Source organism: Pseudomonas cerasi (genome assembly GCF_900074915.1).
Lineage (GTDB): Bacteria > Pseudomonadota > Gammaproteobacteria > Pseudomonadales > Pseudomonadaceae > Aquipseudomonas > Aquipseudomonas cerasi.
On record NZ_LT222319.1, the window covers coordinates 2,495,028 to 2,608,009 of the forward strand.

At 58.7% G+C, this 112,982-nt stretch carries 102 protein-coding genes, 5 pseudogenes and 2 riboswitches (2 of these 109 cut by a window edge); of the genes and pseudogenes, 40 read left to right on the forward strand and 67 right to left on the reverse strand.

Annotated features, from left to right (window positions below; translation table 11 throughout):
• Positions 1-419, forward strand: partial view of a sodium:solute symporter family protein gene (locus PCPL58_RS13800; protein WP_065349653.1) — the 3' portion only. It extends 1,111 nt beyond the left edge of the window; the window shows 419 of its 1,530 coding nt (coding positions 1,112-1,530); its start codon lies off the left edge, out of view; its stop codon occupies positions 417-419.
• A gap of 13 nt (positions 420-432) precedes the next feature.
• On the opposite strand, the pseudogene PCPL58_RS29555 reads toward PCPL58_RS13800, so the two are convergent.
• Positions 433-542: pseudogene (locus PCPL58_RS29555) on the reverse strand (LysR family transcriptional regulator); the annotation flags it as partial.
• Between the two features lie 12 nt (positions 543-554).
• Positions 555-1,391 (reverse strand): pirin family protein, encoded by an 837-nt coding sequence (locus PCPL58_RS13805; RefSeq protein ID WP_065349654.1) that lies wholly within the window; start codon positions 1,389-1,391, stop codon positions 555-557.
• A gap of 112 nt (positions 1,392-1,503) precedes the next feature.
• On the opposite strand from PCPL58_RS13805, the gene PCPL58_RS13810 reads away from it, so the two are divergent.
• Positions 1,504-2,412 carry a LysR family transcriptional regulator gene (locus tag PCPL58_RS13810; protein ID WP_044310605.1) on the forward strand — a complete coding sequence of 303 codons (909 nt, stop codon included), beginning with the start codon at positions 1,504-1,506 and terminating at the stop codon, positions 2,410-2,412.
• 169 nt (positions 2,413-2,581) lie between these two features.
• On the opposite strand, the gene PCPL58_RS13815 is transcribed toward PCPL58_RS13810, so the two are convergent.
• Entirely contained in the window at positions 2,582-3,430 is an 849-nt protein-coding gene (locus PCPL58_RS13815; RefSeq protein ID WP_065349655.1) for a LysR family transcriptional regulator, read from the reverse strand.
• A 115-nt stretch (positions 3,431-3,545) separates the two neighbouring features.
• Here PCPL58_RS13815 and PCPL58_RS13820 point away from each other — a divergent pair, with 115 nt between their 5' ends.
• Both PCPL58_RS13820 and PCPL58_RS13825 read left to right on the forward strand, forming a co-directional pair.
• Positions 3,546-4,556: a hypothetical protein gene (locus PCPL58_RS13820; RefSeq protein WP_065349656.1), complete on the forward strand. Its 1,011-nt coding sequence runs from the start codon at positions 3,546-3,548 to the stop codon at positions 4,554-4,556.
• Complete coding sequence (locus PCPL58_RS13825) at positions 4,553-5,548, forward strand: 2OG-Fe(II) oxygenase (RefSeq protein WP_065349657.1); 996 nt, start codon at positions 4,553-4,555, stop codon at positions 5,546-5,548. Before PCPL58_RS13820 ends, PCPL58_RS13825 begins: the two co-directional genes overlap by 4 nt.
• Positions 5,549-5,756: 208 nt before the next feature.
• On the opposite strand, the gene PCPL58_RS13830 is transcribed toward PCPL58_RS13825, so the two are convergent.
• The 19 genes from PCPL58_RS13830 to PCPL58_RS13915 form a co-directional block, all read right to left on the reverse strand.
• On the reverse strand, positions 5,757-6,371 hold the full coding sequence (locus PCPL58_RS13830; RefSeq protein ID WP_232002934.1) for a pyridoxine/pyridoxamine 5'-phosphate oxidase: 615 nt from the start codon (positions 6,369-6,371) through the stop codon (positions 5,757-5,759).
• Positions 6,368-7,171 (reverse strand): IS21-like element ISPsy20 family helper ATPase IstB, encoded by an 804-nt coding sequence (istB, locus tag PCPL58_RS13835; protein WP_031598096.1) that lies wholly within the window; start codon positions 7,169-7,171, stop codon positions 6,368-6,370. The genes PCPL58_RS13830 and istB overlap by 4 nt, the downstream gene beginning before the upstream one ends.
• Positions 7,164-8,663 carry an IS21-like element ISPsy20 family transposase gene (gene istA / locus PCPL58_RS13840; protein WP_104685638.1) on the reverse strand — a complete coding sequence of 500 codons (1,500 nt, stop codon included), beginning with the start codon at positions 8,661-8,663 and terminating at the stop codon, positions 7,164-7,166. Before istA ends, istB begins: the two co-directional genes overlap by 8 nt.
• An 84-nt stretch (positions 8,664-8,747) precedes the next feature.
• Positions 8,748-9,062 carry a hypothetical protein gene (locus PCPL58_RS30890; RefSeq protein WP_065349658.1) on the reverse strand — a complete coding sequence of 105 codons (315 nt, stop codon included), beginning with the start codon at positions 9,060-9,062 and terminating at the stop codon, positions 8,748-8,750.
• On the reverse strand, positions 9,059-10,351 hold the full coding sequence (locus PCPL58_RS13850; protein WP_065349659.1) for an aminotransferase class III-fold pyridoxal phosphate-dependent enzyme: 1,293 nt from the start codon (positions 10,349-10,351) through the stop codon (positions 9,059-9,061). Before PCPL58_RS13850 ends, PCPL58_RS30890 begins: the two co-directional genes overlap by 4 nt.
• Positions 10,352-10,387: 36 nt before the next feature.
• Positions 10,388-12,619, reverse strand: coding sequence for an FAD/NAD(P)-binding protein (locus tag PCPL58_RS13855; RefSeq protein WP_065349660.1), 2,232 nt, complete (start codon positions 12,617-12,619; stop codon positions 10,388-10,390).
• 118 nt (positions 12,620-12,737) lie between these two features.
• Positions 12,738-13,463: an isocitrate lyase/phosphoenolpyruvate mutase family protein gene (locus tag PCPL58_RS13860; RefSeq protein WP_232002935.1), complete on the reverse strand. Its 726-nt coding sequence runs from the start codon at positions 13,461-13,463 to the stop codon at positions 12,738-12,740.
• Positions 13,464-13,471: 8 nt separating this feature from the next.
• Positions 13,472-13,597, reverse strand: a complete 126-nt coding sequence (locus tag PCPL58_RS32330; protein ID WP_269454000.1) for a hypothetical protein — start codon at positions 13,595-13,597, stop codon at positions 13,472-13,474.
• A 35-nt stretch (positions 13,598-13,632) separates the two neighbouring features.
• Positions 13,633-14,610, reverse strand: a complete 978-nt coding sequence (locus tag PCPL58_RS13865) for an NAD(P)-dependent oxidoreductase (protein WP_065349661.1) — start codon at positions 14,608-14,610, stop codon at positions 13,633-13,635.
• Positions 14,600-15,667: an N-acetyl-gamma-glutamyl-phosphate reductase gene (gene argC / locus PCPL58_RS13870; RefSeq protein ID WP_065349662.1), complete on the reverse strand. Its 1,068-nt coding sequence runs from the start codon at positions 15,665-15,667 to the stop codon at positions 14,600-14,602. The genes PCPL58_RS13865 and argC overlap by 11 nt, the downstream gene beginning before the upstream one ends.
• Positions 15,664-16,671: a zinc-dependent alcohol dehydrogenase gene (locus tag PCPL58_RS13875; protein WP_065349663.1), complete on the reverse strand. Its 1,008-nt coding sequence runs from the start codon at positions 16,669-16,671 to the stop codon at positions 15,664-15,666. The genes argC and PCPL58_RS13875 overlap by 4 nt, the downstream gene beginning before the upstream one ends.
• 2 nt (positions 16,672-16,673) lie before the next feature.
• Positions 16,674-17,813, reverse strand: a complete 1,140-nt coding sequence (locus PCPL58_RS13880) for an iron-containing alcohol dehydrogenase family protein (RefSeq protein WP_083188390.1) — start codon at positions 17,811-17,813, stop codon at positions 16,674-16,676.
• A gap of 838 nt (positions 17,814-18,651) precedes the next feature.
• The gene (locus PCPL58_RS13885) at positions 18,652-19,101 is read right to left on the reverse strand and encodes a helix-turn-helix domain-containing protein (RefSeq protein ID WP_065349665.1); all 450 of its coding nucleotides are present in this window, start codon (positions 19,099-19,101) and stop codon (positions 18,652-18,654) included.
• 284 nt (positions 19,102-19,385) lie between these two features.
• On the reverse strand, positions 19,386-20,009 hold the full coding sequence (locus tag PCPL58_RS13890) for a PqiC family protein (RefSeq protein ID WP_065349666.1): 624 nt from the start codon (positions 20,007-20,009) through the stop codon (positions 19,386-19,388).
• Positions 20,009-21,685: a PqiB family protein gene (locus tag PCPL58_RS13895; RefSeq protein ID WP_065351050.1), complete on the reverse strand. Its 1,677-nt coding sequence runs from the start codon at positions 21,683-21,685 to the stop codon at positions 20,009-20,011. The genes PCPL58_RS13890 and PCPL58_RS13895 overlap by 1 nt, the downstream gene beginning before the upstream one ends.
• A complete protein-coding gene (locus PCPL58_RS13900; protein ID WP_003364588.1) occupies positions 21,678-22,292 on the reverse strand; it encodes a paraquat-inducible protein A in 615 nt (204 codons plus the stop codon). Before PCPL58_RS13900 ends, PCPL58_RS13895 begins: the two co-directional genes overlap by 8 nt.
• Positions 22,289-22,918 carry a paraquat-inducible protein A gene (locus tag PCPL58_RS13905; RefSeq protein ID WP_044309352.1) on the reverse strand — a complete coding sequence of 210 codons (630 nt, stop codon included), beginning with the start codon at positions 22,916-22,918 and terminating at the stop codon, positions 22,289-22,291. Before PCPL58_RS13905 ends, PCPL58_RS13900 begins: the two co-directional genes overlap by 4 nt.
• 266 nt (positions 22,919-23,184) lie before the next feature.
• Positions 23,185-23,484: a protealysin inhibitor emfourin gene (locus tag PCPL58_RS13910; RefSeq protein WP_003364583.1), complete on the reverse strand. Its 300-nt coding sequence runs from the start codon at positions 23,482-23,484 to the stop codon at positions 23,185-23,187.
• A gap of 41 nt (positions 23,485-23,525) precedes the next feature.
• Positions 23,526-24,596: a M4 family metallopeptidase gene (locus PCPL58_RS13915; protein WP_065349667.1), complete on the reverse strand. Its 1,071-nt coding sequence runs from the start codon at positions 24,594-24,596 to the stop codon at positions 23,526-23,528.
• A 267-nt stretch (positions 24,597-24,863) separates the two neighbouring features.
• On the opposite strand from PCPL58_RS13915, the gene PCPL58_RS13920 reads away from it, so the two are divergent.
• Positions 24,864-25,205 carry a hypothetical protein gene (locus tag PCPL58_RS13920; protein WP_003364578.1) on the forward strand — a complete coding sequence of 114 codons (342 nt, stop codon included), beginning with the start codon at positions 24,864-24,866 and terminating at the stop codon, positions 25,203-25,205.
• A gap of 91 nt (positions 25,206-25,296) precedes the next feature.
• On the opposite strand, the gene PCPL58_RS13925 is transcribed toward PCPL58_RS13920, so the two are convergent.
• The gene (locus PCPL58_RS13925; RefSeq protein WP_003364576.1) at positions 25,297-25,614 is read right to left on the reverse strand and encodes an ElaB/YgaM/YqjD family protein; all 318 of its coding nucleotides are present in this window, start codon (positions 25,612-25,614) and stop codon (positions 25,297-25,299) included.
• Positions 25,615-25,767: 153 nt separating this feature from the next.
• Between PCPL58_RS13925 and PCPL58_RS13930 the strand changes: the two genes are divergently transcribed.
• The 3 genes from PCPL58_RS13930 to PCPL58_RS13940 all read left to right on the forward strand — a co-directional run bounded on the left by PCPL58_RS13930 (position 25,768) and on the right by PCPL58_RS13940 (position 28,173).
• On the forward strand, positions 25,768-26,022 hold the full coding sequence (locus PCPL58_RS13930) for a hypothetical protein (protein WP_003315380.1): 255 nt from the start codon (positions 25,768-25,770) through the stop codon (positions 26,020-26,022).
• 116 nt (positions 26,023-26,138) lie between these two features.
• Positions 26,139-27,500 (forward strand): MATE family efflux transporter, encoded by a 1,362-nt coding sequence (locus tag PCPL58_RS13935; RefSeq protein ID WP_065349668.1) that lies wholly within the window; start codon positions 26,139-26,141, stop codon positions 27,498-27,500.
• A gap of 22 nt (positions 27,501-27,522) precedes the next feature.
• Positions 27,523-28,173: a TetR/AcrR family transcriptional regulator gene (locus PCPL58_RS13940; protein WP_004413838.1), complete on the forward strand. Its 651-nt coding sequence runs from the start codon at positions 27,523-27,525 to the stop codon at positions 28,171-28,173.
• 16 nt (positions 28,174-28,189) lie between these two features.
• On the opposite strand, the gene PCPL58_RS13945 is transcribed toward PCPL58_RS13940, so the two are convergent.
• The gene (locus PCPL58_RS13945) at positions 28,190-30,931 is read right to left on the reverse strand and encodes a glycoside hydrolase family 3 protein (RefSeq protein ID WP_065349669.1); all 2,742 of its coding nucleotides are present in this window, start codon (positions 30,929-30,931) and stop codon (positions 28,190-28,192) included.
• On the reverse strand, positions 30,928-31,170 hold the full coding sequence (locus tag PCPL58_RS13950) for a hypothetical protein (RefSeq protein WP_065349670.1): 243 nt from the start codon (positions 31,168-31,170) through the stop codon (positions 30,928-30,930). Before PCPL58_RS13950 ends, PCPL58_RS13945 begins: the two co-directional genes overlap by 4 nt.
• Positions 31,171-31,761: 591 nt before the next feature.
• Between PCPL58_RS13950 and PCPL58_RS32430 the strand changes: the two are divergent.
• A pseudogene (locus PCPL58_RS32430) lies at positions 31,762-32,058 on the forward strand (hypothetical protein); the annotation flags it as partial.
• Positions 32,059-32,095: 37 nt separating this feature from the next.
• Here the strand turns inward: PCPL58_RS32430 and PCPL58_RS13955 are convergent.
• Positions 32,096-32,914, reverse strand: a complete 819-nt coding sequence (locus PCPL58_RS13955; RefSeq protein WP_414860614.1) for a glycoside hydrolase family protein — start codon at positions 32,912-32,914, stop codon at positions 32,096-32,098.
• A gap of 190 nt (positions 32,915-33,104) precedes the next feature.
• Positions 33,105-33,584, reverse strand: coding sequence for an LEA/WHy family protein (locus PCPL58_RS13960; RefSeq protein ID WP_065349671.1), 480 nt, complete (start codon positions 33,582-33,584; stop codon positions 33,105-33,107).
• 190 nt (positions 33,585-33,774) lie between these two features.
• Here PCPL58_RS13960 and PCPL58_RS13965 point away from each other — a divergent pair, with 190 nt between their 5' ends.
• Both PCPL58_RS13965 and PCPL58_RS13970 read left to right on the forward strand, forming a co-directional pair.
• A complete protein-coding gene (locus PCPL58_RS13965; protein WP_065349672.1) occupies positions 33,775-34,983 on the forward strand; it encodes an acetyl-CoA C-acyltransferase in 1,209 nt (402 codons plus the stop codon).
• An 89-nt stretch (positions 34,984-35,072) separates the two neighbouring features.
• Entirely contained in the window at positions 35,073-35,846 is a 774-nt protein-coding gene (locus PCPL58_RS13970) for an enoyl-CoA hydratase (protein ID WP_065349673.1), read from the forward strand.
• Here PCPL58_RS13970 and tssI read toward each other — a convergent pair.
• A complete protein-coding gene (gene tssI, locus PCPL58_RS13975) occupies positions 35,786-37,408 on the reverse strand; it encodes a type VI secretion system tip protein TssI/VgrG (RefSeq protein WP_065349674.1) in 1,623 nt (540 codons plus the stop codon). The genes PCPL58_RS13970 and tssI overlap by 61 nt on opposite strands.
• Before the next feature lie 326 nt (positions 37,409-37,734).
• On the opposite strand from tssI, the gene PCPL58_RS13980 reads away from it, so the two are divergent.
• Complete coding sequence (locus PCPL58_RS13980; RefSeq protein WP_003364547.1) at positions 37,735-38,439, forward strand: YebC/PmpR family DNA-binding transcriptional regulator; 705 nt, start codon at positions 37,735-37,737, stop codon at positions 38,437-38,439.
• Positions 38,440-38,459: 20 nt separating this feature from the next.
• On the opposite strand, the pseudogene PCPL58_RS13985 reads toward PCPL58_RS13980, so the two are convergent.
• Positions 38,460-39,765, reverse strand: a pseudogene (locus PCPL58_RS13985) (leucine-rich repeat-containing protein kinase family protein).
• A 78-nt stretch (positions 39,766-39,843) separates the two neighbouring features.
• On the reverse strand, positions 39,844-40,389 hold the full coding sequence (locus tag PCPL58_RS13990) for a TetR/AcrR family transcriptional regulator (protein WP_003364542.1): 546 nt from the start codon (positions 40,387-40,389) through the stop codon (positions 39,844-39,846).
• A gap of 106 nt (positions 40,390-40,495) precedes the next feature.
• Between PCPL58_RS13990 and PCPL58_RS13995 the strand changes: the two genes are divergently transcribed.
• A complete protein-coding gene (locus PCPL58_RS13995) occupies positions 40,496-41,725 on the forward strand; it encodes an MFS transporter (protein WP_042930247.1) in 1,230 nt (409 codons plus the stop codon).
• Between the two features lie 36 nt (positions 41,726-41,761).
• Here PCPL58_RS13995 and PCPL58_RS14000 read toward each other — a convergent pair whose 3' ends face one another.
• The 3 genes from PCPL58_RS14000 to PCPL58_RS14010 form a co-directional block, all read right to left on the reverse strand.
• Positions 41,762-42,898: a M14 family metallopeptidase gene (locus PCPL58_RS14000; RefSeq protein ID WP_065349675.1), complete on the reverse strand. Its 1,137-nt coding sequence runs from the start codon at positions 42,896-42,898 to the stop codon at positions 41,762-41,764.
• A 101-nt stretch (positions 42,899-42,999) separates the two neighbouring features.
• A complete protein-coding gene (locus tag PCPL58_RS14005) occupies positions 43,000-43,551 on the reverse strand; it encodes a DUF4880 domain-containing protein (RefSeq protein WP_065349676.1) in 552 nt (183 codons plus the stop codon).
• Between the two features lie 492 nt (positions 43,552-44,043).
• Positions 44,044-44,511, reverse strand: coding sequence for an Lrp/AsnC family transcriptional regulator (locus PCPL58_RS14010; protein ID WP_004413813.1), 468 nt, complete (start codon positions 44,509-44,511; stop codon positions 44,044-44,046).
• A gap of 172 nt (positions 44,512-44,683) precedes the next feature.
• Here PCPL58_RS14010 and PCPL58_RS14015 point away from each other — a divergent pair, with 172 nt between their 5' ends.
• Positions 44,684-48,166, forward strand: coding sequence for an indolepyruvate ferredoxin oxidoreductase family protein (locus tag PCPL58_RS14015; protein WP_065351051.1), 3,483 nt, complete (start codon positions 44,684-44,686; stop codon positions 48,164-48,166).
• Positions 48,167-48,253: 87 nt separating this feature from the next.
• Here PCPL58_RS14015 and cobM read toward each other — a convergent pair whose 3' ends face one another.
• Genes cobM through PCPL58_RS14035 form a run of 4 tightly spaced genes read right to left on the reverse strand, consistent with a single transcriptional unit; the run spans position 48,254 to position 50,378 of the window.
• A complete protein-coding gene (gene cobM, locus PCPL58_RS14020) occupies positions 48,254-49,003 on the reverse strand; it encodes a precorrin-4 C(11)-methyltransferase (RefSeq protein ID WP_065349677.1) in 750 nt (249 codons plus the stop codon).
• A 32-nt stretch (positions 49,004-49,035) separates the two neighbouring features.
• The gene (locus PCPL58_RS14025; protein WP_065349678.1) at positions 49,036-49,485 is read right to left on the reverse strand and encodes a cobalamin biosynthesis protein; all 450 of its coding nucleotides are present in this window, start codon (positions 49,483-49,485) and stop codon (positions 49,036-49,038) included.
• A complete protein-coding gene (locus PCPL58_RS14030; RefSeq protein WP_065349679.1) occupies positions 49,463-50,185 on the reverse strand; it encodes a CbtA family protein in 723 nt (240 codons plus the stop codon). Before PCPL58_RS14030 ends, PCPL58_RS14025 begins: the two co-directional genes overlap by 23 nt.
• A 10-nt stretch (positions 50,186-50,195) precedes the next feature.
• Positions 50,196-50,378 (reverse strand): CbtB domain-containing protein, encoded by a 183-nt coding sequence (locus PCPL58_RS14035; protein WP_003342053.1) that lies wholly within the window; start codon positions 50,376-50,378, stop codon positions 50,196-50,198.
• Positions 50,379-50,477: 99 nt separating this feature from the next.
• Positions 50,478-50,692, reverse strand: a riboswitch (cobalamin riboswitch).
• A gap of 58 nt (positions 50,693-50,750) precedes the next feature.
• A riboswitch (cobalamin riboswitch) is annotated at positions 50,751-50,972 on the forward strand.
• Positions 50,973-51,091: 119 nt separating this feature from the next.
• Here PCPL58_RS14035 and cobW point away from each other — a divergent pair.
• The 4 genes from cobW to PCPL58_RS14055 are packed head-to-tail and all read left to right on the forward strand — an operon-like array spanning position 51,092 to position 57,623.
• Positions 51,092-52,156, forward strand: coding sequence for a cobalamin biosynthesis protein CobW (gene cobW / locus PCPL58_RS14040; RefSeq protein WP_011268157.1), 1,065 nt, complete (start codon positions 51,092-51,094; stop codon positions 52,154-52,156).
• Between the two features lie 3 nt (positions 52,157-52,159).
• Positions 52,160-55,924 carry a cobaltochelatase subunit CobN gene (cobN, locus tag PCPL58_RS14045; protein ID WP_065349680.1) on the forward strand — a complete coding sequence of 1,255 codons (3,765 nt, stop codon included), beginning with the start codon at positions 52,160-52,162 and terminating at the stop codon, positions 55,922-55,924.
• Entirely contained in the window at positions 55,924-56,958 is a 1,035-nt protein-coding gene (locus tag PCPL58_RS14050) for an ATP-binding protein (RefSeq protein ID WP_083188392.1), read from the forward strand. The genes cobN and PCPL58_RS14050 overlap by 1 nt, the downstream gene beginning before the upstream one ends.
• 53 nt (positions 56,959-57,011) lie before the next feature.
• A complete protein-coding gene (locus PCPL58_RS14055; protein ID WP_065351053.1) occupies positions 57,012-57,623 on the forward strand; it encodes a vWA domain-containing protein in 612 nt (203 codons plus the stop codon).
• 158 nt (positions 57,624-57,781) lie between these two features.
• Here PCPL58_RS14055 and PCPL58_RS14060 read toward each other — a convergent pair whose 3' ends face one another.
• Positions 57,782-58,048: a hypothetical protein gene (locus PCPL58_RS14060; protein WP_003315350.1), complete on the reverse strand. Its 267-nt coding sequence runs from the start codon at positions 58,046-58,048 to the stop codon at positions 57,782-57,784.
• Positions 58,049-58,376: 328 nt separating this feature from the next.
• Between PCPL58_RS14060 and PCPL58_RS14065 the strand changes: the two genes are divergently transcribed.
• On the forward strand, positions 58,377-59,702 hold the full coding sequence (locus PCPL58_RS14065) for a sigma-54 dependent transcriptional regulator (RefSeq protein WP_065349681.1): 1,326 nt from the start codon (positions 58,377-58,379) through the stop codon (positions 59,700-59,702).
• Here the strand turns inward: PCPL58_RS14065 and PCPL58_RS14070 are convergent.
• Together PCPL58_RS14070 and pnuC are read right to left on the reverse strand one after the other, a co-directional pair.
• A complete protein-coding gene (locus tag PCPL58_RS14070; protein WP_065349682.1) occupies positions 59,679-60,224 on the reverse strand; it encodes an AAA family ATPase in 546 nt (181 codons plus the stop codon). The two genes, PCPL58_RS14065 and PCPL58_RS14070, sit on opposite strands and share 24 nt — an antisense overlap.
• The gene (pnuC, locus tag PCPL58_RS14075; protein ID WP_065349683.1) at positions 60,221-60,784 is read right to left on the reverse strand and encodes a nicotinamide riboside transporter PnuC; all 564 of its coding nucleotides are present in this window, start codon (positions 60,782-60,784) and stop codon (positions 60,221-60,223) included. The genes PCPL58_RS14070 and pnuC overlap by 4 nt, the downstream gene beginning before the upstream one ends.
• 251 nt (positions 60,785-61,035) lie before the next feature.
• Between pnuC and PCPL58_RS14080 the strand changes: the two genes are divergently transcribed.
• Both PCPL58_RS14080 and PCPL58_RS14085 read left to right on the forward strand, forming a co-directional pair.
• Positions 61,036-61,866, forward strand: a complete 831-nt coding sequence (locus PCPL58_RS14080; RefSeq protein ID WP_004413791.1) for an undecaprenyl-diphosphate phosphatase — start codon at positions 61,036-61,038, stop codon at positions 61,864-61,866.
• On the forward strand, positions 61,863-62,297 hold the full coding sequence (locus tag PCPL58_RS14085) for a DUF1294 domain-containing protein (protein WP_032609763.1): 435 nt from the start codon (positions 61,863-61,865) through the stop codon (positions 62,295-62,297). Before PCPL58_RS14080 ends, PCPL58_RS14085 begins: the two co-directional genes overlap by 4 nt.
• On the opposite strand, the gene PCPL58_RS14090 is transcribed toward PCPL58_RS14085, so the two are convergent.
• A complete protein-coding gene (locus tag PCPL58_RS14090; RefSeq protein ID WP_065349684.1) occupies positions 62,292-62,660 on the reverse strand; it encodes an MmcQ/YjbR family DNA-binding protein in 369 nt (122 codons plus the stop codon). The two genes, PCPL58_RS14085 and PCPL58_RS14090, sit on opposite strands and share 6 nt — an antisense overlap.
• 126 nt (positions 62,661-62,786) lie before the next feature.
• Here PCPL58_RS14090 and pcaD point away from each other — a divergent pair, with 126 nt between their 5' ends.
• The 4 genes from pcaD (at position 62,787) to PCPL58_RS14110 (ending at position 66,890) form a co-directional block, all read left to right on the forward strand.
• The gene (gene pcaD, locus PCPL58_RS14095) at positions 62,787-63,578 is read left to right on the forward strand and encodes a 3-oxoadipate enol-lactonase (protein ID WP_065349685.1); all 792 of its coding nucleotides are present in this window, start codon (positions 62,787-62,789) and stop codon (positions 63,576-63,578) included.
• Positions 63,579-63,658: 80 nt separating this feature from the next.
• Positions 63,659-64,618: a LysR family transcriptional regulator gene (locus tag PCPL58_RS14100; protein ID WP_003364502.1), complete on the forward strand. Its 960-nt coding sequence runs from the start codon at positions 63,659-63,661 to the stop codon at positions 64,616-64,618.
• A gap of 74 nt (positions 64,619-64,692) precedes the next feature.
• On the forward strand, positions 64,693-65,301 hold the full coding sequence (locus tag PCPL58_RS14105) for an FMN-dependent NADH-azoreductase (protein ID WP_065349686.1): 609 nt from the start codon (positions 64,693-64,695) through the stop codon (positions 65,299-65,301).
• Positions 65,302-65,849: 548 nt separating this feature from the next.
• Positions 65,850-66,890 carry an alpha/beta hydrolase family protein gene (locus PCPL58_RS14110; protein ID WP_004413784.1) on the forward strand — a complete coding sequence of 347 codons (1,041 nt, stop codon included), beginning with the start codon at positions 65,850-65,852 and terminating at the stop codon, positions 66,888-66,890.
• 9 nt (positions 66,891-66,899) lie between these two features.
• Here the strand turns inward: PCPL58_RS14110 and PCPL58_RS14115 are convergent, their stop codons facing one another.
• The 10 genes from PCPL58_RS14115 to glgA form a co-directional block, all read right to left on the reverse strand.
• Entirely contained in the window at positions 66,900-67,553 is a 654-nt protein-coding gene (locus tag PCPL58_RS14115; protein ID WP_065349687.1) for a glycosyltransferase family 2 protein, read from the reverse strand.
• Positions 67,522-68,148 carry a class I SAM-dependent methyltransferase gene (locus PCPL58_RS14120; RefSeq protein WP_003364496.1) on the reverse strand — a complete coding sequence of 209 codons (627 nt, stop codon included), beginning with the start codon at positions 68,146-68,148 and terminating at the stop codon, positions 67,522-67,524. Before PCPL58_RS14120 ends, PCPL58_RS14115 begins: the two co-directional genes overlap by 32 nt.
• On the reverse strand, positions 68,145-68,918 hold the full coding sequence (locus PCPL58_RS14125; RefSeq protein ID WP_065349688.1) for a PIG-L deacetylase family protein: 774 nt from the start codon (positions 68,916-68,918) through the stop codon (positions 68,145-68,147). The genes PCPL58_RS14120 and PCPL58_RS14125 overlap by 4 nt, the downstream gene beginning before the upstream one ends.
• A gap of 13 nt (positions 68,919-68,931) precedes the next feature.
• Positions 68,932-69,945, reverse strand: coding sequence for an acyl-CoA dehydrogenase family protein (locus tag PCPL58_RS14130; protein WP_054081015.1), 1,014 nt, complete (start codon positions 69,943-69,945; stop codon positions 68,932-68,934).
• Positions 69,942-72,125 carry a glycogen debranching protein GlgX gene (glgX, locus tag PCPL58_RS14135; RefSeq protein ID WP_004413777.1) on the reverse strand — a complete coding sequence of 728 codons (2,184 nt, stop codon included), beginning with the start codon at positions 72,123-72,125 and terminating at the stop codon, positions 69,942-69,944. Before glgX ends, PCPL58_RS14130 begins: the two co-directional genes overlap by 4 nt.
• Before the next feature lie 156 nt (positions 72,126-72,281).
• Positions 72,282-72,683, reverse strand: a complete 402-nt coding sequence (locus tag PCPL58_RS14140; RefSeq protein WP_065349689.1) for a DUF2934 domain-containing protein — start codon at positions 72,681-72,683, stop codon at positions 72,282-72,284.
• Between the two features lie 17 nt (positions 72,684-72,700).
• Complete coding sequence (locus PCPL58_RS14145) at positions 72,701-75,484, reverse strand: malto-oligosyltrehalose synthase (protein WP_065349690.1); 2,784 nt, start codon at positions 75,482-75,484, stop codon at positions 72,701-72,703.
• Positions 75,481-77,559, reverse strand: coding sequence for a 4-alpha-glucanotransferase (malQ, locus tag PCPL58_RS14150; protein ID WP_024663687.1), 2,079 nt, complete (start codon positions 77,557-77,559; stop codon positions 75,481-75,483). Before malQ ends, PCPL58_RS14145 begins: the two co-directional genes overlap by 4 nt.
• Positions 77,549-79,363 (reverse strand): malto-oligosyltrehalose trehalohydrolase, encoded by a 1,815-nt coding sequence (gene treZ / locus PCPL58_RS14155; protein ID WP_065349691.1) that lies wholly within the window; start codon positions 79,361-79,363, stop codon positions 77,549-77,551. Before treZ ends, malQ begins: the two co-directional genes overlap by 11 nt.
• A gap of 16 nt (positions 79,364-79,379) precedes the next feature.
• A complete protein-coding gene (glgA, locus tag PCPL58_RS14160; RefSeq protein ID WP_004413769.1) occupies positions 79,380-80,978 on the reverse strand; it encodes a glycogen synthase GlgA in 1,599 nt (532 codons plus the stop codon).
• A gap of 616 nt (positions 80,979-81,594) precedes the next feature.
• On the opposite strand from glgA, the gene PCPL58_RS14165 reads away from it, so the two are divergent.
• On the forward strand, positions 81,595-82,086 hold the full coding sequence (locus PCPL58_RS14165) for a GNAT family N-acetyltransferase (protein WP_003364477.1): 492 nt from the start codon (positions 81,595-81,597) through the stop codon (positions 82,084-82,086).
• Positions 82,087-82,247: 161 nt separating this feature from the next.
• Here PCPL58_RS14165 and PCPL58_RS31520 read toward each other — a convergent pair whose 3' ends face one another.
• On the reverse strand, positions 82,248-82,421 hold the full coding sequence (locus tag PCPL58_RS31520; RefSeq protein WP_003364475.1) for a DUF6026 family protein: 174 nt from the start codon (positions 82,419-82,421) through the stop codon (positions 82,248-82,250).
• A 263-nt stretch (positions 82,422-82,684) separates the two neighbouring features.
• Here PCPL58_RS31520 and gnd point away from each other — a divergent pair, with 263 nt between their 5' ends.
• Genes gnd through PCPL58_RS14190 form a run of 4 tightly spaced genes read left to right on the forward strand, consistent with a single transcriptional unit; the run spans position 82,685 to position 87,912 of the window.
• A complete protein-coding gene (gnd, locus tag PCPL58_RS14175; RefSeq protein WP_157893939.1) occupies positions 82,685-83,710 on the forward strand; it encodes a phosphogluconate dehydrogenase (NAD(+)-dependent, decarboxylating) in 1,026 nt (341 codons plus the stop codon).
• The gene (gene zwf / locus PCPL58_RS14180) at positions 83,710-85,242 is read left to right on the forward strand and encodes a glucose-6-phosphate dehydrogenase (protein WP_065349693.1); all 1,533 of its coding nucleotides are present in this window, start codon (positions 83,710-83,712) and stop codon (positions 85,240-85,242) included. Before gnd ends, zwf begins: the two co-directional genes overlap by 1 nt.
• Positions 85,235-86,044: a Cof-type HAD-IIB family hydrolase gene (locus PCPL58_RS14185; RefSeq protein ID WP_054081012.1), complete on the forward strand. Its 810-nt coding sequence runs from the start codon at positions 85,235-85,237 to the stop codon at positions 86,042-86,044. Before zwf ends, PCPL58_RS14185 begins: the two co-directional genes overlap by 8 nt.
• Positions 86,045-86,094: 50 nt before the next feature.
• Positions 86,095-87,912, forward strand: coding sequence for a glycoside hydrolase family 15 protein (locus tag PCPL58_RS14190; RefSeq protein ID WP_065349694.1), 1,818 nt, complete (start codon positions 86,095-86,097; stop codon positions 87,910-87,912).
• Here PCPL58_RS14190 and alkB read toward each other — a convergent pair whose 3' ends face one another.
• The 3 genes from alkB to PCPL58_RS14205 are packed head-to-tail and all read right to left on the reverse strand — an operon-like array spanning position 87,913 to position 89,126.
• Positions 87,913-88,599 carry a DNA oxidative demethylase AlkB gene (gene alkB, locus PCPL58_RS14195; protein WP_065349695.1) on the reverse strand — a complete coding sequence of 229 codons (687 nt, stop codon included), beginning with the start codon at positions 88,597-88,599 and terminating at the stop codon, positions 87,913-87,915.
• Between the two features lie 24 nt (positions 88,600-88,623).
• On the reverse strand, positions 88,624-88,806 hold the full coding sequence (locus tag PCPL58_RS14200) for a hypothetical protein (RefSeq protein WP_083188393.1): 183 nt from the start codon (positions 88,804-88,806) through the stop codon (positions 88,624-88,626).
• 14 nt (positions 88,807-88,820) lie between these two features.
• Positions 88,821-89,126 carry a DUF1883 domain-containing protein gene (locus PCPL58_RS14205; protein ID WP_003364463.1) on the reverse strand — a complete coding sequence of 102 codons (306 nt, stop codon included), beginning with the start codon at positions 89,124-89,126 and terminating at the stop codon, positions 88,821-88,823.
• 167 nt (positions 89,127-89,293) lie between these two features.
• On the opposite strand from PCPL58_RS14205, the gene PCPL58_RS14210 reads away from it, so the two are divergent.
• Complete coding sequence (locus PCPL58_RS14210; RefSeq protein WP_003411257.1) at positions 89,294-89,647, forward strand: hypothetical protein; 354 nt, start codon at positions 89,294-89,296, stop codon at positions 89,645-89,647.
• A 55-nt stretch (positions 89,648-89,702) separates the two neighbouring features.
• Here PCPL58_RS14210 and PCPL58_RS14215 read toward each other — a convergent pair whose 3' ends face one another.
• Positions 89,703-89,984 carry a hypothetical protein gene (locus tag PCPL58_RS14215; protein WP_003400694.1) on the reverse strand — a complete coding sequence of 94 codons (282 nt, stop codon included), beginning with the start codon at positions 89,982-89,984 and terminating at the stop codon, positions 89,703-89,705.
• Positions 89,985-90,358: 374 nt separating this feature from the next.
• Here PCPL58_RS14215 and galU point away from each other — a divergent pair, with 374 nt between their 5' ends.
• The 3 genes from galU to PCPL58_RS14230 all read left to right on the forward strand — a co-directional run bounded on the left by galU (position 90,359) and on the right by PCPL58_RS14230 (position 94,026).
• Positions 90,359-91,198, forward strand: coding sequence for a UTP--glucose-1-phosphate uridylyltransferase GalU (gene galU, locus PCPL58_RS14220; protein WP_003364457.1), 840 nt, complete (start codon positions 90,359-90,361; stop codon positions 91,196-91,198).
• A gap of 102 nt (positions 91,199-91,300) precedes the next feature.
• Entirely contained in the window at positions 91,301-92,659 is a 1,359-nt protein-coding gene (gene gorA, locus PCPL58_RS14225) for a glutathione-disulfide reductase (RefSeq protein ID WP_065349697.1), read from the forward strand.
• Positions 92,660-92,751: 92 nt separating this feature from the next.
• Positions 92,752-94,026 carry a hybrid sensor histidine kinase/response regulator gene (locus PCPL58_RS14230; protein WP_065349698.1) on the forward strand — a complete coding sequence of 425 codons (1,275 nt, stop codon included), beginning with the start codon at positions 92,752-92,754 and terminating at the stop codon, positions 94,024-94,026.
• A 10-nt stretch (positions 94,027-94,036) separates the two neighbouring features.
• Here the strand turns inward: PCPL58_RS14230 and PCPL58_RS14235 are convergent, their stop codons facing one another.
• The gene (locus tag PCPL58_RS14235) at positions 94,037-95,047 is read right to left on the reverse strand and encodes a DNA-binding protein (RefSeq protein WP_065349699.1); all 1,011 of its coding nucleotides are present in this window, start codon (positions 95,045-95,047) and stop codon (positions 94,037-94,039) included.
• 177 nt (positions 95,048-95,224) lie between these two features.
• Here PCPL58_RS14235 and PCPL58_RS14240 point away from each other — a divergent pair, with 177 nt between their 5' ends.
• The 3 genes from PCPL58_RS14240 to ahpF all read left to right on the forward strand — a co-directional run bounded on the left by PCPL58_RS14240 (position 95,225) and on the right by ahpF (position 98,545).
• Positions 95,225-96,184, forward strand: a complete 960-nt coding sequence (locus PCPL58_RS14240; RefSeq protein ID WP_065349700.1) for a site-specific integrase — start codon at positions 95,225-95,227, stop codon at positions 96,182-96,184.
• Between the two features lie 110 nt (positions 96,185-96,294).
• Entirely contained in the window at positions 96,295-96,858 is a 564-nt protein-coding gene (gene ahpC, locus PCPL58_RS14245) for an alkyl hydroperoxide reductase subunit C (RefSeq protein WP_002553298.1), read from the forward strand.
• A 124-nt stretch (positions 96,859-96,982) separates the two neighbouring features.
• Positions 96,983-98,545, forward strand: coding sequence for an alkyl hydroperoxide reductase subunit F (ahpF, locus tag PCPL58_RS14250; RefSeq protein ID WP_004413744.1), 1,563 nt, complete (start codon positions 96,983-96,985; stop codon positions 98,543-98,545).
• 93 nt (positions 98,546-98,638) lie between these two features.
• Here ahpF and gloA read toward each other — a convergent pair whose 3' ends face one another.
• Positions 98,639-99,160 carry a lactoylglutathione lyase gene (gene gloA, locus PCPL58_RS14255; protein WP_003364444.1) on the reverse strand — a complete coding sequence of 174 codons (522 nt, stop codon included), beginning with the start codon at positions 99,158-99,160 and terminating at the stop codon, positions 98,639-98,641.
• Positions 99,161-99,260: 100 nt separating this feature from the next.
• On the opposite strand from gloA, the gene PCPL58_RS14260 reads away from it, so the two are divergent.
• A complete protein-coding gene (locus PCPL58_RS14260; RefSeq protein WP_024663678.1) occupies positions 99,261-99,869 on the forward strand; it encodes a DUF4946 domain-containing protein in 609 nt (202 codons plus the stop codon).
• 471 nt (positions 99,870-100,340) lie between these two features.
• Here the strand turns inward: PCPL58_RS14260 and PCPL58_RS14265 are convergent, their stop codons facing one another.
• From PCPL58_RS14265 to mexE, 5 genes are all read right to left on the reverse strand, one after another.
• The gene (locus tag PCPL58_RS14265; RefSeq protein WP_003364441.1) at positions 100,341-100,703 is read right to left on the reverse strand and encodes a histone-like nucleoid-structuring protein, MvaT/MvaU family; all 363 of its coding nucleotides are present in this window, start codon (positions 100,701-100,703) and stop codon (positions 100,341-100,343) included.
• A 485-nt stretch (positions 100,704-101,188) separates the two neighbouring features.
• Positions 101,189-102,283 carry a HEAT repeat domain-containing protein gene (locus PCPL58_RS14270; protein ID WP_024663677.1) on the reverse strand — a complete coding sequence of 365 codons (1,095 nt, stop codon included), beginning with the start codon at positions 102,281-102,283 and terminating at the stop codon, positions 101,189-101,191.
• 142 nt (positions 102,284-102,425) lie between these two features.
• Positions 102,426-103,823 (reverse strand): efflux transporter outer membrane subunit, encoded by a 1,398-nt coding sequence (locus tag PCPL58_RS14275; RefSeq protein ID WP_003364436.1) that lies wholly within the window; start codon positions 103,821-103,823, stop codon positions 102,426-102,428.
• On the reverse strand, positions 103,823-107,014 hold the full coding sequence (locus PCPL58_RS14280) for an efflux RND transporter permease subunit (RefSeq protein WP_065349701.1): 3,192 nt from the start codon (positions 107,012-107,014) through the stop codon (positions 103,823-103,825). Before PCPL58_RS14280 ends, PCPL58_RS14275 begins: the two co-directional genes overlap by 1 nt.
• 12 nt (positions 107,015-107,026) lie before the next feature.
• The gene (gene mexE / locus PCPL58_RS14285; protein ID WP_065349702.1) at positions 107,027-108,268 is read right to left on the reverse strand and encodes a multidrug efflux RND transporter periplasmic adaptor subunit MexE; all 1,242 of its coding nucleotides are present in this window, start codon (positions 108,266-108,268) and stop codon (positions 107,027-107,029) included.
• 317 nt (positions 108,269-108,585) lie between these two features.
• On the opposite strand from mexE, the pseudogene PCPL58_RS32645 reads away from it, so the two are divergent.
• Positions 108,586-109,608, forward strand: a pseudogene (locus tag PCPL58_RS32645) (methyl-accepting chemotaxis protein); the annotation flags it as partial.
• 201 nt (positions 109,609-109,809) lie between these two features.
• The gene (locus PCPL58_RS32650) at positions 109,810-110,514 is read left to right on the forward strand and encodes a methyl-accepting chemotaxis protein (RefSeq protein ID WP_371914164.1); all 705 of its coding nucleotides are present in this window, start codon (positions 109,810-109,812) and stop codon (positions 110,512-110,514) included.
• Positions 110,515-110,581: 67 nt separating this feature from the next.
• On the opposite strand, the gene PCPL58_RS14295 is transcribed toward PCPL58_RS32650, so the two are convergent.
• The 4 genes and pseudogenes from PCPL58_RS14295 to ehuB all read right to left on the reverse strand — a co-directional run.
• Entirely contained in the window at positions 110,582-111,379 is a 798-nt protein-coding gene (locus tag PCPL58_RS14295) for an amino acid ABC transporter ATP-binding protein (protein WP_004413734.1), read from the reverse strand.
• Positions 111,372-112,022 (reverse strand): ectoine/hydroxyectoine ABC transporter permease subunit EhuD, encoded by a 651-nt coding sequence (gene ehuD, locus PCPL58_RS14300; protein WP_044309378.1) that lies wholly within the window; start codon positions 112,020-112,022, stop codon positions 111,372-111,374. The genes PCPL58_RS14295 and ehuD overlap by 8 nt, the downstream gene beginning before the upstream one ends.
• 3 nt (positions 112,023-112,025) lie before the next feature.
• Positions 112,026-112,705 (reverse strand): annotated as a pseudogene (gene ehuC, locus PCPL58_RS14305) (ectoine/hydroxyectoine ABC transporter permease subunit EhuC).
• Positions 112,706-112,762: 57 nt separating this feature from the next.
• A protein-coding gene (gene ehuB / locus PCPL58_RS14310) for an ectoine/hydroxyectoine ABC transporter substrate-binding protein EhuB (RefSeq protein WP_065349704.1) crosses the window boundary here: on the reverse strand, positions 112,763-112,982 show its 3' end. 653 nt of this gene lie beyond the right edge of the window; only the last 220 of its 873 coding nucleotides appear in the window; the start codon falls outside the window, past its right edge — the gene reads right to left on this strand; it ends in the stop codon at positions 112,763-112,765.

Below are 112,982 nucleotides of genomic sequence, written 5' to 3' on the forward strand. Positions count from 1 at the left end.
TTCTCGCCAAGGTCGGCATGGTGGTGTTCATTGCGGCGGCCTCATTGCTGGCCTACCTGACCTTCGACTATGCCCGCCTGCAATTGCTGGCGCAGATTTCCTATCAGGGCATCATCCAGTTGGCCGTGCCGCTGTTTTTCGGCGTGTTCAGTCGTCATGGCAACAAGCAGGGCGCGATTGCCGGCATGCTGTTGGGGATCGTGATCGCCATCGTGCTGACCACGATCTACCCGGATGACATTCCGGCACTGGGCTCGTTGACCAGTGGCATCGTCGGTCTGATTTTCAATGCGGGCATCTTCGTTGCCTGTGCCGTTGCCATCAAACCGAGTGCGGATGAAGTCAGACGCGTCGATGAGTTGTTCGCCATGGCGGCGCCAGCTCGGCGTGGCGTGGGTCCGGTTGTGGCGATGAGCTGACGCTGCCTGTGGCTCAGCGCGCATTGATAAAGTCGATGAAAGCCCTCAGCGGCAGGGCAGGTAGCGGCGCCCCGGGTAGTACAGATACGGCCCGGTAAAGCGCTGCCACCAAGGCTCGAACAGGAGGCTGCTTAATCAGAGCCTGCCTTGCTCGCGCAACAGTGCGCCAATGCGTTCTATCTCCAGCTCGCCCTGAATCAGCGCGGCTTTGCTGGTGTGTACCGAGTAGTAGCCTGTGACCAGGTCGTGCGGGTGCTTGACTGCCGATCCCAGCACGAAGTGGGCATCACCCTTGGCGACGATGTCGATGGGGCGATCCGATTCCTCGAAAATCACCAGCTCACCCGTGCCGATCGGGCCGCCTGCGTCCAGCTGTCCGGTGTGGACTGCCAGCCAGCCCACACTATGGCCAGCGGGTGGTGTATAGCGCCAGTGCTCGCCATCCTTGAGCTGTACTGCCAGATAATTCATGTCTTCCGGTGCCGGCAGGCTGCTTTTTGCGCTGCCATAGCGTCCCAGAAGCACGTTTGCCGGGCCTTGTTGCGCAACCTGCGCTGCCGACAGGTATACGCTTTGTGCCGGGCCATTTTCCTGCGCGGCGGGCAGTGCGACCCATAGCTGAAAGCCCCTGACTGCCGAACCGCTGATTGGCTGGGCGTCATGCCAGACGCCATTGCCGGCGTTCATCCATTCCACACCGCCGCTGGGCAGTACTCCGGATTTGCCGGTGGTGTCTTCATAGGTGAGTTCGCCTTCGATCATGTAGGTCAGCGTCGCGATACCCGAATGCGGGTGCATGCCGAATCCTGTTTTCCCCGGCTCGGACGTGAAGCCGATTCGATCCAGAAACACGAAAGGCTTCAACAATTGACCCAGATCGCCCGGGCTCACCAGTCGGGTGATCGGCCCTCGGGTTTTGCCGGTAGTGCGATGGGTAATGGCGCGTGGCCGAATACTGGCGATGCTGTTCATGGCGTTCTCCTCTGGGCCTTGATGCCTGAGCGCCAAGAATAAGCGTCAATGGATTGCTTGATTAGCCGGTATAGTTGGCTTGGACTGATCCATAAATTGAAGGAATCCGGGCATGGTGTTCGATCTCAATGACGTTGCCCTGTTTGTGCAGGTGGTGCGCAGCGGCAGTTTTGCCCAGGCAGCAAGGCACTTGGGCATGCCTTCCAATACGATCAGCCGCAGGGTTCAGCAACTGGAAATGCAGCTGGACACTCGCCTGTTGCAGCGATCGACGCGCAAGCTGGTGCTCACTCAGGCTGGAGAGGATTTCTACGGCCGTTGCGTCGGTGCGGTCGACGGAGTGATGGAGGCCGCAGAACAGCTTGCTTCAGGGCGTGATGAGCCGGGTGGTCTGGTACGTATCGCAGCGATGGCTGATTTCTTCGACTTTTTCTCGATGGACTGGGTGGCCGGTTTTCTTGCCCGCTACCCGCGCGTTCAACTGGAGTTCGTGCTCAGTGATGATCACGCCGACCTGATCGCTGACCGGCTGGACATCGCCTTTCGGGGCGGCCCCTTGCAGGACTCGGGATACGTTGGGCGGCAATTGATCGATGAAAGCCATGACACGATGGTCGCCAGTCCGACTTATATTGCCGCTTACGGCATGCCTGATTCCCTGCAGAGCCTGCACAGCCATTATTGTGTCAGCGCAGCGCATCGCGGTGGCGTCACAGCCTGGCGGTTGCTCGGGCCGGACGCGAAGATGCATGAGGTGCACATTGCCAGCCGGTTCAATGCCAACACCGCGCAGGCGTTGCGCAAGGCGACACTTGCCGGGCTCGGTATCGCGTTGTTGCCAGCGACGCTGATCCGCTCGGATCTGCGGGATGGCCGACTGGTGCCGGTACTGGCGCAGTACCAGCGCACCAGCCATGGTTTGCATGTGCTTTACCCCAGTCGGCAACATCTGCCGCCAGCGGTGTCGGCATTTATTGCGCTGGTGATGGACAAGCTCAGGGACAAGGCGTTTGCGGTATGACAATCATTCTGACAGGTGATCGAGATCACATCGGGTTGGCGGTCGTATTACCGGTCGATCTAAGGAGGCTCGACCCGAAAGCGTGGGGTGTCGTCAACTTTCGGGGCGGAGATACTTGTATTTCTACATTCCGAGTGAGCATTGAGATGCGCGCGCAGGCGCATGGAGGTCAGCGTTTGAAAGTGCGCGTGAGTAGCCCTTGCAGATACATGGCGCCCGGATTGCCAGCGTCGCTCAAGAGGTAAATATAGTGTTTGGGCAGGGCGGGCAAAAGCACGCCTTCGATGTTCGCGGTCAGACTGTCGTTCAGCATACCAGTCTCCATCAGCCCGATGGCCAAGCCACTGCGGATGGTAGCGTCAACCGCTGGAGAACTTGCACTTTCGAGCAGAACACGATGGGGTAGCCCTACCTTCCTGAGGGCATCGATGTCTGCGTCACGATAGGGGCAGCCCTGTAACTGCACTGCGATTGGCAATGGCATATCAGGATCGTATTTGAACTCTCGAGAGGCAACCCAGCAAGGCGAGGTCGTACATATCAATTCGCCTTGGCTCAGGCGTTGCGGAGAAACCACCAAGGTGATATCCAGTAAATGCCGTGAGAAGAGGCTGAACAGCTCCCCGCTCGAGCGTGCCTCCACCTCCAGTTGCAGTGAAGGATTACTCATTACAAATACCGGCAGCAGGTCTGTCATCACGCCGGCTGCATAGGAGTCTGGCACCCCCAGTCTCAGCTTTCCTTTGAGCAGTTGTGGCGACAGGGACGCCAGTAAACGGTCGTGGCTTAGCAGAAATTCGGTCGTATCAGCCAGTAAGCGTCGACCAAACTGCGTAAGTTCGACCAGTTGGTTGTTGCGATTGAAAAGACGTTGCCCTACCAGTTCTTCAAGCTTTTGAATTTGCGTCGTCACGGCAGAAGGGCTTCGGTTGACGTAACCTGCCGCCTCTTTGAACCGGCCAAATCGCGCCACCGCATGAAAAGTTCTTAATACATCAACGTCAAGTGCGCGCGCCATAATTCAATTCCTTTTAATTATAAGTTTTGATCATTCAAATCGACAAATTATCGGCGTTACTATAGGTTTGCTAGCCATATTTGGCGGTTAATCTCCATGGAGTCTGGAAATAGTTATGTCTATCAGTGAGTTGGTAATAAGGGCGTTGAGTAGGCATAAGGGATTCGAGTCGGCACACATATGGAGTGTCGAGAACGAGGAGAAGTACTCGACACTTGAGCTGCAGCGCGCCTCGGGATTGCGAAGTAAGCTGGTCAGCAAAGAGATCTTCTCACTCATGCGTCACCTCAATCATGAAGGTATTTTCACTCGTGGTCTTTGTAGCGGAATCCAGGGTCAAGGCTCTCTAAAAGATACCCTCGCTGCGTTCGGTGAACACATGTCTGCATTGGCCCAAGGGAAAAAGGTGCACTACGTGGAGCTCGGTCCAGAGCCTATAAAAACTGCTCATTTGGTCAAGGCTTTAAGGACTCAAGCGTCAGGCATACTGCTCTATACAGCAGTTGACATCAATGAGACCTCAGAGCTTTCAATGAAAAATGCTATTGCACCATTACTCGACAATGAGAATAATTTTCATTATGTAGCGGCCAATTATCATCACCTTTGCCGATCTGACATCGACAGGAAGCAAGACCTGACGTTAATCACTATGCTTGGTTTTCAAGAGGGCAATGAACTCCCGACGGTCATCGGCGAACTGATACGGAATTTAAGCGACAGCACGACCTATGTCGTTTCGGAAATGCAGCTTTATATCGAAGGCCATAACAAACATATTTATGATTTTTATCAAAACGACTGCATGGTCGCCTTCTCGAGACTGGTTAGCCAACTCCAGGATTTCCAAGCGACGGGGGACCATATTGTAACGTTATTGACACTTCCTGTTCTGGGGCGCGAGCTTTATGCCGCCGTTACCCTGCAGCCAGGCACACGGGACGGCGTCCCCGGTTATTTGATCACCAACATCTGTCTGAAATACACCATGGAGCAATTTCGCGCCATTCGTCAATACCAAGGCTTGGAGGTGATTGACGAGTTCATGACTGGAGACGCCAGCGTCGTCTACCAACTTTCCCGCCTGAAAAAGCCGGGACGTGATGCAGGGAGTGTCATCCAGTGAATGACAGCCCCTATGCATTGCCGGTTTTCGCACAAGGTCTGCGCCGCGCCAGGGTGGCATTGAAAACGTCCTTCACACCCTCACCCAAGCGGCTGCCTGTCAATGAGACGGTGTCGTTGGTGTGGGATGATCGATTCGTTGAGGTCGGAAGTGACTGGGTTCGAGATGCCAGAACGCTCGCTGATCTCGGGTATAAAAACTCCTTTTTTGGAGGCATTGCGCCGGAACGTATGACCGCCATAGCTCGCCTGCGCCACTGGTTGGCCGATGAAGCGGTCCTGGCTTTGCGACATGATTGCATGGCCTTGGAGTGTTATTCAGAAGAGCGTGACTGGATCATTACCAAACGCACGCGCGGGGCCACGCAATATTCGAAGTTTATCGATGGCATGATGAACAGCCGGGCATTCCTGTTGGCTGTTTCGCGTATCGCCGGCGTCCCCCTTGTTCCTTACCCGCTGGTCAATGCACGCTCACAGGTTAATTACTACTATCCGCGCCACGCACCCAACCAGAAAGAACAGGTCGGCATGTGGCACACTGACGGTACCTCTTTTGTCTTGAATATTCTGATGTCCGATGCGGACGAGTTCGAGGGCGGTAATTTTCTTTGTCATGAAGGCACGGTTGATACCTTTCAGAAGGGGGAACCTCAACAGGCGTTTGTCAGAAAGGCAGACCTCGTCAGTACTGGCGATTCGTTATTCATCCACGGCAGCAGATTGTTCCATGGTGTAGAACCAGTGGTTGAGGGACGTCGCATGTCATTGGTACTGTCGTTCCACAATCCTTACTCCACTGAAGACGTCAACCAGTTCTGGCACCTTGCCTCTGACGACGGGATCGGCAAAACCCTTAATGGGTGGATGAAGCTAAAGCGCGATCTGACTAGAGACGCGGCAGAGCAGTATCTCCGTCTCGGAATAAAAGCCATAACGTTTGACGATCTTTTGTCCTGTCAGCCTGAGGTATCAGGGCACTATCGCTCATAACCGGATTTTTTATGAGCGTGATTGGCTTGCCATTGCTATTCGTTCTGTCCTGGATTTCAGGGTTTATTGGGGCGGGTAGGGGGCAAGCCACGGGTGCTTCCATTCAATGTCTGCCGCTCGTGTGGCTCTGCTGTAGTTGTATCTGCAGCCACCGGTGACTCTGATCTGGGGCGCCATGGTGTTCGACGCCGCACCTGTCCATGGACTTTCATGGCTGCAGCAGTTTTTTCTCCCAGCCCTGTGGGGTCTCGGTATAGCATTCGCGCAGGTGCAGTCGACTCTCCCTGAACGTAAGAAATTCTATCGTCACAGGGCGCACTATAAATGCTCCCCAGTTTTCGGGTTTGTGTATGGGGTTATCCCCGACTGCTTTTTTCATGTTCTGGAATTTTTCCAACATCTCTTGCTCTGACGAAAGCGGCTGGCTCTGCTGGCAGCTGATGGTCGTCAGCTGTGCACTTCTGGAGCGCGACTGCCAATACACCTCGGCTTTTTCCTTGGCGACCGGACTGGATATCCCTTTGACCCTGACCTGGTAACCTGGACGCTCCCACCAGAACGTCAGTGCCACCTTCGGATTGTGCTGAAGTTCATTGCCTTTTTGCGAGTCGAGAAAAGTACAGAAAACAAAGCCTTCTTCGTCGACTGACTTCAAGTCTGTTGGCGCTGATTGAAAACTGACCCACCCTGCCGATTGAAAATTGACCCAGGACGGATTGCTGATTTTTGCCCCAGCAATTGTGGATAAGCTTAGCAGCAGTGTTCCGATTGAAGACGCATCAAGCCCCACCGCATGCAGCAGGGCATTTATGGTGCGGATCAAAATGGCTCATCGTCCTCGATATCATTTCCGTCCTTTCGCTTTCGTTCGCGTGTTTTGATCTTTGTCTGGGCAGCCAATGTGCTGTGTTGTAGGCGGTAGGACTCGTTGCCCGTTTCGACGATGTGGCAGTGGTGTGTCAGCCGATCCAGCAACGCGGTGGTCATCTTGGCGTCGCCAAACACACTCGACCATTCCGAGAAGCTCAGGTTGGTGGTGATGACCACGCTGGTGTGTTCGTACAGTTTGGACAGCAGGTGAAATAACAGGGCGCCACCGCTTTGGCTGAAGGGCAAATATCCGAGTTCATCCAGTATCACCAGGTCTGTGCGCAGCAGTGCCTGGGCGATTCGCCCTGCCTTGCCATCGTACTTCTCACGCTCCAGCAGATTCACCAGATCCACCGTGGAAAAGAAGCGCACGCGTTTGTTGTAGGCCGTGATTCCGGATACAGCCAAGGCACTGGCCAGGTGTGTTTTCCCGGTGCCAGGGCCGCCGATGAACACGACATTCTGCGCGGTTTCAGTGAACGCCAAGCTGGATAGATCGCTGACCAGCCGGGCATCAGCGCTGGAAGCGCTGAAGTCAAAGCCAGCTAAGTCACGGTGCATGGGGAGTTTTGCCATGTTCATCTGATGATTCACCGAGCGCACCGCGCGATCCGCATGTTCCTGCTGAAGCAGATGTTCCAGCAGCCATTTCGATGAAGCCGTCGACGCTGTTCCTTGAGAGACCAGTTCTTCCCAAGCACTGGCCATGCCGTGCAGGCGCAGTTCTTTGAGTTCAGTCATTAGGTCACGCATTGCGATTCTCCTCATCGGTCGTACGGAGCCGGTCGTAGCGTGCTGTATTGGCAACCGGCGCCACTTTGAGTTGCAGGCTGGTTTCTACACAGGGAGGTGGTGCGGTGGAGGTCAGGCGGGCAACGACATTGAGGATGTGATCGGCGCTCAGACTTCCCGATTCAAGTACCAGCTCCACCGCCACCAGCACTGGTTCGAGACCGGCGATGGGCACAGCAGCCAGTACCTGCATCATGATTCGATCACCGTTGGTGTGACGCCTCAGTCCGCGTTTAAGAAGCTGTAACGGTTTTGGCAGATCAGCAAATGGAGCGCCATTGCGCAGTGCACCAGGCTTGCGTTCGATGAGTGGGATGTAGTGCTGCCAGTCAAAACCGATCTGATCTCGATCAAAGAGGCGCTCGTGACTGGCGATCACCGTTTCGTCGGCAATGACCACGATTCGCGAAGGGTACAAACGGCTGCTGACCCATTGATCCACACGCTCGCAAGGCACCGAATAACGATTGCGCGCCACGCTGATCAGGCAGGTGCTAGAGACACGGACGGTGCGTTCCACGTAGCCATCAAAGGCCGTCGGCATCGGCATCATTTCAGCCTGCTCCAGCTCCAGGGCTTCTGCCACCGTCAAACCGTTGTACTGCGGATGTACAAGTTCAGCCCAGAGCGTACGACAGCGTTGGCCGAGCCAGACGTTCAGCTCCTCGAAGGTATGGAACATGCAATTTTGAGCATCGAGCCAGATTCGCCTCCGGCTGTCTTGCACGTTCTTTTCGACGATGCCTTTCTCCCAGCCAGAGGCCACGTTGCAGAAGTCCGGATCGAACAGATAGTGCGCGCACATCACGGAAAACCGGGCATTGACCGTGCGGCCTTTGCCTTTGTTAACCTTGTCGACAGCCGTTTTCATGTTGTCGTAGATGCCGCGACGTGGCACGCCACCCAACGCTCCAAACGAACGTGTATGGGCATCAAACAGCATCTCGTGGCCTTGACTGGGGTACGCAACCAACCAGAACGCGCGACTTGCGCACAGCTTCATATGGGAGACCTGGATACGTCGAAACAGGCCACCGATCAGCAGGCCTTCTTCGCTCCAGTCAAACTGAAAGGCCTCACCGAGGGCAAAAGTCAGCGGTACAAAAGCGCGTACAGACTTGCCTTGCTCGCACCGCCAAGAGCGGACAAACGCCGTGAGCTGGCTGTAACCGCCGTCATAACCCTCGGCCTTGATCTGCTCAAAAAGTGCCTTGGCGCTCCTACGGTTGTGTTTTGGCCGGAACGAATCAGCCTTGAGCGCCTGCTCTAAGGTCTCGTGAAAAGGGTTGAGCTTATTGAAGGATGCGCACCGTTGGTACGCCGGTTGATTGGCTTCGGGCGCTCTGACCCATTTTCGGATGGTGTTTCTCGACAGCCCGGTACGCTTGGCTATCTGATGCAGCGAGAGCTTGTCGCGGAAGTACATCCGCCGGATTTTTCCCAACATTTCCATGCTGATCACCCTGTGTTCTCCTGCTCAAAAAGTGAGCAGAAGCAGTTGAACACCTGGGTCAGTTTTCAGTCGGCAGAACAGCCTCTACTGGGTCAGTTTTCGGTCAGCGGCAACACCTGGTGCCATGCGGCGTGCATATTCGAGTGATTTCTGGCCTACGTAATCGTCCAGATAATCCACTGGCCGGCCCAGTCTCCGGGCCAATAGCGTTGCGAGCCACGGTGTCTGCTGCGCTGTCCCTTTTTTGAAGTCCCCCTGGTGATTCAGAATGATGATCCGCCGTTCATTCGAGAGCAGCGGTATCAGCGAGGAAACATCTTCATCAATCCTGGGGTGCTCGTGCACCCCCGGGTTGATATTGATGCCAGCACTGTAGAGGAGAGTAGGTTGAGTACTCATAGGGCGTGGTCGAACACTTTTCTGAATCGGTCAACCAATTCATCAATTTCGCCTTCGGTAATGATGAACGGCGGAGTAAACAGGAACGTCAGTGCCTGCCCATCCTTTCCCGATGAACGACAGGCATACAGATTGATTCCATGTTCATGGCCACAATGGATGAATTTCTGCGCCAGACTTCTGTTCAGGGTGGTCTCCACCGCCCAAAGAAGCCCTTGGCCACGAATGTCGGCAATGCAGGGAAGATTGCTCAGCCGTTCTACAAGTGTTCCCCTGAGGTAACGACCTTTGTGTCTGATCGCCTGCAATCCTACCTCGTGCTCGACCGTGTTCAGCACGGACATTGCGATGCCCGTGGATAACGGATTTCCAGAGTAGGTATGCCCAATGAAGTGGGGCGGATTGTGGCTGGCAAGTTGTTTCCCAATGCTCCGCGAAACCAGCAAACCTGATATTGGCGTAAACCCTGCACCCAGTCCCTTGCCGACGATAGTGATATCAGCCTCCGTGTCCCAGGTTTTCATATTGAACCACTCACCGGTGCGTCCGAGCCCCGTGACGATCTCAGCGGCAATCAGAAGGATATCGCGCTCCACAAGGCCGGCTTTCAGTTCGCGCATGTAGCGTTCATGAGGAACCAGCGCGCCGCCGGAAGAAGCAGTAATCGGTTCTATGAAGATGCAGGCAATGCGATCAGCGCCGAAGCGATCAATAATGTCCAGTGATTCGGTTACGCATTCCAGCTGGCAGTTCTGCGGCGCTTTGCCCATGGGGCAGTGAAGGCAATAACAGGGAGGAAGTTTTACTTCACTGATACTCGGGTCAATGGCGCTGCCGAGCAGATTGACCTTTCGCGCTCTGTCATCACCGTACTCCAGTGACTGGATGGTATTGCCGTGATTAGTAATACGCCGACCCAGCGCCACATTTTTTTGGTCTTTCCCTTGATAGCGATAGTGGTCCAAAGCAATACGATAAGCGGCTTCGGATGCTTCGGAGCCACCGTTTAGAAAGAAGGCGTAACCTTTGTTATCGTCTGATAACTCGACCAGGCGAGCTGCCAGCTGTTCGGCCTCATCACTGCGAAAGTGTAGCCGATAGGCAAAATGAAGGCGTTCGACCTGACGTTGCATCGCGTTGATAATAGTAGGATGACAATGCCCCAGGTTGACAGTCATTGGACCCGAAGAGGCGTCGATGTAGCCTTTGCCTTGTTCATCAAAAAGCCAGACGCCCTGCCCGGAGATGACCTTGGGCACATCAGCCTTATATTGGGAGAAGGGATACATGTACATATTCAGTCTCGCACTAAAAAAAGTTAAAAATTAGCGGTCCGTGGAGAGGCGAATACCAAGGCGTTCGGTCTTTCTGATCGCCTTGGTCAGCCCGCAGGGCAAAGTCAGCGACGGTTTTTTATTCGTCGACTCGCTGATCGCAAGATCCAGCAACTCTCGGTTGACTGCATTCAGGCACGACAGAATGTCATTGGCGACGTGGTGATTGACATTGGGTCTGATAGAGCCATTTTGAAAAAACATGATGCCTTCGGACGGCTGGCCCACGCAAAAAACCCGTTCCTTCTTGCCGTGCGAATTAATAAACTGAAACTCCCGGGTGATATTGAATCCCGACAAGGCTACCTCAACGCCGTGGCAATCCTTGTGAACCCAATAGGACGCAATCCCTTGCTCTACCAGATTGGCGAAAAGAGGGTTTTTAGCTTTCTTGATATCAAAATTATGTAGTTTGGCGTCAATCATGACATCGAGCGTGGTGAACGCTCCCGGGTCGCTCAGGCTATGAAGCCACACCACGTCATTATCAATTTGAATATTGGCCTTGGCGTAGGTGACGTCGATAATGTCTGCCGTAATGAGCGCTTCGATTTTCTCCATCAGTTCAATGCAGCTGCCATTGGCCGCCCGGTTATGGACGGCATAAAAATCTTTCAACATTCGATTGTAAGAGGTGGGTGTGATACCGCCGAAATCCACGGCGTATACCACCGTCTGACGCAAGTCGCGAAATACATCGTCGCAGGCACCCTTGTAAGGATTATCGAGGTTGCCTTGCTCGGACTGCAGTCGGTCCCATTTCATGAAACTGAGCAGCCTTTCACGCCACGGTGTCGACGTCGGGAAATCCATATGCGTTATGGGATCGACGATAAAGTCCCAATTGAACAGGTGTGCCTCGGGTGCGCTGCTGTGCCCCCAGGGGCTTGGACGGGCCAGTGCCTGTTGTGCGGCCTCGAAGGTAGACAGTTCGGAACTGGGCTGCTTGCCGTACAGCACCTCAATATATCTATTCACCAGCGTTTCGATCGGAATACCTTCGATCGTTGATGCAATACCCTCGTGCAGAAAACGACTGACTTTAAAGACGGCTTCATGGGCAATGCTTTCTACTGCTCGGGTAAGCCAGGCAATCGCTGTTTCTTTTTGCCTGTTATGCTGATTGTGTCCGGCAATGAAGGCATCGACCAAGGGAACGCTTTTCTCCACCATGGCGCGCAACAATTCCGGTCCGAACAATATTCGGTAGTAACACAGCTGGAGTTCCAGCATGAGCACAGGAAACACGTGCACATCGAAATCCAGTTGATGGCGATGATTGTCCCGGGAGCTTTCGGTATGCGCTGGAGATCCCAGCCGATCACGCAGTGCATCCACCAGCGCACGCGTATAGAAATAGCCCGTATGTTCGTATTTAGCGAGGTCTACTTCCTTGAGATTATGCGGCCTGCTGTAGGTGAAGTAGCCCGAACGGCTGAGTGCAAATAGGCGTTTGGGCTCATTGCCCGATGGACGATAACGTAATTGCCCGTCTTCTCTGTAAAACGTGCCGCCCTTGTTTTCGGTGTAGTAAAGAAGGGTATCGATTGCGGTAAGGCCCATGCCAATAACGCCGATACGTTTGCTTTTCCATTCCGGAACGTCGAACAGAGGATAGGCAAAATTATGATACTCAATATGTTTCTTGAGGACCGGTGCGAGCGTAAAGTTATCGTGGGATTCCTGGTGCCCTGTGGCAAGCATTACCAGATCGAAAGCGTCTGGTATCGTGTTTTTTTCAGTCACCACCTGATAACGCCTCTCGCCGGTCTTGGTGACGCTCACTACATTCTCGGTAAGAAGCTTGACCTCTACGCCGGCATCCTGCAGGTCAGAAACCAGCTCGCGGAAAATCTCACACAACGATTCGCCATATAGCTCACGCGTCGGGAATTCGTCCGCTGATTTTTTGTAACGCTGATCATGTGTTTCTCTGTATTTTCTCTGCAGCCAGTCGCTGAAGGTAATCCGCGGGCAGGCAGGCAGCAGCGTGTGTTCGGTATTGGTACCGTCCGGAGCGAATGACAGTTGGCCCACAATACGATTCAACATGCTGGTTTTGGCTTGATTCGGTGAGTGTGCCCACCCCGAACCAAAGTTTCCATACTTGTCGAACAGCGAGATGCTGACCGGTTGATCGTTACGATTCTTGAGCAGGCTGTAAATTCCATTCAGAAAATACATACCATTGGGCCCACCACCGATAATAGCGATATTAATCATCTGGAACTCCAATAGGCGTGTCCTGTGCGACAGCCGGGTAGAGAGGCGTTATACAACGTTGTACTGTTATAACAACAACGCAAGGGTGGATAAACTGAAAGGACTGTTTGATCCGCACTCAGCGCGTGGTTTTGTTGTAAAGACTTTCCAGCTCGTCCATGTACCGTTCGTTGGTCAGTGAGAACAGCTCCTCAAGCGACGACACCGTATTTTCTATATTGACCAAGGATTTTTCCTGATAAATCTTCTGCGCCGTTTCCTTCATGCTACGTATGGAGCTGCGTATGAGGTGGTTTGCCCAGATCAGGTTGTTGACGCCGTGACGAACGAACTCGCTGTAATCCGTTCGGTAGTATTTGGTGGGTACCGCAAAAATGGGAGATTTGCCTGCCCAACGCGTCGCGAACTCAAAGACCTCATGCGCCTCTTTTTTCTTGGAGTGGATGAGTATCGCATCGGCGCCGGCTTCTCTATAGGCGTGTGCTCGCTCAAGCGCTTCCTCCATCGACTTTCCGGAGATGAGCGCTTCCACGCGCGCGACGACTGTGAATGCGCTTCCCCCTGTATCTTTGGCTGCTTTTATCTTGTTACTGAACTCGTGTATGGGGGCGAGGTCTTGATGTTCACCAATAAAGGAGTTGGTTTTCGGAAAAAGCTTGTCTTCAATACACACGGCGTGGACACCAATCTGTTTAAGCTTCTTCACGAAACGAATCACATTGATGTAGTTACCGAACCCGGAGTCGCCGTCCACCAAAATGGGAATATCAACGTTATCTGACATTTGCTCCAGCACATTCAATACTTGCGACCAGGACGCCTCGTTACGGTCAGAAAGCCCCATGGAGGCGCTCATTGATAACCCGATGCCCAGATGGCTTCGAAACCGGTTTGCTCGACAATTTTGGCACTGAGCCCATTATGGGCTTCCATGAACTGGGTTTTTTCGTTAGCCAGTAATTTCGCTTGAATACTCATGATCGACATCCTTTTTAACAGTGGTTGTTGTGCTCTTAAATATGGCCGACCGCATAGGTCGCGAGATCGGCGCTCGGTGGGTAATGAGTCAGCTTTTTCTCTTCCAGATAATCGATGATCAGTTCCGCTATCTTTTTCTGCGATTCGTGAGTCATGGCGCCGATATGAGGTGTTCCGACGAAGTTATCGAGCGTGAACAGGGGGGAAGGCTGACGCTCGTTTACAAACACGTCACTGGCGGCGGCATAGAGTTGTCGGCTCGCCAAGGTGTGGTAAAGGTCCTCTTCGCAGACAACGCCTCCGCGCGCCACATTGATCAGAATGGAAGAGCTTTTGAGGCGCGGCAGGTTATGGCGGGCAATCAGATTTTTGGTCTGCTCTCCGTAAGGACAGCAAACAACAACGATGTCACTGGCCGAGAGAAGCGTATCAAGCTCTTCATGCAGGAAAATGGAGTGAAGCTGCAGTGCCGAAGCGCGCTCTTGCGAATAATACTGCGCCTTGCAGTGCACGCTCATTCCATAGCCTTTGGCAATGCTTGCAATGTGTTGACCAATGCTGCCAAAGCCCACCAGGCCCAGTGTCTTGTCCGATAATTCAAATCCCTGAAAAGCTTTCTTGTTCCAAAGGTTTTTCTCTATCTCCACGCTTGCTCTTTTTATATGACGGTAAAGACAATGCATGAGCCCGAAGCTCAACTCGGCCACCGACCTTGCGTTGGTACTGGGTGTGTTATAAAAGTCGATGCCTCTCTGCTGAACAGCATCAAGATCGATATTATCGGTGCCTGTACCAGCACGAACGATCGTTGATAACCGTTTACCATGCTCCAGCAGTTCGCGGTCCACCTGAGCACCACTGCGAAGCACCAAAAGGTCAACATCTTCGATGCATTCAAGCAGCTCCTTTCTGCTAATAGGGGATTTGACAGTCACGTTATGATGGCTGTTCAGATACGCCTTCAAGTGGCTGTGAATAGGGTCGACAATGAGTACGTCAAGTTTAGAGGCCATAGCTGCTCAATCCTGTTGTTTGATCAAAGCCCATCATGATGTTCATGTTTTGAATGGCGGTCCCCGCAGCCCCTTTCACCAGGTTATCAATGACACTGACAATTCGGAGTTCTCGGGTTTCAGGAACAATGTCCACTGACAGGTGGCAGGCGTTAGAGCCTATAACCTTTGACAGCTGCGGGTAGAGGCCGTAATTTTTTTCAATGCCTTTTGATTGCTGGTGTTGACCGGTGACGAAGATAAAAGGGTTGTCTTGATAATAGGTGTGCAGATAATCCAGAATTTTCTGGCGGTCCAATGAGATACCGGGTGCCAGTTTCATCGCCTGAACCATGAATATGCCGCGGGTGAAATTACCGTGCGACGTGACCATGGAAACCTCAGCATCCACACCGGTGGTCGCATGAATGATATTCTTGATCTCGGCGGTATGACGATGCCCATTGAGTGAATACGCCAACATGTTGGCAAACATGTTGTAATGTAAAAGCTCTTTCATTCCGCTATTGCCGGCGCCTGATGTGCCATTGACGGCGCTGATGAAAATGCTTCGCGTATCGACCATATTGGCTTTGATCAAGGGCACGAGACCGCAGAGCGCAGCATTGACATAGCAGCCAGGGTTGGCGACATAGCGACTGTCGCTTATCCGGTCTTTATATTCTTCCACATACCCGTAGGTAAACTGCGATTGCAAAGCAGGTGCACCATGAGGTTTGCCGTAGATCGTTTCAAACTGTCGTGGCGCCGAAAACCGAAAATCTGCACCCAGGTCGATGATTCGCGTCCTGGTTTTGCTCAATTGCAAGGCCACGTCATGCGCCGCGCCGGACGGTAAGGAAATGAAGGCACAATCAGCCTCTACGTCGTTCAATTGATTTAACTGCAGCGTTTTTTTATTGATGCCGGTCAGGTTAGGGTGTATGGACTCCAGCGAAATATCAGGCTCGCGGGAGACTGCATGGATATCGTCTACTTGTGGATGCATGTCGAGCAGGCGAATGATTTCAGCACCCGTCCAGCCAGTGGCTCCAATGACGACGGCTTTAAGTGTCATGAGATGACTCCTGGTGACGCAACGATGGTTTTTCCGATGGTGTCTGTACGCAGCATGAAATCCTTTAGCTGCGCGAAAGAGATATGTTCAACCACCACCTTGCTTAGCAACGACGCCGCCTGCTGTGAGTGTTTGATCATTTCAACGGCGCTGTTCAGATCATCAAGGGTGCTAAGAAATGATCCTGCCAGCCTGATCTCCTTGCGGACAATCGTATTCATCTCCAACTGACTGGGGGTGTCGAAGTAGGAAATTAGCACTAACGTTCCGCCGATGTTCAAGCGTGATAACGCCTGGTCGAAATCCAGGGCACTGCCGCCCGCAACGATAATCAGGTCTACGCTATTCTGCGGAATATCTCCGAACTGCGCTGCGTTGAGAAAACCCAACGACTTGGCAAACGCCCCGCGAGACGGATGGGTCTCAAGCAATGTCACGTTCGAAACGTCATGTACTTCTCGGCAAACAATAGCGCTGAGCAGCCCCATGGCACCGGCACCGATGACCAGAACGTTATCAGATGCCTGAACACTCACCTTTTGCAGGGCATGTAACACGATGCTCAGCGGTTCGGCGAGCACGAAGTCATGTGCCGCTGCGTTCTCAGGGACTGCAACCAGTGAGCTTTCATGCACGTCCATATGCCGACTAAATGCACCACTACTGCCTGCGGTGTTATAGGTGATCTTCTCAATGCAATGATTGGTCAATCGCTTTTGACAGTAATCGCAGCGTCCGCATGAACCGTAGGACAGCGCAGTGACCAGTTCGCCACACTGAAAACGAGAGTTCTCACTGTTTTGAACCACCTTGCCAACCAACTCGTGTCCCAAAATCGCAGGGTATTTTTTATACGGATGAGTGCCTTGCAAGACCATGTAATCAGAGCCACAAATAGTCGCAACGTTAACTTCCAGGCGCAGAAAGTCACACGGCACGGGTTCCGATAACTCGGGCGCATAGTGCTGCTTGCCCTTTCCTGTACATATCAGAGAATAATGCATGATTAATGTCCTGTGATCTGTTGCAGAAGTCGTGTTGTCATTGCGCTGCCCAGTTGATGGACCAGTGGATCGTTCGCAGTATTCCCCGTTATTCGGGATGCCACGCTCGCCGCCGATAGGGAAGTTTCTTTTAACGTATCCTGTAACTGGTCCAGTCGCAGGTCACGCAAGAGGTGGTTGACATAATCACTAAGCGAGTCGAACTGGTTAACCGACTGCGGCAGGCGCTGAGCAACGTTATGCGCGTCCAGGAGCGCCACCCATTTGGGATAGAACGCGGCGAGACCTGCGCCATGAGACAGCGTGTAGAGGGGGGCAAAAGCCTGCTCGAAGCGATGAGGCAGGCACGTTCCGACATGGGCTACACAGAGCCCGCCCAGTAATGCCCCATAGGCAATGTCATGGTAAAACTCATTATCAAAGTGATGTGCGGCATAACGGGCAACGCTTCTGTTGATCGTGATCAGCGCTTCATGAGCGATGCTCTCCATCAACCGGTTGCGCTTGACTGCCTGAGTGGCTTCGAAGGCATGGGTAAAACTGTCAAACACTGTTTCTCTCAGAACGTTATCAGGCAACGTCTTGCCCAGCTCAGGGTCGATCAGTGCTTCGTCCGGAAAGAGGGCATCGCCGCGCACGCCATCTTTGATACCACGTTCAACGTCATGAATGATGGCGCCTTTGGTGACTTCCGAGCCTGTGCCGAATGTCGTAGGAATGGCAATATGAAAAAGTCGGCCAGTAACCTTTTCAAAGGTACTGCCCACGACGGTGGTGATATCGACGTGTTCGTCCAGACAAATAGCGACGACCTTGGCAAAGTCGAGAACATTGCCCCCGCCGAGAGAAACGATTGCGTCGTAGTTATCCTGCTTCAGGAACGCTTTGACTGTCTGAAGCTCTTCAGTCGATGCTTTGAATGAGCGATCCAGTACATAAGGTATCAGCTCGGGTTCACCTGTTTGATTGAGTAACTCGTTGATGACGGGCACGCGCTGGTGGCTGCCTTGGGTCATGATAAGCAAGGCTTTCTTTTTGTCAGCCGATGCGAGTCGCTGCCGAACCGTGCACAAAGCATTGGCCTGGAATATGATTCTTGTCGGTAAATAAAAATTTAAAAAGTGACTGGCGTTAGTGCTCATGGGAACTCCATTTCAACGTAGCGAATGCCGCAGGCCGGTCGCTACTTTGCTAACTCGGATTCGATGCCTTGAAAGGCGAATCACAATAACCGTGTCGAATAGGCTGCTAGGTGTTTCAGCAAGAAAGTTGGCGGTTGTTCATTAATCAGGTTGAAAAAAAATTAGACGATACGGACTTCACCTGCAACCCCTAGTGTCATGAAAAATTAACATTGAAGGTGTAAGGTGTTGTTTTCAAAAAAAAATATTTTGCTTTTTTTTTAGAGCCTTCAAGTAAGTTAATTTTATTAATTCAAATCACATTCTCATGGTCGTGTACGCTCAGTGCTGCGCTCACTGTTTCAGTTCGCGTGGGTTGTACGACAACTGCCGTGTCGCACGCTCTTATAAAAGGCGCGTATTTTAGTGGTGGGAGGTGTGACGTTGTATTCGTTGTAGATTGACTGTCTTGAATAGGCGGCCGCAATCAAGGTTCATTGTCGTTCGCTTTTCTTGAACAACTAGCGGCTTATTGCTATCAATCAGAATGCGAAACAGTTGACCTGAAGCGGCGGATTCAACGCTCAAATGTTGAACAATGAAGTCATATTGCTTTTAATCTCAAGCGGCATTACAGGCTATATCTGCTCACGTCATCTGATCTTTAGATCAGGATCGCTTGTGCTGTGGGGGGCGTTGCGAGGCTGTCGGTTTTCACCGGTGGGGTATTCAAGATTGTCAGGACGGTTTAGTCAGTGCAGTCGAACGCCTTTGTCATCCGCGTCAGTAAGCTCGCAGTGCAGAGTACAGAATGCAGTGAAACAGGCGGGGTCTGCCTTTCAAAGGGTCGACCAAATGATCATGTAAGACGTGAGGTCTTGTAGATCAAACGCACGGTGGCGAGTGTAATCTCTTCGGCCTCTTTCTTGATGCTTTCCAGTTCAATGTGTTCCTGAAAGTCCGGTTTTGAGCAGGATTCCACCAAGCGGGTGAACAGGTAAAGGTTCTGGGTCACGTCGTGCAGGTTGCCGTGCAAGCGTTCGACAACGCGGTTGAGCGGGGCGCAGCTGGGGCTGTCCGACGTTATGACAGTGGGGACGTTATGCGTAGCGCTGAGGCCGGTGACCACATAGGCCACATCAACGCCGGCATTCGAAATGCTGGACAGATAATCCGCACGGGGAGAGCGGACGCCGTTCTCGTAATTGCCCTGAGCGTTGGTTTCCACGCCACCTATCGCGCCCAGTGCGCTTTGCGAAAGCTTGAGGCGCAAACTTTCCTTTTTCAGCCGCGGTCCGATCCCTGTCATCCGTTTGTCCTCGATAAACTGTGCATCGCTACAGCCAGGGTTAACAAGCGTTTCCGGCATCGACTGATCAGACATCCCGGCAAAGGCGAGAGGTTGCGTGTTCGGTCCGATCAGGTACTAACGTGCCAGACAGGCGGCAGAGTGTACGTAGGAATCAGTCAGGGTGATACATTTTTGTACGGAATTGAACGCTTCTGAGCTGCGACGTCCAGGCGGCTGGCAGAAGGGTTTCAGGCCGAATGCAGCGAAATCGGGAGGCCTTGTGCGCAGGCCTCCCGAGAGGTTTACAGGCAGCGAGAACCAGGCTGTGCGGTCCAGCGCGCTGCCGTGGTAGCGATCTTGTCCGCCAGTTGGGCAACCGCTTTCTGGTGAGCAATGATGAGATTTTCCATGCCTTCACCGGCCTGCTCGCGGATCACGCTGCTGCAGGTCAGGCTCTGCCGTTTGCTGCCCGCCGTGGCACCGGCGTCGCGAAGGCCGAGTGTCCATACCACATCAATGAGTGCGTAGTTGCCGGGCATCGACTCGAAGCGCCTGACGTCCGTACGGATCGACAGCGTTGGCTGATCGCTGTTCTTTGGCAAACCGGCCATGTCGCGGCTGCCGAAACGGCGCTCCAGCTGCGGGGTCAGCGCGTCATGAAACTCGTCGCCCAGCGGTGATCCCCAGCGTTCAGTGTCCAGAATGGCCAGGCTGCCGTTACCCTGACGAACCACCAGCGGCGGCTGGTCGACCTGCACCGGCATGATGACCGGCAGCATCTCGAACTGGAACGGCATGGGGTTGCTGGTGGCAGCGCTCGTCGCGCCCATTGGCGCGATCAGCGTGTAGTAGTGGGTCTGTGTCGATGTGCAGGCACCCAGGCCCAGTGCTGCGGCAAGTACCACCAGTTTTAGGCGCAAGGTCATTATTTTGGCTCCGGATCAATGGCTCGGGACGAGGACGGGGCGTTGAACGAGCGTGGGGCAGCATCGCCCGTGCGGCCGCGAATCAACGACTCAGGATGGCGGCTGAGGAAGTCGGTCAGGACCCGCACCGAGCGCGCGGTACGTTGCACTTCGTCCATGGCCTGGCCCAGTTGCTGACGCGCCGGTGAATCTTCGGCGAACGAGTCGTTGGCAGTGCCCAGGGTTTTCTCGGCCTGCTGCAAGGTGCCACGCATCTGCGGCAACACGCTGCTGTTGACCTGCTTGAGGGTTTTCTGCAACTCGCTGAGGGTGCCGTTGAGGTTGCCGGCCAGTTGGTCGATCGGCAAGTTGCTGAGCTTCTCGACGAATGCCTGCAGTTGCTCCTGCAGCTTGTCGAAGCTGCCCGGCACGGTAGGGATCTCCAGCGGTCGGGCCTTGGCGTTGAACGCGACCTTCGGCGCCTTCGGATCGAACTCCATGGCGATGTACAACTGGCCGGTCAGCAGGTTGCCGTTACGGACCTGGGCACGAAGACCATTGGCCACGAAGGCGCCCAATACCCGGGCAGACTGTTCTTCTTCATCACCCGAGCCGCCGAGTTCCTTGAGCTTGGACTCGGCCGCCCCCAGGCGCTTGGGATAAATCACCGCGCCAACGATGCCGGGGAAGGTCTTGGTGGCCGGATCATAATCCAGGTCGACCGATACCACCTTGCCGATATTGACCCCGAGGAAGTCTACCGCGGCATTGACCGTAAGACCGCGCAGCGATTGATTGAAGCGCATGCGGATGTAGCGTGGCTCGCCATCGGGAGGTGCCATTGCCGTGGTCTGGTCATCGAATATCTTGAATTCTGCGTTCTCGTCCGCCGGCTTCGAGTCCGGGCTCCAGTTGGGCTCGCGAAAGGCGATGCCCCCGGAAATGATCGAGGTCAGGGACTGTGTATTGACCTTGACCCCTGATGCGCCGACGGTGATGTCCACACCGCTGGCGTTCCAGAAGCGTGTGTCAGTGGTGATGTACTGATCGTTCGGTGCGTTGATGAAAATCTGGATATCGACGCCGCGGCCGTCCTTGGACAGATCGTAAGCCACCACCTGACCGACCTGAATGCGTCGGAAGTAGATCGGTGAACCGATGTCCAGCGAGCCCAGATCGTCAGTGTGCAGGGTGAAGCGCTTGCCTTTTTCGCCAAAGGTCACTGGAGGCGGGGTTTCCAGGCCGGTGAAGCTGGTCTTGGTTTCCTCTGCGCTGCCGGCGTCGGCGCCGATGAAAGCACCCGAAAGCAGTGTGTCTACACCCGAAACACCGTGTGCGCCGATGCGTGGGCGCACCACCCAGAACTGGCTGTCGACCCGTGTAAACGGAGTAGCACTGGTGTTCAGCTCGATGTTGGCCAGCACATGCGTGCGGTCTTCACTGAGGCTGATATCCGTGACCATGCCGATGACCACGTTCTTGTATTTGACCTGGGTCTTGTTGGCTTCCAGGCCTTCGGCTGTCAGGAAGCTGACAGTGATTCTGGGGCCGATGTTCATCCAGTCATGGAAGGCCATGGATATGCCAATGATCGCAGCAACGATCGGCACCAGCCAGATCAGCGAGACACGCAGGCGACGACGTTTGACTTCAGGGCGTGGCACTGAAGCAGGCGGGGGGAGGGTACTGTCAGACATCTTCAACCTCTGCGTCCCAGATAAGCCGGGGATCGAAACTCATGGCGGCGAACATCGTCATCACCACTACCAAGCCAAAAAACAGAATACCGAGTCGCGGCTCAATGGTGCTGAGCTCACGAAACTGAACAAGAGACGCTACAAGGGCTACAACCAGCACATCGAGCATCGACCAGTAACCGATCAGTTCGATGAAACGGTACAGACGCGCGCGCTCGCGCATTGCCCAGGTGCTGCGACGCTGGCAGGTGATCAGCAGCATGCCGAGCACCAGAAACTTGATGCACGGCACCAGAACACTGGCGACGAAGATCAGGATGGCGATGTCCCAGGAGCCGCTTTCGAAAAACTCGATGACGCCGCTCATGATCGTGCTTTCGCTGCGGTTGCCCAGCAGGTTGGTGTACATCACCGGCAGTACGTTGGCCGGGATATAGAAAATCAGCGCGGCAATCAGATACGCCCAGGTGCGGCTGATGCTGTTGGGCTTGCGTCTGTGCACCGGCGAATCACAGCGCGGACAGCGCGTAGCGTCCTCCTGGCAGGCATAGCCGCAGGTGTGGCACAGGCAGAGCTTGTGTTCATGGGCGAAGGGAATGCCGTTCATTGCGGCTGCACTCCCAGTTCATCCCACAACCGGCGGATATCCTTGTTGGCGATCAGCAGGATCAGCACCATCAGCATTGCCATGGCCCAAAGGCCGACGCCGGGGTGTACGTCAAGCATCCCGGACAGTTTGATGATCGCCACCAGAATGCCGAGCATGCACACTTCGAGCATGCTCCATGGGCGCAAATGCTCAAGCGCACGCATACAGGTTCTGAAGCCGGGCGCAACGATGCCCTTGTGTGCATGTACCAGCACCCAGAACAGCAGGACGATTTGCAGCAGCGGCGCAAAAATGATCGACAGCCCGGCCACCAGCGCAATGATCGTGATTCGTCCTTGAGCAAGGGCTTCAACCGACTGCCAGAGCGTAACCTCGTTGGACAGGCCCTTCATGTTGATGCTGATGACCGGGAACAGATTGGCGAACAGGAAAAGCATGGCTGCGGCGATGGTCAACGCCAATAGCTGTTCTATGGTCACCCGATGGCCACGACCGAGCAGCGCTTCGCAGCGAAGGCAGAATGCCGCCTCGCCGGGTTGCAGAGGGTGAGCTTCGTAGAGCGAGTCGCAATGCTCGCAGATGATCAGGCCGGAAGAGTGTTCGATAGGATGCACAGTGCTCATCGACGCCATTGATGCAGAGGTAAGGAGGTAAGAACGCGCAGCACGAAAAGATACCTCGTTAATGGCAGTGTGAAGCGTTTTTTTTTGTACGGTCAGCGCTAGCGGGCTGGTACAAATCATTGACCGTCAGGGTGTCGGGTGGTTCACACGTCACTGCGCCATTATTCCATGCGCGGAGAATAGTGGCGAATCCGGTAGCAGCGATGCCCTCCATCTGTCGACGAAAGGACATCGCTGCTTCCAGAGTCCTTTGGCAAGCGCCTGTCTCAGAGCTTGCCGGGTTTGACGCGCTGCTTGAGAAAGCCGAGCAACTGGCGGGCGGATGCAGGCACGTTGTGTTCGTCGAACGTCAGGCAGATTGCCCTGGCGTCATCCTCGATGGTGATTTCGTACTGATTCAGGTCCCGCGCTTCGTCATTGAAAGCACTGCTGGACTGGTTCAGGCCGCTGTCGCTCACCAGCCGCTGCAACTGCTCGGCTTCGGGCTGCTCAAGGGTCGCTGTATCGACTTCACAGCGTTTGACTGCACCTGCAAAACCGCCGGATTGCACTAGACAGACCTTCATTTCAAGCACCTTTTTGATGGTTATGCCTTGGCTGACCTTGGCTATACCTTGACGCCGACCTCTTTCCAGGCCGCTTGTACGGCTTTTTTGGCTTTGGGGCCGAAGCGCGGGTCGGAGGCGATTTTTATGCTGGCCTTGGCACAATCGATAAATTGACTGTCCGACGCCAGCTTCAGCATCGTTTCATACCAGATTCTGCCCGCCACTTCCCAGGCATTTCCGCCCAGCGCCTTGGCCACCAGTACGAATGCCCGGTTGGGAATGCCCGAGTTGATGTGTACACCGCCGCGATCCTTGGCTCCGGTGTACAGGTCGGCCATTGTCGCGGGTTGCGGATCATCACCCAGATCCGGATCGTTGGAATACGCCGTGCCGGGTTTTTCCATATCGCGAATGCCTCGTCGCGTCGGGGCAGGCACCAGTAGCTCCTTGCCCACCACCCAGTCCGACTCGGCGGCGCTGGTGCCTTGTTTCCACTGGCGCACCAGCATGCCAAATACGTCGGCAAAGTGCTCGTTCAAGGCCCCGGATTGCCCGCGGTAGTCCAGGTTCGAGGTGAAACTCTGCACGCCGTGGGTCAGCTCATGACCGATCACTTCAAGGCTGCCGGTAAAGCGCTTGAAGACCAGGTCATCTCCATCGCCGTAAGCCATCTGGCTGCCATTCCAATAGGCATTGCTCAGCGGTACATGATCACCGTTGAAATCCACCTCGGCGACGTGCACCGTCGAGACCAGCGACATGCCACTGTCGTCCAGTGAGTTGCGTTCGAACAGTTGCGCATAGAAGTCATAGACGTCACCTGAGCCATCGTAGGCTTCATCCGTCGCCTTGTCGCCCGTGGCTGCCTGGCCTTCCTTGCGAACCACGGCGCCGGGGAGATTGTCAGTGCCCTTGGCATCATGAATCACGCGGTGCTTTCGTCCGTCAGGCGATTTGATCGCGTGCATGGAGGGCATGGTTCGGGCGGTCAGGCGGGAGGCGAGGAACGCCGAACTGCTCGTCAGGTTGGCAATGGCCCGGGCGCTGACCAGGGTCTTGGGGGACTGCGCCATACGCTCGAGCATGTAAGGCGGAATGAAGCAATGCAGGGGATTTCGGTCGTCGCACATGATGAACTCCTGTACTAATGCACCGATGGCGGCAAGCCACCGATCAACATGGTCGCACTCGTGTGACACCTCCCGTGGCGTTTATATGCAACGAAATATCCGATTACATGATCAGTGGTTACCGCCAAACCTGACTGAAGTGGCAATAGCCCCGTATTGCGGGTACTTCAAGTCATTCCAGGGCCCATGCGACACCTCGACACAGGCGATCAACGGGCCGCGCGGCAATGTTAGACTCGCGCCACTTCAGACGAGGAGCAGACCTACGTGCGCAAGACGGTAATGATGATAGCGGTACTGGCTCTGGCCGGATGCGATGGAGGCGGGCCCGCCAGGGATAAAGTCCAGGGGGCGGCAGCGACCGCTCCGGTCTCTACGCCACAGTGGTTCATTCAGATGAACTCGCGGGAGGCGGTCAGCGATTCCAGCGCCTGGTTACTCGAGCGCAGTTATGCCCCGATCATCGTGGACGTGGACGGCAAACAGCAGGTATTGATAGGGCCTTATGAAAGCCAGGCCAAGGCCGAGGAGGAGCGCGTGGCGTTACAGGCTAAGGTGACCAAGTCGCACCGTTTTGCCGAGCCTTCGGTGGTACAGCACACCCGATAGGGCGTTCGCCGGGTTTAGATCTGCTTCATCACACTTCAGTGCATCGGCATCGCGGGTCAGCAACTGGCCCGCGATGCCGTTCATCAGTCGATCAACGACGACCCAGCAGCAGGCCAACTACCAGGCCAAAGCCCGCAGAAATAGCCACGGTCTGCCATGGGTGACCACCGATGTAGGTTTCGGTTGCTTCGACAACTGGCTTGGTGCGCTCGCGGACGCTGGCCATCGAGTCCAGTGCCTGCTTGAGTTTGACACTCAACTGCGCGCGCAATGTCTCTGCTTCTTCACCCACCAGAGCAGCACTTTCCTTGAGCAGTTTGTCGGATTCTTCGATCAGTGCCTGCAGGTCACTGAATGCCTGATCCTTGATTTGATCGGCAGCTTGTTGAGCAGGGGTCTTACGAGCCATGGGTGTATTCCTTTCAAGTGGTGGCAACAGTGTTCAATGGAGTCTCGCGTATCCTTAAAAGTTGCAATTGCTTGAATGACCCGACGCAAGACTCTGCAAGCAATGCCCCTTACGGGTGTAAGATGCAGCCGTTTTTAGCCGTAGGTGACTGTGATGAGTTTCAATCTGGCCAATCGGCCGCTCCCTGAGCGTACCGCTCTCGAAGACGAAAAATCCCGTCTGTTCGAACTGTGGCAGAGCAATCTGGGCAAGGCCAAGGGCGAGGCGGCGCGCTTGATGGGCGAGCGCGCCAAGCGCAAGGGCAAGTGGTCTGAATGGGTTCGGTCCGAGCTGGACACCATGAGTCCGCCGGAATACGCCAACATGGTTCGCAGTGAAGTGAATCGTCTGATGGCGGCGAGCAGGTAGCAGCACAACCCGACAGCGCCCGACAATCCGCGCCGATCATTCTTCACGCTTCAGCGTGAGGGTGTCCTGGTAAGGGGTCTTGCCTTCCTGATCCGTCAGGCCTTTTGAGAACATTGATGGCCCAAGCCAGTGCAAGATTTACCCAAGGCAGCGTAGCGCGTCATATCGTCGTCACCGCCAGTGCCAGCGCCTTGAGCCTGTTCGCCGTCTTTCTGGTCGACATTCTCACGCTGGTCTACGTATCGATGCTGCATGACCCCGTGCTTCTGGCGGCTGTCGGCATTGCCAAGGTCCTGATGTTTTTCAACGGCGCGCTGGCAACCGGCCTGATTATCGCAGGGGCCTCGGTGCTTGCCGCACGCATCGGCCATCGGGCAGCCAGATCGATACCCAGGCTCACCGCCAGCCTGATGCTCATGGTGATCATGGTCAGCGGTCTGGCCGCCGCCGCGCAATTGACGTTTATCGTGCCGATCATGCGATGGCTGGGTGCCGAGTCGGCCACTTACGAGGCAGCGCGCAGTTTTATCTGGCTGACTTTGCCTTTTACCGCGTTGCAGGCGGTGATGCAGATGTCGGCGCAAATGCTCAGAACCATTGGTGACAACCGTAGGGCCATGGGCGTCGTGTTGTCCGCTGCCGCCACACTGGCAGTGGCGGACCCGTTTTTCATCTTTGGGCTCGGCCTGGGGCTCGACGGTGCTGGTATCGCGTTTGCCGTGTCTGCAGCAGTTTCCGCGTCCATCGGTCTGTATTGGGTGCGCAGCCGAATAGGCATGGTGTTCACGCGTCATCTGAAACTGTTGCGCCTGCACGCGCGGCATACCTTCAGGCTGGCGCTCCCGGCGATGGCGGCAAATCTGGCGACGCCAGTCGGTTTGGCTTATCTTGTCGCCTCGCTTTCGGCATTCGGCACCTCGGCTCTGGCCGCGATGACCGTGCTGGATCGAGTCATACAGTTTTCGTACTGCGCTTTTTTTGCCTTGCCTGGCGCGCTGGCTCCGGTGCTGGGTCAGAACATTGGTGCGGGCCGCGATGATCGCGTGCGTTCCGCGGTCACTTTTACCCGGCGACTGGTGGTCTGCTACGGGCTGGCCGTGTGGATGGTGCTGGTGCTTTGTGGAGGCATGATCGCCGACCTCTACCAACTGGGGGACGAAGCCCGCGCCGTGTTCATGGCCTTTTGTTTGTGGGGCGGCGGTCTCTGGGTTCTGATTGGTCTGGATTTTGTCGCCATCGCGGTATTCATCACCATGAACAGGTCGTGGTGGGTCGCGGTGTTTGCCTGGCTCAGGGCAACGGCGGGTACAGTGCCGTTCGTCTTCGCCGGGACCCACTGGTTCGGCAGCAGCGGCGCCTTGCCCGGCATGTTTACCGGCAATGCGCTCATCGCGCTGATCTCCATCACCACGGCGTCGCTGACGGCGAAACGGTTTTTTACCAGCAGGGCCCCGGTCATGAGCATCGGGGCACATTGAATCAAGGCGTTATCAGGTTTTTATGGTCATCGAAGAATCAGGGAATGAATCCGCAGAAACGGCTCCACCCAAGCGTCGCCGCGCACCCAAGGGAGACATGCGCCGAAAGGCCTTGCTGGACGCCGCTACTGTTGTTTTTGCCAGAGACGGCTATTCGAGTGCGTCGATGCGCGAGGTTGCACTGCTTGCCGGTATCACCACGGTCGGATTGCTTCACCATTTCCCCAACAAGGAAGCATTACTCGCGGCCTTGCTGGAGCGCAGGGACCAGCGGGTTACGTCGCGCTTTCAGGATCTGGTCACCGAGCCGACGCTCGAAGGGTTTCTGAAGTTTCTCAAGCTGAGCATGAGTTTCAGCATCGAGAATGCCGAGGAGTGTCAGGCAGCGTTGCTGATGAATACCGAGAGCCTGTCGAAGGCGCACCCGGCCTGGGCATGGCACCTTGAACGATTCCAACTGACCCACGAACACGCACGCGGGCATTTGCAGGGGTTGATAGAGGCGGGGGAAGTGCGCAGCGATATCAATGTCAAAGCCTTGGCCCAGGAGATCTTCTCGGTCATGGACGGCTTGCAGATTCAGTGGCTGCGAAGCCCTCAGGACGTGGATGTCATGGCGGTTTTCGATATCTACGTGCAGCGATTGGGAAGGGATATCAAGGCTCATCCATGAGCCTTGAAGGGGTACATCAGTAGGTCTGTGCCGCGCTGACCTGGACTGCCTTGCGCAGTGGCAATGGCAGCGGGTTGCTGTCACGCGTGGTCAGCTTTTCCGGGTACAGGGTGATCAGCGTCCTGTTGAGTGTGAGGTTCTCCGAATCCGCACCGACGAGGATCTTGAACTTCCCGGCATCGACGTCCCAGCTTGCAGTCTTGTCGACGTAGTAAGCCAGGGAGCGCGAGTCTATCGGTACGCTGACGGTCTTGCTCTCGCCCGGCTGCAGGTACACCTTGGTGAAGCCCTTGAGCTCTTTCTCCGGACGGTCCACAGCAGGTTTGACCGGTTGCACATACAACTGCGCCACCTCGAAGCCTGCCTTGTCGCCGGTGTTGGTCACCGTGAATTTCACGTCGATCGTCGAGCCTGGCGTCAGCACGTTGGTCGACAGTTTCAGGTCGCTGTAGCTGAACGTGGTGTAGGACAGGCCATAACCGAATGGATAAAGCGGCTTGGCGTGTTTCTTGTCATACCCGCGATAACCCATGTACAGGCCTTCGCTGTAGGTCATCTCGGTCAGCGGGTTGCTGCCGCGATAGGCTGCCGGATCCGGATAGGAGGCATAGCTCGGGTTATCCTCGATCTTTTTGTCGATCGTGACCGGCAACTTGCCCGACGGGTTGACCTTGCCGTAGAGAATCTCGGCCAGTGCCTGACCGCCTTGCTGACCCGGGAACCAGGCTTGCAGCGTGGCGCCGACCTTGTTCGCCCATGGCTGCATGTTGGCCACGCCACCGCCGTGCATGACGACGATGGTGTTGGGGTTGGCCTTGGCGACGAAGCTGATCAGTTCAGCCTGTTGGTCCGGCAGATCGAAGCCATGGTCGGAACCTTCACCTTCGTTTTCAGACGTAGTCCCGGTCGCAACCACGACCGCATCGTATTTCGACAGGTCCTTTGGCGGACGCAACGCAGCCCAGCTCATCTGCACGCCTGTCAGGCCGCCCAGTACCGGAATGAAATTGCCCTGCACGCGCTGGTATTCCAGTTTCACGGTGTAGGTCTTGCCGGCCGACAATGCTGCAGTTTTCCCCGACGTTGTCAGCGCATTCACCACATCGCCCGAGTAAGGCACACCGTCGCTCTGCACGATGAGCTCATCGTTGACCCAGAGTTTGTATGGGCCGTCCGCACGCACCTTGAACGCCTGGGCGCCCGAGATGGTGGGCTTGATGGTGGTGGTGAAACGTGCCGAGAAGGCGCCGGGTGTCGGGCTGAAGCCAGACACCGCAGTGCTGCCTGTGTTGGTCACGTTGCTGCCGGTTGTCCAGTTCAGGTTCACGCCGGGTTCGACACGCGTCAGCACCGGGTCACCGGAAAAGCTGGTGTTGGAGAAGTATTCGGCTTTTACCCCGGCGTTGCTGATCCCGTTATCGCCGGTTGCTGGCTGATACCACACCGAACTCGCCGGATTCAGGCTCATCTCTGACAGATACGTGACATCGCTGCTGCTGGATGCCAGTTGCTGCAAACCGCTCAGCTCGGTCACGTAGCTGTTGGGCGGGGAATTGGCGGTGCCGAAAGGCGACGCCGGTACGTCGTGCGCCCAGTTGCCGATCACGGCGATTTTTGCCGAACGGTCCAGCGGCAGCAGTGGTTTGCCGGCAGCGGTGTTCTCGTTGCGCAGCAACACGATGGATTCGCGCGCGGTATTCAGCGCGGCACGCATGCCGTATTCCGGATGCTCGAGTGTCTTGGCGGTGTTGAGGTTGTTCTGGAGGTCGTAGCTGACGATGCCGCGCAGGTTGCGTTTGACCTTGTCGTCGATCACGTTCTGGGTCAGTTGCCCGCTCCACAGGTAGGGCAGGAGTTTGGCTTCGGTAAACTGCAGGCCGGAGGGCATGTCGATGTCCGTACCAGCCCATGCGCCCTTGAAGGCATCATGAATGGCGTTGAAGTCACTGATGACCATGCCCTGATAGCCCCATTCGCCCTTGAGCACTTCGGTGATCAGGTGATGGTTTTCACAGGCGTAGTCGCCGTTGACCTTGTTGAAGCCACACATGATCGAGGCGACATTGGCGTTCTTCACCATCGACTCGAAGCCTGGCAGGTACAGTTCGCGCAGGGTGCGCTCATCGACCTTGACGTCGACCGCCTGACGATTGGCTTCCTGTTCGTTGGCCAGGTAGTGCTTGCCGCTGGCCTGGATACCCTGAGCCTGGATGCCGTTGACGATAGCGGGTGCCAGCACGGCGCCGAGGAACGGGTCTTCACCGCTGACGTATTCTGCCGAGCGGCCGTTGTAGGGTGTCCGGTACAGGTTCACGCCTGGCGAGAGCATCTGCTGACCGCCGGAAATGCGCGTTTCATAAGCGATGGCCAGACCGAACTCCTTGGCCCGGTTGATGCTCCAGGTCGCTGCCAGCGCAGACTGCGAAGGGTATTGCGCGCCGAACGTGGCGTTGTTGACGTGTACCCCCATGGACGAGTCATACGCCACGGTGCCCTTGATGCCCCACTTGAGCAGGGGCGGGATCATGTGGCCGTCGTCTACGCGGGTGAAGTTGATCTTTTCCGACTGGTTCATGTTGTCGAGAATCGAGCTGACGCGCGCTTCGACTTCGTTGCCGGTCGCCGGGGTCACGGCGGCGAGTGCCAGGTTGGCCTGCATGACGCTGAACGTCAGCAGACTCAGGCCCAGGGTCTGTTTGAAAGCTGACAAGGCAAGTGTCCTTCCGGTCGATGTGATCGGTTGATTGAGGTTGTTCATGGTCGTTGTGCCTGGGCAGGGGCGTCGTCGGTGTCCACCGGCGTTTCGAGCAGGGACGACGAACTCTGTTGTTGAGCCGGGTTGATCTTGTCGGCGCCTGATAACTGGTCGCGCTTGGCTTCCACCTGCGTCCGGATCTGTTGATCGGACCCGGTGGCAGGTGTGCTGGAAGTTGAGTCCGCGGCGAAAGTTAAGGCACTTTGCGCGCACAGAAGTACTGCACTGAAAACAGACAGCATTGATCTAGTCATCGATTGAATCTCGATTGATGGTTTGCAGGATAAAAACGGACGGCTGTTGCAATCGCCTATTGCTCGGCTGAACACTCAGTCCAGCGAGAGCGTAAAAAGTTCACCGGTCGCTAAAGTATGAGTAATGAAGATTTTAATAAATGATGTCATGTGGCTATCATCTGATTTTTCCAGATGAAGGCAGAGAATTTAAGCGCGTTTTAAAGCATAAATTAGATAAATTGGCTATTTTTCAGCTATAAAAATTCAAAATAACTGCAAAATATAGGGTTTTATTGTTTTTTAATAAACCTAATCGTCGTTAGGTTTAGCGAGCTGATAAGCTTTGCATCCTCGCGGTTCGTGCGCGCTTTAAAAAGCCTGGTACGAGAGATAAAAGTATCGGGATGCGCCAGTTATTTAATTAACGTGTAAAGGGATTGTTCAGGGCTTACCGTGCGCGACTGATAATCGGCGTCATTAATTTTATTCGTCGCCATTTAAAAAATGGACGTGCAAGTGTGCATTGTCGATTGACCGAAGCTGTGTGTCGATGCAGAAAAACGACAGGCATATTCAGTCGGTCGCGCGTCAGGTTTTATTAAGTTAAAGGCAACAGTGGTGAGTGACGAAAAACGACGGCTGGACCTTGCAGTGCTGCACATCGTCAGTCGCCTGTGCTTCAGCAAACCGCAAAAACTGACATTCGGTCAGATCTACAGGGAGCTGGTGCGCGCGTATTCAAGCGCTCCGGCAATCCACGTCTGTGTGGCAACCGTCGACACGCTGGTCGGGGAAGGGCTGCTGATCTCGACAAGAGTCCTGGAGCCCGATCAATCATTTCCCTATACCCAGCACATCATCAGCGGTCTGACCGAGATCGGCGCGGCCTCGCTGAGAGGCTGCGAAGATGCGTTGGCCGAGCAGCGGGAGGTTACTCGCTGTGTGGCAGAGAGAGGTAATACTGGCCCAGTTCGGTCAGCTTGCCCTCAGCGTCCAGCAAGCTGGAAAAGTGCGGGTCAGGGTTCATCCGGCCCGTGAACCAGGCGTATCTGAACACGTCCTGGCGCTGCTCGAGAGTGGCGACCATTTCCGCCATCTGCTGCTTCTGCTTGTCGACTGAATCAATCTGCGCACCGTCATCCAGGGCGTGCCAATTGGCGAACTCGGTGACCCAGAAGGGTTTTCCGTACTTCGACAGCCGATCGAGCATTCCCGGCAAGCCATAGTCGTACCAGTGAAAAGCCAGGTAATCGATGCGCGGGTCCCGATTCTGATTCATCGATCGATAGGCTGTGTAAAAGGCATCGAGCCACACCACCGGGTCGCCGTAGCCCGGCATGGTTCCCCAGTTCATCGCTGGCCCCACAAGTTTTACGCCGGTCTGGGCGGCGATCTGTTCCAGCCTCGGCCAGAAGCTGGCTGCCGCTTCGGGCGTCATGTTGGCCTGATCGAGCAGATTCGGCTCATTGATCACCAGCAAATAGCGGATGGCTGAATGAGCCAGCAGGTATTGCTTCAACTGCCCGTCGTCAACGTTGCCGTTCCATACCATCGGGATGAAATCCACGCCGTACATCGACGCATAATCGTACGACGCCAGACGGTCATGGGGTCTGGGGCTCCAGTTGTACCACCAGCTCACGCCCGAAGATAACGCACTCAGGTCGGCGGGCAGGGCGATGTCGTAGGCAATGCCGCGCTTGGCGCTTTTTTCTGCAGCCCATGTCGGTGCCATGCACAGGCTGAGCATCAGCGTCACAAGGGCCAGAAAGGTCGGGAAAAAACGTGCTGACGGGTTCTGCGGGGTCATTGGCAAATCTTCCTTGAGGGTGGGCAGGCGCAGGGCATGCGCTGCAGTCAGCCAGCAGAAAGCATGCCACCTGTATCGTCCCGTTTACCCTGCCAGAACCCGGACAGGCATTGCCACCCATAATCACTTGTTACCAGGGATCTCCCTCGGCCTGGCGCAAATCCAGCGTGCCGCTGTCACTGAAGCGCATCGTGCCGAACAGGCCCCCAGCCAGTTTGCCGCGAAGCGTATAGGGCAGATTGTCCAGACGCTGGCTCTGACTGAGCCCCAGTGCCTGGCGCAAGGCAGCGAATGCCGACACGCTGACCGGCACCACCAGCACCGCCTCGGAGAAGCGTCCTACAGTGCCTTTCTGGTTGCTGACCCCGGAGGCCAATAGTCTTTCGTTCACGTCGAGGTCCAACGCGACGCCGTTGTAGTTGATCTCGGTTTCGTTTGGGTTCTGCACCCGCAACGTGACCGCCATGCGCAGTTCCAGACCCTGGCCGGGGATGGGTTCGATACCCACGACGCTGATTGTCAGCGGGTCTCGATGGGGAATCAGCGCACAGGCGCTCAAGCCGAGGATAAGCAGCCCGGAGAGCAGGGCGCGGATCAGGCGTAGCGACATTCGTGTGCTCCAGCGTCAGGTTCAGTGATCTTCAGACCTCGCCAGTGGTGAGAGATTCGTCGCGTCGGGCACGATGCCGGGATAGCGGCTAATCTGCCTGCCTCAACCATTGCGTCTGCAAGGCAGCAGGTTGATGATTCCCGCGTACCTATAGAAAACCGTACCTATAAAAACAAGACTGGAGATAGCCATGTCCATCGAAAGGACACCCCCTCATCAAGACCCCGTGGTCATTGTCAGTGCCCTGCGCACGCCCATGGGTGGTTTTCAGGGCGACCTGCAGAGCCTCAGCGCCACCGCGCTGGGATCTATCGCCATCCGTGCCGCTGTAGAACGCGCAGGCATCGAGCTTGCAGACGTGGAGCACGTGCTGTTTGGTTGTGTATTGCCGGCAGGCCTCGGCCAGGCACCCGCTCGACAGGCGGCGCTGGGTGCCGGGCTGAGCCATGCGACGCTGTGCAGCACGGTCAACAAAATGTGCGGTTCCGGCATGCAGGCCGCAATCATGGCCCATGACCTGTTGCTGGCAGACAGTACTGCGGTGGTGGTGGCTGGCGGCATGGAGAGCATGTCCAATGCGCCTTACCTGTTGGACCGTGCGCGCAGCGGTTATCGCATGGGGCATGGCAAAGTGCTCGATCACATGTTTCTCGATGGCCTTGAGGATGCCTATGAGCCAGGCCGGCTGATGGGTACCTTCGCTGAGGACTGCGCGCGGCTCAACGGTTTCACTCGCGAGGCGCAGGATGCCTTTGCGCTGGCGTCACTGGCTCGCGCGCAACAGGCCATTGCCGGAGGCCATTTCGACGCCGAGATCGTGCCGGTGCAGGTCACCGTAGGCAAAGAGTCGAAGCAAATCACCCACGACGAGCAGCCGCCCAAGGCGCGTCCGGACAAGGTTCCCACACTCAAACCCGCGTTTCGCGAGGGCGGCACGGTCACCGCAGCCAACTCCAGCTCTATCTCCGATGGCGCGGCAGCGCTGCTGTTGATGCGCCAGTCCGAGGCTAGGCGGCGTGGCCTGCGGCCTCTGGCGGTGTTTCATGCGCACGCGGCGTTTGCCGACCAGCCGGGCCTGTTTCCAACGGCGCCGATAGGGGCCATTCAGCGCCTTCTGGGTAAGACAGGCTGGAGCCTGGACGACGTGGATCTGTTCGAGATCAATGAGGCGTTCGCCGTCGTGCCGCTGGTGGCGATGCGCGAGCTTGGGCTTGAGCACGAAAAGGTCAACGTCAATGGCGGTGCCTGCGCGCTGGGTCATCCGATCGGTGCCTCGGGTGCGCGGATCATAGTGACGCTGCTGGCGGCGTTGCAGCGTCGACAGCTCAAGCGCGGCATTGCGGCGATCTGCATCGGCGGCGGTGAGGCTACTGCAATCGCTGTCGATATTTTGAATTAGCCTTATTAATCAATAACTTGATCTAATAATTGAATGTTGATTCTATAAGAAATATTAATTGAATAATTAAATAAAAAGGATATTTATCAATGCTTTACGAGACTATTCTCATAGAGGTTATAGATAAAGTAGGTCTGATCAAGCTGAACCGGCCCCAAGCGTTGAACGCCCTGAATGCGCGCCTGATCAACGAATTGAACCATGCCCTCGACCAGTTCGAGGCGGACAGTGCGATCGGCTGCATCGTACTGACCGGCTCGGAAAAAGCTTTCGCCGCCGGTGCGGACATCAAGGAAATGGTCGACCTGTCCTACCCGCAGATCTATCTCGATGACCTGTTTCGTGAAAGCGACCGGGTCGCCGCGCGACGCAAACCCGTGGTGGCTGCGGTGGCCGGTTTTGCCTTGGGTGGCGGCTGTGAGCTGGCATTGATGTGCGATTTCATTCTGGCTGCCGAAAACGCCAGGTTCGGACAGCCCGAGATCAATCTCGGCGTGTTGCCCGGCATGGGCGGTACGCAGCGACTGACACGCGCGGTCGGCAAGGCCAAGGCGATGGAAATGTGCCTGACCGGCCGATTGATCGATGCTCAAGAGGCCGAGCGCGCCGGTCTGGTGGCCCGCGTGCTGCCGCTCGATCAGTTGCTGCCGGAAGCGCTGGCAGTGGCAGCGGTGATCGCCAGTAAATCCCTGCCAGTGGCGATGATGATCAAGGAGAGCGTCAATCGCGCATTCGAGGTCAGCCTGGCCGAAGGTATTCGCTTCGAGCGCCGGGTTTTTCACGCCGCCTTCGCCAGCCAGGATCAGAAAGAGGGCATGCGCGCCTTTATCGACAAACGCCAGCCCGACTTCAAGGACTGCTGATCTTCATGGCCCACGATCAGGATACGTTGCGCGTCGACCTGCAGCGCCGCGGTTTGCCCGCGTACCAGCAATCCGTCGTGGGCATTGATGTGCAAGTGCCGACCGCTCGCCACTCGAATACAGCCAGCCGGCTGTGCGGTCATCCCGTCCAGCCCATGACCCGGTGACAGTACTGCGCAAATCACAGGCCGTTCGGGATGATTGTCGAGGTAGCGCACCAACACACGTGCGCCCGGCGGTAGCCGATGAACCTCCGCGCAAGCGACCTCGGCCAACGGCCAGCGTTGTGCGGGTTCGTCTTCCAGATCCTGAACGTGCCAGTCGAAGCGGATTGAGCGATATCCGGGTGGTTCCGGCTGCATGCCGTTGCGCTGCAATGTGGCGAAATGCTCACCGGTGACCGCAGGTCGAGGGTGGCTGATCGAGGGGCGAAACGGCGTCGCCCAGGGTATTACCCTGAAACTGTTGCAGTAGCCGTTGCCTTGCAGCTGTTCAGCCTCGGGTGACGAACGTTGCGCTTCCACGAGGATGCGCAGGATTGCCAGCGCATCATGAGCGGCGACACCCTTCAGCACCTGTAACTGCCTGCCAGCGTGAGCGACTTCGGTCACTAGCCATTGGTCGTTGAGCAATGGCTCTGGGTGATCGAGCACCTGAATGACTTCACCACACTGTAAGGCGGTGTCGGTGCTTTGGCCTCTGACATCGCGCCGCTCGCAACGCAGGCGCTCCAGCCTGCGACTGCCACGCTGCCGACTCAGTGCCTCCTGGTGACTGATTGCTCCACGAACGCCTGGCGGTTGAAAGGCATGATTGGCCGCTATCGTCAGAGGATGTTCATCGTGCAGCGATGAGGGTGCATGCGCAGGTTGCGGGTGCTCGGCGACTTGTTTTGAAACGTGCGCAAACGCCAGTCGCTCGGCCAGGTGCAACAGCGTATCTCGCAACGCGCCTGACGCTTGCGGTCGCTTGAAGCGCACCGGCAATGGCTGCGCCGGAAAGCTGGCTGGGTCGTCCGAGAACACCAGCCGGTGGCCGCTCCGTCGATGCTCGAAACGGAAATGCATGCCTTCTTCCTCACACAGGCGCTGCAACAGGTGCAGATCGCTTTCGTCGTACTGGATGTGCAACGGTTTGCCAGGATAAAGGCCGTTCATGTGCTCGAAGCGGTAAGCGTTTGCTCCGATGCCGTGCGCTTCAAGCAATCGCATGATCAGTTGAGGGATCGCAAGGTCCTGATAGGTGCGGCGATGTCGATGCTGCGCCAGTTGTTGCAGATCAGGCATCAGGATCAGATGGTAAAGGCTCATTCGAGCCCCCCTGTGGAGCCGGGCCGCATGCTCGATACGGCCATGCCTGCCGCCGCCGGATTCGCCGAAGCTTAAAAACGCTTCGCGTTGCAGCAGGCTGTGCACATCCCACTGCGGGTCGCTGCCGATCATCCAGATGTCGAAGCGATACGTTTCGTTGAGGGCTTCATGGCCGGCGAAGCTGATGATATGCAGATCCGGCTGGCAGTCGGTGATCGCCAGCATGAAGGGCACTTGCAGGTCCTTGCGCATCCGCGGGGCTCTCTAGCTTCAAAAAAGGGGCCGCGAAGGTTACGGAATACGGGGTTACAAAAGCATTGCTGCAAGGTTTTTCGGAAAGAGCCTACAAGCGTTGATGGAAAGACGATGAGTGCCGTTGGCCGGATTGATAGTCATCTTGGCCAGTTCGTCAGGCCAATCTGCCTGTCGGGGGTTTCATCTGCCGTGATCGCGTATAAAATGCGCCGCGCCGGACAGGGTATTTGCCGGTGACCCTTTTTCAGCGCCTTGCCTGCGCCGCGTTCTGTGAGTCATGCAGACACAGGCGGCGAGGCGCCTAGCGAATCAAGAGAGCAGACATGGGCGCACAGTGGAAGGTCAAGCATAAAGAAGCGGCAGCCAATGCCAAGGGACGTACGTTTGGCAAGCTGTCCAAGGAAATCATGATCGCGGCTCGTGCTGGTGCAGACCCGGACATGAACTCGCGTCTGCGGCTGGTGGTCGAGCAGGCCAAGAAGGCCTCGATGCCGCGCGAGACTCTGGAACGTGCCATCAAGAAAGGCGCCGGCCTGCTGGGCGAAAGCGTCAACTTCGAGCGTCTGACCTACGAAGGTTTTGCGCCACACCGCGTTCCGGTGATCGTCGAGTGCCTGACCGATAACATCAACCGGACGGTCTCGGAAATTCGCGTGCTGTTCCGCAAGGGCCAGCTGGGTGCTGCGGGTTCGGTTTCGTGGGACTTTTTGTATCAGGGCATGATCGAGGCTGTTCCTGCAGCAGCGGATGCCGACCCGGAGCTGGCGGCAATCGAGGCCGGTGCCCAGGATTTCGAGCCAGGTGAAGAAGGCGCGACGCTGTTCCTCACCGAGTCCACCGACATGGACGCAGTCTGCAAGGCGCTTCCGGAATTCGGTTTCACCGTCCAGTCCGCGCAACTGGGCTACCGCCCGAAAAGCACCGTGGACGGCCTGACCGATGAGCAGATGGCCGAAGTCGAAGCGTTTCTCGAAGCCATCGACAACCATGATGACGTGCAGAACGTTTACGTGGGTCTGGCAGGCTGATCACTGCGCAATGGAGCGCTTTACGCGCTCCATGTTTTTATCTGTAGAAGAATCTCTGCCAGCGACGGTCGTTGCTGGCAATCAGGCTGCACGCAGCTTGCCTGCAGCGCCGTTAGACCCGCCATGACGTCCTGATCCTGCGGATCTGCCTCGCAACGTTCGAGCAATTCCCCCAGCAAGATACCGAATGCCCGCGTTTCGATGCGCTCCAGCGCCTCTCCCAGCCCGGCTGACGGGTGAAAGGACGCCGCACCGAAGTCGCTCAGCAGGCAATTGCCATCCTCCTGCACAAGAATGTTGTGGCCATACAGGTCGCCATGCGTAATCCCGCGGGCGTGCAGGTGCGCGGTAACCGATGCAATACCTTCAGCGAGGCGCAGCAGCACGGGCAGGGAAAAGCGCGTGTCACTGGCGTAGACATCGCGGCTACAGGATTCCAGGCTCGGCGGGCCGGCAAGATTGCCGAAATCGGGGGCTATCAGCGCCATGACCAGGCCGCGCTGATGCTCGGGATGCCCGCTGATCTGTCCAAACACCTCGATCAGCTGTGTGTGGCGGCCTGCGGCGATGCAGGCGGCCATTTCATTGAGCGGCGAGCCATCGCTGGTGACCGCGCCCTTGTACAGCTTGACCGCTGCCATGTGCTCAGCGCCGGCGTCGTGCCAGACCGCCTGCTGAATGATACCCGACGCACCTTCGCCCAAGCGTTGATGGAGGCTGAGGTTGTTGCCAGGGGATTTCACGAATCGGCGCGGTGGGGCGTTCAGCGCACAGCGGGTTGTCGGCGAAGGCGAGCCATGCCAGGGCAGGCAGGCTCAGCAGCCAGTCCGGCAGCTCGGTCAGACGATTGGCCGCAATGCGGATCAGCTCCAGCTTGTGACACTGCGCGAGGGTCGCGGGCAGGGTGCGCAAGCGGTTGCCGGCGAGCATCAGCTTTTGCAGGTCCGGGCGGCGGCCCAGTTCGTCGGGCAGCGACTCGATGCGGTTGTCGGTGAGGATCAGCCAGCGCAGGCGCGGCGGCAGTGCTGCGGCGCTGACCTGTTCTATGCGATTGGCCTTGAGGCCGACAATCTGCAACTGTTGGCATTGGCCAATGCTTTCCGGCAGGTGCGTAAAGGCGTTATCTGACGCGAACAGCACGCGCAGGCGGGTCAGGCGACACAGGTCGTCAGGCAGTGAGGTCAGCCTGTTGCCACTGAGATTCAAGACTTCCAGCGTGTCGGCCAGGTCGAAGATTTCAACCGGGAATTCGCTCAGGTCACAGGAGAGGTCAAGCCGTTGGGTGCCTGCCAGCTTGCCGGCGCGTAGATCTGCGAGGGTGTGCATGAATAGGTTCGGTCATTGATGTCGGACGAGGCGCGCATGATAACGGGAGTTGCGCCCGCTGACTCCCTGCAAAGCGGCTCAGCTCAGGCAGCGGTCGACCCATTGACGCACGCGTTCGGGCGTCGGCGCCGATTCGGCATACAGAATCCGGTAAATCATCGGCGCGATGACGGCATCAATCATGTCGTCGGCACTGGGGGAAACCTCGCCGCGAGCGATGGCGCGATCGATCATGACCTGCAACTGCTCGCGAACCATTGCCGCACACTTGCCGACACAGCCGGAGGTACTGGCGGCGACATCGCGCATCAATGCCCGGCCAGGCGCCGAGGACATTTCGTCCAGATACATTTCACTCCAGGTCAGCAGGTCCTGATGCAGACTGCCCTGATCAATCGGCACGTCAGGGCGCAGACGCTCCAGAGCAGCGTCCGCCAGCAACGTGGTCAGATCACCCCAGCGGCGATAAATGGTCGACGGCGTAACGCCTGCGCGGGTCGCGATCATCGGCACGCTGAGTGCCGACCGATCGTGCTCCTGCAACAAATCGCGGACGGCGCGGTGGATGGATTCCTGCACACGGGCACTGCGGCCTCCGGTGCGAACTGCTTCTTTAATAGCCATACGGCGGACCTTAACACAAAGTATTTGCTTTAAGCGCTATCACGTCGCACACTCCGCAAAAGCTAATTTATGGCTTTAACAGGTTGCATTGGCGGAGAGCGTATCCATGTCCCTTTCTTCACACGATTCGACGTCGCCAGACGTGAAGTCTGACGGTCGGGCACGAAACCATCTCGGGTTTCTGGCGTTTACCACGTTATGCTTTTTTGCCGCGTCCAGCACGCCCACGCCGCTTTATCACCTTTATCAGGAAGCATGGGGATTCTCGGCGGGCGTGCTTACCCTGATTTTTGCAGTCTATGCATTCAGCCTGCTGGCTGCCTTGTTGATGGGCGGGTCGCTGTCTGACTATTTGGGGCGGCGCCCGGTGATTTTCGGCGCCTTGCTGCTGCAAAGCGTCTCGATGCTGCTGTTCATTCTGGCCAGTGACGTCAGCTGGCTGGTGGCTGCGCGCCTGCTGCAGGGTTTTGCAACAGGTCTGGCTGCCAGCGCACTGGGCGCAGCCTTGCTGGACAATGATTCGGTCAAGGGGCCGTTGATCAACAGCATTTCGCCGATGCTCGGCATGGCCGTTGGCGCTCTGGGGACAGCACTGCTGGCGCAATTCGCGCCGTTGCCGTTGATACTCGGTTACTGCTTGCTGCTGGCCGCATTTCTGAGTCAGGCCCTGTACCTGGGACGCGTCGAAGAAACCGTCAGTCCTCAGCCTGGTGTCTGGCAATCCCTCAAGCCCTCGCTGCATGTACCGCAGCAGGCACGCCGCATGCTGTGGCTGGTTCTGCCGGTGGACATCGCCGCGTGGGCGCTGGGTGGCTTCTTTCTGTCGTTGAGCCCGTCCTTGCTGGTAGCGGCGACCGGCTCCACCTCACCGCTCAATGGCGGCCTGGCGGTTGCGGCGCTGACCCTCAGCGGTGCGGCGGCGATTCTGACGTTGCGTCAGCGCGAGCCGGTACTCGGCTTGTGGGTAGGTGCGAGCTTTCTGCCGCTGGGTGTCGCGGTGATCCTGCTTTCGATCAACCTGGGTTTGCTGTGGCTGTTTTTCGTCGGCGCAGTGGTCGCAGGTGTGGGTTTCGGGTCGAGCTTTCTGGGCGCGCTGCGCATGCTCATGCCCTTGGCGCATGCCCACGAGCGGGGCGGGCTGATGTCGGCTTTTCTGGTGCTCAGCTACCTGGCCTTCTGCATACCGGCACTGGTCGCCGGCTTCTTTGCCCACTCGGCGGGGCTGGTGATGACCAGCAATGTCTACGGGGCAGTGGTGATCACGCTGGCGCTGATCGCGCTGGCCAGTCTGATCGTACGGCGTGCCGCCAGCGCAAACAAAAATGCCCACGCATAGGTGGGCATTTCGGTTTGCCTGAAGGCAGGAGAGCCCTTAACGCAGCTCTTTTACCATCTCGGACAACACGGTCAGTATATCCCCGGCCAGTTGCGCGGAGCGCTTGCCTGACCAGCCGGTGACCGGGTCTGGCGCGTTGTCGTGATCCTTGAACGGCATTTCCAGGGTCAGTGACAGGCACTTGTAGCGTTCGCCCACAGCATTGGCGGCCAGGTTCATGTTGGCCTGACCGGGCGCGCTGCGTGGATAGCCATGAGTCGTCTGGAAGTTGTCGCTGACCTCGCACAGGCGGCTGCGAAAGCGCTCTTCAAGCTGGCGTTGCTGTGCGCTATACCCCGGATTACCTTCGCAGGCGGCAGTGAATACGTAGGGGATTTCCTCGTCGCCGTGCACGTCGAGGAACATGTCCACGCCGTACTTTTCCATCTGCTGCCTGATGAAAGACACTTCCGGACTCAGCGCTTCGGTACTGTCCTGCCAGGCACGATTAAGGTCCTTGCCGTTGGCGTTGGTGCGCAAGTGGCCATGAAAGGCACCGTCCGGGTTGACGTTCGGTACCAGATACAGGTCCGCTTCTGCCAGCAATTGCTGCAGCGCGGCGTCATCCTTTTGCTGGAGGCGTTCGATTACGCCCTCCATGAACCATTCGGCCATGTGTTCGCCAGGGTGCTGCTGGGCAATCATCCAGATCCTGCGTTTGCCTTCGGCACCGTCGCCTTTGCGCAGCAGTTGAATATCCCGACCCTCGACGCTTTTGCCGACAGCCAGCAACTGCGCACCGGCTTTTTCCTGCGCCTGTTCGATCAGCCACTGATGGCGTTCGCGGCTGTAGGGTTCGAAGTATGCAAACCAGACTTGCGGCTGGTCCGGGGCCAGGCTGAAATTCAGCGCCTTGCCGTCGAAATCCGACGCTACCCGAAACCAGTTCTCATGGTCGTAGGACGCCACGGCGTTGTAGCCGGCCCAGGCACTGTTGAACGTGGACTCGCTGGCATTGGTCAGGCTGAAGCCATAGGTCTGGCCGACGTTCAGGCCTTCTGCCTTGAAATGAAACCACTGGAAATGTGCGCTTTGCGTGTCGGGCCGAATCGCCAGCCTGACATACGCCGGGTCGCTTGCGTCGAGAACCTGAATGTTGCCGCTGTCGAAATCTGAACCAATAGTGAGAGTCAAGATAGGTGCCTGCTTGCGTAGATGCCTTTTCAGGCCACTACTGTACACCGATCAACATCGCGCCCTGCGACGTAAACTTCACTGCAACGGTCATCTGCGCCTCAGGATATGGCCTCGGCGGTGACCATCAGGCTGCAGATGAAGGCGGTCAGCAGGCACCAGATCAGATACACACTGCGCTTGCGCCGATGCCAGCCGGATGCGCCGAGCAGCGAGGCGGGCGCCTGCAACTGACGCCACAGTCGCTCGCTGTTCTGGAAGGCCGAAAGGTGCGCGGCGTCGGCGTCCAGCCAGTGGCGAAATTCGATGCGTTCGCTGGCGGTTGCCGCTGGGCTCTGCAGGTGCACATACCAGCGACTGGCCTGATTCTGAATGGCAGCCTGAATGGCAGCGCCTGGGGTGTCTGCCGCGCCAGGTACGTGGGCCTTTCCCAGCGCACGAAGCATCGCACGCTCTACCCGGGCGATATCGACGTTCATGAAGCGCGCGATGTCGGCATAGGCCAGTCCGTCGAGTCGGCTGAGCAGGAATATCTGCCGGGTCCGGCGCGAGAGCTTGCCCAGTCGGTGACCGAGTTCAATGGCCAGCAGCGTGGGTTGCGGCTCGGGCACGCGGACAGGGAGGTGCAGTAGAGACGAGAGCTGATTACTCATGATGTATCGCTCGCTGATCGTCCATGGGAGTCTTCCTTGTGATGTCGGGTAGCGTCCGTGACAAGAATAGACTAGTGAATACGAGAATCATTCTCAAGTGAAAAGTCGCAGCAATTACTTTTTATCTGCCGCATCGTGGCGTTTTTGCCTTAAAAGCATGGCCTTGAACGAGTGGCCTTTGCTATGATCCGCGTCATTGCAACACACCGCGCAACACCCAGACTTCATTAGCCTGAAGCAGCGAAACCATAAAGAAAGAACCAAAAAAAGACCCGGCAAAAAGCCGGGTCAAAAACCGTGATTAGCCTGATGAGGAGATAATCAGGAAGCCGACCTAAGACTTCCCGGTTATCCAGCGAGTCTAGTGACCCGCTGATGTAATAATAATCATTATCATTTGCAAGTCAAATGTTTTTATTGCCCTCATTGATACCGATAATCCGCCAGCGCTCGCTCGGCGGATTTTCTTTTCTGGCTTCTCCCCGATATCGCCTAGTCCAGCGGCAGCTCCGTGGTGCGCTTCACCGTGCTCATGGCAATGTTTGAATGGGCTTCGTGGACGTGGGGCAATTGCAGCAAATGATCGCGCAGAAAGCGCTCGTAGCTGGCGATGTCCTGAGCGACCACCTTGAGCATGAAATCCATCCCCCCGGCCATCGTGTAGCACTCCAGCACCTCGGGGTGGCCGATGATCGCCTCCTCGAACTCCGCCAGATAGCGACGGCCATGGCCTGACAGCTTGACCTCGACAAACACCGTCATGCTCAGTCCCAGCTTCTGGGTGCTTAGCAGGGCGACCGTGCGTTCGATCACCCCGTCTTCCTGAAGGCGGTGAATGCGCCTCCAGCAGGGCGATTGCGACAGCTCGACGCGTTCGGCGATTTCCGCTGCCGACAGGCTGGCGTCATGTTGCAGCAGACGAAGAATCCTGCGATCGATAGGGCTCAATTTTGGCTGCATGAATTGACCTTGTTTTTTGTTCTGGCCGAAAAAAGCATGCTGAATATCAGCAGATTTGCGCGCATTTAGAAAGAAAAAGCCTCTTTGCTGCTGGCAGTCTAGTTGCAAGGCTGCCGGGCAGGACCGTCCCGGTGCAAATGACCTGACTTATAAGAACAAGAGAGGTATGCGCATGTCCCTGGCTGATATTCGTCTGGATGATAAATACCGGCTTGCCACCGGCAATCTGTACCTGACCGGCACACAGGCCCTGACCCGCCTGCCGATGCTGCAAAAGCAGCGCGATGAGGCGCAGGGCCTGAACACTGCCGGGTTCATCTCTGGCTACCGCGGTTCGCCGCTGGGTAATCTGGACAAGAGCCTTTGGGACGCCAAGGACTACCTGCAACAAAACGCCATCCATTTTCAGCCGGGCATCAACGAAGAACTGGCCGCCACGGCGGTCTGGGGCAGTCAACAGGTCAACCTGTTCCCGCATGGCAAGTACGATGGCGTGTTCGCCCTCTGGTACGGCAAGGGGCCGGGCGTAGATCGTTGCGGTGATGTGTTCAAGCACGGCAACTCGGCCGGTGTTGCGGCCAATGGCGGTGTGCTGATCCTGGCGGGCGACGACCACGGCTGCAAATCATCGACCATCGCTCACCAGAGTGAGCACGCGTTCATCGCCTCGATGATCCCCGTGCTCAACCCCAGTAATGTCCAGGAGATTCTCGACTACGGCATCATTGGCTGGGAGCTGTCGCGCTACAGCGGTTGCTGGGTGGCGATGAAGACCATTGCCGAGAACGTCGACTCTTCCGCGGTGGTCGAGGTCGATCCATTGCGGATCAAAACCCGTATCCCTGACGACTTCGACATACCCGAAGGCGGTTTGCACATCCGCTGGCCGGACCCGCCGCTGGCTCAGGAGGCCCGACTCAATACCTACAAGATCTACGCCGCCAGGGCCTTCGCGCGCGCCAACCAGTTGAACAAGGTGGTGATCGATTCTGCGCAACCCCGGCTGGGCATCATCACCACCGGCAAGTCCTATCTGGACGTGCGGCAGGCCCTCGAAGAGCTGGGTATCGATCATGAGCTGTGCGAGAAGGTCGGGATTCGCGTGCTCAAGGTCGGCATGAGCTGGCCGCTGGAACCGGTGTCGGTGCACGATTTTGCCGAAGGGCTGGACGAAATTCTGGTGGTCGAGGAAAAACGCAGTGTCATTGAAGACCAGTTGACCGGTCAGCTCTACAACTGGCCTGTTGAACGGCGGCCAGTGGTGGTCGGCGAGTTCGATGAGCAGGGCCGTTCACTGCTGCCGAACCTCAGTGAGCTGACCCCGGCGATGATTGCCAGGGTGATCGCCAAACGCCTCGCGCCGTTCTACAGCAGCCCGCAGATCGACGCGCGCCTGCAGTTTCTCAGCGACAAGGAGCAAGCGTTGCAGGCGCCGCTGTTCACCACCCAGCGCACCCCGCATTTCTGCTCCGGCTGCCCGCATAACACCTCGACACGGGTTCCGGAGGGCAGTCGCGCCCTGGCCGGGATCGGCTGCCATTACATGACCATCTGGATGGATCGCGAAACCGATACGTTCACCCAGATGGGCGGCGAGGGCGTGACCTGGATCGGTCAGGCACCGTTCACCGAAACTCCGCACGTTTTCCAGAACCTGGGCGACGGTACCTATTTTCACTCGGGGCACCTGGCGCTGCGTGCGGCAGTGGCCTCCAAGGTCAACATTACTTACAAGATTCTCTACAACGATGCGGTGGCCATGACCGGTGGCCAGCCGATCGACGGCGTGCTGCGCGTCGATCAACTGAGCCGTCAGGTGTTCAACGAAGGCGTGCTGCGCATCGCGCTGGTTTCCGACGAGCCGGACAAGTACCCGAGTCGTGAGGACTTCGCGCCGATTACCACCTTTCATCACCGGCGCGACCTGGACAGCGTGCAGCGCGAGTTACGCGAGTTCAAAGGCGTGTCGGTCATCATCTACGACCAGACCTGCGCCACCGAAAAGCGCCGCCGTCGCAAACGCGGCACCATGCCTGACCTGGAAAAGCGCGCGTTGATCAACCCGGCGGTGTGCGAAGGCTGCGGCGATTGTGGGGTGAAATCCGGATGCCTGTCTGTGCTGCCCAAGGAAACGGCACAGGGGCGCAAGCGCGAAATCGATCAGAGCGCCTGCAATAAGGATTTCAGTTGCGTCGAGGGTTTCTGCCCAAGCTTCGTTACGGTGCATGGCGGCAAACTGCGCAAGCCTGTGTTGCCCAAGCAGGTCGAGGCGTTCGCGCGTCTGCCAGAACCAACACTGCCGTCGCTCGACAGGCCGTTCAATATTCTCCTGCCGGGTGTCGGCGGCACAGGGGTGACCACCGTCGGCGCGATGCTGGGCTACGCCGCGAATCTGGAAGGCAAGGGCTGCAGCGTGCTTGATCAGGCGGGTCTGGCACAGAAATTCGGTCCGGTGGTCAGCCATATCCGCATTGCCGCGCGCCAGGAGGATCTGTTCGCCGTGCGTATCGCCGCCGGTGAAGCGCACCTGCTGCTCGGCTGTGACTTGCTGGTGGCTGCCGGCCCGGATGCGATCGCCAAGCTCGACAGCAAGATTTCCCATGCGGTGGTCAACAGCCAGCAAACACCGACCGCCGAGTTTACGCGCAATCCGGATGCCGTGTTCCCGGCCGAGGCCATGAAGCAGACCATCATCGAGGCGGTCGGCGCGGCGAAGACCCACTTTGTCGAAGCCACCTCGCTGGCCACCCGATTGATGGGCGACAGCATCGCCAGCAACCTGTTCATGCTCGGCTATGCGTTCCAGCTGGGCCTGATTCCATTGACCTCGGCGGCCATCGAGAAGGCCATCGAACTCAACGGCGTTGCGGTCAACCTGAATCAGCAGGCGTTTCTCTGGGGCCGCCGTACCGCGCATGATCCCGCCGCCGTGGAGGCCTTCGTCAATCCGCAAGACAAGGTCAGCGAGCCGCAACCGATGGACCTTGATCAGCGTATCCAGAGCAACGTCGATGCCTTGAAGCAGTATCAGAACGCGGCTTACGCCAAGCGCTATCTGGCGTTGGTGCAACGCGTACGCGACAGCGAATCGCGGGCGTTCCCCGGTCAGCAGCTGACGCTGACCGAGGCTGTGGCGTTCAATTACTTCAAATTGCTGGCGTACAAGGACGAATACGAAGTGGCGCGGCTGTACAGCAACGGCGAGTTTACCCGCCAGTTGCAGGCGCAGTTCGAAGGTGACTATCGACTGGAGTTTCATCTGGCACCGTCGTGGCTGGCCAAGCGCGACCCGCACACGGGCCTGCCACGCAAACGCAGCTTTGGCCCGTGGATGCTGCGCGCTTTCGATGTGCTGGCGGCGTTCAAATTTCTCCGTGGTACGGCGCTCGATCCGTTCGGTCGCAGCCTTGAGCGTCAGCAGGAGAGGGCGCTGATTGATCGCTATGTCAGCGATGTCGAACTGATCCTGCAGCACCTTCAGGCGCAGAATCGCCACACCGCCTTGAGTCTGGCACGCCTGCCGGAACGCATTCGCGGCTATGGCTACATCAAGGAAAGCGCCATGAAAGCAGCTGCCGTGCAGGCCGATATTCTGCGCAAGAGCCTGGAAAGCGGCGAAGTGGCTGCGCCGAAGCTGTATGAGGCGGCTGCCTGAGGAGGGCAATACCAATCAGCGTGCCAGCTCAGCGTTGGCACGCTTTTCATTACGCGATGCGATCGTCGTGCTGCGTAGAGGTACTGACTACACCGGCCTGAACAGGTGGGCATGCCCGGCGCGGTACAGCGAGGACTCGCTGAAGGTGTCATCGGCAAGCACACGTCCGACCAGAATCAGCGCTGTACGGCGAAAGCCCTTGGCCTGTACCTTTTGCTGAATATCCGCCAGCGTGCCAACGGCCCAGTCCTGATCCGGCCAGCTGGCGCGGTGCACCACGGCAATCGGGCAGTCGGCGCCGTAATGTGGCACGAGCTCTTCGACGATCCGCTGCAGGTTGTTCACCCCCAGATGAATCGCCATCGTTGCCCGATGGCTGGCCAGACTGGCCAGTTCCTCGCCGCTGGGCATTGAGGTCTTGTCGGCATAGCGGGTCAGAATCACGCTTTGCGAAACGTCCGGCAGGGTCAGCTCGACGCCCAGCAATGCAGCGCAGGCAGCGGTCGCGGTCACCCCCGGAATGATTTCGAACGGAATGCCCAGTTCGCGCAGATGGCGGATCTGCTCACCGATAGCGCCATACAGGCTCGGGTCTCCGGAGTGCACGCGTGCGACATCCTGGCCCTGTGCGTGTGCGCGCTTGATCAGCTCGATGATCTGCTCCAGATGCAGCTCGGCGCTGTTGGTCACCTGCACGGCCTGATGACCTTCCAGCACAGCGAGGGGGACCAGCGAGCCTGCGTAGATAATGACCGGGCAGTTGCGAATCAGGCGTTGTCCCTTGACGGTGATCAGCTCCGGATCGCCAGGGCCTGCGCCGATGAAATAGACAGTCAATGAATTCTCCGGGGTGAATGAGCGCGGGGAGATTATCCGCTGTGCGCAGGGCTGATTGCCAAGGCAAATGTGGCCTGCGCGCTTTTCTGCCGTTCTATCAGCAGCGCGGCCGTACCGTCTCCCAGTTGCGCCGCCAGTGCCAGGGCCGAGCCTTCGGCGACGCCATGACAGCCAGTGCTCTGGAAGACCTGCGCAGAGCGGTGCGTGAGGTGCAGTTCCCACGCTACCAGTTGCGCGGCGTTGAAGCATACCAGTGGCACTGCCAGTTGCTCGGCCAGCTCAAGCAGACCGGGCTCGGTTTGTTTCAGGTCGATGGACGCCAGCGCGGTCACCCGGGCAATGTCCAGCTCAAGTGCCTGCAGGCTTTGCTCGAGCAGATCGCGCAACAGCGCAGCCGAGCAGCCGCGCCGACAGCCCAGCCCGGCGACCAGAGGTGCGCCGGGTTGAAGGGTAACTGGATCAGGCCTGATGCAGGTCGACATGGTCGGCGTGCACATCGTTTTTGCGGAACAGCCAGGCACTGATCAATCCCAGAGCGACCCAGAACAGCGCGTTGGTCAGCAGAGAGGCCATCATGAACTGCGATTCCAGAGCCTCGGGAGCCAGGCTTTGATGGACCAGCGGCTGTGGCGCGCCAAGCACATGCGGGACCAGCAGAATCGCCACACCCAGTGCTTTGAGCAGCCAGTTCTGGCCGAACACCAGCAAGGCCAGCCCGACGGCAGTCGACGCAGCAGCGCCGAGCCACCATAGCTGACGCTGACTCAACTCGGCGGCGGCCGTGCCTGGCAGTTCGGGTGGCAGGCCAAGGGTCGGGGCCAGCACGAACACGGCAAAACCGGCCAGCCCCCACCATGCGCCTTGCACGGTGCGACCCGGTGCCCGCAGGGTGTAAAGCCCGGCAAGCATCAGCGCAAAGCCCACCGCGACCACCAGGTTGCCGCCGGTGGTGGACAGCACACGCTGCCAACCGTTTTCGGGCTCCCAGGCCGCTTCTTCATGGGCATGGCTGTGTTCGGCCAACGCGCCGTCCGCGTGCTGATGCAGTTGCTCGGCAGGCGCGTTTTCGTAGGTCTCGGCCTGCTGGATCAGCGGCACCACCCACAGGCTTTGCAGCAGGGTCAGCAGCAGGGCGGCGAGCAGGCCGGTGAAACCTGCGGTGTAGGCGATTCGCTTGAACATTGTGTGGCCCTCAATGGCAAGGAAAGGCAGCGCTGTGACGGGTGTCGTGTGCCGCGTTGTGCACGGCCGCGATGTGCGAGAAACCGGCGAAGTACACCAGGCAGGCGCCGAGAAGCGCAGCGCTGATGGCGGCTGTCAGGCGTTGAGTGCGTGTGGAGCTGGGCGCGGCGGCGTGGCTGCTGATGGTCGACATGGCGTTCCCTCTTGTTGGTAATCGGCAAGTGGGCCACGCGCAAAAGAACCTGCCGGCAGATGCCGGAGGTTTCAACTGCGCCCGCCCACCGCGGGTTTGTCATTGCAAGCATATCGGGCCGGTCTCCGGGCTCGCGAGGGGCCAGGACGTCAGTGCGTCAAAGCCTGCAAGGTCACCTTCCCATGCCAGCGGCACAGTGGATCAGACCTACTCTCGCTTACCGTTGCGGGGGCAGCACCGGACTTGCTCGACAACGCGAGCGCACCGGTTTCCCGTTTCACCCCGTGAGGGGCACCCGAAACAAGGCGCACAGGAGAGCATGGGCGGCGGGGCAGCGTCAATCTGAACGATTGACCTGTCTGCAGTCACTGCGTAGCCTTGCTGACTCGAGGTTCTCCCCGGGTAAAACATCACCCAGTGGAGCTAAGACGGGAATGCGGTACAAGCCGCAGCTGCCCCCGCAACTGTAAACGGTCATGTTCATTTCACAGCCACTGCTGCGGCGGGAAGGCGCGATGAATGCGTGTCGGCGTTTCTCACTGCCTGCCGCACGCCGCCGTGAGCCAGGAGACCTGCCTCGAACGGGCCGCACATGCTGCGGCCCTGGAGAATTCTCACTACAACCGGGCGGGGTGATCCGGTGGCGATCCGATCTGCGTGTCATGCATGCGGTTCTCGTCCTGTTTGCCCGCCGCATTGCCAAAGGGCACCTGATGAAAACACTGGCCAAGCTTCCCGTCACCATCGTCACCGGCTTCCTCGGCTCGGGCAAGACCACCCTGTTGCGGCACATGCTCGACAACGCCGAAGGGCGGCGCATTGCGGTCATCGTCAATGAGTTCGGCGAGCTGGGCATCGACGGAGAAATCCTCAAGCAGTGCACGATCGGCTGCACCGAAGAAGAAGCCAACGGCCGGGTGTACGAACTGGCCAACGGCTGCCTGTGCTGCACCGTGCAGGAAGAGTTCTTCCCGGTCATGCGCGAACTGGTCGCGCGCCGTGGTGATCTGGACCATATCCTGATCGAAACCTCGGGGCTGGCGCTGCCCAAGCCGCTGGTCCAGGCTTTTCAATGGCCGGAAATCCGCAACGCCTGCACGGTCGATGCGGTGATTACGGTGGTCGACAGCCCGGCGGTACTGGCTGGTACTTTCGCTGCCTTCCCTGATCAGGTCGATGCGCAGCGCAAACTTGATCCCAACCTGGACCACGAGTCGCCCCTGCACGAACTGTTTGCCGATCAACTGGCCAGCGCTGATCTGGTGATCCTCAACAAGGCCGACATGATCGACGCCGAAGGTCTGGCGACGGTGCGTGCCGAAGTTGCCGAAGAGTTGCCGCCTGCCGTCAAGGTGATCGAAGCCAGCAGTGGTCGCCTGCCGATCAGCGTGTTGCTGGGTGTCGGTGCCGAGTCGGAACTGCATATCGATGCGCGCAAGACCCATCATGATCACCACGACGATGACGATCATGATGACCACGATCACGACGCGTTCGATTCGATATCCCTGAAACTGCCGCAAGCTGACGAGAAAGTCCTGCTCGATGCACTGAATCAGTTGGTGGTGCAGCACGGCATTCTTCGTGTGAAGGGCTTCGCGGCCATTCCCGGCAAGCCGATGCGCCTGCTGATTCAAGGTGTCGGGACGCGTTTCGACAAGCACTTCGACCGCGCCTGGCGGGCCGATGAAGAGCGTGCCACACACTTGGTGCTGATTGGTCAGGAGCTGGATGCCGCAGCCCTGCAAGCGCAACTCAACGCTGCGATTGCCGGCTGACCCATGCATTTACTGAGAACCCAGCCCGGCGGTTTCGTACCTGACGACAATATTGCCGATCTGGGCCAGACCCCGGCCGAGCTGGTGATTCTCTGCAGCGCCGACTCCAGCCTGGCGCTGCTGGCCGAGGCTGCCCGGCAGCTCCCCGAAGACTACCCCAGCCTGCGTCTGGCCAACCCGATGCAGGTCCAGAATCACGCCTCTGTCGACCTGTACGTCGATGAAGTGCTGCGTCACGCAAAGGTCATCCTGATTTCTCTGCACGGCGGTATTGGCTACTGGCGCTACGGCGTCGAGCGGCTGATGGAGCTCGCGGTACGCGGCGTTCAGGTCATTCTGGTGCCGGGTGATGACCGCCCTGATCCAGAGCTGAGTGATTTGAGCACCGTGCCTGCCGTAGAGCGCGACCGACTCTGGCAGTTTTTGCGTCAGGGCGGCCTGCAAAACGCGCTGCAACTGTACAACTGCATGGCCAGTCGCTGGCTGGACCGCGATTATTCCTGGGTCGAGCCCGCGCCGTTGCCGCGCACGGCGATCTACCATCCGCGTTTGGCAAGCGCGCAGCTTGCCGATTGGCAGGCAGACTGGCTTGCCGAGCAGCCGGTGGTAGCGCTGCTGTTCTATCGCTCGCACCTGCAGGCCGCCAATACCGGTTTCATCGATGAGTTCTGTGTGCGCTTGCAGGCGCAAGGCATCAACCCGCTGCCCATAGCCGTGGCCAGCCTCAAGGAGCCCGGCTGTTTCACTCAGGTGGAGGACTGGCTGGATGAGGCTGAAACCGAGCTGATCCTCAATACCACCGGTTTTGCCCAGTCGAGTCCGGAAGCGCCGCATCTGCGGCCGTTTCGGCGCAACGTGCCGGTCATTCAGGCCATCTGCGCGCAGGACAACGAGCCTGCCTGGCAGGCCAGCGAACAGGGCCTTGGCGCCCGTGATCTGGCGATGCACATTGCTTTGCCGGAGCTGGACGGACGGATCATCAGCCGGCCGATCAGCTTCAAGGACCTGGCCTGGCGCAGTGAGCGCAGCCAGTCGGACGTGGTCTGCTACCGCGCCCAGCCGGACCGGATGGATTTCGTCGCGCAACTGGCGCGGCGCTGGATCGAGCTTGCGCGCCTGCCCAATGGCGAAAAGCGCGTGGCGCTGATCCTCGCCAACTACCCGACTCGCGACGGGCGGATCGGCAATGGTGTGGGGCTCGATACGCCTGCTGCGGCGCTGAATATCCTGCGCGCCATGCAGGCAGAGGGCTATCCGCTGGCGCCGTTGCCGGACACTGGCACTGAACTGATCCAGCAACTGCTGGGCGGCGTGACCAATGATCTGGACAGTATCGACCAACGCCCGTGTCACCAGAGCATGGCGCTGGAGGAATACCTGGCGGCGTTCAACGAACTGCCGCAGGAAAATCGCGACGCGGTGAACGCCCGTTGGGGCACGCCGGACACCGATCCGATGTTTCGCAGCGGCCGGATGATGATCGCCGGGCTGCGCTTTGGCCTCACCTTCATCGGGATTCAACCGGCGCGGGGTTATCAGGTCGACCCGAGTGCGGTGTATCACGACCCGGATCTGGTTCCACCTCATGGCTATCTGGCGTTCTACTTCTGGCTACGCAAGGCCTACGGCGCGCATGCGGTGGTGCATGTCGGCAAGCACGGCAACCTCGAATGGCTGCCCGGCAAGGGTGTGGGGTTGTCGCGAACCTGCTGGCCGGACGCGGTGCTGGGCGCCATGCCGAACATCTATCCGTTCATCGTCAACGATCCGGGCGAGGGCGCACAGGCCAAGCGGCGCACTCAGGCGGTCATCATCGATCACTTGATGCCGCCGCTGACCCGCGCGGAGACCTACGGTCCGTTACGCAATCTGGAACTGCTCGCCGACGAATTTTACGAAGCGCAATTGCTCGATCCGCGCCGCGCGCGCGAGCTGCAGCGTGACATTCTCGAGCTGGTCCGTGAAACCCATATCGACCGCGAACTGGCGCTTGGCGAGAACCTCGACAGCGATGCCGACGCGGCGCTCTGGCTGCCACGGCTGGACACTTACCTGTGTGACCTGAAGGAATCGCAGATTCGCGATGGTCTGCATATCTTCGGTCAATCGCCGCAAGGTCGTCTGCGCATCGATACCTTGCTGGCCCTGCTGCGTATTCCGCGTGGTGACGGGCGTGGCGCGCAGTCCAGTCTGTTGCGTGCGTTGAGCAAGGCGTTCGAGCTGGACTTCGACCCGCTGAACTGCGAATTGGCCGAACCCTGGACCGGCCCGCGTCCCGCTGCATTGCAGGCCCTGAGCAGCGATCCCTGGCGCAGTGCCGGCGATGCTCGCGAGCGGCTGGAGCTTTACGCCGCCATCCTTATCGAACGCGTCATCCAGGGCGAAGCGTTGACTGACTTGCCTGCACACGATGATCTGGCCCAGATCCTCGACAGCCTGCGTGACGTCGTCGCGCCGCGTCTGGATGCCTGCGGCCCCGGCGAAATGCAGGGCATGCTTGATGCCCTGAGTGGTCGTTTCGTGCCGGCAGGTCCCAGCGGCGCGCCGAGCCGGGGGCGTCTGGATGTGCTGCCCACCGGCCGCAACTTTTTTACCGTGGATGTGCGCAACCTGCCGACCACCACGGCCTGGCGAATCGGCTTCCAGTCCGCCAATCTGCTGCTGGAACGACACCTCCAGGACCATGGCGACCACCTGCGCCAGTTGGGCCTCTCGGTGTGGGGCACGGCGACCATGCGTACCGGCGGTGACGACATCGCTCAGGCCATGGCGCTGATGGGCGTGCGTCCGGTGTGGGCGACGGGCAGTCAGCGGGTCGATGACTTCGAGATTCTGCCGATCAGCCTGCTCGACCGCCCACGAGTGGACGTGACACTGCGGGTCTCCGGCTTTTTCCGCGACGCGTTCGCCAACCTCATCAAGCTGTTCGACGCTGCGGTGCAGGCCGTCGCGGCGCTTGACGAGCCCGACGACCTTAACCCGCTGGCGGCCAGGGTCCGTGAAGAACGGCAGGGCTTCATCGCAGAAGGTCTGAATGAAGACGAAGCGGCGCGTCAGGCTGGCTGGCGGATATTTGGTGCCAAACCCGGTGCCTATGGCGCTGGCGTGCAGGGTGCTATCGATGGCCGCCTGTGGCAGAGCCGCGATGACCTTGCCGAGGTTTACCTGAACTGGGGCGGTTACGCCTATGGCGCTGCCGATGAAGGTACGCCCGCACGCCAGCGCTTTGCCCAGCGGCTTTCTCAGGTGCAGGCGGTGCTGCAGAATCAGGACAATCGCGAACACGATCTGCTCGACTCAAACGACTACTACCAGTTTCAGGGCGGCATGCTCGCCGCTTCGGAAAGCCTCAGCGGGCAGAAGACCGCCAGTTACCACGGCGATCACAGCCAGCCCGACCTGCCGAAAATCCGTACCCTCAAGGAAGAGCTGAACCGGGTGATACGTTCGCGCGCAGCGAATCCGAAATGGATCGAAGGGGCCAAGCGCCACGGTTACAAGGGGGCGTTCGAGATGGCCGCGACCGTGGATTTCCTGTTCGCGTTCGATGCGACCACCGAGCTGATCGATGATCACCAGTACGCGCTGCTCGCCGACGCCTATCTGCTGGACCCGGCGACTCGCGATTTCATCGCTCAGCACAACCCTGATGCCTTGCGCGACATGACCGAGCGCATGCTCGAAGCCCAGCAGCGCGGCCTCTGGCAGGAGCCTGGCGAGTATCAGCAGGCGCTGGAAGACCTGCTCCTGGACATAGAAGAGAACTGATGACCGTGTCTGATTCAACGATGAGTGAAACTCCACATTTTCCGTTGGCCGCTGTGGTCGGTGCTGATGACCTGAAACTGGCGTTATGCCTGACTGCCATCGACCCGCGCATCGGCGGCGTGTTGATCGAAGGGCCGCGGGGCATGGCCAAATCGACGCTGGCCCGCGGGCTGGCCGATGTGCTGGCCAGCGGTCAGTTCGTCACCTTGCCGCTGGGTGCTACCGAAGAGCGTCTGGTCGGCACGCTGGACCTTGACGCCGCGCTGAGCGAGGGTCGCGCGCGCTTCTCTCCGGGCGTGCTGGCCAAGGCCGACGGCGGCGTGCTGTATGTCGATGAGGTCAACCTGCTTGCCGACCATCTGGTCGACCTGCTGCTGGACGTCGCGGCCAGCGGCGTCAACCTGGTCGAGCGCGACGGTATCTCCCATCGTCATGCTGCGCGTTTCGTGCTGATCGGTACCATGAACCCCGAAGAAGGTGAATTGCGCCCGCAGTTGCTGGACCGCTTTGGCCTCAATGTGGCGCTGAGCGGTCATACACTGCCTGCCGAGCGCAGCCAGATCATCCGTCGCCGTCTGGATTTCGACACCGATCCGCAGGGCTTCTGCCAGCAGTGGCAAGCGCAGCAGGATGCCTTGAAGCTGCGCTGTGAACAGGCCCGTCAGCTATTGTCGAGCATCGAACTGGATGACCAGTCGCTGGCAATGATCACCGAGCGTTGCTTTGCCGCAGGTGTCGACGGCATGCGTGCCGATCTGGTCTGGCTGCGGGCTGCGCGTGCTCATGCGGCGTGGCGGGGTGCCGGGCACATTGAAGAGCAGGACATCGAAGCGGTTGCCGAATTTGCCTTGCGTCACCGGCGTCGCGAGCCCTCACCACCGCCGCAGAGTTCCGAGGCGCCGCCACCGCCTCCGGGCTCGTCCAGCAAACAGGCCGAGCCTGATAGCGGGCAGGGCAGTTGGGGGGAGTTGCCCGCCCAGGCCGTCACGACCGGGTCACGCCGCGAAGTGCCGAGCTGGCCAAAAAAGCCCTAGGCATCCGTCCCCGCGCCACACAGGGGGCGGATGCCATTCCCCGTCCCGGTCGACTGGCCTGCGGCAGGCAGGGCGTTGTGCGTGTCGGTGCTGATGGCCCGGTGCAATGGCTACCGACCTTTCTGCGCGGTCAGCCGAAGAGCCACAAGGATCTGGTTCGCCAGCCGCGTAGCAGCCGGCCCAGCGAGTTATTGCTGGTGATTGTCGATGCTTCGGCGTCTACCCGCCGCCATCAGGCGTTGAGTCAGGCCAAGGGCCTGCTGTCGCAGATGTTCGACGATGCCTATCGACGCCGCGCGCGGCTGGCCTTGCTGACCGCCAGCGGCACTGCGCCACGCTGGCAACATCAGGGGCTGAAGGCCTCATCGGCGTTGACACCCTGGCTGGATGCACTGGGGGCTGGCGGTGGTACGCCGTTGCCGGAAGCGCTGCAACAGGCAGCTGAATGGCTGGGTCAACGGCAAAAACGCTATCCGGCCGAACAGCAGCGGGTTCTGGTGCTGACCGATGGCCGGATCAAGTCGTTACCGGCACTCCCTGCGTTCGACTGCGCCAGCTTGCTGATCGATATCGAGAAAGGCCCGATCCGCCTGGGAAGGGCGCGGGAACTGGCATCGAGTCTGGGGGCTGAGTACCGGCACATCGATGAGTTGAAGCGGGTCTGAGGGTGGGGAACCCCTCAGGCCCGGCTCTCTTGCTGATGCTCTGCGGGGGTGGCGCGCGCAGAGCATGGCACTGAAAACACACCTCTGTGGGCGCGGCAAGGGCGGCGATCCCACAGGGTTTTCCATTACGCCAAGCGGGGAGCCCGCTCAGTCAGCCATCAAGCCGGCATGGTCCACGGCTCAAGGTCGTAGCCTTCGTTGCTGATTTCTGCACGGGCCTGTTCCAGAGCGCTGGCCAGTTGGCGCTTGTCGGAATAGGTGCTGCTCGGGATCTGCTTGCGACCGATACGGTTGCTGGTGCGGTCGATCACCGTCAGGCTCAGTTCGCCGTTACCGTCCTGTGGTGCCCAGGCAACACACTGGAAGGGTTCAAAAGCGTGTCCAGCGATCAGAAGTGCATCGTTGAAGCGCAGTGGGGCGTTCATGGTCGTTTCCTCAAGTGCCCATATCAATTCAGTCTCGGCGGCGGGCTGACCGTCCGGCTGGTTACTTGTGTTGATGAACGACAAGGGGGCATGAGTCACACCGTTCATTGAAAATATTTGCGAATTATTTTTGATGGGGCACGTGGAAGGCTGCCTGTTGCCGCGAGAACCGGGCAGGTAGCGCACTAATGACAGCAGGTTATGAGCGTTAGACCCAAACGGTACAACGCTGCGTCAAATACTTGCTAGGGTGATGAGTGGGCTCGCCAACAGACTGTTTATAAAAAGCTTTTCAAATCTTCCATACGCCGGGCGCCAAGGAAACCTCATGCATGGATCGGCCCCAACACGACGTCTGTTAATGCTCGACGGCGGTGACGACTGTCATCCATTGATCCCCGTTCTGGTCGAGTCCGGATGGACGGTGCAGGAAAGCCCATCGGGTTCGGCAATCATTGCTGATTGTGATGTAGGCCTGATTCACCTGACCCCCGATCATTTTGAACACTTGCCCAGGCTCGAGGCGCTGTTCATTAACAGCCCGGTGCGCTGGATTGCAGTGCTGGCAGCCAGTGATTTGCGTCGCGAGAAAATCGGTGATTTCGTCTGCCGCTGGTTTTTCGACTTTCATACGCTGCCTTTCGACGCGGATCGGCTGCATGCCTCGCTGGACAGAGCGTTTACGGCCGGGCGGCCGCAATTGAAGGGCTCGCCTTCGCAATTCAGCGTGGAACCCGAGTGGCTCGGCGACAGTCGGCCTGTCCGTGAATTGCGCAGGCTGCTGAGCAAACTGGCGCCCACCGATTCGCCGGTATTGATCAGGGGCGAACGGGGCACGGGCAAGGAACTGATCGCGCGCAGCCTGCATGTTCAGTCCTTGCGACGCGACAAACCCTTTATCGTGGTCGATTGCGCAGCGTCTGACGGGCAGTCGATTCACGCCGTGCTGTTCGGTCATGAGGACGGCGGGTTTGACGATGCTCAGGAGCGTAGGGTCGGGTTGCTTGAAGCCGCAGACGGCGGCACGCTGTTGCTCGACGAGGTCGGTGAGCTGCCGCTGGATACCCAGGCGAGCCTGCTGCGCTTTCTCGAAGACCGGCAGATCGAGCGCGCGGACGGTAGCGAACCGATTGCAGTGGATGTGCGGGTGCTGGCCGCGACCCGCGAGGATCTTGAAACGGCGGTGCGCAAAAAGCGCTTTCGCGAGGACCTGTATTACCAGCTCAATGTGCTGCAGGTCGGGGTAGCGCCATTGCGCGAGCGTCATGGCGATCTGGCGTTGCTGGCCAACCATTTCGCCCATTTGTACAGTCAGGAAACCGGCAGGCGGGCGCGCAGTTTCAGTCAGGATGCTTTGGTTGCGCTGGGCAAGCACGATTGGCCGGGCAATGTGCGCGAGCTGGCCGGTCGCGTTCGGCGCGGGCTGGTGCTGGCCGAAGGCAGGCAGATAGAAGCGGCAAATCTCGGCCTGCTGGGTGAGGAGGACAGTGTTGGCAGCATGGGGACGCTGGAGGATTATAAGTCGCGGGCCGAGCGTCAGGCGTTGTGTGACGTGTTGACGCGCCACAGTGACAATTTGAGTGTGGCGGCCAGAGTGCTGGGTATTTCGCGGCCGACGTTTTACCGGCTGTTACACAAGCACCAGATCCGCTGAATCGCCCAGCAACTGCGAGACAGCGGTCAGCGCCTGTACGCGGCGCTGCTCCCAGTTACCGCCCACTACCCGGTAAGCTTGCCGGTGGTGTTCCAGCCATTCCCGGCTGGCGTCGAAAAAGGCTTGGCGTTCACACAATTGCGGCTGGCAGCGCTGGCCGTCGCTGATCCAGTCAACGCCTTCAGGCGACAGCAGCAGATGCAGGTCATAGGTACGCCTCAGCAGTTGCTGTTCGATCCACGCAGGGCAGTCGCCGAACAGCGTGCGGCTCCAGAGCATGTTGCTCAACAGGTGCGTGTCGAGTATCAGCAAGTCTGGCTCGGCGCCGCGCGCGGCGTCCTCCCAGGCCAGTTGGCCCTGGGCGATGGCCGGAATATCGGCGTAAACGGTATCGCGGCCCTGCTGATCGATGAACTGCCGGACATATTCGCCGACCAGCAGGCCGCCGAACCTGTGTTGTATTTCCGCCGACAGCCAGCTCTTGCCGCTCGACTCGGGGCCGGTGAGAACCAGAACTTTCATCGCGCCAGCGCCAGATCGTTGCGCCACTCGCGCCAGCCCTGTACCGCCAGCAGGGTGAACAAGCCATACAGCGCAGCCGTCAGGTACAACTCTTTGTAGATGAACAAGCCGACGAAAATCACATCGAGCAGGATCCACAGCGGCCAGCACTGAACGCGTTTTTGCGCCATCCAGACCTGCGCCACCAGACTGAACCCGGTCAGGGCGGCGTCCAGCCAGGGCTGTGCCGCATCGGTGAAATGCGCCATGCCTGCCCCCAGTGCGACGCTGACAAGTGCGCCGACCGCCAGCCCCTTGAGCACCGAACTGTTCTGCAAGGTGGTCACGGCTTTGACCGGCAGGCCGTCAACGTGCCGCGTCCATTGCAGCCAGCCATAGACCTGCAGGCCTGCGTAGATGACCTGCAGGAGCATGTCCGAATACAGCTTTACGTCGAAGAATATCCAGATGTAGATCACCACCATGACCAGGCCGATTGGCCAGCACCAGGGATTCTGCTTCACTGTCAGCCAGACCGCGATAACGCCGATGGCGGCAGCGAAGAGTTCAAGCCCGGACATGGCGGCTCCTTGGTGAGGGTAGTGAGGGGCGGGGCCGGCGATTGTATGCGCTTCTGCGCGCTGCGTGCAGCTTGTGTTGCGCCAGACCTTACGTCAGCAGGCTTTGTGCGTGCAGGTCTGCTAGCATTCCGCGCCTTGCATTTGCGCGAGTTTCTTCAAGCTTCGTTCAGGCATGTGGCGGCATAGTGGCAAGCATTTTTTACACGACAACATTAAACAGCGAGCCTGCGGCATCGCTTCATGGGGGAATGATGGATCTTTGGACCGCTGCTCAGGCGTTGATATTGGGTGTTGTAGAAGGGCTGACGGAGTTCCTGCCGATCTCCAGTACCGGGCACCAGATCATCGTCGCCGACCTGATCGATTTTGGCGGCGAACGTGCCATGGCCTTCAACATCATCATTCAGTTGGGGGCGATTCTGGCGGTGGTCTGGGAGTTTCGGCGCAAGATCCTCGACGTGGTCGTTGGGTTGCCGAAACAGCAACAGGCGCAGCGTTTCACCCTCAACCTGCTGATCGCCTTCATGCCGGCCGTGGTGCTGGGCGTGATTTTCGCCGATACCATCCACCACTACCTGTTCAATGCCATTACCGTGGCCACGGCACTGGTCGTTGGCGGGGTGATCATGCTTTGGGCCGAGCGCCGCGAACACACCGTGCGCACCGAAACCGTCGATGACATGAGCTGGAGCGATGCGCTCAAGGTAGGCTTGGTACAGTGCCTGGCGATGATTCCCGGCACCTCGCGTTCGGGTTCGACGATCATTGGTGGCCTGCTGTTCGGCCTGTCCCGCAAGGCGGCGACCGAATTCTCGTTCTTCCTGGCCATGCCGACGATGGTCGGTGCCGCAGTGTATTCGGGCTACAAGTACCGTGACATGTTTCGCCCTGACGACTTCGCGGTGTTTGCCATCGGCTTCATCACCTCGTTCATCTTCGCGATGATCGCAGTGCGCGGTTTGCTCAAGTTCATCGCCACTCACAGTTATGCGGTGTTCGCCTGGTATCGCATCGCTTTCGGCCTGCTGATCCTGGCGACCTGGCAGTTTGGCTGGATCGACTGGGCATCGGCCAAGGCATGACGGCGAGCCGCGGGTCGTCACGGCCAGCCAGCCTTGGCAGGCCGCCGGTCCGGCAATTGCGCTTGAAGATTCTGGTGCTGTTGCTGCTATGTGCGTTGCCAGTCTACGGCTCGGCATCGCTATGGCTGAGGCAGGTCACGCCGATCCCGGCGCTGGTCCTGATCGTCATGAGCCTGCTGGCGTTCGTGCTTTACCGGCATGACAAGCGACAGGCCGGCAGTGCTGGCCAGCGCACCCCGGAGAACGTCCTGCATGGTGTCGAGCTGCTCGGCGGCTGGCCCGGCGCGCTGCTCGCGCAACAGGTGTTCCGGCACAAGACCCGCAAGGTGTCTTTTCAGGTCGTATTCTGGCTGATCGTGCTGGTGCATCAGGCGTTGTGGATTGACTGGCTGTTTTTGGGGAAGCGGCTTGTGCAACTGTTGCCGTTATAGCGTCAGGCCGATCTGTTGCCGTTTCGGCAGCCTGCCGACCACCAACTGGTGCGAGCGGGTCAGTAGGTCGCGCAACTCATCGGCGCTCAGCGTCTGCAGGTCTGCCACGCTGATCCAGTGCGCACGCGCCAGGTAGGGCGCAGGTTGTATGCCGGGGCGATCCACGTAACCCAGAAACAACTCTGGGTGGACCTTGAACGCGAGGTCCTCGCCGACCAGATCCATGACCGCGAACATTTTCTTTTCGGCGACGGAAAAAACCCGTACGCCGCCCCACTTGTAGTCTTCACGCGCGCCCGGCAGGTCGAGGCAGAATCTGGCGATGTCTTCCTTGTGCAGGGTCTTTTGCGGGCTCTTTGGCATGGATTCTCTCTGGGGGCGGACGGCGCACGGTAAGCTGTTCGATAGCCGCACGGATATTCGATCAGCGGATTGTATGCTGCCGCGACACTCATTAGTGTGCAGCTTTGCCTTTATCCGGAGTCTCAAATGTCTGCCGTGCAACTTGCTGATGGTCAACTGAACAACCTGCTCGAAGGCCCGGCGGGCGCGCCGGTGCTGGTCTTGTCCAATTCCCTGGGCACTGATCTGCACATGTGGGACAACCAGGTGCCTGCATTCACCCGTCACTTTCAGGTATTGCGTTACGACACCCGCGGTCATGGCAAATCGCTGGTCAGCGAGGGCAGTTACAGCATCGAGCAAAACGCTCGCGATGTGTTGGCGCTGCTTTACGCGCTGGACATCGACAAGGCTTTTTTCTGCGGCCTGTCCATGGGCGGGCTGATCGGCCAATGGCTGGCAATCAATGCGCCGCAGCGCCTGCACAAGGTCGTGCTGTGCAATACGGCCGCCAAAATCGGCAATCCCGATGTCTGGAACCCTCGCATCGAAACCGTTCTGCGTGACGGCCAGTCAGCCATGATCGCGTTGCGCGATGCCTCGATTGCGCGCTGGTTCACACCTTCCTTCGCGGTCGCCGAACCTGCTGCGGTCGACACGGTTGTCGGCATGCTGGCACGCACCTCGCCACAGGGTTACGCGGCCAATTGCGCGGCCGTGCGCGATGCGGATTTCCGTGAACAGATCGCTTCCATCGAGCTACCGGTGCTGGTGGTCTGTGGCACGGAGGATGCTGTAACGACCCCGGCGGACGGGCGTTTCATGGTCGAACGGATTCAGGGCTCGCAGATCATCGAGCTGCACGCGGCCCACCTGTCCAGTGTCGAGGCGGGTGAGGCATTCACTGTGCCGGTACTGGCATTTCTGACTGCCGAATAGCCGGGCGCGGTCCTAAGTCCCGGTCTTGAGACACGGGGCACGGCGTTGCATACTCCCGGCTCTGAAAACGAGGTGGCCGGGTGTTTGATCTCAACGATCTGTTTTATTTCGTCCAGGTGGTCGAGTGCCTGGGCTTTGCGCCGGCAAGCCGCAAGCTGGGGATCCCCAAGTCCAAACTCAGCCGGCGCATTGCCGGGCTTGAGGAGCGCCTGGGTGTTCGGCTGATCCACCGCTCGACCCGCACCTTCGCGGTGACCGAAAGCGGGCGTGACTATTACGCGCACTGCGTGGCCATGCTGGTCGAGGCCGAGGCTGCCGAAGAGGCCATCCTGCGTTCCAAATCCGAACCGCAGGGCAGGGTGGTGATCAGTTGTCCTCCGGCGTTGGCAGCGATGGGCTTCAACGAGACCATCGCCCGCTTTGCGGCCGAGCACCCCAAGGTTCAGATCCAGGTCGAAAGTACCAACCGACGCGTCGACCCGCTGACCGAGAACATCGACATTGCGCTGCGTGTGCGCTTTCCACCACTGGAGGACGACGGCCTGGTGGTCAAGAAGCTCGGGCACAGCGCTCAGCGTCTGGTGGCACGCGCGGACCTGGCGGCCAGGCTGTCGGCAACGCCTTCTCTAGAGGCGCTGTCGACACTGCCCAGCCTCGATATGCCCTCTTCGAATCACGAGCATCGCTGGTTGCTGGAGACGCAGCCCGGCCACTATGCCGAAATACGCCACACGCCGCGGCTCATCAGCTCGGACCTGGACATGATGCTGCAGGCCGCCTTGCAGGGAGTCGGCGTGGCACAGCTTCCCGAGCTGATTGTCAGGGAAGCCTTGCAGGACGGACGCCTGGTAGAGCTGTTCAGCGAGCATCGACCCAAGTGCGGCATCGTGCATGCTGTGTTCGCCTCGCGCCGTGGCCTGCTTCCCGCCGTCAGGGGCCTGCTGGATGCGTTCGAGACCTCGTTCAAAGAACTGAGCCTCAGTCCGGACTCACTCTATTGTTCTCTTAATAGAACGAACAGTCGCATTCAAGACCACTAATCATCTATTGCGATCAAGGATAGGATGCTCGCCACTTCATCGCTCAGTGGCGATTTTCTTAAGGGAGCTACGTTATGAAACTATTGCACCTCGACTCCAGCATCCTCGGCGATCACTCCGCTTCGCGTCAGCTGACCCATGAGGTTGTCCAGGCCTACCTGAATGCGCACGCCGACAGCCAGGTCACCTATCGCGATCTTGCCAGTGACGCGCTTGGGCATTTCTCTGCTGCCAGCCTCGCTGCGGCGGGCACGCCGGTAGAAGTCCGTGACGCCGCCCAGCAGCAGGAAGTGGCAGGCAACGAAGCCACTTTGCAGCAGTTTCTCGATTCGGACGTGCTGGTCATCGGCGCACCCATGTACAACTTCACCATTCCGACCCAGCTGAAAGCCTGGTTTGACCGGATTCTGATCGCGGGTCGCACGTTCCGTTATTCCGAAGCCGGCCCTGAAGGCCTGTGTGGCGGCAAGAAAGTCATTATCGTTTCCACCTCGGGCGGTCTGCACGCCGGGCAACCCACTGGCACCGGTCACGAAGAGCTGCTCAAGACGCTGTTCGCCTTCATCGGCATCACCGACCTGCAATTCGTCCGCGCCCACGGCCTGGCGTGTGGCGAAGAGCCGCGTGCCAGCGCCATGAGTGCTGCTCAGCACTACATTCAGAACGAGCTGTTCGCGGCCTGATCAAAAGCCGTCTTCACGAAACTCTACAACCTGCGCGGGGTTTTCCTGCCGGGTTGTGGAGTTTTTTTGTTTCTGATGCATGGCGATGGGCTGCGCTGAACGGCGCGTTAACGGGATACAACCTTGACAGCTTTCTTACTGGTAACGGGGTTCTTACGGGACTAGACTGGGTTTGTACGAAAAGTCGGCGAGCGAAGGTCAGGCAAGGCAAAAACAGGCGAGGAACGGCCGGGGTCGCGTTCAACTCTACGTGTTGTAAATGAGCATTCAGATTGGACTCGCATCCGAGCCTGTTTTTAACGCAGCATCACCGAGCGCAGCCACTTTACGTACAGAGCCTAGGGTTTTCGAGCATCGCCTTGTCAGGCTGGCGGGAATATTCGCCCTCGAGAAAAAACAACGGGCAGTTTATGGCCCGGCTTGTGCACTATTTCTGTTTTCAACACTCATATCTGGGTGGGAACGGCGCGCTGGAGCATGATGCTCGACACAAGCGCTTGATGGATTGTCCGGGCGAAGTTCCGGATTTGCAAAGGTTGGGCCTTGCCATGGTACGTCTTTGTGCAGTGATGCTGGTTTTCCTGCTCGATAGCCTTGTTTCGGTGCACGCTCAGGCGGATGAAGCCTGGAGCGCAGGCTACCACCAGTTGAGTTTCCCTGATCCGCTGGATTCCCAGCCGGTGCAGGCCATCGCTTTTTACCCGTCCACCGCCGCCGAGCAGGTGAGCACCCTTCACGGCTATCGTGTCGAAGCCGGTGAAGAGGCGCCTATCGCAATGGGCCGCTTCCCCCTGCTGTTGCTGTCACACGGCAACACAGGCACTCCGCTTGCGCTGCATGACCTGGCCACTTCGCTGGCGCGCCAGGGGTTTGTGGTGGTTGCCGTGGTTCATCCTGGCGACAATGATCGCGATCACAGCCGTCTTGGCAGCCTGAGCAACCTGTACGGCCGCCCGCTGCAGATTTCCGAAGCGATCAGCACGGCCTTGCTCGACCCCTTGCTGGCCCCGTATCTCAATGCCCGGCAAGTGGGCGTGATCGGTTATTCGGCCGGTGGCGAAACCGCGCTGATTCTCGCTGGCGCGCAACCTGATCTGCAGCGTCTGCGTCAGTACTGCGCCGAGCGCCCGACAGACCGCGATGCATGCAAGACGCAGGGCGAGCTTGTCGCAGACCGTGATGACCTTCACGCTCAGGCTGATCCACGGGTTGGCGCGCTGATGTTAATGGCCCCGCTGAGCCTGATGTTCGGCCGTCACACGCTGGGTGATGTGCACGTGCCGGTGCTGATGTACGCGGGGGATGACGATCAGTTGCTGGCGATCGACCGAAACGCAGAAGCACTGGCGCGCAAGCTGCCGCAGCCGCCCGACTACAAGTTGCTGGCCGGGGCAGGGCATTTTGTCTTCATGGCACCGTGCAGTGACGAGCAACGCGCGACTGCGCCGTTGCTGTGCAATGACCCTGATGGCGTGGACCGCGAGGATATCCATCGTAACCTGAGTGCCGAAGCGGTGCGTTTCTTCAGCGCCGCGCTCAATTCGGCCGACGATGACCGTTCAGGCATGCAGACAGCGCATCACCAGTAAGCACGCCCTTCAGGCGTTCAGCGAACTCAGAAAATCACCAAACCCGCCTCTGGCTTTCGAGTCGAGGCGGGTGCTGGTGGTGACCCTGGGGCGGCAGCTCCAGGCGATCCGTGCTCCGATCAATTCCAGTTGCCGGACCAGATGCACGTCTTCATGGCAGGTCAGGGCAGGAAATCCACCGGCGCTGATATAGGCAATCGAGCTGACACCCAGGTTGGCACCATGAATGTGTCGGTGACCGTCACGGCGCTGGTAATGCTGCAGATAAGCAGCCTGCGCAGCAGCCGAGATATCCTTGCTCCAGTCGCCGGGCGTCACCGTTCCGCACACTGCGTCGGCATCCAGCGCAAGCTGTTCGGCAAGCCAGTCACTGGCCACGGTACTGTCGCCATCGGTACATGCCAGCCAGCGTGCGCCTCGGTCGAGGAGAAACGCCGCACCCTGTGCGCGTGCCTGCCCCACGTTGCGCGCCGATACTTCAAGAATCATCACACCATGGGCTCGTGCGATCTCCGCCGAGCGGTCAGTGCAGCTGTCGAGCACCACCAGCACTTCCACGCATTCGCCCTTGAGGTCGGGGTGGGCAGCCGCCTGCTTTATCGTTTCGAGACACAAGTCGAGTAACTGCTCTTCATTGTGCACCGGGATCAGAATGCCGATCATCGGAGAATTCCTGTTCTGCTACGGAGGTTCCATCACGACTCCACAGGTCCAGCAGGAAATCCTGTTCGTGATGACTGAAAAGTCGGTGCATGGACAATCGTGCAGCAAGGATGTCGTGGACCGCCTGGGCGTTCAGCGGGCAGCCTTCGATATCGGGCCGCCAGTGACAGGCGAGCAACTGGCCGTCCGGTGACAGGGCCGCCAGTGCGCGGTCGATCAGGCCGTGCAGGTCGTCGGCGTCCAGGTAATAACCCATCTCGCTGAAGACGATCAGGTCGAATTCGCCTTGCGGCCATTGCTGTGGCAAACGCGCCTGTAACACTCTGGCATGGGGCAAGTCGGCCAGACGCTTGCGTGCCAGGTCCACAGCCAGGTTAGAGGTGTCGCAGCACACCAGCGCGTCGCAGCGCCCGGCAAGATCGGCACTGAGTTCGCCATTGGCGCAGCCGGGCTCGAATATCGAGCGGTAGCGCTCGCGGGGCAGGGCGGCCAGGGTCAGTGCGCGCTTGCGCCGTTCGTACCAGCGTTGCTTGAATGCCCACGGGTCATCGTTGTTGAGAAACAGCTCATTGAAATAACTGTCCTCGACGCTCATGTGAACACCACTTCAAAGGGGCGCAGCAGTCTTTCCAATACTGCAGCCGGCAAAACCGGCGAAAGACCGATTGCCGGATCACCCTGCAGCTGACTGGTGAACGCTTGGGTGGCGTTGCGTTTGTGGGCCAGGGTCACCGGATCGAGCAGCAGCTTGCGCGCTCTGTCCCATGGCAGACGTTCATCTTCGGGGTCGGCCCAGTGCCAGGCCCAGACCGGTACTTCGTAAAACTGTGCTCCGGTCGTCGCGCAGGCTTTTGCACTGGCTCTGCCGACCGCTTCATGGTCGCTGTGGCCATCTTCTGCCCAGGTGGCGAACACCACGTCCGCAGGGCCCAGATGCTGTTCGAGAAAGGCCACCAACCGTTCCTCCGACTCGGCCACGGCGCCATCCTGAAAGCCGCAACGCAACCATTCAAGGCCCTCGGCAGGTATACCGAGGCGATTCAAGGCTTCGGCACTTTCCTCGGGCCGGGCTCTGGACAGACGATCGACAGGCCACAGCGTGGAGCCTGGATGGCTGGCTGTACCATCGGTGACCGAGATCAGTAACAGGCTGCGCTCCAGTTGTGCCAGTTGGCTCATCAGTCCGCCACAGGCCAGTACTTCATCATCCGGATGCGGGGCGATGATCACGGCTCGGCAATTGGTCGGCACCAGCAAGTCGGCGGTGATCGCTGGCAAGCCGTTCAGCCTGACCGAAGCATTCCAGGCAGCAAGGGATGTCCCCTGGCCGGACTCGTCATCACTCACTACGAACCCTTCGCTCATGCTCTATACGCTCTCATAGTGACCACGTCCGTGCAGCGGGCAACGCCTTGCCGACTGATTGGCCCAATGCTGCCAGGTCCTGTTCGGCGTGACTCTGACGCAGGAAAACCGGCAGGTCGGTGATCAACCGGGCAAAGTGCGGGTCTTTGCAATAAGGCCCGGCGCCGACGGCCCGGCCCACATGCTGGATGACCAGATCGGCAGCTTGTTCGACATAGGCGCGGCAACGTCTGGCAAGCATCTCTGCATCGTCGGCTGGCGCTTGATCCAGGTGCGCGGCAGCTGCGCGCAGCACCTCGATTGCGGCATGCAGCGCCACGTCTGCAGCGCCAAGGTGCGCAAGGGCGTGCGGCTCTTCGCGCTTGCCGACATGGGCCAGTAGGCGCTGCGCGATGGCGCGGGATGCGCCGTACCAGCAGGCCGCAATGCCGATGCCGCCCTGCCAGAAGCCAGCTCTGTCGAGATAGCCACCCGGCGCACCGATCGCTTGACCGACGGCATTGTCGAAAACCACATCGATGCTGCCGGTAGCACCCATGCCCACTGCGCGCCAGCCGTCGCCGGTCATGTGTACGCCGGGCTGGTCAAGGCGCACTGCAATCAGTTGCTGCCGATGCTCGGCGTCCCATGCCGTTATCAATGCATGGCTCAACGCCGAAGCGCCCGAGCACCATGCCTTGCGGCCGTGCAGGCGAAGTGCATCGCCAGCGCCGCTGATATTCACCCGTGCCTGTGGCGGCTCTGCCGCCCACATGCCCCAGGTGCTGAATTGTTCGGGGGGCGGGGCACCCAGTTCCGCCATGATCGCCAAGGCGTCCGTGTGCCCCTCGTACAACTTGCACAACCCCAGGTCGTGGCCTGCAACGCAGGCCAGCGCCCGCCAGCGCTCAAGTGTCTGACCGCGGGCAGGCAGGGGAAGCTGATCCAGACCTTCGTTGACCAATGCCTGCAAGCACTCGCCCAGCGCACGCGTATCGGCATAACCGTGCTTGCGCCAGTCGAGAAACTCACTCAAGGCATCGATCATTGCTGGTCTTCACGCTTCAGTTCGAACAGCAACAGCGAACGCGGCGTCACGGTGTATTCCGAACCGAACGCAAAGTGCTCCTTATTGCGTGCATCATCCTGATTGGTGTCGATCAGGCACTCGTAATGGGTACCTTCAGGCACTTCCGGCAGGGTGAAGTTGACACCGTCATGATGCGCGTTGACCACCAGCAGCAGCGTCGCGTCGGCACCCGCGCGACGGATACCGGTTTCCTGTGCACGACCATCCATCAGCATGCCCAGGCACCGGCCATTGGCATCGTGCCACTGCTCGACGCTCATCTCGTTGCCATCCGGAGCGAGCCAGGTCACGTCCTTGACGCCGATCTCCTCGTTGTAGTCGCCTACCAGAAAGCGGCTGCGACGCAGGATCGGGTAGGTCTGACGCAGCTTGATCACGCGGGTGACGAACTTGAGCAGCGCTTCGCCATCTTCGTCCAGATCCCAGTTGATCCAGCCAATCTCGCTGTCCTGGCAGTAGGCATTGTTGTTGCCGTGCTGGGTACGCGCGAATTCATCGCCCGCAACGATCATCGGCGTGCCTTGTGCCAGCAGCAGGGTGGCGAAGAAGTTGCGCATCTGACGCAGACGCAGGCTGTTGATTTCCGCATCTTCGGTCGGACCTTCGACGCCATGGTTCCAGGACAGGTTGTTGTTGCTGCCGTCCTGGTTGTTTTCGTCGTTGGCTTCGTTGTGCTTGTCGTTGTATGACACCAGGTCATGCAGCGTGAAACCATCGTGCGCGGTGATGAAGTTCACGGACGCCTGCGGACGACGGCCACGCTGATTGAACATGTTGCCGGAGGCGGTCATGCGCGCAGCGAAATCTGCCAGTTGGCCTTCGTCACCTTTCCAGAAGGCACGAACGGTGTCGCGGAACTTGTCGTTCCATTCCATCCAGCCTGGCGGGAAACCGCCCACCTGGTAACCGCCCGGACCGCAATCCCAAGGCTCGGCGACCAGTTTGACCTGACGCAGCACCGGGTCCTGACGGCAGGCGACCAGGAAGCTGTGGCGCTCGTCGAAACCGTCGTGGTAGCGGCCCAGAATGGTCGCCAGGTCGAAGCGGAAACCGTCGACGTGCATTTCCGAAGCCCAGTAACGCAGGGAGTCGGTGACCATTTGCAATACGCAGGGGTGGCTCAGGTCGAGGGTGTTGCCGGTGCCCGAGTCGTTGATGTAATAGCGCTTGTCGTCAGGCATCAGCCGGTAGTACGAGGCGTTGTCGATACCGCGCATCGACAGGGTAGGCCCCATCTCGTTGCCTTCGGCGGTGTGGTTGTAGACCACATCGAGGATGACCTCGAGGCCCGCGTGATGCAGGTGCGCAACCATCTCCTTGAACTCGGCAATCTTGCCGCTCGCCAGATAACGCGGATCCGGGGCGAAAAACGCGATGCTGTTGTATCCCCAGTAGTTGGTCATGCCCTTCTGCAGCAAATGCTGATCGTTGACGAAGGCATGGATCGGCAGCAGCTCGACGGAGGTCACACCCAGCTTGCGAATGTGCTCGACGACCGGCGCTGATCCCAGACCTGCAAACGTGCCGCGCAGCTCTTCGGCCACCTCAGGGTGACGCATGGTGATGCCGCGTACGTGGGTTTCGTAGAAAATCGTCTTGTCCCAAGGCGTACCAACGCGCTGATCACGGCCCCAGGTGTAGGCCTCGTCGATCACTTTGCTTTTCGGTACGAAAGGGGCGCTGTCGCGTTCGTCGAAGCTCAGGTCGCCGTCAGGATGGCCGATGGTGTAGCCGAACAGCGCTTCCGACCACTTCAGTTCGCCGACCAGTTGCTTGGCGTACGGGTCGATCAGCAGCTTGTTATGGTTGAAACGATGACCATTCTTCGGATCGTACGGACCGTACACGCGGTAACCGTAGATCAGGCCCGGGTGCGCGTCCGGCAGGTAGCCGTGGTAAATCTCGTCGGTGTATTCCGGAAGTTCGATGCGTTCCAGTTCGATTTCGCCGGTGGAGTCGAACAGGCACAGTTCTACCTTGGTGGCGTTGGCCGAGAACAGGGCGAAGTTGACGCCCAGGCCATCCCAGCTTGCACCGAGAGGAAAGGGAAGTCCTTCACGAATGCGAGACGGGGTACTGCCAGGGTTGTCTAGCGGGGCCGAATTATCTTCTGCCGGTGTAGTGGACTTCGTATTCATGATGACTTCCTGACGTCGAATGATTTTCTGAGCGGCCAAGACCGCTATCGAAGCCGCAGGCTCCGATACTGACGATAATCTAAGGGGGTGTAGCAGGCCTCATCTCTGGTCAGAGCGAGACCTGCAATAACTGACCGGTGCGCGGCCAGAAGAGTTTCAAGAATTCGACGGCTTGCGCGGCTTCTTCGGAGCAGGCTTGGCAGGAGCCTCTTTGGCAGGGGCGTCGGTTGCAGCGGCTGCAGCGGGCTTGGCCTTGGGTGCAGGTTTGGCGGCCGCCTTGGGAGCAGGCTTGGGCTTGGCTTCACCGGCAGCCTTTGGCGCAGGCGCCGATTTCGCTGCGGGCTTGGCTGCGCCTTTAGCCGGGGCCTTGGCGCTGTCTACCTCAGGCAGCTTGGGCTTGGTCGATTTGCGTACGCTGGACTTGTTCGGCGCCAGCGCTTCGGCTTCGGCCAGCTTGCGCGCCATTTCCCAGTGACGCTCGTCGTGACCGGAGGGTTTGCCCTCCGATTCCCAGATTTGGTAAGCAAAGTCGCGAATTCTTTTTTCGTCGGCACTCATCTTGAGACTCCCAGCTATTACATAGTTTGAATAAGCAGATTGACGGAAAATCTTTCAAGCGCTGCACTGAGCGGTACTTCCCGATCACTCGTCACGACAACGTCAGAAAAGAGTCCCTTCCAGTCAGAACCGGAGTCGGCAAACGGCAATATGATCCGCGTGTCGCCCCAATTGGCAGCATTAATCAATGGAGTTTGCGCAGTACCCAATAGTTCACTGCATGTGCGTGGTACTACGATGATAGCGCGCACTCCTTGCGTCTCCCGGGCAAAGGCCATCACCTGCTCGGCGTGACTGCCCTTTATTTCCAGAGGTTGATAACTGCCCTCGCTGAACAATACCGGATGTTCGGCGCGCAGGTTCAAGACCTTCGCGATCAGAGCCTGCTTGATGCGTCCGTCCTTCCAGTCAGCCAGCAGGTCGGCAACGCCTGCGTCTTCCGCCAGGGCCTGTTTCCGTGCAGCGTAGTCAACCGGGCGGCGGTTGTCCGGGTCCACCAGGCTGAAATCCCAGAACTCGGTGCCCTGATACAAATCGGGAACACCGGGTACGCTCAAGCGTAGCAAGGTTTGCGCCAGGCTGTTGAGCGCGCCTGCGGTGGCAATACGGTTGGCTGTCGCACTGAGGGATTGGCGCAACGCCAAGGCTTCCGGTGCCAGCAGCAAACGCTCCAGAAATTCGCGGCAAGCGGTTTCGTAGGGCTGATTCGGTGCACTCCAGCTACTTTGCAGCTTGGCTTCGCGCAGGGCTTTCTCTTGCCACTGGACCATGCGTTTCGCGTATTCCTGGTGAGCTTCTTCACCCTCCAGGCTCAGCGGCCAGCTGCCCAGCAAGGCCTGGTAAAGCATCAGCTCGTCGCCGGCACTGATGGTCGGCTCGTCACCCTTGAGCGGCATTGCCAGCTGTCTCCAGCGCTCAACCTGTTCGGCGTACCACGGGGCGCACTCACTCAGGACCGCGAGACGTGTACGCGTATCTTCACCGCGCTTGTGATCGTGTGTTGCAGTGGTCAGCAGATTGTCCGGAAACTTCTCCAGACGCTGCAGGCAGACCTGATGGAAGTCATCTACCGGCGCACTGAAGTGCTGCGGATGAAAACCCACATCGTTGCGCGAGAGCAGCACAGCAGAGCGGTAGAACGACGTGTCTTCGACCGACTTGGCGGCAACCGGGGAGGTCAGTTGCTGGAAGCGTACGCAGGCATTCTTGTAGAGCTTGCGCAGCGGGCCGCGTGGCAGTTTTCGCCACGGTTCGCCACCGAGCCAGCGTGCCAGGTAATCCAGTACTGGCCAGTCGCCTTCGTTCAGCGTCGCACGCGCGCCTTCCATTGCCTGCTGGAAATACTTGTCGTCCTGCGCCGAACGACCGCATACCGAGATGTAGGTACGATAAATCGAGAAATTGACGATCAGCGCGAGCAGGGCACGACGAATTGCACCCAGGGTCAGGTCGCGACTCATCAGGTCGCTGCGAGCAACCTGCAACAACGATTGGGCAACGTTCTCGAAATCGCCCGCCAGTGTGCCGTGCAGGACCAGATCCCGGGCCACCAGCACTTCCTGATCGAAGTCGGCGGTACGCTCGGTCAGGCGGCTCCACAGCTCACCCAGAGGCTCTTCGCCCTTGGGGTCGTGTTGCAGCAATGACACCTGATTCATGAACTCGTAACCCGTCGTGCCGTCAACGCTCCAATCTTCACGCAGCGGCTCGTCGGGGCCGAGAATTTTCTCGACGAAGATCGGCAGATGATCGATCTGCGCATGCTCGGGACGCAGCTTGAGCAAGCTCTTAACCCGGCGGTGCAGCTTGCGACCGTAGCCGCGCGGGTCCGCCAGACCATCGATGTGGTCGATACGCAGCCCGTCGACCAGGCCGTCGGCAATCAGCTGGAATATCTTGCCGTGGGTCGCCTCGAACACCTGTGGCCGCTCGACACGCAGGCCGCCCAGCTCGTTGATGTCGAAGAAACGCCGCCAGTTGATGTCATCGCCAGCGGTGCGCCAGCTGGCCAGACGGTAGTGCTGACGCTCCAGCAACCGGTGCAGGCGCTGGAAGCCTTCCGGCTTGCTCGAATCGAAATGCGCGAGAATCTGCTCAATATCCTTGAGTACCTGCGGGTCCTTGGCCAGTTCGGCCAACTCGGTCCTGGCCTGGCGCGCGCGCTCATAAGCTTGCGGGAACTGCGCCAGAGCGGTGAAACGCTGGGCCATTTCCTTGAGTTGCGGGTGATCCACGGCCTGCAACAATGAGTCGTAGGTCAGTGGGCAGATCGGAAAGTGATGCTGATAGTGCTCGATGTAAAACGAGCCATGCTCGGCATCGAAGCGCAGCGGAATTTCACCGGCCTGCAATACCGTGCCGTAATCGCTGCTCAGGAATGGCAGCAACAGCTGGCCTTCCAGCAGCGGGTCCGGCGAATTCCACTGGATGTCGAAGAACTCTGCATACGGGCTGCGACGGCCCCATTCGAGCAGGTCCAGCCACCATGGGTTGTCGGCACCGCCGACCGCCATATGGTTGGACACGATGTCGAGAATCAGCCCCATGCCGTGCTCGCGCAGGGTCTCGACCAGGCGCAGCAGGGCAGGCTCGCCGCCCAGTTCCGGGTTGATGACCGTGGGATCAACGACATCGTAGCCGTGCATCGAGCCGGCACGGGCTTTGAGCAGCGGTGACGCGTAGACGTGGCTGATACCCAGGCTGGCGAAGTAGGGCACCAGTGGCACAGCGTCGTCGAGGGTAAAATCCTTGTGGAATTGCAGGCGCTGGGTGGCGCGCAAAGGCTGTAATGGACGGGTCATTGATCACGCTCCGTAGCCTGCAGCCGGGATCGGGAAAGCAATTCCAGTCGTCGAGCAGCATTCGGGTTATCAAGCAGAGAGGCCGCATCGCCGGGAAGACGTCTGCGCCAGTTGGGGTGACTGTCAATGGTGCCGGGCAGGTTGGCCTGCTCTTCGACACCCAGGGCGTCTTCTATCGGCAGCAAGACCAATGGCGCACGTGTATGGCCAAGGTAGCTGATGCTCGCGTCGATGATCTGGGCCGGGTCTTCAGTACCGGAGGGCATACTGTCGATGTTCTGGCTCAAGGCACGCCGCAGGCTTTCATATTCCCGTGTGCGCTCTTCGCGCCACTGCGATTCATGCTGCTCGTCAATGTGGCCGAGGCGGGCATTCCATTCGATATCCAGCTCGCTGAGCCAGCCTGCGAGGGTAGGCAGGTCGTGGGTACTGGTGGTCGCCAATGCTTGATCGGACCAGTCGAGAATCGGCTTGAACTGACCATTGTTCTGTTCGAACAGCAGTACGCGCATGCCAAGAATCGCCCTGGCACTGAGTTTTTCGCTCAGGCCTTCAGGCACCGTACCAAGGTCTTCACCCAGCACGATCGCCTTGTGCCGCCAGGATTCCAGACTCAGCAGGCGAAGCATGTCGTCCAGCGGGAAATTAAGGTACGCGCCTTCACTCGGAGGCGCCCCCTGCGGGATGACCCATAGGCGCTGCAAGCCCATGACATGGTCGATACGCAAGCCGCCGGCATGGGCGAAGTTGGCCCGCAGCATCTCGATGAACGCACGAAAACCGTTGCGCTTGAGGCCGTCCGGTGAAAACGCGGAAATCCCCCAGCTTTGGCCAGCACGGTTGAGAATGTCGGGTGGTGCGCCGACGGTCAGGGCTGACAGCAGCTCGTCCTGGCGGCTCCAGGCCTGGCTTCCGGCGCCATCGGCACCCACGGCCAGATCGGCAATCAGGCCGACGCGCATGCCGCTGCTGCGTGCTGCCACCTGCGCGCGCTCCAGACCACGGGCTATGAGCCATTGGGCGAACGCATGAAAGCTGATTTGCTCGCTATGGTTTTTGGCAAACTCTGCGACGGCTTCACCGCGAGGGTCTTTGAACTGTTCCGGCCATTCATGCCAGTTGTTACCGATGTTCAGTGTTTCGGATTCGGCACACAGCGCTTCGAAGCGGCAGTGATTTTCCAGCGCTTCACCACCGCTGTGGCGGAAGCTGTTGAAGTCTTCGTGCAATGGGTGATCACCCGCACTGAAGCCCTCATAAAGCGCGTGAAGCGCTTTCCATTTGGCATTGGCCGCAGCTGGCCAGTCGATCAGCGTCTGTGTTTCAAGACGCTTCATCTCGTCGCCGACACGCGCGTCTTCGATTGCCTGACGCCACGCACTTTCGCCGAGAATCGCACCCGGCGACGCATACAGGCTGTTGAGAAACAGCCTGCTGGAAGGTGAATAAGGGCTGTAACGGTGAGGGTCGTTGGCGAACATGGCGTGGATCGGGCTGATGCCCAACGCGTCGGCACCTCGTTCCCCGGCAGAGCGCAAGACCTTCTCCAGTGCCTCGGTGTCACCAAAACCGCCATCACCTTCACGGCGCAAGCTGTAGAGCTGAGCGGTCAGTCCCCAGCCGTGCGGCTTCGAGGTGTCGGTCGCCATTGCCATGCTGAAGCAGGTTTTCGGTGCGACCGCGATGGTCAGGTGCTGGCCGGCAATTTCCAGCTGTTGGTAGCCGGGCGGGGCAAGTGCCGGAAGCTCTGCACTGGAGGTCAGTCTGGCATCCAGTGAGGAGCCGTCTTCGAGGTGAAGCGTAAACGGCGTTTGTGGAGCAAACCATTGCGACAGGTCCAGGTTGCTTTCCACATCGACCGTCAGCAGTGGCGGGGCAGTGGTGCCGTGACTGGCCTTTTGCAGGCGCAGCAGGCTGGCATCGATAGCCTCGCCGTTTTCAGCCGGATAGCCCAGCGCCTCCAATACCTTGCGCAGCACATCAGGGCTGACGGTCTGCGGTCGAGCGTTGGCATCGACCCAGTGAACCGACAATCCTGCCTCGGTTGCAAGCCTCTCCAATTGCTCATTGTTCATCCTGTTCCTCCAGAACATCGCTTGCTTTCAGGCTGACAATGGCCGTGTAAGCATTGAGGATGCCGCGTGGGGAAAGTTCGGACGATTTTTCGGCACTGGAGAATATCTCGCGGGCACCCTTTTGCGGCGGTGCGTCGACCGCGTGCTCACTGAGATTGAGATCAATGCGCAGTTCGCTGCCATCACCCAGCGTCCAGCGCGCACTCACGGCTTTATCACCAAGAATATCGGTCTTCAGGAAGCGTGCACCCTGCAGGCGCGGCATGATTTCCTTGTGCCGCAAGGCCAGCAACTGCGTGTAGAACTCCAGCCAGCTGCGATGATCAAGGCCTATGTCGGTGTCGAGATCGACCGCGGAAAACGCCGGGCGCGACGCTTCGAACGTCTTGATGTCATTGGGATCAGGGATGTGCTCGCGCTTTTCCGGGTCGGCAAACGCGGCGAAATCAGCGAACTCCTTGCGACGTCCTTCACGTACCGCATCGGCCAGTTCGCCGTGGTGGCTGGTGAAGAACAGAAACGGTTCGCTGGCCGCCCATTCATCGCCCATGAACATCAACGGGATCATCGGTGAAAGCAGCAGCAGGGCGGTGGCGGCCTTCAATGCAGCAGGCGCGCAGAGCTGCGGGAGGCGTTCACCGAGTGCGCGGTTGCCGATCTGATCGTGGTTCTGCAGAAACAGCACAAAGGCCGACGGCGGCAGATGCGCGCTGGGCTCGCCTCGCGTGTGCCCATGACGCGTCGGTTCGCCTTGGTAGACAAACCCCTCGCTGAGCAGGCGCGCAAGCTTCTGCGTCGGCTCTTTGGCAAAGTCGGAATAGTAGGCGTCGGTTTCACCGGTCAACAGCACGTGGAGGGTGTTGTGCCCGTCGTCGTCCCATTGTGCATCGAAGCCTTTTTCCAGAAGACTGGCCTGGTTGAACTCGTTCTCAAGGTTCAGCCACACGTGCCTGCCCGGTTCAATGCGCCCGCGAACCCGGTCCGCAAACTCCGGCAGGAAGGTCTTGTCGCGAATGGCGTGCACGGCGTCCATGCGCAGGCCGTCGAAGCGATACTCGAGCAGCCACATCAGGGCGTTATCGACGAAAAAGTCGCGCACCTGCGGGCGCCTGAAGTCGATCGCATCGCCCCATGGGGTGTGCAGGTCGCTGCGGAAAAACTCCTTGGCGTAACTGCCCAGGTAGTTGCCGTCCGGGCCGAAGTGGTTGTACACCACGTCCAGAATCACCATCAGGCCAAGACCGTGAGCGGTGTCAATCAGTTGCTTGAGCTGTTCAGGCGTGCCGTAGGAGGATTGCGGAGCATAATGAAGAACGCCGTCGTAGCCCCAGTTGCGATCACCGGGGAACTGCGCAAGCGGCATCAGTTCGATCGCAGTAACACCCAGTTTGGCGAGTCGCGGCAGGTGCTTTTCCACGCCAGCGTAGCCGCCCATGGCGCCCACGTGCAGTTCATAGATCACCGCTTCATGCCACGGACGTCCGTTCCATGCAGTGTTTTGCCATGAATAAGCGTTAGGGTCGACTACAAGGCTTTCAGAGTGAACATCATCGACCTGTGCGCAGGAGGCGGGGTCAGGAACGTCCAGTTCGTGGTCGATCCTGAAGCGGTAGCGAGTGCCCGCCTTGCAGCGGGCCTCAAGGACGAACCAGCCGTCGGACTGAGGCAGCATGGCCAATGACTGGCCATCCTGCAGTTCGACATTTACGAAGGAGGCATCCGGTGCCCAGAGGGCAAACCGGGTGTGTTCAGGGTCCAACAAAACGGCGCCGTGGCGCCAGTTATCGTCTGTACGCAGGGGCATCCATTAAATCCTTAACCTAGTAGTTGCTGGAAATACTCACGTTTTTCTTCAACAGATCGCGATAGAGATCTGCGTAGGGCTCTACCGCCTGATGCCAGTTGAAGGGAGCCGCCATTGCACGGCAGCGCATGGCGTTGAGCAGTTCGGGATGAGCAAAGACCTGAAAAGTACGATCCAGGGCCTTGGTGTAGCTTTCGACTGTCGATTCGTTGAAGAGGAAACCAGTGACACCGTCTTCAATCGTATCGGCCAGGCCACCGGTATTGCGTGCGACAGGCAGAGAGCCGAAGCGTTGCGCGTACATCTGGCTCAGCCCGCAAGGCTCATAGCGGGACGGCATCAGCAGGAAATCGCTGCCGGCGAACATGCGCCGCGCGTCGGTTTCGTTGAAGCCTATGCGCACGCCTATACGCCCAGGGAAGCGTGCCGCCAGTTCACGCATGGCCTCTTCTTCCTCGGGTTCACCGCGGCCGATGATTGCGATCTGCCCGCCATTGTTGACGATGTGTTCGGCGACGCCGATCGTCAGGTCCAGACCTTTCTGATACACAAGGCGTGACACCACTGCGTACAGCGGCCCGGTCGAGGCGTCCAGTTCGAACAGCTCACGAACGTAGTCAGCGTTGATTTCCTTGCGCATCCATTCGTTGGGCGCAAAGTGGCAGATCAGGTGTTCGTCGGTGGCCGCATCCCAACTTTCGTCGATACCGTTGGGGATACCGCTGAGCTGACCCTTGTTGGCCTTGCTTTGCAGGAAGCCTTCCAGGCCGCAACCAAACTCCGGAGTAGTGATTTCCCGAGCGTAGGTGGCGCTAACAGTCGTGATGTGGCTGGCAAAGGCCATTCCAGCCTTGATGAAAGACAGCTGGCCGTAAAATTCCATGCCTTCAGGGGTAATGGCGGAGTCCGGAATGCCCAGCTCACGGCTCGACGTCGTACTCACGGTCCCTTGATAGGCGAGGTTGTGAATAGTGAAGATGCTTGGCGTGGACTGCCCGCGCCAGCGCATGTAAGCAGGCGCCAGACCGGCTGGCCAGTCGTGGGCATGAACCAGCTCGGGGCACCACTGGCTCTTGACTTCGCCAGCGGCGAACTCGGCGGCTGCCAGGCCCAGACGGGCGAAGCGAATATGGTTGTCGGACCAGTCACGGCCGGTGCTGTCGGCATAAGGGGTGCCTTCGCGCTCGTAAAGCTCCGGGCAGATCAGCACGTAGATCACCAGGCCATCTTTCATGTCCATACGACCCACCTTGCAAGGCGGCAGCGCTGCATGCCCGCCCAGCTGGCTGATGATATGGATCGGATTACCGCTGTTGATGACCTGCGGATAACCTGGAATCAGCACTCGCACGTCGTGCAGGTGGCGCATGGCTCGCGGCAGTGCGGCAGACACATCGCCCAGGCCACCGGTTTTCACCAGATCGGCCAGCTCGGAGGTCACGAACAACACTTTGCGTCTGTTGACTTGAGACATGGTCGGCTGAGGCTGAACAGTCGACGTTGGCATTTGCAGCACAGGAACGCTCTTGGTAGAGAACACCGGCAGATGAGTCAGCTCGCCGACAGGCTGGTTAAAACTCTCTCCCTTCTGGGTTTTCACAGCGGCGCTAATCATCAATTTTCCCCTTAAAACAGTCTTGGTGCATCACTTGATTTTTATTGGCCATTTCCTATGGCCGGGTACACATACGTGCACTACGCAAGATCGATACCCGTTTGGACCATGCATAGTGACAAAGCGCTGTGATGTCGCCATTACCGGATGTCAGCCAATAGCATAGATGCTCTAATCAGCTGACCCGGCCGTTTTGGAGAAGTTTCGACTTTTTTATTTGCGAATGTCTGGAACAGGCTTCGACGCCGCACGTGATGGCACGCTGCAGGTAGCAGCCGGGCGGTCGCTGCGCTTTTTTACCGCTGTTTTCGGCGTCCGTAGGGCTCATTACCGGTCGTCGGATCGTTGGACAATCCCGTCCAGGCGTTTGGTTTTCATCACTAAATCCCGATGCTGTCAGGCCGTAATGAGCAGCAACGGTGCGTAGCGCCTTTTCCGGGTGCGTGTGGCGGTCAATCTGCGGGCACGACGAGAAAATCCTTACATCTGCGCCGGAACATTTTGAAGCAGGGCAGGATAGAATCGGGCCGCAAGCCCCGGCCTTGACGTTGGCCTGAGGCATTTACCCTATGACTGATTTCACTGAATCACTCTGATTGAATTGACGAGGATGGAAATGGAAGCCCCCGAGGTACTGGTACTGCAAGCGAGTTACACCAATCCTGTGCACGCGGATGCAATCGGGTTCGTTTTGAATGAGTATTCAATGGATGCCTTGGGGACGGGGCGGCCTCTGTCGAACGACACCCGTCAGCAATTGGCAATCGAACTCGCGAAGCGTCCGTATGCGTTCAGTGTGCTGGCGTTTATCTCGGGAGAGCCGGTGGGGCTGGTCAATTGCTTCGAGGGGTTTTCAACCTTTGCCTGTCGTCCGTTGGTCAATATTCATGACGTCGCGGTGATCTCGCAATATCGAGGCCTCGGTATCAGCCAGAAAATGCTGCTCAAGGTCGAGGAGATTGCACGCCAGCGTGGCTGCTGCAAGCTGACGCTGGAGGTACTGGAAGGCAACGAGATTGCGCAGGGGGCCTACAGAAAGCTTGGTTTTGACAACTATCAGTTGAGCCCTGAAATGGGGCGCGCGATGTTCTGGCAAAAAACGCTATAGCGAGCCGATTCGCCAGGGTTCTTTTCCTGATGGCGCTGGTGCAGACGTGCGCTGCCCGGAGAGTGGAGCTGGCTGCGGGGATCGACAGGAGGGCAGGTCAGGTGGGCAAGCCGAGTTATCGGGCTTGCCCTGAGGCGTTTTGAAGGATGATACAGTTACGGTCAGGCCTGAAGCATCTTGACGGGGGCGGATAACTGCGATTGCTGCAGCATCGAGCTCAAATGAGCCACTTTTTTCTGCAACTGCTCGCGCTCTTCTTTTAATGTGCGCAGTTCGTCACGACGGATAGTGACATACAGGGTTTGTGGTGCAAGTGCTGGTAGTACAGTGCCCATTGCTCACCTCGCAAATGGCGGATTCAACCTCAGAGAGGCCCGTGGCAATGACTTTCAATCCCTGACCGCCGCTGCTTACCCTCTCTATCGGCACCGATTTTGATTTCTTTTGCATGATTTTGGAACTTTTTTATTTTTAATTGTCGCGAATGTCTCTTAATCGCGACAAAATGCACCACAGGAGGGCGCTCGCGTCTTCATCTTCTCGCAAGGGAACCGACGTTCCGCCTCGCTTGACTAATCAGCATGCTCGTAACCTGTCGATGCGCTGGACGGCAAGCGAGGCACCTTTTTACGATTTAAGGAGCACCTTCATGCAACTTGGGATTATTGGACTGGGCCGCATGGGCGGCAACATTGCACGCCGTCTGATGCTGAATGGTCACACGACTGTGGTGTACGACCGTGATGAAGCATCGCGCAACGCCCTGGCCAATGACGGTTCGACTGCGGTCGCAGATCTGAAGGAACTGGTCAGCACGCTCGCCAAGCCCCGTGCTGTCTGGGTAATGCTCCCGGCAGGTGCGCCCACCGAAGACACCATTCAGACCCTCAGCGAGTTGCTTGACGCCGATGACGTGATCATCGACGGCGGTAATACTTTCTACAAGGACGATATCCGGCGCGCTCAGGAGCTCACTGAAAAGGGCCTGCAATACGTCGATGTCGGTACGTCAGGTGGCGTCTGGGGGCTTGAGCGTGGCTACTGCATGATGATCGGAGGCGAGGCCGCCGTTGTCGAGCGCCTCGATCCGCTGTTCGCGACACTGGCTCCGGGCCTTGGCTCGATCGAGCGCACTCGTGACCGCAAATCGACCGACGACCGCGCCGAACGTGGCTATATCCACTCCGGCCCTGCGGGTTCCGGGCATTTCGTGAAGATGATCCACAACGGCATCGAGTACGGAATGATGCAGGCCTTCGCCGAAGGCTTCGATCTTCTCAAACAGAAAAATTCCGAACACCTGCCGCCTGAACAGCGTTTCGACCTCAACACGGCCGACATTGCCGAAGTCTGGCGTCGTGGCAGTGTGGTGTCGTCCTGGCTGCTGGACCTGACTGCCGATGCCCTGGCTACCGACCCGCACCTGGATGCTTTCTCCGGTTCGGTTGCCGACAGCGGCGAAGGTCGCTGGACCATCGAGGCGGCCATCGAGCAGGCGGTTCCGGTTCCTGTTCTGTCCAGCGCCCTGTTTGCGCGTTTCCGTTCTCGCCAGACAAGTTCGTACGCGGACAAGATGCTGTCCGCCATGCGCTTTGGATTCGGTGGCCACAAGGAACCCAAGTAATGGGCCTGTCGCGTGGCAGTGCCGAGCAAAAAACCGAGGTAGCCCCACCCACGACCCTGTTTCTGTTCGGTGCGCATGGAGACCTGGTCAAGCGCCTGTTGATGCCGGCGCTTTACAACCTGTCACGCGACGGTCTGGTGGATGAAGGGCTGCATATCGTCGGCGTCGATCACAATGCGATCAGCGATGCCGACTTTGCGAAAAAGCTCGAGAACTTCATTCGGGATGAAGCCGCCGGCAAGGTTGCTGGCGGTGGCAAGGATCCCCTCGACCCGGCGCTGTGGAGCAAGCTGGCCGAGCGCATCAGTTATGTGCAGGGCGACTTCCTCGACGATTCCACTTATCAGGACATCGCCAGCAAGATCGAGAGTACTGGCACCGCGAATGCGGTGTTCTATCTGGCCACTGCGCCGCGGTTTTTCAGTGAGGTTGCCCAACGGCTGGGTTCGTCAGGTTTGCTGCAGGAAACCGAAAACGGGTTTCGTCGCGTCGTGATCGAAAAGCCCTTCGGCTCCGATCTGGCCAGTGCGGTCGAGCTCAATGGCTGCCTGCTCAAGGTCATGAGCGAGAAGCAGATTTACCGGATCGACCATTACCTGGGCAAGGAGACGGTGCAGAACATTCTGGTCAGCCGTTTCTCCAATGGCCTGTTCGAGTCGTTCTGGAACAATCACTACATCGACCATGTCCAGATCACGGCTGCGGAAACCGTAGGCGTCGAAACCCGCGGCAGCTTTTACGAACACACCGGTGCCTTGCGCGACATGGTGCCCAACCACCTGTTCCAGCTGCTGGCGATGGTTGCGATGGAGCCGCCTGCCGCTTTCGGCGCCGATGCCGTTCGCGGCGAGAAGGCCAAGGTGGTCGGTGCAATCCGGCCTTGGAGCCAGGAGGAAGCCCTGGCCAATTCGGTGCGTGGCCAGTATGCGAAGGGCGTGATGGGCGACAAGCAGGTCGTCGGTTATCGCCAGGAAGATCGCGTGGAGCCGGACAGCAACACCGAGACCTACGTTGCGCTCAAGGTCATGGTCGACAACTGGCGCTGGGTGGGCGTGCCTTTCTACCTGCGCACCGGAAAGCGCATGAGTGCTCGCAGCACTGAGATCGGCATCTGCTTCAAGCCTGCTCCGTACGCGCAGTTCCGCGATACCGAAGTCGACCGGCTCAAGCCCAACTACTTGCGGATCCAGATCCAGCCCAACGAAGGCATGTGGTTCGACCTGTTTGCCAAGCGTCCTGGCCCGGAACTGAAGATGGAAGATATCGCGCTGGGCTTCGCCTACAAGGATTTCTTCGAGATGCAGCCCTCCACCGGGTACGAAACCCTCATTTATGACTGCCTGACCGGTGATCAGACGCTCTTCCAGCGGGCCGACAACATCGAGAACGGCTGGCGTGCAGTGCAGCCGTTCCTCGACGCCTGGGCCGCGCAGCCGCAAGTGCAGCTTTACGAAGCTGGCAAGGATGGTCCGCAAGCGGGCGAAGAGTTGCTGAGTCGTGATGGTCGGGAATGGAGAGAATTGAATGTCTGAACTGCCCGTACAGTTCCTGTTGTCCGACATCGACGGCACGTTACTGCGCCGTGATCACAGCCTTAGCCAAGCCAATATCGACGCCATCAAGCGCCTGCGTGATGCCGGCGTTCACTTCACGCTGGCCAGCAGTCGCCCGCCCAGGGCCATGCGCCAGGTGATCGAAGCGCTGGGTGTGGATTTGCCCACCGTGGCATTCAATGGCGGCACCATCACTCATCCCGATGGCAGCCTGTTGGTGGCTCATCGCATTGACCCGCGCGCCGTTCGCATCTGTCTGGAGTTGTTTGCCGGGCAAAACGTTGCCATCTGGGTATTTGCCGATGATCAGTGGCTGCTGCTCGATCCCGATGCCGATTACGTCGATCATGAGCTCGATGCGCTGGGCTATGACTATGTTCAGGTCGAGAGTTTCGAGCCGTATCTGGATCGCGTCGACAAGATCGTCGCGGCCAGCGGTGATTTCGAGTTGCTCAAGACCCTTGAGGCGCAGCTCAATCCGCAGATCGAAGGACTCGCGCTGGCGGCCCGCTCGCAAAAATACTACCTGGATGTCACCGCGCTGGAGGCCAACAAAGGTTCCGCTCTGGTCGCGCTGGCGGACTATCTGGGCGTCGACCTGTCACGTACGGCGGCCATAGGCGACGGCGGTAACGACGTGGCGATGTTCCACAAGGCAGGCTTGTCGATTGCCATGGGGCAGGGCGAGCAGACAGTCAAGGGACAGGCTGATCATGTTACTGATAGTAATGAGCAGGACGGAGTGGCCAACGCCATCGAGCGTTACATCCTGAACGCCTGATCAGCTGTTTACCCACGTTAACGAATCATCATCACGACGGGCATTTCTGGATGGCTGCACTGATCGAAGACTACGCATTGCTGGGCAACTGCGAGACGGCGGCGCTGGTCGCCCGTGATGGTTCGCTGGACTGGTTGTGTTTCCCCCGCTTCGACTCGACGGCCTGTTTCGCCGCTCTATTGGGGAGTGATGAGCATGGCCGCTGGAAGATCGCGCCGACCGCCGAGGTTATCGCCGTCGAGCGCCGTTACCGCGACGGCACGCTGATTCTCGAAACCGTTTTCGAAACCCGTGACGGTCGCGCCATGCTGATCGATTTCATGCCCATGAAGACCTCCGGCCATGTGGTGCGCATGGTGGTCGGGCTGTCCGGTCGGGTCGAGTTCGCTGTAGACCTCGCCATCCGTTTCGATTACGGCAGCAGTGTGCCCTGGGTCGAGCGAAAGGATGCTCATACGCTGACGGCAGTGGCCGGGCCGGAAATGCTGGTTTTGCGCAGCCCTGTGGCACTGCATCCTCAGGATCATCACACTGCCAGCCGTTTTCACGTCGATGAAGGCGAGCGCAAGGTCTTCACGCTGGCCTATCAGGCATCCTTTGCACCCTTGCTCGAGCAGATCGATGCCGACCGGGCTCTGGAAAGCACCGCTGCCTACTGGCGCGAGTTTTCTGATCGCTGCCCTGACGTCGGGCCGTGGACGGCTCAGGTAAAGCGCTCGCTGATTACGCTGAAAGCCATGACCTACGCGCCCACTGGCGGCATCGTTGCCGCCGTGACCACCTCACTGCCCGAACAGTTGGGTGGCGAGCGCAATTGGGATTACCGCTATTGCTGGCTGCGCGACGCCACCATGACCCTTCTGGCATTCATGAATCTGGGTTATTTCGAGGAAGCTCAGGCCTGGCGGGGCTGGCTGTTGCGCTCGGTTGCCGGTAACCCGGAACAGATCCAGATCATGTACGGCGTAGGCGGCGAGCGGCGTTTGCAGGAGTATGAGCTGCCCTGGCTGGGTGGCTATGAGAACTCACTGCCGGTGCGCGTCGGCAATGGTGCGGCGACGCAGGTTCAGCTGGACGTCTACGGCGAAGTGGCCGACGCCATGATCCAGGCGCTGCGCGGCGGTATGGCGCAGCACCCGCGCAGCGTGGCGATTTCCAAGGTGGTCATGCCGTATCTGGAGAAAATCTGGCCCCTGCCGGATGCGGGCATCTGGGAGATACGTTCCGAGCCGCGGCACTTCACGCACTCGAAAGTCATGGCCTGGGTGGCCTTTGACCGTAACGCCACGCAGATCGCCCAGGCTGCCGAGAGCGATGAGGATCGTGCGCTGGCAGTGCACTACCGGAAAGTGGCGGACGAAATCCATGCCGATGTCTGTCGCCACGGTTTCGATGCCGAGCTTGGCAGCTTCGTACAGACCTATGGCTCGACAGAAGTGGATGCCAGTCTGCTGCAGATTGTGCTGACCGGTTTTCTTGCGCCTGAAGACCCGCGAGTTATCGGTACTGTCGCGCAGATCGAGCGTACGCTGATGCAGGATGGTCTGCTGCTGCGCTATGACAACGAGCGCAGTGTCGATGGCGTTGCCGGTCGGGAAGGGACGTTTCTGGTCTGTTCGTTCTGGCTGGCCGATGCCTACGTCTTGCTGGGCCGGGCTGATGATGCCGCGCGGCTGTTCGAACGGTTGGTGGGTCTGTGCAATGACGTTGGTCTGCTGGCCGAACAGTACGATCCGAAGGGCGGGCGCATGCTGGGCAATTTCCCGCAGGCGTTCAGCCACATTGGCATCATCAATACAGCACTTAACCTGCACCGGGCGGTATGCCCGGCGCTGGCCCGGACGTCCGGCGTGCTCGAAGAGGCCTGATCAGCTGTCGCGGCCGGCCTTGCGAAAGGTCAGGTTGATCCGTTGCTCACCCAATTGCGGATGTTCTGCCTGCTTGATGGGCAGAATGCCGTGAAAGCGCAATCTGTCCTCGCCGCCCCAGACCACCACGTCGCCATGAAACAGGGAAATGCGTTGAGTCTTGTCGCTGCGCAGCAGGCCGCCGAACTGAAAGATGGCCGGTATGCCCAGTGATACCGACACCACTGGCCAGCGATGGTCGTGTTCGTTTCGGTCCTGATGCAAGGACATCTTGGCGCCCGGGATATAGCGGTTGATCAGGCAGGCGTCAGGCACGAACCCGGCATAGCCGGCTGCGAGTGCGGCGTCCTGCGCCAGGTGCATGAAGGCGTCCGGCATCGCCGGCCAAGCCTGTCCTGTTTTCGGGTCGGTTGCCGTGTATCGATAACCATGACGGTCGGTTATCCAGCCCAGTTGTCCGCAACTACTCAGCGCTGCAGACATGCTCAGACCGCTGGGGGTCTGCATGTGCCGGAACGGCGAAAGGCCCAGCGTTTCCTCAAGGGCGTCCAACAGTTGCGGCATGTCGGTCAGCGCAAAGCCTCTGAACAGCCACGACCCAGGCCCGATCCGCTCATCGCTGCGAGGCTGGGCCGTCTGGTCTGCGAACAGGTCCAGCGTGGCGGGAGTGTCACCTTTGCGTTGCATGATCGGATCGAGCTCCGGTGAGTATCAGAGAGCCTTGCTGACCTTGACGTCGGTAATAAGGTCGTCGCTCTCGCCGTGCATTTTCTTCAAGGCGGCTTCGGCTTCCTCGGTGGACGCCGATTGCAATTGGGCAAATTCGAAGCTGCGTTCGCCATTGAGCTTATAGCTGACAGCGAATTTGGTCGTACGTGGGGCTGGATTGTTCACGGTGACTCCTTGCATCATCCCAGGCGAGAGGTCGAGCGCCGGACGATCTTGATCTTGTGAGTGAAAGGCAGTTTGCGTCCGGCGTTGGTATCTGCCTTGCGGCCTGCAGTATCGATGGTGATGTTCCAGAAACCGGTGCTTGGCGCGGCGATCTTGGCCGGAAATCTATCGAACGCGCCGCCATGATAGGTGTGCCGACCACCATTTTTAAAGCTGCGAAAATTCGCATCGTTCATCAGGCGAATATTGCAGGTCTGAGAGCACTCGATGACGACAAGGTCGTCCTCGTTGAGATGCTCACGCTGGTGTACGAATTTCATGACGGGCTCCGAAATGGGGGTTTTTCTGAAAAATCAAAACGATAGCATGCGACGCCCGCAATTTGACGTCGGTGAGCATTAATTTGCCGTGTTTCCGGGAAAAAATGCCTCAGCCGGGATTTAATTGCGCTGAGGCTTGTCGTAGGACCTTTATTTGGAGGCTTTGTATGAAACTGGCTGCTGTAGTAGTCCTGGCCCTGGCAATGACTGGCTGTGCCACAGTGAACGACATTGAGCATACACCCCCCACCATGAACGTGATGTCGGGCAAAAATCCTCAGGAATACGCCGATTGCTTCGCTGGCAAGATCAGCAGCAGTCGCAAGCCGCCTCTGATCGAGCCTCGGCATGACGGCCTGCGGGTCATCGTCGCGCAGAAACTCAGCAAGTCACCCGCGGCAGTAGTGGATATCGAAAGCCGCTCGGGCGGTAGTACGATCAAGGTCTACGAACGACTTTCCAACGTGCCCATTCGTTTCAGGGATGTGCAGAACGCTGCCGAAGCGTGCATTTCAGGCTGATCAGTCAGGCCGGGTCAGCTGGCCCTGTCCGCGGTGGACAGGGCGGCAGACCTGATTACTTGCAGACCACCAGCACGCTGCGGCTTTTGTAGTTGCCAACGTCCACGCCCAGCGTCTTGTCGCTTTCGGCAGGTTGTGGGGTGCCATCTGTGCCGACAATTTCATAACCTGTGCCCGCACAGGACGCATCCGCCTTTTCGTAGCAGCTTGCCCAGGACATCGCCTCGCCGGAGCAGTCGATGCTCAAGCCCTGTTTGCCGTTTTTCAGGTAGGTATTGGAGGCGGTTGCGCAGCCGGTGAGGCCCAGCACAGCAATAATGGACAAAATTCTGATCATGGTTTTCGCTTCGAGATAAGGCCAGGGAATTAACAAATGCGAGCGTTGGACTGATAACGGGTGCCATCGTTCCGCCATGTTTTGCATCATAAACTGCCTGCCTCCCACTTGTCGCCGCTTGCCGTTGGCGAAGCCGGGCGTAAAGTCCGCGGTCGTCTAGAAGCGGTGTTGAGGTCCGGCCGCGCAGGCCTTGAGGGCAGTTTGACGGTGCCTTGAGCTGCTTTTATGTAAAGGCAATATCCAGAAAGTGCGGAACTATCTGTACGAGTATTCCTCTATCATGGCATCGGACGGCCAAAGGCGGGGCATTGTAAGGTGCCTGCCTCATCATTAGACTGCGCCGTTAACACCAACAGCCCTTACCAAGGACTTTTATGATCAAGAAATGCTTGTTCCCAGCAGCCGGTTACGGTACTCGCTTCCTGCCAGCGACCAAGGCCATGCCCAAGGAAATGCTGCCGGTGGTCAACAAGCCACTGATCCAATACGGTGTTGAGGAAGCCCTCGCTGCAGGCCTGACCGAAATTTCCATCGTGACCGGTCGTGGCAAGCGCGCTCTTGAAGACCACTTCGACATCAGCTATGAGCTTGAGCACCAGATCAAGGGCACTGACAAGGAAAAGTACCTCGTTGGTATTCGTAAGCTGATCGACGAGTGCAGCTTCTCGTACACCCGTCAGACCGAAATGAAAGGTTTGGGCCATGCCATCCTGAGCGGTCGCCCACTGATCGGCAACGAAGCTTTCGCCGTGGTTCTCGCGGACGACCTGTGCGTCAACCCTGAGGGTGACGGCGTGCTGGCGCAAATGGTCAAACTGCACAAGCATTATGGCTGCTCGATCATCGCCATTCAGGAAGTCGATCCGCAGGAAACCAACAAGTACGGCGTGATCGCGGGTGAAGAGATCAAGCCGGGCCTGTTCCGCGTGACCAACATGGTTGAAAAGCCTAAGCCTGAAGATGCGCCGTCCAACCTGGCGATCATCGGCCGCTACATCCTGACTCCGGACATTTTCGAGAAAATCGAACAGACCGAGCCGGGCAAGGGTGGTGAGATTCAGATCACCGACGCCTTGATGAAGCAGGCTGCCGAAGGCAACGTACTCGCTTACAAGTTCAAGGGTGAGCGTTTTGACTGCGGTGGTGCGGAAGGCTACATCCAGGCGACCAACTTCTGCTTCGAGCATTTCTACAAAACCGGCAAAGCGCATTGATTTCTGATTGATGACGCCCGGGACAAAGCCACCTTCGGGTGGCTTTGTCATTTCTGACTGGCCGCCAAGCGGCTATGCTGTGCCTCTGCCAAGGAGATATCGATGGCCTTTGATTTTGATCTGTTTGTAATTGGCGCCGGCTCGGGCGGCGTCAGGGCGGCGCGTTTCGCTGCCGGGTTCGGCGCAAAGGTCGCTGTGGCCGAGAGCCGCTATCTGGGCGGAACCTGCGTCAACGTAGGATGCGTACCCAAAAAGCTATTGGTGTACGGGGCGCATTTTTCCGAGGATTTCGACCATGCCAAGGGCTTCGGCTGGTCGCTGGGTGAGGCCCAGTTCGATTGGGCTACGATGATCGCCAACAAGGATCGTGAGATCAATCGCCTTAATGGCATCTATCGCAAGTTGCTGGTCGACAGCGGCGTGACGCTGCTTGAAGGGCATGCGAAATTGACCGGCCCGCAGCAGGTCGAAATCAACGGTCAGACCTACAGTGCCGAGCGCATTCTGATTGCCACTGGCGGCTGGCCCCAGGTGCCTGACGTACCAGGGCGCGAGCACGCGATCACCTCCAACGAGGCGTTCTATCTCAAAACGCTACCCAAGCGGGTCGTCGTTGTGGGTGGCGGCTACATCGCGGTGGAGTTCGCCTCGATTTTCAACGGGCTCGGCGCCGACACCACGCTGGTCTATCGCCGCGAGTTGTTCTTGCGTGGCTTTGATGGCGGTGTTCGCACCCATCTTCACGAAGAGTTGCTCAAGCGCCACATGACGATTCGCTTCAACAGCGATATCGAGCGTATCGACAAGCAGGCCGACGGCAGTCTGCTGTTGTCCATGAAAGGTGGCGGCACGCTCGAGACCGATTGCGTGTTCTACGCAACAGGGCGCCGCCCAATGCTCGACAACCTCGGTCTGGACAGTGTCGACGTCAGGCTGGACGAGCACGGCTATATCAAGGTCGATGACAATTACCAGAGCAGCGAGCCTTCTATACTGGCCATCGGCGATGTCATCGGAGGTGTGCAGCTGACGCCGGTCGCTCTGGCTGAAGGCATGGCGGTCGCGCGCCGACTGTTCAAGCCCGAGCAGTATCGCCCGGTAGACTACAATCACATCCCGACGGCGGTTTTCAGTCTGCCGAACATCGGTACGGTCGGTCTGACCGAAGAGGATGCAATCAAGGCCGGGCACGATGTGCAGATTTTCGAGAGTCGTTTCAGGCCGATGAAGCTGACCCTGACCGATGATCAGGAGCGCACATTGATGAAGCTGGTCGTCGATGCCAAAACCGATCGTGTGCTGGGCTGCCATATGGTCGGGCCGGATGCTGGCGAAATCGTCCAGAGCCTGGCCATTGCCATCAAGGCTGGCGCGACCAAGCAGGTATTCGACGATACTATCGGGGTACACCCGACCGCGGCAGAAGAGTTCGTTACCATGCGGACGCCTGTCAAACGTTAAGTCACGCAACGCCCGGAGTTCAGGAAGAACTCCGGGGTAAGGGTTTTGAGAGGATGGATCCCGACGTGAATAGAGAGCAGCCACCGGCCAGAATGCCATTGCATTCTGCCGAGCAGGAACGCGAAGTCGCGCAGCACATCGATGCCTTGCGTGAAAGCGAGCGTCAGTTCAGGGCATTGGCTGACAACATGAGTCAACTGGCCTGGACTGCCAGCCCCCGCGGGCAAATCCATTGGTACAACGAGCGTTGGCATGCGTACACCGGCGCTTCGCTCGAGGCCATGACTGCCCTGGGGTGGCGCTCGGTTCTGCACCCCGAACATCGCGAGCGCGTGATGGCGCGTCTGCAATACTGCTTTTCCACTGGCTCGATCTGGGAAGATACATTTCCGATACGTGGCAAGGGCGGCGCTTTCAACTGGTTCCTTTCGCGTGCGCTGCCGCTGCGCGACGCAAGGGGGCACATTACCCACTGGCTGGGTACTCACACCGACATCACCGCTCAGGTCAATGCAGAAGAGGCGTTGCGCGAACTCAACGAAAGTCTGGAGTTGCGCGTCGCCCAGCGCACGCGTGAGCTGGAAGCTGCAAATGAGCTGTTGCAGGCTGAAATTGCCGAGCGGGCGATGGCTGAAGAGGTCTTGCGCCATGCGCAGAAGATGGATGCTATCGGTCAGTTGACTGGTGGTATCGCCCATGACTTCAGCAATGTACTTTCCGGCGTGATTGGCGCACTGGACATGATCAGGCTGCGTGTGGCTGCCGGGCGTGTCAGTGAGGTCGATCGCTACCTGGATGCCGCAGCGAGTTCTGCAAACCGTGCTGCTGCACTGACCCGCAGGCTGCTGACATTTGCCCGTCGGCAGTCGCTTAACGTCACCGTGGTGGATGTCAATTGCATGGTCCGCTCCATGGAAGAGTTGTTGCGGGGGACGGTCGGCGCTCATGCGCACCTGGAGATCGAGCTGGAGGAGGGGCTGAGCGCGGTGCGCACCGATGAGCATCAGTTGGAAAATGCCTTGTTGAATCTGGTCATCAACGCGCGCGATGCCGTACCTGTCGGAGGGAGGTTGTGCGTGCGCAGCCGCGCGTTAACGCTGGAGACGCAAAAAGACGGTCTGCTGCCTGGCGACTACGTACAGCTTAGTGTTGAAGATAACGGCTGTGGCATTGCTCGGGATGTTATCGATCAGGTGTTCGATCCGTTTTTCACCACCAAACCGGTAGGCCAGGGAACCGGCCTGGGTTTGTCGATGGTCTACGGCTTTACCCGGCAAGCCGGCGGACACGTGCATATAGAAAGCGCCGAAGGTCAGGGCACCCGGGTTGATTTGCATCTGCCATGCGGCGAGATAGCGCTGGCCTGAAGCTTGCTGATCAGGCTTTGTCTGATGGTTTCTTTCTGGTGGCTTTGGGTTTGTCCGGCTGATCGAGCCTTGTCTGCAGGTTCTCCAGTGCCGCTTCCTTCTTGGTCAGCAGCAGTTCCAGCATGCGGCTCTGTTGCTGCGCATCGGTCATGCCTTGTTTAAGTGCGGTGTTTTCGTCCTGCGCGCTGCGTAACCTTTCTTCCAGCAGCGCGCATTGGGTGCGGGTGTGGTGTTGTTGTTCGGCGAAGGCGGCATTCTGCGTGTTGGCCTGCTTCAGCTGGTCGGTCTGGCTGTGCAGTTCGCGCAGGGTGTTGCGATTTTCAGCCAGCAATCTTTCGTTATCTCGATTGAGCTGTGTGATGTTTTCCTGGTGCATGGCAAGGCCTTGCTGTGCCTGTCGCAGTTCCATTTGCAGCTGCTGAACCTGGGTTTCGTGGCGTCGCTGCTCCTGCTCGCGTTGCTCCCTGATCGAGTTGCGATAGTGCTCCAGCGCCTCGCGGGCGTGCTGGTGTTTTTCTTCAAGCGAATGGATCTGCCCGTCCTTGTCGCGCAGGCGTGCCTCCATGTCCTGATTGGCCTGAAGCAACCGGGCGTGTTCTGTCTGCACATCCTGCAGTGTGCCTTGCGTGTGGAGCAGGGCGGCGGCCTGCTGTTCCAGCGCCTGTTCACGCTGCTGTGCGTGTTTTTCCAGCTGGCTGATCTGCTCTTGAGTGCCCGCAAGTTGCCGCTGCAGGGTGTCGCGCTCGGCCTGATATTCATCGCGCGCCTGATCAATACGCTCTTGCGCCTGTTCCTGAAGCCTTTGGGCGAGATGCGCGACCAGATCGCTCAATTCCTCATTGATATCCGGCGCTGGGGCTTGCGTGGATTCAAGCTCCTTCAGATAGCGGTGGATAGTGGTTTTCGAGCCGGTATTGCCCATTTCGATACGTACCGCGTCGATGCTGGGGTTTTCGCCTCGGGACAGCAGGGACGCCCTCGCTTTCTGCACTAACGCCTTGTTTACACCGCCACGGGCCATGCTGTCTCCTACGATTTCATACTGTGGTATGTACTCTGTAATTACATACTATATGTTTTGAAATAATTAGCCATTTTTTGAATTAAATAACACGGGATATTGGCGTATTATCCCGTGTCAGGCGTCTTCAGCCCCCTTTACGGCGCCCTTACCGGTACACCCGAGCAGGTTTGAGCCATGAATGACGTTGATCGCTACATCGAGGCGGCGACCCGCGACAACACGCGCCGCAGCTATCGAGCTGCCATCGAGCATTTCGAGGTGACGTGGGGCGGGTTTCTGCCGGCGACCAGCGAAAGCGTGGCGCGTTACCTGGCCAGCCATGCCGGGACGCTGTCGGTGAACACCTTGAAGCTGCGTTTGTCAGCGCTGGCTCAGTGGCACGTCAGCCAGGGTTTTGTCGATCCGACCAAGGCACCGATGGTGCGCAAGGTCATCAAGGGCATTCGTGCGCTGCACCCCGCACAGGAAAAGCAGGCCGAGCCCTTGCAGTTGAAGGATCTGGAAAAAGTCATCGCCTGGCTGGAGGTCGAAATACGCGAAGCAAGCGCACAACACGATCAGCCACGGCTGTTGCGCGGCCGACGCGATTCGGCGCTGATCCTGCTGGGGTTCTGGCGCGGGTTTCGTAGTGACGAGCTATGCCGCCTGCAAGTACAGGACGTCAAGGCCATCGCCAACTCGGGAATCAGCCTGTATTTGCCGCGGAGCAAAGGCGATCGCGACAATCTGGGCCGCACCTATCAGACCCCGGCCTTGCAGCGGCTGTGCCCGGTGCAGGCTTACATAGAGTGGATCAACTGTGCCGCGCTGGTACGCGGTCCGGTCTTTCGGGCAGTGGACCGCTGGGGTAATCTTAAAGAGGAGGAGTTGCACGCCAACAGCATCATCCCGTTGCTGCGTCAGGCGCTCCAGCGTGCAGGCATCGCCGCCGAGCGCTACACCAGCCATTCGTTGCGTCGCGGTTTTGCAAGCTGGGCGCACAGCAACGGCTGGGACCTCAAGTCACTGATGTCCTATGTAGGCTGGAGGGACATCAAGTCGGCGATGCGCTACATTGATGCCGCTCCGTTCCTGAGCCCATCGGAGGCGGGGAGCGGTCCGAAGGTTTCTTCTATCGATAAGCTGCCTTCATAGTGAAAAGCAATCAGTGACATCAGGTTTGCCAATGAGCGATTGTCATCGATCATGCGTAAGCTTCACTCCATCGAATTCACAACCCATCCAACCCATCAGGAGATATACCGATGCCTATCATCAACAGCCAAGTAAAACCGTTCAAGGCTACCGCATTCAAGAACGGCGCTTTCGTTGACGTCTCGGACGCTGACTTCAAAGGCAAGTGGTCTGTCGTATTCTTCTACCCGGCCGACTTCACCTTCGTATGCCCGACCGAGCTGGAAGACCTGGCTGACAACTACGAAGAGTTCAAGAAGCTGGGCGTTGAAATCTACAGCGTTTCGACCGACACCCACTTCGCCCACGCTGCATGGCACAACACTTCGCCAGCGATCGGCAAGATCCAGTACACCATGATCGGTGACCCGACCCTGACCATCTCCCGCAACTTCGACGTGCTGATCGAAGAAGCCGGTCTGGCGGATCGCGGTACTTTCGTGATCAACCCTGAAGGTCAGATCAAAATCGTCGAACTGAACGACGGTGGCGTTGGTCGTGACGCTTCCGAGCTGCTGCGCAAGATCAAGGCTGCTCAATACGTTGCCGCTCACCCGGGCGAAGTCTGCCCAGCCAAGTGGAAAGAAGGCGAAGCTACTCTGGCTCCGTCCCTGGACCTGGTTGGCAAGATCTGAGTCGCATGAATCGGCTGGGGGCGTTGAGCTCTTGAGCAAGTAAACCGCATCGCCCCAAAAAACGCCCGGGCGGTAATCGCCTGGGCGTTGTTATTTCTACCCTTTGTAAACAGGAAGCCGCCACATGTTGGACGCCAATCTTAAAGCCCAGTTGAAATCCTATCTGGAGCGGGTTACTCGCCCCATCGAGATCGTCGCGTCCCTTGATGACGGCGCGAAGTCTCAGGAAATGCTTGCACTGCTCAATGATGTGATCAGTGTTTCCAAGGACGTCACCCTGAATGACAGCGGCACCGACGCACGTACGCCGTCGTTCTCGCTGAGCAGCCCTGGCCACGATATCAGCCTGCGTTTTGCCGGTATCCCCATGGGTCACGAATTCACCTCGCTGGTCCTGGCGCTGCTGCAAGTCGGCGGCTATCCACCCAAGGTCAGTGCGGAAACCATCGAACAGGTTCGCGCACTTCAGGGCGAATTCCATTTCGAAACCTATTTCTCGCAGTCCTGCCAGAACTGCCCGGACGTCGTCCAGGCCCTGAACCTGATGGCAGTGCTGAACCCTGGTATCAAGCACGTCGCTATCGACGGTGCACTGTTCCAGGAAGAAGTCACCGATCGCAAGATCATGTCGGTGCCCAGCATCTATCTGAACGGTGAGTTGTTCGGTCAGGGCCGCATGGGCCTGGAAGAGATTCTGGCCAAGATCGACACCGGCGCCGGTGCGCGTCAGGCGGAAAAACTCAACGCCAAGCAGGCTTTCGATGTGCTGGTCGTCGGCGGTGGCCCGGCTGGCTCGGCCGCGGCAGTCTATGCTGCGCGTAAAGGCATCCGCACCGGTGTTGCTGCCGAGCGTTTCGGCGGTCAGGTGCTCGACACCATGGCCATCGAGAACTTCATCTCGGTACAACATACCGAGGGGCCGAAGCTGGCCGTGGCGCTTGAAGAGCACGTCAAGCAGTACGAAGTCGACATCATGAACCTGCAGCGTGCCGACAAGCTGATTCCTGGCGCAGCCGGCGAGTTGCACGAAGTGAAGTTTGCCAGCGGTGCCAGCCTCAAGGCCAAGACGCTGATCCTTGCCACTGGCGCACGCTGGAGGGAGATGAACGTGCCGGGTGAACAGCAGTACCGTAACAAGGGTGTGGCTTATTGCCCGCACTGTGACGGTCCTTTGTTCAAAGGCAAGCGCGTCGCTGTCATCGGTGGCGGTAACTCGGGTGTCGAGGCTGCAATCGACCTCGCAGGTATCGTGTCTCACGTGACTCTACTGGAGTTCGACGTGCAATTGCGTGCCGACGCGGTGCTGCAGCGCAAATTGCACAGTCTGCCGAACGTGACCGTGATCACCAGTGCGCAAACCACTGAAGTGACAGGTGATGAGCAGAAGGTCAACGGCCTGCGCTACAAGAACCGCACCACAGGCGAAGAGATCAACGTACCGCTCGAAGGTATCTTCGTGCAGATCGGCCTGCTGCCCAACAGTGAGTGGCTCAAAGGTGCCATCGAGTTGTCGCCGCGCGGTGAGATCGTGGTCGATCCTCGCGGTGAAACCTCGGTGCCAGGCATCTTCGCTGCCGGTGACGTGACGGTTGCACCGTACAAGCAGATCATCATCGCCCTGGGCGAAGGTGCCAAGGCCTCCCTGAGCGCCTTTGACCACCTGATCCGTACCTCCGCCCCGGCCTGATCGGAGAGCGGTAAACGAAAAGCCCCGTGAGCGATCACGGGGCTTTTTGCTTTCTACGCGGATCGCCCCTTGCCGAAGCGATCACCGGCAGTCTCAGAGCGGCGTTGGCTGGATGATCTCTACCCAGTAGCCGTCCGGGTCCTTGATAAAGGCCAGGCTGTTCATGCGGCCATCGGACAAGCGCTTCTGAAAGTCGACACCCAGGCTTTCAAAACGCTCGCAGGCGACTTTCACATCCGGCACCGACACGCAGATATGGCCAAAGCCGCGCGGGTCGCTGTTGCCGTTATGGTAAGACGCTGTGGCATCGCTTTCGGTACCGTGGTTATGGGTCAGCTCCAGAATGCCGGGGATCGACTTCATCCATTCGTTGCGGGCGGCGTCGTCTTCCGGGATCTGTGCCTTGTCGACCAGCGCCAGGAAGTACAGGCTGAATTCGGCTTCCGGGAAGTCACGCTTCTCGACCAGGCTGAAGCCCAGTACGCGGGTGTAGAAATCAAGCGATTTGGTAATGTCCTTGACGCGCAGCATGGTGTGATTGAACACAAACTGCCGGGTGGCCGCTTCAGGATCGGCTGTGACGCCCGGTAGTGTGTTGAGTTCGTGCAAGCTCATCAATGTGTCTCCAACAGAATGTACAAATAATGCCAAATGATACGGGGCAGGGCGCGCAGTGCCAAACCCGGCTCGGATAACGTCGCGTCGGCCTTGCTCGATGCCGACAACAGGCTCAGAATTTCGGGTCAACCGTTCTGGCGACCCGATCATGATCCTTTCGCACTACCGACGCTCCGTGCCAAGCCTGTGCCTGTTCCTGCTGTTGGGCACTGCACAGGTGCATGCCGCCGATGCAATGATCGTCTGGCCCGCAGGCTGGGAGGTCGAGTCGATACCGACCGAGTCGGGCGAGCCCGTTCAACCTTCCGTGCAAGTCAGACAGCGCGCGGTGAAAAACGATCAAAGTGGAAATCCGCTGATGGTCATGGAACTCACCCAGACGCGCCTGACGCCAGGGCATGAAGTCAATGTCCAGGGCGTTCTGCTGGAAATGCGCAAGTCGATTCAGGTCAATTTTGCCCGGAGCGGATTGCAGAGCGCTTGCACGCATGTCCGTGAAAGTCGACTCAGCGTCGTGCCCGCACTCGAAACCACCTGCACCATTACTCAGAATGGTGTGCACGTGCTGACCCAGACACTGGTCGCGGCCGCCAGCAAGGAGCTGGCCTGGTCGTTGTCCTATGCGGGATCGGCAGACGGCTATGCGAGCAACAAGGATGAGGCACTGCGTATTCGCGAGAGTCTGCGCCTGGACGATACGCAGTGACCTCTGCCTTTTCGCAGGCAAAAAGAAGCCCGCCGAGGCGGGCATGGGGCGCTATTCCTTTAGCGGTCTTCATCATCCGAGAGTGCATGTGAAAAAAGTGTGAAGCTCCGCTGTGCTGCGAATGTGGTGCTCTTCGACGCGCCGAATCATTGAGAAACAAATAAGGATGTATCTCATTACACCGCCAAACTGAATAATTACTCTACACACTTCAGGGACTGTTCAGGTTTGTAACTGTGTGCTGAATCGCATAATCCAGATTTATTGGCGTCATTATTCTCGCGGTATTTTCCCGGTGCCCTGAAGTATATGTACCAGGCAGTTCACTCAATCATGTATATGAATTCCCGGTGTCCAACGAAAGGAACTGTGTGTGCGTCCGGGGAAAAAGCTGCAGTGCGCAGGTGATCATATGCAGCGGCGCAGACAAAAAAGCCCTGCACGTGCAGGGCTTCAAGTGACAACTTGCAATCAGGCACGAAGCCATGAATCAACAGTGTCTACACCGTATTGCTCTTTCCACGCCTTGAGGCCGCGATGGTTGCCGCCCTTGGTTTCAATCAGCTCACCCGTGTGCGGATTCTGGTAAACCTTGACCACACGTGCGCGGCGACGCTTTGGACCTGCGGGTGCGACCAGTGAGGTAGCGCTTGCAGGGTCAAGGATTGCAATGATGTCACGCAGGCTTTTGCCGTAGGTGCCCATCAGGTCCTGGAGCTTTTGCTCGAATTCGATCTCCTTTTTCAATCCGGCGTCATTCTTCAACGATTCCAGCTGTGCAAGCTGTTCCTGAAGGGCTTTCTCTGCTGCTCGAAACTCGGCAAGTCTGGACAATTAATATACTCCAACAATGTAATGGCTGTTGTCAGCCCTATAAAGCGATGAGACAAAACTGATGACCGATTCGCTCACTCGAGGGTGCCCGATACCTGCGGTTTCTATGCTGAAACTTGGCCTTCGCGGCTTGTCATTGCGCAGATAGAGGGTATTTATAACTCAGTCGCCCGCAAATGATGCACTTTTTTTTTCAGTTAGAAAATAGCCTTTTTCAAATTCGTTAAATGAAGCGGGGAGACGATGTTGGATATAGGGGATGATGTCCGTGTTGTACGCGGAGGGGCAGTGTAAGTTATTTCCGATATTAGCCACGGATGGAAAACGTGTCATGAGAGAGTGGATAGCTTAAAAAGAGAAATATCCGACAGGCAATAGGACTATCGGATGAGGAAATGGCAGAGCAGTGCGAACGCCGCGGACTGAAAGGCGTGTAGACCATGCAAAGATAGCCTTTGGCCTGTCTCGGCGTTGCGTTTCTGACCCTACAGTCCCTGTTGCAGCACAGGGTCATCCGGGTTCTGCTGTTCGAGCTCGGCCAGCAGAATCTGCACGTTCTGCAGCTGACCGTTCTCTTTCCAGTACTGGATCAGCAGCACTCTGGCCTTGCGATTGGCGGGCTGGTTTTGAACGATCTGAGTCAACTGCCGCTGTGCCGCTTCAAGCTCGTTCAACGAGTGCAGGGCAACCGCCAGGTCATAGCGATAGTCGTTGTTATCGGGCGCCAGTTCCGTGGCCTTGGCCAGGCTGAGCACGGCGAATTCAGCCTGGCCGTGGTTCAGCAGCCACATGCCGAGGGCATGCTGGAGCAGGGACGAGCCAGGGTTATGCTCAAGCAGTTGCGCGAAAAGGCTGCGCGCCTGCTCGGCCTGGCCCTTGCGGTCCAGTAATTCGATATGCGCCAGCGCTGCTTCGATATTGCCCGGGTCCAGCGCGGTGGCGCGCTGCAGCGCCGCGAGCGCGGGTTCCAGGTCGCCGGTCTGCAGATACAGCCTGGCCAGTTGCAGCTGGTTTTGTGCGCTTTGCGGCTGGCTCTTGAGTGACTCCTGAAACGCCTCGGCACTTTGCTGCAGGACGGCAAAGTACAGGCCCAGCTCATCAGGTGAGAGGCCAAGCAGGGCGCTGGTGGCGCGAAACCTGACGGATTGTTCGGCGTCATCCAGCAGGGGGCCGAGCAACAGACTGCGCTGACTGTTGGAGACCAGCCTGACACTGACATCGATGGCCGCTTCGCGCACTTGCGCGGACGGGTTACTCAAGGCCGCATCAAGCAACTTGAGGGCCTGGGGGCTGGGATAGTCGCTCAGTTCGGCGAGCAGGCTGATGCGTTGCGTGTCAGACAGGTCAGTCCGTCCCAGTTGTTGATACAGCACGCGCGCGGCACCCGGTTTACCGTCGTGTGCCTGTTCCAGCGCCTGGGCATAGGTATGACTCAGCCTGGCCGGCGCGGTCTGGACGGGCGTGCGCCACCACCAGAAAACCAGCGAAAGCATCAGCAGCGCTGCAGCCGCTGCGCCGATCAGCCAGCGACGTCGAGAAGTGGGTTGAGGCGATAACCCCATGGTAGAAAGTCTGGGCATATCGATTTCCAATGCTTGACGGGTTGCAGCTTCGGGGAGTGGCTGGCAGCTGTCAAACGGCAATCATGATGCAGCCGGATTTCAGGCAAAAAAAGCCCCGCGGCCTGATCGGGCGCGGGGCTTTTTTACCGGTTTTTCAGGTTCAGGCCTGAGGTTGCCAGCCGCCACCCAGTGCCTTGTAAATGGCCACGATGCCACGGTACAGCTCGATTTCTGCCTGCGCCTGAGCATCCTCGGCTGCCAGACGTTCGCGCTCGGCATCCAGCAGGACCAGGAAGTCCGCCGTGCCTTCTCGATATTGCACCGAGGCCAGCCTGGCCGCCGAGCGACTCGCATCGCTCTGGCGCATCAGCGAGACCAGCCGCTGCTGGCGTTTGTCGTAATCGCTGAACGCGTTCTCCGACTCCTCCAGAGCAAGCAGTACCTGCTGCTCGTAGTTGGCCAGTGCGCCCTCGGCGTCGGCGTCGGCACTGCGAATCTGCGCCCGGACACTGCCCAGATCGAAGGCCGCCCAGGTGATGCTCGGGCCCAGCGACCAGGCTCTGGCCGCTGACGAACCGATCTGCGAGCCGCGCCCAGCGGTAAAGCCCAGAAAACCGCTCAGACTGACCCTCGGAAACAGGTCGGCAGTCGCGACGCCGATACGTGCGGTCGAGGCAGCGAGTTGTCGCTCGGCTGCACGGATGTCCGGCCGATTGCGCAGCACTTGCGTCGGGTCGCCGATCGGCAAGGCCTTGGCGATGGCAGGCAGCTTGCTCGGGCTCAAGTCGACGCTAAGGTTTTCCGGGCGCTCGCCCAGTAACGTGGCGATACGATTGCGTTGGCGAGCCTGCTCGGCCTGCAACTGTGGAACGGTTGCCTCGACGGCAGCCAGTCGTGCCTCTGCACGTACCACATCCAGCTCGTTGCCCACGCCCGCATCACGCAATTGCGTAGTCACGTCCTGAGAACTCTGCTGGTTTTTCAGGTTGTCGCGGGCAATGGCTTCACGCAGTTGTGCGCCGCGCAGTTGACCGTAGGCGTCGACCACCTCGGCAATCAGCGTGACCTGAAGCTGATAGAGGTTGGCCTCTGCAGCATCCTGATCGGCATCGCTGGCTTCCAGTTGGCGCTGAATACGCCCGAACAGGTCCACTTCCCACGCCATGTCCAGGCCCAGGTCGTAGCGCTCGCTGTTGACCCGGCGCTCGGTGATGCCGGGTTGCTGACCCTTGCCGATGTCACTGCTGGCGCGACTGGTCACCACGGGCATCACATCGTTGGCGACGTCATCGCGTATGGCTCGCGCCGACTTGAGGCGGGCGAAGGCGACGCGCAGATCGCGGTTGCCGTCCAGTGACCTGGCCACCAGTTTATTGAGGGTCGGATCCTCGAACTGCTGCCACCACACCCTGTCCACTTTGCTGCGGTCATAGTTGCCTTGGGCGGCGGACGCCAGTTTGGCTGGCGCCGTGACCGGTGCCTGGTAGTCCGGGCCCACGGCGCAGGCCGCCAGCGCCATGACCAGCAGGCTCGGGATGAAGACTTTGTAGGCGCTCATCAATGCATCTCCGCAGGCAGGTTTTGCTGGCTGTTTGCTCTGGCGGCCTTGCGGGCCTCCTGGCGTTCGACGTAATTACGGATAAGCACGTAGAACACCGGCGTCAGCAGCAGGCCGAAGAAAGTGACCCCCAGCATCCCGGAGAACACCGCGACACCCATGGCATGGCGCATCTCGGCACCCGCGCCGCTGGACAGCACCAGCGGCACGACCCCCATGATGAAGGCGAACGAGGTCATCAGGATCGGACGCAGACGCAGGCGGCATGCTTCCAGTACCGCATCCAGCGGGCTCATCCCTTCGGCCTGTTTGTCCTTGGCGAACTCGACGATCAGAATCGCGTTCTTGCACGCCAGGCCTACCAGTACGATCAGGCCGATCTGCGTGAAGATATTGTTGTCGCTGCCGGCGATCATCACCCCGGCAATCGCCGAGAGCAGGGTCATCGGTACGATCAGGATCACCGCCAGCGGCAGGCTCCAGCTTTCGTATTGAGCCGCCAGTACCAGAAACGCCAGCAACACACAGAGCGGGAACACGAACAGCGCGGTATTGCCCGAAAGGATCTGCTGATAGGTCAGGTCGGTCCATTCGTAGATCATGCCGGTGGGCAGTTCCTCGCGAAGCAGTTTTTCGACCGCCGCCTGAGCCTGGCCAGAGCTGTAGCCTAGTGCTGCTGCACCGTTGATTTCAGCAGTGATGAAGCCGTTGTAGTGCATGACGCGGTCGGGGCCGGCGGTGTCGCTGACCTTGACGAAGGTCGCCAGCGGGATCATCTCGCCCAGGTTATTGCGCACCTTGAGCTGGCCGATCTGGTCGGCATCCTGGCGGAACTGCTGCTCAGCCTGGACATTGACCTGATAGGTGCGGCCGAACCGGTTGAAGTCGTTGGCATACAGCGACCCCAGATACACCTGCAGGGTGTCGAAAATATCGCTGACTGCCACGCCGTGGGTCTTGGCCTTCTCGCGGTCAATCGCGGCATCGACTTGCGGTACGTTCACCGTGTAGCTGGTAAACAGCCCGGCCAGTTCCGGCACGCTGCGGCTTTTGGCGATGATGTTCTGGGTTTCCTTGTACAGCTCGTCATAGCCCAGGTTGCCACGGTCCTCGATCTGCAGACGGAAGCCGCCGATGGTGCCCAGGCCTTGTACCGGTGGTGGCGGGAAGATCGCCATGTAGGCTTCCTGAATCGAGGCGAACTGACCGTTCAGCGCGCCGGCAATCGCGTTGGCCGAGAGGCTCGGGTCCTTGCGTTCGTCGAACGGCTTGAGGGTCACGAACACCACGCCGTTATTCGGGCTGTTGGTGAAGCCGTTGATCGACAGACCCGGGAAGGCAATGGCGTCCTGCACGCCAGGCTGCTTGAGGGCCAGCTCCGACATGCGTTTGATGACATCCTCGGTGCGGTCCAGGCTCGCGGCGTCCGGCAACTGGGCAAATGCGACCAGGTATTGCTTGTCCTGGCTCGGGACGAAACCGGTCGGTGTGCTGGCAAAGCCCATCCAGGTCAAAACCATCAGGCCCGCGTAAACCAGCAAGGCAATGCCGCTGCTGCGAATGACCCTGGCAACGGTGCCGACATAGCCGTGGCTGGCTTTCTCGAAAAAGCGGTTGAACGGGCGGAACAGCCAGCTGCCGAGCATTCTGTCGAGGAAGCGCGAGAAGCGATCCTTGGGCGCGTCATGACCTTTGAGCAATACCGCCGCCAGTGCAGGCGACAGAGTCAGCGAGTTGAAGGCGGAAATGACCGTCGAAATGGCGATGGTCAGCGCGAACTGCTTATAGAACTGACCGCTGAGTCCGGAGATGAATGCCGCAGGCACGAACACGGCGCACAGCACCAGCGCCGTCGCGATGATCGGCCCTGTTACTTCAGCCATGGCCTTGTGCGTGGCAGCGACCGGTTCCAGGCCCAGCTCGATGTTCCGTTCGACGTTCTCCACCACCACGATGGCATCGTCGACCACGATACCGATCGCCAGTACCAAACCGAACAAGGACAGCGCGTTCAGCGAGAAACCGAACATGTGCATGACCGCAAAGGTGCCGATCAGCGAGACCGGTACGGCCACCAGCGGAATGATCGATGCGCGCCAAGTCTGCAGGAACAGGATCACCACCAGCACGACCAGTATCAGTGCTTCGAACAGCGTGTGAATTACCGCCTCGATGGAACCGCGGACGAAGATCGTCGGGTCATAGACGATGCTGTAGTCCATGCCTTCCGGGAAGCTTTGCTTGAGCTCGGCCATTCGTGCCCGTACATCGTTGGAGATGTCGATGGCGTTGGAGCCGGGACGCTGGAAGATCGGGATCGCTACCGCAGGCTGATTATTGAGCAACGAGCGCAGCGCATACTGGCTGGAGCCCAGTTCGATGCGTGCGATGTCCTTGAGGCGAGTGATTTCGCCATCGGCACCGGCGCGCACGACCACGTTTTCGAACTCTTCCTCACTGACTAGGCGGCCCTGGGTGTTGATCGACATCTGAAAGCTGGTGGCATTCGGCGAGGGCGGGGAGCCCAGCTGGCCAGCGGCTACCTGACGGTTCTGTTCGCGAATCGCATTGACCACATCAGTGGCGGTCAGGTTGCGTGAGGCGGTCTTGTTCGGGTCGAGCCAGACCCGCAGCGAATAATCGCCCATGCCGAACAGCTGCACATCACCGACGCCGCCCAGTCGCGCCAGCTCATCCTTGATGTTGAGCACGGCGTAGTTGGACAGGTACAGCATGTCGTAGCGCTTGTCCGGCGAGGTCAGGTGCACAACCATGGTCAGGTCGGGGGAGGCCTTGTCCACGGTGATGCCGATGCGTGTCACTTCTTCAGGCAGCTTCGGCTCGCTGCGGGTCACGCGGTTCTGCACCTGCACCTGCGCATTGTCCAGGTCAGTACCCAGTGCAAAGGTGATGGTGAGGGTCAGCTTGCCATCGGCAGTGGCCTGCGAAGACATATAGAGCATGCCTTCGACACCGGTAATCGCCTGTTCCAGTGGCGAGGCCACGGTTTCGCCGATCACCTTGGGGTTGGCGCCGGGGAAGTTGGCGCGTACCACCACGGTTGGCGGCACGACTTCCGGGTATTCACTGATCGGCAGCTGGAACAGCGAGATGGCACCGGCGATCAGGATCAGCAGCGACAACACTGCGGCGAAGATCGGCCGTGAAATAAAGAATTTGGAGAAGTTCATCGGACGAGTCCCTTAGCCGCGCGGCGCGGCAGCGCTGGCGATTTTGACGGCCGCTTTGGGTGCCACTTGTGGCAGGTTGCTGGCTTCAAGGGCCTGGCGTTGTTTGAGCAGTGCGGCGAGGGTGTCGGCGCTGGCCATCGGAGTGACTTCAGGGTCTACAGGCTGGCCGGGACGTACGCGCTGCAAGCCTTTGACGACGATGGTGTCATCCTTGCACAGGCCATTGCGCACAATGCGCAGGCCTTCGATTTTCGGCCCCAGCTCGACAGCCCGGTAGGCAGGCTTGTTGTCCTTGTCCATGACCAGCACAAACTTCTTGCCCAGGTCGGTGCCCACTGCTTCGTCATTGATCAGCACGGCCGAGTAAGTGCCGCTGCCCACCAGTTTCAGGCGCGCATACAGGCCGGGAGTGAACGCACCGTCGGCATTATCGAACACGGCGCGGCCACGAATGGTGCCGGTCCTCGGGTTGACCTGATTGTCGACAAAGTTCATCTGGCCCAGATGCGGGTTGCCGGGTTCGTTGGACAGCCCCAGATACACCGGCGTGCTCTGACCGCGCTGGCCTTTGCGAGCCAGTTCGGTGTACTTGAGGAACACGCGCTCGTCTGCGTCGAAGTAGGCGTAGACCTTGTCGGTGGAAACCACGCTGGTCAGGGCAGTGACATCGGCGGTGACAATGTTGCCGGCAGTGATTTCGGCACGACTTACGCGGCCTGAAATCGGTGCAGTGACACGGGTGAAACTGAGGTTCAGTCTAGCCAGGTCCAGTTGCGCCTGAATGGCCGCGACACCGGCCTTGGCTTCCTGCGCCGAGGTGGTACGCGATTCGGCCAGCTCGGCGGAAATCGCATTGTTGCTGCGCAGACGCTCGCCACGCTGGGCTTCGCTGTCACTGCGCGAAGCGACTGCGCGGGCCTGTTGCAACTGGGCTTCGAGACGGCGGACTTCCGACTGGAAGGGGCGAGGGTCGATCTGGAACAGCAGGTCGCCTTTCTTGACCAGCGAGCCGTCGGTGAAGGCTACCTGATCGATCTGACCGGAGACTCTTGGGCGAACTTCGACCGTTTCAGGTGCTTCGAGACGACCGGTAAATTCATCCCACTCGTTGACTGGCTGTTCCAGTACCTTGGCCACACTGACTTTGGCTGCGCCAGGCGCACTGGTGGCTTCCGGCGCACGGCCGCAGGCACTGATGACGATCAAGGCGAGGGCGGTGAGAGGGTAGCGCAGATGGCTGATTGTCTGGTGCATGGGAAGTTCCGCCAATAGTGAAGAATGGGGCGGATTCTGTTGCGCACGGGGTGTTATTAACGAATCGAATAAACCGAAGGTTACTATCACTGGCAATGATGAGTACCCATAGGTCTTCGAAAACCCGTAGCCGGGTGACTCGCAGGGTGGATGGCGGCCAGGCATTCGGGGCTGAGAATGCTCCCCTTATGGCGAGCCAAAAAAGCTCATAGCATATTGCTATCTCTTCGATCAATCTTTGCAATCGCCGCGGCTATCAAGTTGTCCAGCGAACAGTCGATCCTTGGTTATTACGATAAATCCCGGGGAAAAGTTTGATGAAGTCGACATGGCTGGACAATTTGAAGGTCAGCAAAAAGCTGAGTGTAGGCTTCGGTCTGATATTGCTGGGTGTCCTGACGGTCACCGCGATCGGTTACCTCAGCACCAACCTGCTGATCGAGCGGCTGGGCAAGGCAGCCAGGGTTTCTGAGGTGAAGGCCGATGCGCTGAGCCTCAGGATCGCTGCGCAGGCCTATACCGCCAAGCCTGACGCGAGTAATTCGCAGGGCTACACGGCCGCCCTGGACAATCTGGGCAAGACCATCGAGGAAGGCCTGAAGATTCTGACCGTTCCGGCCAACGCCGATATCCTCAGAGGTATTCGCGATCAGGCGGGTGGCTTGAGACAAACGTTCAGTCAATTGGTCGATAACAATCGGCAAATTGATCAGGCCATGCAGCCGCTGATCACCATTTCCGAACAAGTGAGCGGAAGCTTTGAGACACTCCTGCAAAAGACCTTGGACGACGTTTCCCGCTCGCTGGATCAAAGCGGTATCGACCAGGTAAAGATTGCTGGCGACCTGCGCAATGGCATGACCAATTTTCGCTTGGTGTTTCGCCGTTATATCAGTATCCCGACCGCTGAAAACAGGCAGATCACCTTCGATGCTGCCGACTCACTGATCGCTCAGGTGAGCAGTGCGCGCAACCAATTGCCGAACAAGGCCGGCCCGGCGGTGGATGAGGCGCTCGCGGCGCTGCAACAGTACAAGTCGTTGATGGTCTCCATCTCGCAACTGATGCAACAGAACGATCAGATTCGCGACAGCCTTCGCCAGCAGTCAATGGACGTCGTCACCAGTACCGAAAAGCTGATGGCGGGCCAGGTAGTCAGTGCCAATAAAGAAAAAGACAGCGCCGTAACCCAGTTGCTCACGGTGGCGGTGATCGTATTGCTGCTGGGCATCTTCGCGGCGATTCTGATTACCCGTCAGATTACCCGTCCGCTCGATTCCACGGTGATCGCTGCGCGTCGAATTGCCGACGGCGATTTGACCAATGACCTTAGCACCACTCGCCAGGATGAGCTGGGCCTGCTGCAAAACACCATGCAACACATGACCGTATCGCTGCGTACCCTGATTGGCGGTATCAGCAATGGTGTGACACAGATCGCCACGGCGGCCGAGGAGCTTTCAGCCGTCAGCGAACAGACCAGCGCGGGCGTTACTCAGCAGAAACTGGAAGTCGACCAGGTGGCGACCGCCATGAACCAGATGGCGTCCACCGTTCAGGAAGTGGCGCAGAACACTGAAGATGCATCGCAGGCCGCCCGACAGGCCAGTGACCGCGCAACCCACGGCAGCAGTGTGGTGCAAAACGCCACGCGTGAAATCAGCCAGCTTGCCGGTGAAGTGGGGCAACTGGGCGAGGCCATGCAGCGCCTGATTCAGGACAGTGACAAGATCGGCGGTGTCATTGATGTGATCAAGGCGGTCGCGGAACAAACCAACCTGTTGGCCCTCAATGCGGCGATCGAAGCCGCACGTGCGGGTGAGCAGGGGCGCGGCTTTGCCGTGGTAGCCGATGAGGTGCGCTCGCTGGCTCAGCGTACACAGTCATCCACGACTGAAATCGAGGCGCTGATAAAGTCCTTGCAGGATGGCACCGGCGCGGCATCGGATCTGATGAATGCCAGCCGTCAACGTACCGAAGGCACCGTGGCGCTGGCGCGGCAGGCCGAAGAATCGTTGCTTGAAATCACTCATTCGATTGTGACCATCGAACAGATGAGCCAACAGATTTCTGCTGCCGCTGAAGAGCAGAGCGCCGTCACCGACGAAATCAATCGCAGTGTCATCAGCGTACGGGACATCGCCGACCAGTCGGCTACGGCCACCGAACAAAGCGCAGCGTCTACCGTGGAGCTGGCGCGCCTGGGCAGCAACCTGCAGGACATGGTTGCGCGTTTCCGGATCTGATTGTCGCCACTTTCAAAAAGTCGCGAGGCCCAAAAGTCTCATCCTGTAAAAAGAGCGGCGCTGGCAATCAGCGCTGCTCCACCCTCTGCAGAAACCTTCGAGTCCGCTCGTTTTGCGGATTCAGCAGAATTTCGCTCGGGGTGCCGTCCGCCACGATGCGCCCGCCCTCCATGAACAGCACCCGGTCAGCGATGTCCTGAGCGAATTTCATCTCGTGGGTCACCAGTAACATGGTCATCTGAAACTCGTGGGCAATCGAGCGAATTACCGCCAGTACCTCGCCGACCAGCTCAGGGTCGAGCGCTGACGTAACTTCATCGAACAACATGACCTGCGGACGCATGGCCAGTGCTCTGGCAATCGCTACACGTTGTTGCTGACCACCGGAAAGCTGGCTCGGATAGGCATCGGCCTTGTGAGCGAGCCCGACCAGCCCGAGGTATTGATGCGCGCGTTCAAGGGCCTCTTCGCGAGGCAGTCTGAGTACCCGTAGTGGTGCTTCGGTGACATTTTCCTGCACGGTGAGGTGTGGGAACAGATTGAACTGCTGGAACACCATGCCTACCCGATGCTCCACCGGAGCCTTGCGTGCGCCAGGCCAGTGCCATCCGGATGTGCGCGCGGGCACTGCTTCGCCTGCGACTTCTATGCTGCCTTGCTGATAGTTTTCCAGCCCCTTGATGAGGCGCAATACCGTTGATTTACCCGAGCCACTAGGGCCGATCAAGGCGACTTTCTGGCCTTGAGGAATGCTCAGGTCCAGATGGTCGATGATCCGGTTGCGGCCGAAGTCCTTGACCACGTGTTTCAGCTGTATCTGCGCAGTGGTGACGGGTGGGGTTGCGGTGTGTGCGAGATCAGACATGGCTGCGCCTTTCCAGGTATTTGAACAGCAACGAGGTCGGCACACTGATCGCCAGAAACATCAGCGCCATCACTGTGTACGGTTCGTTGTAACGATAGGTCATGCCGGCGACCTGCTTGGCAGCCTGAAACAGTTCAGGGATGGTGATCACCGCCAGAAGCGGCGTTTCCTTGAACATGCCGATCAGGTAATTGCCGAGCACCGGCAGCATGGGTTTCAACGCCTGCGGCAGGATGATGCGCCGCCAGGTGTCGCCACGATTGAAATCAAGGGCGCGTGCGGCTTCCCACTGTCCGGCCGGGATGTCGTCAATGGCACCGCGATACGCTTCGGCGATATAGGCCGCGTAATAGCAGCCAAGACCTATCACACCGGTGGTAATCGCCGGGAAGGTGATGCCCGCCAGCGGCAGCGCGAAGAACAGCACATACAACTGGACCATCAACGGCGTATTACGGAAAAAGCTCAGGTAGCCTTTGCTCAGGCGATGCACGATGGTTATCTGCGAGCGCAGTGTCAGGGCCAGGATCAGACCGAGCAAAACCGCGAGCAGGAACCCCAGCACCACGACCTGCACGGTCACCAGCAAGCCCTGAAACAGCTCCGGCAGAATCGACCGGGCGAATGCGATATCAAACTCCATCGTTCATCCCCTGGCCGTGCGCCACGCGGTGGCGTGCTGCTCATAACGCTTGACCAGCCAGCTCAATGGCCAGGCCATCACGAAATAGCACACACCAGCACGATGCTCCAGATCAGCGTTTGCTGGCCCAGCGTGGTGATCAATTGACTGCCGGTAAAGGTCAGGTCGGTGAGGGTGATGAGTGAGACCAGTGACGTGGTTTTCAGAAGCTCGACCAATTGATTACCCATTGGCGGGATCATGAACGGCAGGGCCTGCGGCAGAATGATTCGCCGAAACGCGCTTATCGGCCTGAAGTCCAGCGCACGCACAGCGTCACGTTGACCCTGGCTGACGTTGATCAGTGCCGAACGAATGATTTCCGCGCCATACGCCGAAAACGTCAGGCCCAGCCCCGGCACGCCGGTGGTCATGGGGGACAGACGGATGCCGAACAGCGGCAGAATGAAGAACAGGTAAAACAGCAGCACCAATGCCGAGATGCCACGCAGCACCTCGACATACACCGTGGCGAACCAGCGTAACGCCCGGAATGGCGACAGGCGCATCAGGGCGATTACAAACGAGAGCACCAGTACCAGCAGTTCGGCAAGCACAGTGATCTGCAGGGTGATCCAGGCGCCGTGGGCCAGTTGTCTGGCAATGAAACCTGCGGTTTCCAGTGTTGCAGCATCAACAGGCATGGCCGTACTCGTGTGGGTCAGGGCCGTTTACTGCGCGCCCTTGCGGGGCGGGGCAGATCATGGGTTGCAGCGTTGGGCTGCGGTGACGGCCGGGTCAGCCAGTTCGTTTTCGGTATAGCCGTACTTCTGCAGGATTTTCAGCAGCTCGCCCGACGCCCGGAGTTTGGCCAGTTGTTCGTTGAAGGCCTGTTCGAAGGCCGGATCGTTTTTTGGCAGGCCGTAGGCGTGGTAATTCCAGCCCGGTTTGCCACTGGCGTCCGGAATCTGCTCGAAAGGC

Bases quoted from the DNA above. Each gene is read 5' to 3' on its own strand.
- PCPL58_RS14205 (WP_003364463.1), bottom strand. From the start codon at position 89,126: ATGAAATTCGTACACCAGCGTGAGCATCTCAACGAGGACGACCTTGTC.
- PCPL58_RS14210 (WP_003411257.1), top strand. From the start codon at position 89,294: ATGAAACTGGCTGCTGTAGTAGTCCTGGCCCTGGCAATGACTGGCTGT.
- PCPL58_RS13915 (WP_065349667.1), bottom strand. From the start codon at position 24,596: ATGTGCGACGACCGAAATCCCCTGCATTGCTTCATTCCGCCTTACATG.
- PCPL58_RS14025 (WP_065349678.1), bottom strand. From the start codon at position 49,485: ATGTCGACCTGCATCAGGCCTGATCCAGTTACCCTTCAACCCGGCGCA.
- PCPL58_RS13910 (WP_003364583.1), bottom strand. From the start codon at position 23,484: ATGAAGGTCTGTCTAGTGCAATCCGGCGGTTTTGCAGGTGCAGTCAAA.
- PCPL58_RS14105 (WP_065349686.1), top strand. From the start codon at position 64,693: ATGAAACTATTGCACCTCGACTCCAGCATCCTCGGCGATCACTCCGCT.
- PCPL58_RS14240 (WP_065349700.1), top strand. From the start codon at position 95,225: ATGAATGACGTTGATCGCTACATCGAGGCGGCGACCCGCGACAACACG.
- PCPL58_RS13955 (WP_414860614.1), bottom strand. From the start codon at position 32,914: ATGCTCAGCCTGTGCATGGCACCGACATGGGCTGCAGAAAAAAGCGCC.
- PCPL58_RS14115 (WP_065349687.1), bottom strand. From the start codon at position 67,553: ATGATCGGCATTCTGATCCCGGTGCACAATGAAGAGCAGTTACTCGAC.
- PCPL58_RS14120 (WP_003364496.1), bottom strand. From the start codon at position 68,148: ATGAGCGTCGAGGACAGTTATTTCAATGAGCTGTTTCTCAACAACGAT.
- PCPL58_RS14035 (WP_003342053.1), bottom strand. From the start codon at position 50,378: ATGTCGACCATCAGCAGCCACGCCGCCGCGCCCAGCTCCACACGCACT.
- PCPL58_RS13860 (WP_232002935.1), bottom strand. From the start codon at position 13,463: ATGGGGCTTTCTGACCGTAACGAGGCGTCCTGGTCGCAAGTATTGAAT.
- PCPL58_RS13925 (WP_003364576.1), bottom strand. From the start codon at position 25,614: ATGGCTCGTAAGACCCCTGCTCAACAAGCTGCCGATCAAATCAAGGAT.
- PCPL58_RS13885 (WP_065349665.1), bottom strand. From the start codon at position 19,101: ATGACAGGGATCGGACCGCGGCTGAAAAAGGAAAGTTTGCGCCTCAAG.
- PCPL58_RS14295 (WP_004413734.1), bottom strand. From the start codon at position 111,379: ATGTCTGATCTCGCACACACCGCAACCCCACCCGTCACCACTGCGCAG.
- argC (WP_065349662.1), bottom strand. From the start codon at position 15,667: ATGACACTTAAAGCCGTCGTCATTGGAGCCACTGGCTGGACGGGTGCT.
- ahpF (WP_004413744.1), top strand. From the start codon at position 96,983: ATGTTGGACGCCAATCTTAAAGCCCAGTTGAAATCCTATCTGGAGCGG.
- PCPL58_RS14015 (WP_065351051.1), top strand. From the start codon at position 44,684: ATGTCCCTGGCTGATATTCGTCTGGATGATAAATACCGGCTTGCCACC.
- PCPL58_RS13935 (WP_065349668.1), top strand. From the start codon at position 26,139: ATGGCCCAAGCCAGTGCAAGATTTACCCAAGGCAGCGTAGCGCGTCAT.
- PCPL58_RS13905 (WP_044309352.1), bottom strand. From the start codon at position 22,918: ATGAGCACTGTGCATCCTATCGAACACTCTTCCGGCCTGATCATCTGC.
- PCPL58_RS13865 (WP_065349661.1), bottom strand. From the start codon at position 14,610: ATGGCCTCTAAACTTGACGTACTCATTGTCGACCCTATTCACAGCCAC.
- PCPL58_RS13960 (WP_065349671.1), bottom strand. From the start codon at position 33,584: ATGTCGCTACGCCTGATCCGCGCCCTGCTCTCCGGGCTGCTTATCCTC.
- tssI (WP_065349674.1), bottom strand. From the start codon at position 37,408: ATGCGCAAGGACCTGCAAGTGCCCTTCATGCTGGCGATCACCGACTGC.
- mexE (WP_065349702.1), bottom strand. From the start codon at position 108,268: ATGCACCAGACAATCAGCCATCTGCGCTACCCTCTCACCGCCCTCGCC.
- gloA (WP_003364444.1), bottom strand. From the start codon at position 99,160: ATGAGCTTGCACGAACTCAACACACTACCGGGCGTCACAGCCGATCCT.
- PCPL58_RS13880 (WP_083188390.1), bottom strand. From the start codon at position 17,813: ATGAGCACTAACGCCAGTCACTTTTTAAATTTTTATTTACCGACAAGA.
- glgA (WP_004413769.1), bottom strand. From the start codon at position 80,978: ATGATTAGCGCCGCTGTGAAAACCCAGAAGGGAGAGAGTTTTAACCAG.
- PCPL58_RS14085 (WP_032609763.1), top strand. From the start codon at position 61,863: ATGACGGCGAGCCGCGGGTCGTCACGGCCAGCCAGCCTTGGCAGGCCG.
- PCPL58_RS13965 (WP_065349672.1), top strand. From the start codon at position 33,775: ATGTCCATCGAAAGGACACCCCCTCATCAAGACCCCGTGGTCATTGTC.
- PCPL58_RS30890 (WP_065349658.1), bottom strand. From the start codon at position 9,062: ATGAGTACTCAACCTACTCTCCTCTACAGTGCTGGCATCAATATCAAC.
- PCPL58_RS13875 (WP_065349663.1), bottom strand. From the start codon at position 16,671: ATGCATTATTCTCTGATATGTACAGGAAAGGGCAAGCAGCACTATGCG.
- PCPL58_RS13815 (WP_065349655.1), bottom strand. From the start codon at position 3,430: ATGGCGCGCGCACTTGACGTTGATGTATTAAGAACTTTTCATGCGGTG.
- PCPL58_RS31520 (WP_003364475.1), bottom strand. From the start codon at position 82,421: ATGGGCACTGTACTACCAGCACTTGCACCACAAACCCTGTATGTCACT.
- PCPL58_RS14010 (WP_004413813.1), bottom strand. From the start codon at position 44,511: ATGCAGCCAAAATTGAGCCCTATCGATCGCAGGATTCTTCGTCTGCTG.
- gnd (WP_157893939.1), top strand. From the start codon at position 82,685: ATGCGCTGGACGGCAAGCGAGGCACCTTTTTACGATTTAAGGAGCACC.
- galU (WP_003364457.1), top strand. From the start codon at position 90,359: ATGATCAAGAAATGCTTGTTCCCAGCAGCCGGTTACGGTACTCGCTTC.
- PCPL58_RS13950 (WP_065349670.1), bottom strand. From the start codon at position 31,170: ATGCTGTCTGTTTTCAGTGCAGTACTTCTGTGCGCGCAAAGTGCCTTA.
- PCPL58_RS14005 (WP_065349676.1), bottom strand. From the start codon at position 43,551: ATGAGTAATCAGCTCTCGTCTCTACTGCACCTCCCTGTCCGCGTGCCC.
- cobN (WP_065349680.1), top strand. From the start codon at position 52,160: ATGCATTTACTGAGAACCCAGCCCGGCGGTTTCGTACCTGACGACAAT.
- PCPL58_RS14185 (WP_054081012.1), top strand. From the start codon at position 85,235: ATGTCTGAACTGCCCGTACAGTTCCTGTTGTCCGACATCGACGGCACG.
- PCPL58_RS14110 (WP_004413784.1), top strand. From the start codon at position 65,850: ATGGTACGTCTTTGTGCAGTGATGCTGGTTTTCCTGCTCGATAGCCTT.
- PCPL58_RS14050 (WP_083188392.1), top strand. From the start codon at position 55,924: ATGACCGTGTCTGATTCAACGATGAGTGAAACTCCACATTTTCCGTTG.
- pnuC (WP_065349683.1), bottom strand. From the start codon at position 60,784: ATGTCCGGGCTTGAACTCTTCGCTGCCGCCATCGGCGTTATCGCGGTC.
- glgX (WP_004413777.1), bottom strand. From the start codon at position 72,125: ATGAATACGAAGTCCACTACACCGGCAGAAGATAATTCGGCCCCGCTA.
- PCPL58_RS14260 (WP_024663678.1), top strand. From the start codon at position 99,261: ATGCCGACAACAGGCTCAGAATTTCGGGTCAACCGTTCTGGCGACCCG.
- gorA (WP_065349697.1), top strand. From the start codon at position 91,301: ATGGCCTTTGATTTTGATCTGTTTGTAATTGGCGCCGGCTCGGGCGGC.
- PCPL58_RS32650 (WP_371914164.1), top strand. From the start codon at position 109,810: ATGGCGTCCACCGTTCAGGAAGTGGCGCAGAACACTGAAGATGCATCG.
- PCPL58_RS13890 (WP_065349666.1), bottom strand. From the start codon at position 20,009: ATGACCTTGCGCCTAAAACTGGTGGTACTTGCCGCAGCACTGGGCCTG.
- PCPL58_RS13970 (WP_065349673.1), top strand. From the start codon at position 35,073: ATGCTTTACGAGACTATTCTCATAGAGGTTATAGATAAAGTAGGTCTG.
- PCPL58_RS14230 (WP_065349698.1), top strand. From the start codon at position 92,752: ATGCCATTGCATTCTGCCGAGCAGGAACGCGAAGTCGCGCAGCACATC.
- PCPL58_RS13820 (WP_065349656.1), top strand. From the start codon at position 3,546: ATGTCTATCAGTGAGTTGGTAATAAGGGCGTTGAGTAGGCATAAGGGA.
- istA (WP_104685638.1), bottom strand. From the start codon at position 8,663: ATGGAAATGTTGGGAAAAATCCGGCGGATGTACTTCCGCGACAAGCTC.
- PCPL58_RS14280 (WP_065349701.1), bottom strand. From the start codon at position 107,014: ATGAACTTCTCCAAATTCTTTATTTCACGGCCGATCTTCGCCGCAGTG.
- istB (WP_031598096.1), bottom strand. From the start codon at position 7,171: ATGCGTGACCTAATGACTGAACTCAAAGAACTGCGCCTGCACGGCATG.
- ahpC (WP_002553298.1), top strand. From the start codon at position 96,295: ATGCCTATCATCAACAGCCAAGTAAAACCGTTCAAGGCTACCGCATTC.
- PCPL58_RS13900 (WP_003364588.1), bottom strand. From the start codon at position 22,292: ATGAACGGCATTCCCTTCGCCCATGAACACAAGCTCTGCCTGTGCCAC.
- zwf (WP_065349693.1), top strand. From the start codon at position 83,710: ATGGGCCTGTCGCGTGGCAGTGCCGAGCAAAAAACCGAGGTAGCCCCA.
- PCPL58_RS32330 (WP_269454000.1), bottom strand. From the start codon at position 13,597: ATGAGTATTCAAGCGAAATTACTGGCTAACGAAAAAACCCAGTTCATG.
- PCPL58_RS13855 (WP_065349660.1), bottom strand. From the start codon at position 12,619: ATGATTAATATCGCTATTATCGGTGGTGGGCCCAATGGTATGTATTTT.
- PCPL58_RS13990 (WP_003364542.1), bottom strand. From the start codon at position 40,389: ATGGCTATTAAAGAAGCAGTTCGCACCGGAGGCCGCAGTGCCCGTGTG.
- PCPL58_RS14065 (WP_065349681.1), top strand. From the start codon at position 58,377: ATGCATGGATCGGCCCCAACACGACGTCTGTTAATGCTCGACGGCGGT.
- PCPL58_RS14070 (WP_065349682.1), bottom strand. From the start codon at position 60,224: ATGAAAGTTCTGGTTCTCACCGGCCCCGAGTCGAGCGGCAAGAGCTGG.
- PCPL58_RS14275 (WP_003364436.1), bottom strand. From the start codon at position 103,823: ATGAGCGCCTACAAAGTCTTCATCCCGAGCCTGCTGGTCATGGCGCTG.
- PCPL58_RS13995 (WP_042930247.1), top strand. From the start codon at position 40,496: ATGTCCCTTTCTTCACACGATTCGACGTCGCCAGACGTGAAGTCTGAC.
- PCPL58_RS14090 (WP_065349684.1), bottom strand. From the start codon at position 62,660: ATGCCAAAGAGCCCGCAAAAGACCCTGCACAAGGAAGACATCGCCAGA.
- malQ (WP_024663687.1), bottom strand. From the start codon at position 77,559: ATGAACAATGAGCAATTGGAGAGGCTTGCAACCGAGGCAGGATTGTCG.
- PCPL58_RS14190 (WP_065349694.1), top strand. From the start codon at position 86,095: ATGGCTGCACTGATCGAAGACTACGCATTGCTGGGCAACTGCGAGACG.
- PCPL58_RS14080 (WP_004413791.1), top strand. From the start codon at position 61,036: ATGGATCTTTGGACCGCTGCTCAGGCGTTGATATTGGGTGTTGTAGAA.
- PCPL58_RS14270 (WP_024663677.1), bottom strand. From the start codon at position 102,283: ATGCCCAGACTTTCTACCATGGGGTTATCGCCTCAACCCACTTCTCGA.
- PCPL58_RS14140 (WP_065349689.1), bottom strand. From the start codon at position 72,683: ATGAGTGCCGACGAAAAAAGAATTCGCGACTTTGCTTACCAAATCTGG.
- PCPL58_RS14130 (WP_054081015.1), bottom strand. From the start codon at position 69,945: ATGATCGATGCCTTGAGTGAGTTTCTCGACTGGCGCAAGCACGGTTAT.
- PCPL58_RS14165 (WP_003364477.1), top strand. From the start codon at position 81,595: ATGGAAGCCCCCGAGGTACTGGTACTGCAAGCGAGTTACACCAATCCT.
- PCPL58_RS13810 (WP_044310605.1), top strand. From the start codon at position 1,504: ATGGTGTTCGATCTCAATGACGTTGCCCTGTTTGTGCAGGTGGTGCGC.
- PCPL58_RS13945 (WP_065349669.1), bottom strand. From the start codon at position 30,931: ATGAACAACCTCAATCAACCGATCACATCGACCGGAAGGACACTTGCC.
- pcaD (WP_065349685.1), top strand. From the start codon at position 62,787: ATGTCTGCCGTGCAACTTGCTGATGGTCAACTGAACAACCTGCTCGAA.
- PCPL58_RS14125 (WP_065349688.1), bottom strand. From the start codon at position 68,918: ATGAGCGAAGGGTTCGTAGTGAGTGATGACGAGTCCGGCCAGGGGACA.
- PCPL58_RS14030 (WP_065349679.1), bottom strand. From the start codon at position 50,185: ATGTTCAAGCGAATCGCCTACACCGCAGGTTTCACCGGCCTGCTCGCC.
- PCPL58_RS13850 (WP_065349659.1), bottom strand. From the start codon at position 10,351: ATGTATCCCTTCTCCCAATATAAGGCTGATGTGCCCAAGGTCATCTCC.
- cobW (WP_011268157.1), top strand. From the start codon at position 51,092: ATGAAAACACTGGCCAAGCTTCCCGTCACCATCGTCACCGGCTTCCTC.
- PCPL58_RS13805 (WP_065349654.1), bottom strand. From the start codon at position 1,391: ATGAACAGCATCGCCAGTATTCGGCCACGCGCCATTACCCATCGCACT.
- PCPL58_RS13940 (WP_004413838.1), top strand. From the start codon at position 27,523: ATGGTCATCGAAGAATCAGGGAATGAATCCGCAGAAACGGCTCCACCC.
- alkB (WP_065349695.1), bottom strand. From the start codon at position 88,599: ATGCAACGCAAAGGTGACACTCCCGCCACGCTGGACCTGTTCGCAGAC.
- ehuD (WP_044309378.1), bottom strand. From the start codon at position 112,022: ATGGAGTTTGATATCGCATTCGCCCGGTCGATTCTGCCGGAGCTGTTT.
- PCPL58_RS14215 (WP_003400694.1), bottom strand. From the start codon at position 89,984: ATGATCAGAATTTTGTCCATTATTGCTGTGCTGGGCCTCACCGGCTGC.
- PCPL58_RS14060 (WP_003315350.1), bottom strand. From the start codon at position 58,048: ATGAACGCCCCACTGCGCTTCAACGATGCACTTCTGATCGCTGGACAC.
- PCPL58_RS14235 (WP_065349699.1), bottom strand. From the start codon at position 95,047: ATGGCCCGTGGCGGTGTAAACAAGGCGTTAGTGCAGAAAGCGAGGGCG.
- PCPL58_RS13930 (WP_003315380.1), top strand. From the start codon at position 25,768: ATGAGTTTCAATCTGGCCAATCGGCCGCTCCCTGAGCGTACCGCTCTC.
- PCPL58_RS14145 (WP_065349690.1), bottom strand. From the start codon at position 75,484: ATGACCCGTCCATTACAGCCTTTGCGCGCCACCCAGCGCCTGCAATTC.
- PCPL58_RS13980 (WP_003364547.1), top strand. From the start codon at position 37,735: ATGGGCGCACAGTGGAAGGTCAAGCATAAAGAAGCGGCAGCCAATGCC.
- PCPL58_RS13895 (WP_065351050.1), bottom strand. From the start codon at position 21,685: ATGTCTGACAGTACCCTCCCCCCGCCTGCTTCAGTGCCACGCCCTGAA.
- treZ (WP_065349691.1), bottom strand. From the start codon at position 79,363: ATGCCCCTGCGTACAGACGATAACTGGCGCCACGGCGCCGTTTTGTTG.